Here is a 109,655-nt window from a genome sequence, read left to right on the forward strand (position 1 = left end):
TCGGCCCGGCTCCTGCGCAAAGAGTTCGGCCCGCACGTGCGTCACTATCTGTGGGGCGGGCACTTCTGGTCCCCGTCCTACTTCGCCGCCTCCTGCGGCGGCGCCCCACTGTCGATCATCAAGGAGTACATCGAAAACCAGAAACGGCCGGACTGATCCGCTCACCTGAACCAACCGTCACGGCACCGCTCGGGCCTGGAGGCCCTCCCGCGCTGTCGTTTCCTCCCGGGCGTAAACGCCCGGGGTTCCACGCCAGATTCCGCTGAAGTTTGTCTCCACAAGTCGAAGATGATCACGTGGCGGCCGCCCACCTGCTTGGCCAACCCACTCATCGCTGACCGTCCACATGACGATCCTGGGCCTGAGTACTCTGCTGCTGATCCAGTACATAGTGGCGATGCCAGGGCGGGGGCGGCGATGAACGCCGAAGACCGGATCGAACGGGCCAAGACGCTCTATGAACGGGCAGTGTTCAGCGGCGACACCAGCGTGCTGACCAACGCCGAACGGGACCTGGACGCGGTGGAGGCCGATACCGCGTTGGCCCGTGGGCGGATCCTGCATGCGCGGTTCCTCAACGAGCGCGCCGGCGCCGGCTCGTCACCCGTCGAGGACCCGGCTGAACTGCCGTTGTTCGAGCGCGCGATCGAGCTGTACCGGGCGCTGGGCGACGCGCGCGGCGAGGCCGAGGCGTTGTTCTGGATCGGCTGCTTACATCAGGTCATCCGACGTGACAACGAGACCGCCGCCAACATGGTCGGGCTGGCCTACATCGCCGCCGCCCAGGACCGCCGGGCGGACGCGCTCGCGACACTCGACGAGGCGCACGCCATCGCACAGGCGCATGGTGCCGATGCCATCGTGCGGCAAATCGAGCAGGCGAGAACGGAGATCTAGTACGGCAGCCGCCAGGTCGGCTGAGGCGGGTGCGGCGGTGGAACCAGCGGGGACGTGCCTGGTGGCAGCGTCGCCAGGCACGCCAGCGTGCGGCGTGACCGGGCGAGTACGCACGTGCCCGGCACTGGTCGAGCCCGAAGCAGTCCTTGCCGGCGGGGCGGACCTCCCCATGCCGTTCGCCCTTCTTGTCCTTGGTCAGCTGCCTGACCGCCTCCGCGCACTGTTGTCTTCACCAACACGTGATCATCAGGCGGCTGCTCCTCACACCTGGCCAACTCCAACGCCGCCGGTCTGGCCACCTACCCGCGCCGCCCACGCACCGCCATCCGGGAAGACGACCGCCCCGGGAATGTCGGTGCCATCGCCTGCCATCACCAAGAAGCCGGGCCCGCTTCGCACCCGATTCGGGAGCTTTTGCCTGTCCCGTTCATAGTGCTCACCGTTCCACCTGTTTGCATACTAGAAACGGGAGTTCGCCCGTGATCTGGGAAGGGGCCGTTCGTGAGGATCGCGTCCGTGAAGCGGCCTGAACGTGTTGCGGTCATCGGAGCAGGCATCCTCGGAGCCAGCGTGGGCTGGAACCTGACCCGGCACGGCGCCAAGGTGGTCTTCATCGACGCGGGCCAGCCGGGCGAAGGCGTCACCAACTGGTCTTTCTCGTGGGTCAATGCCAGCAACAAGACCGTGCGCAAGTCCTACTTCGACCTGAACGTCGCAGGCATGGCAGCGTACCGTGAGCTGGCCAGGACCATCGGGCCAGACTCATGGTGGCATCCCAGCGGCCACCTGCGCTGGACAGACGATCCCGCAGCGGAGGCGAAGTTCCTGGAAACAGCCGAACTGCTGGCTAGCTGGGACTACCGGGTCGAGGTGTACACGGGTGCCGAGGTGCGCCGCCGCCTCGAACCTGCTCTCACGATGCCCGGCGAGGTTCCAGTCTTGTTCTACGCCGACGAAGCCTGGGTGCACGGACGTCATCTCGTCGGCCGCCTGGTCGGCCAGGCCGTCGCATCCGGCGCCGAGCACCGGTCCGGCACCGCGGTCCGTGACATCGGCGCCGGTTCCGACGGGAGCATCCGGGCAGTTGCCTTATCCGATGGGAGCCGTCTCGACGTCGACACCGTCGTGAACGCAGCAGGCCCCAACGCCTCCCACATCGCCGAGCTCATCGCACGGCACTTGCCGATGCGCCGGGAACCCGGCGTCATCACCCGGATCAGCTGTGCCCAGGTCCCGATTCACCGGGCCATGCACGCGCCTCACATCGAGCTCCGTCCTGACGGAGACGCCTCGATGGTCCTCCACAGCCGCGAGATCGACGCACTCATCGACACAGGCGAAGATCCAGCGGAACTCGCACGGCTGCTCCACGAATCGGCGCGGCACGTCGTTCCCGAGCTCGGCAACTCCCGCATCGTAGAGACACGGGTAGCCAACCGGCCCATCCCGGCCGACGGATTCCCCTCGGTGGGAGCGGTGCCGTCTGTGCCGGGCTACTACGAGGCCGTTACCCACAGCGGCATCACACTCGGGCCGGTAATCGGCCGACTGCTCGCTTCGGAGATCCTCAGCGGGAAGAGAGATGAGATGCTTGCGGACTTCCGCCCGGAGCGGTTCCTCCCTTGACAGCCCGGGCAAGCTCGCCTCACTGGTCAGTCAGGGAGCAAAGACCGAACTGCACCTTACGCGTGACCTGCTCGGACCAGGAGAAGGTGCTCTGTGCTTCATGTTGGACGCCGCCGTGATCAAGCTTCTGGGCGAGGTCCGCGCCGAAGTGTGGATCGACGAATACGACGAGGTCGACTGGGAGCGCCACGCGCATACGCCATCCGTCTGATCCTCCCGTTTGTCGTCGTCCCGCCCGAAGGGAAAGCGACAGTCTGAGCTTGATCGGCGCGAAGCAGCCCCCGTAAGCGAAGGCGATGCAGTTGAGCGGGGCGTGGGGGCCGCACCCCCACTAGAAACTGTCTGAGCTCCCTAGGCGGTCGCGCAGCCTGCGGAGGACCATCGGAGCGTAGGCGCGGCCGACCGGGGTCAGGGCCGGGCGCAGCAGCCGTACACAGGGGAACCGGAAGCCACCGAGGAAGGCGAATCTGGTCCGGTCCCCCACCCGGACGGCGGCCATGCCGCCCAGCAGGAACCTGCTCTGCATCACGCACCAGCCCGGCCTCAGCACAATGTCGAACTGCGCGCGCAGCCCGCCGTACCCGCGCGCGAGGGCGCGCAGCCGCTCCCCGTCGGCCGCCGTCACACGCAGAGAGCGTACGTCGGGCAACAGGACGGGCAGTTCCCGCTCCAAGTCGGCGGCTACCGCCCACACGGTTTCGAAGGGGGCGTCGACGAGCCCGTCCGCGAACACGGCGCTGGGCTGGGCGGCGGCGAGGACGCGCAGTCTCGCGACGTCGTCGATCTCGGCGATGGGCCAGGTCATCGATCCCACTCCTTCCTGAAGCTGCGCCGGGCGCGGAACAGTCTGGACTTGACGGTGCCCGGCGGCACGGCGAGCAGTTCGCCGACGGCCCGCTCGTCGAGGCCCTCCAGCTCGCGCAGGGTAAGCACGGCACGGTGCTCAGGCGAGAGCCGGTCCAACACGTCACGGACGTCGGCGGACAGTTGCGGGTCTCCGGGCGCGGGCACGTCCTTGAGCTCGGCGGGCCGTGCCCGACCGGCCTTGCGCGCGATCCGTACGGCTTCGCGAACCGTGATGGCCCGTGCCCAACCGAACAGCGCGTCCGGTTCCCTGAGCTGCTTCAGGCTGGTGAAGATGACGATGAGTGCCTCCTGGGTGGCGTCGGGGCCGTCTTCGAGAGCGATCGGGCCCGCGAGCCGCCCCACGTACGGGCTGAGGAGCGATAGCAACTCCTGCATGGCCAGCGCGTCATCGCGCTGCGCGGCCCGCACGAGCGCGCGGGTACGCGCCGGGTCCACGCCACGCACCGGCCCGGACCCGTGACTCGCCTCGGGGGTGGGCATACGCACCATTACAGCCTGGGTGGGCATGGAACGGGTCTTCCAGGGTCCAGGTTCAACGCGACCTCCACGACGGCGTTATGAGTGTCCGGCTGGAGGAGGGGGCGAGGGCGCGGAAGGTTCCGGTGACATGGAACACATCCGCGACCCGGCCGCCCGGGGAACCTCCGCGCGCCGGCCCGCCTCTCGATGGGTGCAAAGCCTGCCCGAGAAGAGAGGTGCCGTCATGGAACTGCGAAATGAGCGGCCGATGCCCCAGATGGCCCAGGCGGCCGTCCGGCACCGGTGGGTGGAGGTTCGCGGCGTACGGCTGCATGTCGCCGAGTTCGGGGACGAGTCCGGCGGCGGCGACCCCGTGCTCCTGCTGCACGGCTTCCCGCAGCACTGGTTCGCGTGGCGCAAACTCGTACCGCTGCTCCCCGGCCACCGGCTGATCTGCGTGGACCTGCGGGGCTTCGGCTGGTCGCAGCAGACCAGGCGCGGTTACGACATCGAAGGGCTGGGCCGTGACGTGCTGGCCCTGCTGGACGAGCTCGGCCTCGACCGGGTTGTCCTGGTCGCGCACGACTGGGGCGCACAGGTCGGCTTCCGGCTGTGCTTGCGCGCCCCCGAGCGGGTCGCCGCGTACCTGGCGCTGAACATGGTCCATCCGTGGCCACGGCACCTGTCCGTGCTGCGGAACCTGTGGCGGATGTGGTTCACCGCGGTGGTCGAGTATCCGGTACTGGGCCGGTGGATACTGCGGCGCCGGCCGGGGTTCGCACGGTTCCTGCTGAGGTACGGCGTCGCGGATCCGTCGGCGTGGCGTACCGCCGACCTCGACGAGTTCGCCGCCGCGACCGCCGTGTCGGCGCACGCGGGACAGTCGATGTTCTGGCAGTACGTGCTGCGCGACATTCCGGCGCTACTCCTCGGCACGCACCGCCGCCTCCGGCTGGCCGTGCCCACGGTGATCCTGGGCGGCGCACAGGACCCGGTGATACCGCCGGACCTCCTGCCGGGCGGCGAGCGGTACGCCGACGACCTCACGGTCCGGGTGGTCCCGTCGGCGGGTCACCTCCTGCACGAGGAGTGCCCGGAGGTGGTGGCCGATTCGTTGCGCGCGCTCCAGGCCCGGGTCGGCAGGTCGGCCGGCTCGGCGTGAGCACCGGGCCGGCGGCGCCTCCGCTCTCCGGACGCACATGCTCCCTGATGATCGCCATGAGTTCGAGGACGCCGACCCCATTCGCTAACCGAACCCGACTTATGATCGAGATCATGCCGATCCCCCGGGCCGCTGCTGTTGTCGTCGATGGCGACCGAGTCTTGATCATCAAGCGGTTCCTTCGGCGTAGCCGCAGAGTGGGCTGCGTCATGTGTGAGGCAGCCGAGCGGCAAGGTCCTCAATGTCCCGGACATGACTACGCCGTCCTCCCCGGCGGGCATGTCGAGGCTGGTGAATCAGCAGAGATCGCGGCGCTCCGTGAACTGCACGAAGAGACCACCCTGACGGGAGAGATCGATCGGTTGCTGTGGACGAGCACGCATAACGGACGCCCCGCCTTCTATTTCCTGGTCGTTGGGGTGAGCGGTGTCCCTGTGCTGTCAGGTGACGAAGCTGCGGCACACGGGCCGGACAACAGCTTCGAGCTCCGATGGGTAACTGCAGGCGAGTTCGAGCAGGTGAACCTCTACCCGGCCGATGTACGGTCTCCGCTCACCAGCCTGCTGATGGGTTGACTTCCTCCTTCCCCCCGAGCACTGGGCCGATGAGATTTGCTGGAGTGTTCGGGGAACTGCCAGAGTGATGAAGTGTCGCTGATTGTTCCTGAACTGATCTGCTCCGATATCCAGGCCAGCCTGGCCTTCTACCACCTGCTGGGCTTCACGATTCGCTACGAGCGTCCCCAGGAGCGATTCGCTTACCTGGAACGTGGTGGTGGAGCGGACCTGATGCTGGAGCAGCCACGGAGCCGAGACCGTCTCTACCCGCGCGCCGAACTGGACCACCCCTACGGGCGTGGGATCAACCTCACCGTCGAAGTGGATGACGTAGACCAGATTCACACCACGCTGCTTGCCGCCGGCTACGAGATGTGGCTGCCGTTGGAAGATCGCTGGTACGCGCGCACCGTCGACGCCGTGGGCGTGCGCCAGTTCGCGGTGCAGGACCCGGACGGCTACCTGCTGCGCATCTCTCAGCACCTGGGGACCCGCCCTCGATAACGTCATGCCGCAGCTTTAACACGGGCGCGCGCCAATCGGGATCTCCAAGCTCAGACCGGCGATTTGTCGGCCTGGATGCGTTCCAGGGTGCATTGTCCCATCCGGCTCATGACCGGGTTGGTTTCGAGGTAGTACCAGACAAGCCCCATCGCCTGTACGAACGCCCACGCTTTGCCTCGCTCCCATTCAAGGTCGCCGCACTTGAGGTCCAGGCGGAGCACCTGCCGCGGCCCAGCCTCGAGCAGATGCCAGGCACTCACGAGATCCAGAGCAGGGTCGGCCGGTCCGAAGCCGCCGACGTCGAGAACTCCGGCCAGCCGACCAGCGGACACAAGCACGTTGCCGGGAATGAGATCACTGTGGGTCATCACGTCGGCGGCGTTGCGCGGCAGGCTTCGAAGGTTTTTCCACAGCTCGCGAAGACGCGGAACGTCCAGGAGTTGTTCGCTGTGCTTGAAACAGGTCTCCATCCATGCGTCGTGGGATTGAAGGTCGCCTCCCCGGCCTTTGCCGGCGAACACGCGGCCACGCGTGTCGATCGCGCGCAGGTCATTGATGAGATCGGCCAGGTCATGGGCGAACGCGACTGATTCGCCCGGGTCCTCATCGGTGGCCACGACGCCGGGCAGCCAAGTCTGCACCGACCATGGAAGTGGGTATCCCGCGCCGGGTTCACCGAGCGTGACCGGCTCGGGCGTGTTGAACCGCGTACGACCGGCCAGCTCGCGGGCTGCTTCCGCTTCGGACTCCAGCCAGCGCCGCGTTGGGTCGACGTGCCCGGCCTGTAGAGGGAACCGAGCTGCGAAGCGGTCGCCGATGCGAAAGATGGCGTTGACCGTCCCATGCGAAGCGACGCCTGTGATGGGAAGGCTCCGCCACTCAGGGAACTGCTCATCCACCAATGTGCGCACTGTCTCCGGTGACACTGACAGCTGGTTGTCGTGCATCTTCACGCCGGAAGCGTTCCGTGTCTCGGTCTTCTCCTGCAACGTGTTTTCGGCCCTGTAAGGCGGCCCCGAGTGCCCCTGCCGGAGGCGCTTCGTTCCGGCAGAGAAACTATGAAGCTTCGTAGATCATGGTGTCGGCGAGCTGCTTGGCGGTGTAGTTGGCGCGCTCGACGCTGAGAAAGATGCGTGTGATCCCCTGCTTGGCCACCGCCTGAATGATTTCCCGCGCGACGTCGCACCCCGCCCGGCTGACCGTCGACCCGCCCGAAGGAGTTCGGCTTGTCCCGGGTCGATGGCGAGTGGGGAGATCACCCGAGTAGTGGGAACTCGGCGCGTGGGTGCCAGCGGTTGCCGTCGCTGACGAAGAGGCTGACCGAGGCCACATTGGCAGTGATGGGCAGTCGTGCGGTCAACGCGGCTTCCACCTCGTCGAACACGTGCGCCTGCCGGTCGTGGGCGACAGTCAGGTGCGGGATGACGTCCGCGAACTGCCCAACGTAGGGCGGCGCTTCGGGCCACCGTGCCACGACGGCCTCGGTCAGGGCGCGAAACGGCTGGTCAGGTGTCGGCGCGAGGTAGACCACGTCGGGGAAACGCCGGCACTCGTCGAACCGGACATTAAGCCCAATGCGCCGTTGGTGGCTTCCGGGAGGGCTATCACGCCACAACCGTGCGTGCTGTGGCCGAGCGGGCGGGGGTCTCCGCCGAAACGGTGTACAAGTCGTTCGGCGGCAAGCCGGGCATGGTCAAGGCCCTGTGGGACATCACGCTGGCCGGAGACGACGAACCGGTTCCCATGGCGGACCGCCCCCAGGTGCGAGAGATCCTGCGGACCAGAGAGTTGGGCGCCAAGCTCCGGCTTTACGCCGCGTACGCGCGCGGAATCCATGAACGGATCGCCACGCTGTTCGCACTGCTGACCCAGGCCGGGTCCGGAGGCGGATCCGGCCCACCTGGCGGACGCCGTCTGGGCCCTGACCGGCCCACAGTTGTACACCCAGATCACAACAGGACGGGGCTGGTCCGCAGACACGTACGAGGAATGGCTGGCCGACACGCTCACTGCCACGCTCCTGCCCCCGCCGCCTCGGAAGCGGTAAGCGCGCACCGCATCCGCTACGAAGAGGGGAGGCGGGGCCGTTCACTTGGCAAGGCTGGAAGGCGGTCTACGAGCACTTCCGGCGTCGATCCGCCGACGGCCCTCCTGGCTGACGTATGGTCGATCAAGTGGACTCCGCGACCGTGAAGGCCCGCAGCCGCGAGCGCCGCAGGTGGCAGGCCTACTCCCAGAGCAAAGCTGGACGACAAACAATCCCCAGCCTGTATGACCTGGGGCTTCAAAAGAGCAGGTGACGAGAATTGAGCCGGCACTCTCAGTTTGGGAACCGACTGCTGATCTTGACGCTCTGATCTGGGAAAACGGGGATCCAGGTCGGCGGGGGTTGAGTGGTCGCGAGTTCCCGCGAGAGACCGCGGTTCCCCGTCCGTTCTGAACCGCATCTGGCACGCGATCATGGCCCGACGTCGTCGCTACCAGGCCCGTCGACTGACGACCTCTCGCACAGGTTCCTCTCAGCTCTGAGGTGGTTTCGAAATGAGAATGGCCCACTTGGCCCCCTTGGGCACTTCCACCTTGATGCTCCGGAGGGCCAGCTCGTCGGGGACTGTACTGATCCGAATGTCGTTGGGACCGACAGAGCATTGGTGCGGCAACCGAGACTGATCAATGAGGACGGTCATCACCCCACTCGCTTCTACGCAGTCGATGGATAGGCGAAACGACGTTCCCATATTGAGCTCCGTGCTCCAGACAGTGTTCTGCCCCTTCCGATCGACGTGATGAAGGAGCACCTTTCCTTTGGCTCCTCGCACAAGATCCGTGAGAGTACGAGTGACTGCGGGTGGGTCAATCAGGCCGCGAGGCATCGGTGCGGAACCCGAACCATGCTGGTCACGGATCGATACTGCGCAACCCCCCAAGAGCGGGATCGCGACGATGGCCACGACGAATATGCGCACATCGAACCCTTCGGTGATCAGGTCTGGACAAGGTTATGGGGCAGCGATATCTCCCGCACCAGTCCACCGACGTCTGAGATCATCCCGTCACCGTCGCCCCACCCAACTGGCGATCAGCGCATGACCTGCGTGGAAGAGATGGCACTGATGCGACGTCGTTGCGACACAACGAGAAGCTCGACAGGGTAGGCCCGTGATCGAGATCGATGGTGCCTTCTACCGCATCAGTGAGCCCGAATTCGAGATGCAGATCCCACGTTGGGAGGACCACGCTCTCGAGACGGCGGATGAGGCTGACGCGACCATCACACTTCCTGACGGTACTCGTCGCTACGCAACGTTCATTACGCCAGCGGTCGTCAGCAAGGTCATGGATCGCTGGCGAGACACGGGCGAATGTCTCAACGGCCGGTACTTCTGGTGTTCCGATCTGATCATCATTCGCGACCCAGGCCTCGCCTCTATGATCGCTGCTGTACGAGACATGATCGCGACAGGAGAGAACGAAAGTGCATGTGGTGCGCTTCCGCCTGACGCCAATGAGCCGCATACGGATTAAAGCTCGATCTTGAGCTGTCCACACGATTCAACGCAGGTGAGGAGTACCGTGCGGTCTCCGATAAACGTCGTGGGACGGGATGAAACTGTCTACCTCAGGAGTAAAAGCCTCGCCCGTACTCCTCGCGGGGCTTGGCGAAGTCGTCTGGACGTGTCTCCCGGAGATACTCATAGCGTTCGCCGAACCGGTCTATGGCTTCGGGAACCGTGTCGCCGAACTGATCTCGAATGATCATTAAGGCTTGGATGATGCGCTCTGCGAAGACATGACCATCGATGGCATCCCATGGACCGCTCACCCGCGGATGCTCTCACGCCATCAGCAAGTGGAGTGGAACAGGCCTCCGACAGGAAGGGATTCAGCCAGCGTGTTGTAGCGGTGAACGGCCACGGTTGTCTCCTCGACGTACACCTCGACGCCGTGGGCTTTCAAGAGATCAAGCGTTTCGGGGCAGGTCTCCAAGACCAAGCGCATCCCCCGGGAGAGAACGATCACTTGGCTGCCTCTGTCGAGTAGCTCCTGTACGTCCGCGGGTTGGACGCCGGGCTTGTGTCTTGTGCCAGTTTCGCGCCAGTCCCAGGGTCTCCCGCCGCCGGGGTAAAGCTTGAAGTCCTTGCTTTCACCCAAGCCTTCGACCACCATCCGGCCCCATGAAACATGCGTGATCAACGGCGATCGAGACTCCATGAGGCGACAGTAACTGCCGCCATGTCACTCACGTAACCCCGCCTGATCGCCCCGCCGCCGCCGTCCCACCCAGCAGGGCCGTCGAGGCCCACGGCTACCCAGCGTTACCGATGCGACTCACCCGCACTGTCAGCTTGGGAACCGCATCGACACGGCGTGATGAGAGCCGGTCCTGAATGGCCGTGTTACCTGCACAAACGAGAGCACTGGTCAGGAGTAGTCGACTGATCTTATGTGACCGTGGTTGGCCGCTCGTTCTGGCTCGGATCTGGCACGTGATCTACGTCGGATTTGAGAAAGTCACCACGCCGAAGCGGCGCCAGAGGCAGGAACGCTCTGCGAGCGCCATTCGTTCACGAGTTGGTTATCTGGCTCCTGAGTCTCTGTGAGGTGGCTGGACAATGCGGCAGGTGTGGCGAGTTGGATATGCCGGACGTATTGCAGGCGTGCTGGGCACTGTGGTTTTCGCAGGACTGATGGTCGCGTTTGCAGCGATCGGAGTGCAGATGGCCGTGAGCGGCGATGCGTTTATAGGCGTTCTTAGTCTGATCGGGGTGTGTCCTCTTATTGGAGCAGCGGGGGTGCGCTGTTGGCTCCTGGGTGTGCGACCGAACATCACCTTGACCGAGGACAGCGTGGTCGTTCGCAACCCTTATAAGACCTATCAAGTCTCTCTCGTAGAGATCAGCATGGTCTCGGGCGGCTACCACGGCCTCTGCATCACCTCGACTGATGGACGCCAGATCGTAGCCTGGGCCGTGCAAAGGTCCAACATCGCGCGATGGCTGGGCCGGCGGACCCGTGCGGATGGCGTCACCGAGCGACTTCTGATAGCAGCCACTGCCGCTCGCCACAAGAGCGACATGACAGAGACGCCGTGATCAAGGCTCGACAGAATTGCAACTTCAACCCCAGAATCGACCCGGTGATCTGGGCTTCCATGTGTGGAGCGGGTGACGGGAATCGAACCTGGTTAATGGCCCATCAATGGCCCGGCCGTCACTCGTCCCACTCATCATGATCGAACACGAGGTTCACGGACTCTGGTGTTAGATCTCCTTTGGATGCCTCTAGATGGAAGTGAAAGCTAGAGGGTGTATCGGGCTCAGAAAGCGTCAGCAGAAGTTCGGCAAGAGTACGAAGCGCGATCTTGTCTCCCTCGATCACGACCTCGCCGGGATGCACTCGGACGCTCAGCGGATGATCCATGGGCCACGCCCAGGCGACTCCATAGTCCGGAACGTATACAGGGACCTGGATGGTTACGGATCTGGTGGGATCGGGGCGGTTGCTCATGCCAGCAGTGTCCACGGTTGCGCACCGCGCACACTCCGCCTCGCCTGTTCATCCCGTCTGCCGTCGACCCGCCCGAAAGGGAAGCGGGCCAGGGCCACAGGTACCAGAACCGGACGAACGACGTGATACCCGTGGTCCTGATCTGCTCGCCTTGTCCGGGATCGATGGCGAACGGGGTGATCAGGCTTCCACCTCAGCCGCCTACGCCCCAGTTGCAGGTACTTAGTCCGAGTTCGTCGAGTCGGCAGAAGGTGGTCAGATCAGCGCAGGCGAAGCCCGCGCCGACGGTAGCGTCGGGCACGTCGAGGTCTTCCGGATAGGCGGCGTAGGAACCTCCATCCTTGGGAGACCTCGACCTCTATTCGGCCCTCGACGTGCTGAACCATGACCGCCCGGCCTTGACGTCACATTCCGTCCACCCCAAGTGCGAAGAGCCGGAAAGGTGATCAACCTGGGTAAACAAACGTCGCCTGGATTCTCGAGCCTCGGGCGCGATCGCGGTCTTTGGGGGCCGGTAATCGTCTGGTGGCGTTTGGCCTGTCAGGCGCGATCGTGGAGAGTGATCTGGTAGCCGTCGGGGTCGGCGAAGGTGAATGTCCGACCGAAGGGGCCGTCGATCGGTGCGGAGACGATGGTGTGACCGTCGGCGACCAGAGCATCGTGAATGGCTTGGACGTCTGTGGCGTGGAGCCAGATCGCGGCACCGATGCCGGGCTGAGCCGCGGATGCGAGATCGGTGCCGGGAACGATGTCGCGGAGTGCGAACGCGATCGGCTTCGTCTCGAAGACGACCGCGTGCGGAGGTCCGGTCTGCGAGCGGACGAGGCCGAGGTACTGCTCGTAGAACGCCTGCGAAGCGTCGAGGTCGCGCGCTTGGAGCGAGATGAAGTCGGGGCCGGTGGCGGGCATGATGATGCTCCTTCTCTTCGTGTCAGTTTTCTGACACAGGCGAATCTATGTCAGAATACTGACATGAGTCAAAACAGTGTCGGCGTCGACCTGGAGACGTCACTGGGCTACCTGCTGAAAGAGGCGTCGAGCGCCCTCCGTGCAGCCATGGAGGAGGTGCTGCGGCCGCTCGGGATGAGCGTGACGCACTACTCCTGCCTCGAACTGCTGGCTCAACGACCGGGCTTGTCGAACTCCGAGCTCGCGCGGGGCGCGTTCGTGACCCGCCAGACGATGAACGTGCTGCTCCAGGCCCTGGAACGAGACGGCTACGTGACCAGGCCCGCGGAGGCACCCGTCGGGAAGGCTCTTCCCACGCGGCTCACGCCTCGCGGCCGACGTAGCCTCGAGAAGGCGACCGTAGCGGTCCGGTCCGTCGAGGTCAGAATGCTGGCCGGCATGACCGAGACCGAGCAGTCAGACGCGTTCCGGATCCTACGGAGCATGATCCATTCCCTGCGCGATGGCAACGACGGTGCATAGCTCGTTCCCCGGCGCACGTCTCGTCGCGCCCGGATAGGAGCGCAGCCGAGCGTGAAAATCCGTGCGGACGACCTCGAAAACCGGCGGACCCCGACTACACTCTCTTCTGCGATGAGCCCCGTATCCAGTGTTGTGCCATAACTGGCCCCCGCTTTGACTTTGCTGGCTATCGGGCCAATGCCGCATAGAGCAGACGGTCTCGCCATTGCCCTCGGACATACAGGTGTTCGCGTAGATGACCTTCGCGTCGCATACCAATCTTGGCGAGGACTCGAGCCGAGGCGGCGTTGTCGGGATCGCAGGTGGCTGAAATCTTGTGCAGGCCAAGCTCGTGGTGACCCCAGCGAAGGAGGGCGCGGGCGGCTTCACTCGCATATCCCCTTCCCCACCATTGGGGGTGTACGACGTAGCCCATCTCTCCGCGCTGGTGGGAGGCGCTGGTGATCCGCAGTTCTATTGATCCGATGAGCATGTCATGCTCGCGGTCGACGACGGCAAGCGCGATCCGGCATCGGTGAAGGTCGCGGGCAGCCCGTACCACCTCAGTGAGGAAGATGGTGGTGTCATGCAAGCTGTTGGGCCCCCAGTCGGCATAGCGGGTCACCTCGGGATCGCTGGCGAACGCGTGAACGGCTGCGTGGTCACTCGTGCGGAATTCACGCAGCAGCAGCCGAGGTGTGGTCAGTTCCATGATCTGAAGTATGAGCGCACGCAGGACGAGAGCCGCGGCCCGACTGGGCCATGGCCTTGACCGCCGTGTTCTCCTTCGATCTTGGACTGAGCCCTCGAAGGATCACGCCATGACCGCCTTCATTTCATAGCGCGATGTCAGCGAACGCCCGAATCTGGATAGACGCCGGTCGGCCGCCCGGCCACCCTCAATCTCGTGAAGTGCCGCTACGCCTTGCCGTCCCTACACGACACACGGCTGGGGCCGGGGGCCAGCTCATGCCGGCCAACCCTCCAATGCCCAGGTCTTGGCTCCAGAACCGTGGGGGCATCGCGAGCCCAGCTTTGCCCAGACGTAACAGAGCCCGTCGGCGCGTTAGAACCGGAACCGCACGATGCGGGTGGACCGTTTCATGCCCGGCAGCAGGTTCATGAGGCGGTACATGCGGCGTACGTTTGCGGGTGCCTTGGCCATCAGCACTGGTGAGTCGTTCATCGGCGCCTCGTCGACGTATTCGAGCCGCGGGTGCCAATCGGCCAGCGCGGCCGGGTTGTTGAAGCCGCAGTGGAACTGGGCATCGTATTTGCGCAGCATTGGGTCCCATTTAGAGGTTCGCCACGCCCAGACCGGCACCGTGTCGAACTGTATTTGGCCTGTAGGGAAGGCGTCGACGACGCTGGTCAGCAGTTGCCGGACGGCGGTCTCGGTCAGATAGGGCACCAGTCCCTCGGCGATCATCAGTGCCGGCCGGCCGCGGGGGATGCGTTCCAGCCAGGTCAGGTCGGTGACGCTGGAGTCGATCAGGGTGTAGTGCTCGCGCGGCGGAAGGAATTGTCGCCGCAGTTCGATGACGGACGGATAGTCCAGGTCGTACCAGTCAACGGTGGCGGGCGGGTCGATCCGGTACACCCGGGCGTCGAGGCCACAGCCCAGATGCAACACCACCGCGTTGGGGTGGTCGGCGAGGAAGCTTCGGGCCCAGTCATCGTGGGCCTTGGCGCGCACCACGGCGGCGAGGCCCAGCTGGCTGGTGCCGAATCTGCGGTTGTCGTAGTCGGGGTCGAGGCGGCGCATCGCCTGTTCGGCGTATTCGTCGCCGAGAATCGGGGCCGGCAGTCGGTTGTCCAGCGCTTTGGCCCTGAGAACGGGGCTGAGGGTCTTCTGCACTCCGACGAGTTCAGCGTCCTTCACGGCAGCGTCGCCACCTTCATTTCACGAATTTCATGAAATTTTTCATCATCTTAAACTGGTGAGGCCGCCAGGAGGAAGGGAGCTTCGGTAAGGCGAGCGAACGAGGGCGCTATCGCGGGCTTCCGGGAACGGTTCGCGCCGATCATGGTCGAGCGGGTGGCGGGAATCGAATCCGCTCTGAGCTGGGAAAACGGGGCCCTAGTCAGGCATGGCCGAGTGACCGTGAGCGACTCTTATTGACCTTGACCTGCCGCCTGTTCTGGCATGCATCTGACCCGACGATCACCCCCACGAGCTGCGGTTCGAGCGCATCGCGCGTACCCCTCCCGCCTGATCATCCCGGAGCCGAGTACCCCCCGCCGGAGACTGCTTCCTGCCTAGGCGTTTCCTTCGCTGCCCGCTGCAGGCTGCGGCGGGCGCCTATCAACCCGAGAAAGAACCCAGGGAATATCACCCAGGAGTTCAGAGCAGCGCTGGAAGCAACTGGAAGGGGCATGCCCTGAATGAAGACCTTTTCGCCAAGGACACCGAGGAAAGCGCCACCGGTCGAGGCCGCGAGTGTCGCCAGAAAAATCCGTGTTCTTCGGGGGGCGAACATAATGTGATCGTATACAAGCAAAACCCGCCAGCGGTGGCCTGCCGATGAGTCGACGCGTTGTCCGATGCGGCCCAGCGGCCGCATGGCGACGCCCCCTGCTGCAACCCTCCTCCCCAGCCCTTGCCTCACCTATCGAGATTCAATAGATTCTCATCGTAACTCGATGGAAGGATGGGTCATGGGAAAGCTGGCAGTGCGTGCGCTTCGCGCCGTGCTCGTGGTGGTGCTCGGCGGCACCGTGTGCGTACAGGCATTGATGGTGTGGGTGTTGATCAGCGGGAGCGACCCGGAGGACGGGTCGCTCCCGCTGACCTCGCTGCGCGTGATCACGATCCTGGGCATGGTGACGGTCCAGGTCGCCCTGGTCAGCGTATGGCGGCTGGTGACGATGGTGCGACGCGGAACCGTGTTCTCCCACGCCGCCTTCCGGTACGTGGACGCCGTGATCGGCGCGATCGTGGCGGCTGCCCTCCTGTGGTTCGCGGTCACGGCCCTCAATGCGCCGGGCCAGCGGGAAGACCCAGGCGTCACCGTCATCATGGGCGGGATTGGCCTGGCCATCCTGGGGGTCGCGCTCATCGTGCTCGTGCTGCGGATGCTGCTCGCCCAGGCCGTGGCGCGCGACGTCGAAGCGGCGCACATGCAGGCCGAGTTGGACGACGTGATCTGATGCCGATCGTCGTCGACATCGACGTGATGCTGGCCAGGCGGAAGATGTCCGTGGGCGACCTCGCGGACCGCGTAGGAATCACGCCCGCCAACCTGGCGGTACTCAAGAATGGCCGCGCTAAGGCGGTGCGCTTCACGACGCTCGCCGCGCTCTGCGAGGTACTTATGTGCCAGCCGGGCGACCTGCTGCGCTGGGAGGCCGAGGACCCCGAGGGCGAATGACGTACCCCAGAGCGCGGGAAAACGATCTTGGCTTGTAGAGGCGTTGATCTGCGACTGAGGGCGGTCATGGGTGACCGTGGTTGACCCCTCGTCACCCTGGCTAATGGCACGCTAATCGCACGGCGATCAGGGCCCTGAGCTCTGCTTCTCGACGGACTCGGCAATCGTGCGGAGCCTGTGGATCTCGTTGAAGATCTCCTGGTCGGACAGCACCGAGATGATCGTCAATCCTTGCGGGCCTGGTTCCCTATGGAACTTGCCCAAGGTGTAGCAGAGTGCCGCGCGCAGTTCACCAAGCTCTCGTTGGATCGCGTCTCACTGGATTCTACGCGTCGCCAACTCCACGCCCGCGGGTGTACGGCTTCCTGCCTGGCCTTCGTCGGTAGTGGTGATGTCTTCGACCAGCACGTACTCATCGCCAGGGCGGACGTCGATCACTACCGGAGCGTCGTCGGGTAGACCTTCGAGGTAGTTAAGGAGCTGCCGTACGGTGAGCATGTCCGTAGGGTTCCTGGGATGTGCGCACCTGCGCAAGCCTCCGCCCGACTGATCATCCCGTCTGCCATGGCCCTGGCCCGCTCAGCTTGTCCCGGGTCGATGGCGGGCGGGATGATCAGGCTTCTACGTCAGCCCTCTACGGTTTCCCGGTCCGCGCGGCGATCATCCCGGAGCCGGAGCGCCCCTGCCGGAGGCTATCGTCTGCCCATGCCGGACTTTGAAGCATGGGCGCGGCTTTCCTTGTGGGAGCAAGCGGATTCCCTCGTGGGTGACGCCGAGATTGTGATTGATCGTCCTGCGGGCACGCCGCATCCAAAGGTGTCGAGCTTCGTCTACCCGCTGGATTATGGCTTCTTGTCGGGGACTCAAGGCGGGGACGGTGAGGGCATCGATGTGTGGGTCGGCTCGTCTCCGGTGCGGACCGTGTCGGCGGTGGCCTGCACGGTGGATCTGCTCAAGCGGAACGCAGAGGTGAAGTTCTTGTGGTGCTGCTCGTCGGATGAGATCGCGCTGGTGGAGGGTTTCTACGTTCCTCAGCCTCAAGCGGCTGTGATGATCCACCGGCCGAGATGAGCAGGGCCGCGCGGCTCTGGCGGCGGCGTGACGGTGGTCGGCGCGGTGGCTCCGGCTTCGCGTGCGATGACGACGCCTGCGGCGGTGTCTCACTACGCTGGGGGCGCGGCCGGCACTGCGCTCGATCACATCACCGCGCGCAATCCGACCAAGGAGGAGCGCACACTCCTCGACGTCAGGAACTCAGCTGCAATGCTGACCGTGTACGCCGTCGCCTGCTTGTGCCAAGCCTGACGTCCGCGACATGCTCACGGTGTTCGTCGGGGACAGGCATGCGTTACGCCGAGCTCGCCGCTCTTCAGGTGCGTGACATCGAGCCGTTCGCCAAGCCGGTGCCGACCTTGCGCGTGCGGCGAGCGCGGAAGCACCAGGCGGACAACACCTTCAAGCCAGGCCCGCCCAAGGCCAAGCAGTCAAGGCGGACCATCGCCCTGTCCCCGATGGTCATGGACGCGATCCTGCCGAACATCGCCGGCAAGTATCCCGAGGAGTTCGTCTTCAAGTCGCCGAAGGGCCAGACCTTCATCTCGGCAAAGCGCCGCGTCGAGCAAGTCACCTACACCTTCTGTGCTCGTGGCGCAGCTGAAGGGCAGGCTCAGACCAGGTCGAGGCGGACGAGTTCGGTGCGGGTAGTGACGCCGAGCTTGGGGAAGGCGCGGTACAAATGGTGGCTGACGGTCCTGGGGCTGAGAAACAGCTGGGCGGCGATCTTCCTGTTGGTTGCTCCCGTGGCGGCAAGCCGTACCACCTGGAGTTCCTGGGGAGAGAGCAGAGCGATCAGGTCGGGGGCGCTCGGCGCGACTGTCTCCCCGGCCGCGCGCAGCTCGGCGCGGGCGCGCTCGGCCCAGGGAGCGGCGTCGACGCGGTCGAAGGTCTCCAGGGCGGCGCGCAGCCGGGTGCGAGATTCGTTTCTCCTGCGGGCGCGGCGCAGCCACTCGCCGTGCAGCAGGTCGGTGCGGGCCCGCTCGTAGGGCCGATTCGCCTCGGCGTGTGAGCGTGCGGCCTGTTCCCAATGCTGTTGCGCCTCCTCCTCGTCGTGGGCGAGGAGGGCACGGCAGCGGTGCAGTACGGCGTCGGCCCACGGGTGGCGGGCGGCCGTGGCCCAGGACTCGAAGCGGGTGAGCGGTTCCGCGGCGCGGTCGGGCAGGCCGAGCCGTACGGCGGCCTCGATCTGGTCGGGCGCGAAGTAGATGGGCATGATCTGGTGCCGGAGCGGTCCCAGGGCGGCGGCCTCGAAGCGTTCGAGCGCGGCCTCGAAGCGGCCCTGGCCGAGGTCCAGCAGGCCGAGCGCCCACTCGGCCCAGCCGACGATCGTCGCCACCGGGTGGGCTTCGTGGTGCGCGATCGTACGTTCGGCCAGCTCACGGCAGTCCTGTTCGCGGCCCTGGACGGCGGCAACCATGGCCATGGCGCTCTCGAAGTGCGCGATGCGGTGCGTCTGGCCGATGTCGGTGGCGAGCTGGCGCCCCTCGGTGGCGGTCGCGAGGGCGTCGTGGAACCGGCCGAGGTACATCTGGTGGATCGCCAGCACCACCTGGCCCAGCGACAGCAGCCCGACCATGCCGTCGGCCCGGCCTTCCTCGATCACCGAGTGGGCGATGGCGAGCCCGTTGTCGAAGTCGCCCGAGATTCCGGCGAGTGAGCAGACGCTGATCCTGAGGGCCGTCATGCCGGTGGGGATCGCCAGGGCCACGGCGATGAGCTCGCGGAACGGTGGGAGCGCCCGGTCCAGGTCGCCGGCCAGGAAGTCGGCCATCGCGCGGGCCGCCCGGACGAACCCGTCCATCCCGTCCTCCGGCGTCAGCGGCAGCTCGGCGAGCCGCGCCGCGGCCTCGGTGACGGCCGCGGGATCACTGAGGTACCAGGCGTTGCGGACCGCGTCGAGCAGGATGAGCGCCGCCTCCTTCCGGTCCACGTCGGCGATGGAGGCGGCGCCGTCGAGGAGGATCCGGTGCGCGTTGTGCACATTGCCCCGGTCGAAGGCGATCCGGCCGCGCAGTCCTGCCAGCCTGGCGAGGGTGAGCGGGCAGTCACCGAGTCGCCGCGCCTGGTCGGCCAGGATTTGAGCGTGTTCCAGGGCTCCGGCCTCGGCGGCGGCCTCTGCGGCCAGGGCCAGCCGTCGGGCACGTTCGGTCAACGTGGGGGTGAGCCGGGCGGCGCGCTCCAGTGCGGCGGCGGCCGCGGCGTGGCCCGCGCGTTCGCGGGCACGGCCGGCCGCCTGTTCGAGCGCGGCGGCGATGGGCTCGTCGCGGCCGGTCACGGCGGCCGCCAGGTGCCAGGCGCGGCGGTCGGCGTCCTGGTCGTCGTTGAGTGCCCCGGCCAGTGCGTGGTGCACGGTCACGCGTTCGTCGTAGGCCGCCCGCCGTGCCGCCGCCGTACGCATCAGCGGGTGGCCGAAGGACAGGCGACCGCCCGCGGTGGACAGGAACCCGGCGCGCTCGGCTGGGCCGAGGGCGGCGGCGCCTACTCCCAGCGTCCCCGCCGCGCGGACGACGACGTCGAGATCGCCGGCGTCGTCGAGGGCCGCGACCAGCAACATCGTCTGGGTGTCCGGTGGTAGTACGGCGATCCGTGCCTCGTAGGCCTCCTGGATGCGGCGCGGCAGCGGCAGCGGCTCCTGGGTGTCGGGCAGCGCGTCGGGCACCCGGGGCAACTCGATCAGCGCGAGGGGGTTCCCCCCGCTGGTGGCGAGGATCCTTTCCCGTACGGCCGGACCGAGACCGGGCGTGTGCTCGCGCAGCAGGTCGGAGGCGGCCTGCCGGTCGAGACCGTTGAGCCGCAACTCGGGCACCCCGGGCGCGTGGAAGGTGTCCCTGGCCGCGAACAGCAGGGCGATCCCCTCCGAGTGAAGCCGTCTGGCCGTAAACAGCAGTGCCTCGGCCGAGGATCTGTCCATCCATTGGGCGTCGTCGACCAGCACGAGCAGCGGGCCGTCCTCGGCCAGTTCGGTGAGCAGTGTCAGGGCGGCCAGGCCGATGAGGAACCGGTCCTGAGGGGCGGTGGCGAGGCCGAACGCGCCCTCCAGCGCCCTGGCCTGCGGTGCAGGCAGAGCGTCGATGCGGTCGAGGGCCGGGCGCAGCAACAGGTGGAGTGCCGCGAAGGGCAGCTCGGCCTCGGTCTCGATGCCGGTACCGTGCAGCCGCTGCAGTCCCTCCGCCAGTTGATCGGCGTGGCCGAGGAGCGCGGACTTGCCGATCCCGGGCTCGCCCCGGATGACCAGGCTCGCGCTCCGGCCATCCTTGGCCTCCGCGATCAGAGCCTCGATCTGCGCCTGTTCCCGCTTTCGCCCCAGCAACACCATCGGAATCTACCGTCATCGCGGGATTACCAGTCAATCGTCCGATGCCGGACGTACGCCCTCCCTCCGTACCGTCGTACCTGTTCCCCAACGGTGACGTAAGGAGAAACGCATGTCCTTATTGATCTTTCTGCTGCTGTTCGTCGTCCTGTGCGGCTGGCTCGATCACTGGGCCACTCGCACCCCCAATCCCGGCAGCAAGGAAGGACACTGAATGTTCATCGGACACTTCGGCCTGGCCGCGTCGGTCAAGGCAGCCCAGCCGCGCGTCCCGCTGTGGTCGCTCATGCTCGCCACGCAGTTCCTCGACGTCGTCTTCGTCGTCCTTTACCTGGCGGGCGGAATCGAGTCCTTCCAGGCCGTCGCCCCGGGAACGTACGGCGAGGCGCTGATCAACGCGCAGTACACCCACTCCCTGCTGGGATCGTTGCTGCTGGCGGCCCTGTACGGCGGCTTCGGCACATGGCGGTGGGGCCGCCGGGCCGGGACTGTGCTCGGCCTGATGGTCTTCAGCCATTGGGTGCTCGACCTGCTCGTCCACCGCGCCGACCTGCCCCTGCTGCCCGGCAACGCCGGCGACCTGCCGCTGCTTGGCCTCGGCCTGTGGCAGACCCCGTGGGCCACGGCCGTCATCGAGGGCGTTCTCCTGGTGACCGGCGCCTTCTTCTACTTCCGTTCAGTACGGCAACGCGCCTCGATCACCTGGCGCGCGATCGTCTCCGGCGGTGTCATGGCCCTGCTACTCGTCCTGGGCCTGGCCGTTGACATCCTCAGCTAGGAAGGGCATCGAATTGTTCATCGACGTGCCAGGGGGCCGCCTGGCCTACGACTCCGCCGGCGAAGGGCCACTCCTCGTGTGCGTACCCGGTCTGGGCGACACCCGGGACGCCTACCGGTCGCTGCGCCCGGTGCTGGTGGCAGCGGGATACCGGGTGGTGGCGATGGACCTGCGAGGCCACGGGGAGTCGTCGGCGGGCTGGGACGACTACTCCCAGTCCGCGGTAGGGGCCGACATCGTGGCCCTCCTGGAGCACCTGGACGCGCCCGCCGTCGTCCTGCTCGGCAACTCCTACGCCGGAGGTGGCATCATCCGCGCGGCTGCCGACGCCCCCGAGCGGGTCGCCGGGATCGTGCCCATCGACGGATTCATCCGGGCCATCCCGCTCAACCTCGCCGTCCGTGCGCTCATCAGGCTGATCGCCTCGTCCCCGCGGCTGTGGAGCGTCTACTACACCACGGCCCATCCGACCGCCAAGCCCGCCGACCTGGCCGAACACCGCGCCAAACTGGTGGCCATGCTGCGCGACCCGCAGCGGCGCGAGGCGATGCGGCGCATGCTGCTCAACCGCGCTCCGGAAGCCGAACAGGTCATCGCGCAGGTCCGCTGCCCGTCGCTGGTCCTCATGGGAGCCAAGGATCCCGACTTCCCCGACCCGGCGGCGGAGGCGCGGACGCAGGCGTCGCTGCTGCGCGGGCAGGCCGTGGTGATCGACGACGCCGGCCACTACCCGATGTCGGAGTTCCCCGAGCGGACAGCAGAGGCCCTGCTGCCCTTCCTGAAGAACGTCTTCTAACGCCGGCCGGTCCAGGTGGCCAGGAGCTGGAGCGCGGTGTGGGAGGCCGACCCTTCGTCGGCGGCGTGTACCACCAGGGCCAGTCCGGGGTCGTCCGGCAGGCGCAGGGTCTCGTAGGCCAGCTCGAGCTCGCCGACCAGAGGATGCCGGTACAGGTAGCGCCCGTGTCGTTTGTCCTTCACCTGGTGCTCCGCCCACAGCTGACGGAACTCCGCGCTGGCGGCGGACAGCTCTTCGATCAGGGCCGCAGTGGACGGGTCGGCGGGTCGGTGACCGGCGTCCAGCCGCAGGAAGCCGACCAGATCGCGGGCCCGTGCCGGCCAATCGGCGTAGAGCCGGCGCACGCCCTCGTCCAGGAAGTTCAGCCGGGCCAGGTTGCGCCGCTCGGGTGGCAGCGCCCCGAAGTCGGTGATCAGCGCGGCGGCCAACGGGTTCCAGGCCAGCACGGTGGTGTTGCGGTCGACCAGGTAGGCGGGCACGTCGTGGATCGATGACAGCAGGCGGTAGATGCCTGAGCGCGGAGGCCGGCGGTCGGCGGCGCCGGGTGCGGTGGCAGGGTCCGGTCGGGCCAAGCGGTGCAGATGGTCGCGTTCGGCGGCGTCCAGCCGCAGAGCGCGGGCGACCGCGTCCAGGACTTCCGTGGAAAAGTGCAGGCTGCGGCCCTGCTCCAGCCGGACATAGTGGTCGACGCTGACCCCGGCCAGCAGGGCGAGCTCCTCCCTGCGCAACCCCGGGACACGTCTGCGGCCGCCGAATTCCGGTAGGCCAAGCTCTTCGGGCCGCAACCGGGCCCGGCGCGATCGCAGGAATTCACCCAATTCTGCGCGTCTGCCCGATTCCATGTGACCAGTATCCCTACCCGGGCCCCGTGCTGCCGTTGCGAGCCAGGTCATGCCGTGCCTAGGCACCGGCGGGCACTGGGTCGTCAGCCGCCGGGAGACAACAGTGGTGTGCGCAGCGCCAGACGCCCCTAACGGTGCCTGGCCACTCGATCTCACAGGGAGCACTGCGACATGAGCACCACTGATGTGCCGACCCGGCCTCTCGGCAGCACCGGCATGGACATCACGCGTCTTGGCTTCGGCTCCTGGGCGGTGTCCGGGTCCGGCTGGCGTTTCGGCTGGGGTGCCACCGACGACGCCGAGTCGATCGCCGCGATCCGCAACGCCGTCGCCTCCGGCGTCAACTGGATCGACACCGCCGCCGTCTACGGACTCGGCCACTCCGAAGAGCTGGTCGGCAAGGCGATCGCCGACCTGCCCGAGGCCGGCCGGCCGTACATCTTCACCAAGGTTGGCCTGGTCTGGGACCCGGACAATCCGTCGGCCGCGCCTCGGCGGATCATGAAGCCGGCCAGCGTGCGCCGCGAGCTTGAAGACTCGCTGCGGCGGCTGGGCGTCGACCGCATCGACCTGTACCAGGTGCACTATCCCGACACCGGCGAGTCGCTGGAGTACGCCGGTGGCGGGTTCGGAGCGGTGTCACCCAACGCCACGCCGCTGGAGGAGTACTGGCAGGTCATGGCCGATTTGAAGGCCGAGGGCAAGGTCCGGGCGATCGGGCTGTCCAACCACACGCCCGACCTGCTCGAGGCCGCCGAACAGATCGCCCACGTCGACGCCATCCAACCGCCGTTCTCCGCGATCAACCGCTCCGCTGCCGCGGAGATCGCCTGGGCCCGCGCCCACGACACCGGTGTGATCGTCTACTCACCGCTCCAGTCGGGGCTTCTCACCGGCGCCTTCTCCGCCGAACGAGTGGCGAACCTGCCCGCCGACGACTGGCGCGCGGCCCACGACGACTTCACCACCGGCCTGACCGCCAACCTCCAGCTCGCCGACGCGCTACGCCCCATCGCCGAACGGCATGGCCGCACCTTGGCCGAGGTTGCCATCGCCTGGGCACTGGCCTGGCCCGGCGTTACCGGTGCCATCGTCGGCGCCCGCAAGCCGGAGCAGGTCGGCGGCTGGATCGGAGCGGGCGCCGTGCGGCTGACCCCGGCAGACCTCGAGGAAGTCGCCGCCGCGATCACCGCCACAGGCGCCGGTACCGGCGCCGCCCGTCCGTAACCGCCTGTCATCACGCAGGGAGAGTGAAGGAAATGTCCCTCATCCACCTCACCGAATGCCTGGCCGTGCCAGGGCAGGAAGACCGGCTCCGCACCGCGCTGGAGGCGATGATCGAACCGTCCCTGGACGAACCCGGCTGCCTGGCCTACCGCATCTACACCGACCCCAACCACCCCGCCAGCATGGTGGCAATCGAGGAATGGGCCAGCCCCCAAGCCCTCGTGGAGCACTGCACCTCTCCGCATTTCCGCCATGCCAAGCAGGTTCTGGAGCTGGTCCTGGCCGAGCCGATGACCCTGCGCAGGCTGGTGACCGCCCCCACTTGTTGATACGGGAGGTCTCCGAGGTTGATTTGGAGTAGGGCGATGGCCTCACGGGCCCGTTCTTCCTCGCCCCGGCTGTGCACGTCCACGGCCAGCTCGAGGTCGGCGGTGTGCAGTCGTATGGCCTGGCCGGGATCGCCCATGGTCGCGGCGATCCCGGCCAGGCTGTTGAGCACCTTGGCCCCCGCGCTTGACCTCGCAGGTCTTCGGACGTACGGCATGCGGCCAGAGCTCGATCGAAGTGCTCACGGGCGACGTCATGGCTGCCCTGTACGCGATGCACCCAGCCGAGGTCGGTCAGTGCCCGCCCTTCACCGGTCCGATCCTCGCGGGATCGGGCGGCCCGCAGCGCCTTGCCGTACAGAGCGAGAGCATCGTCGTGGTGGGCGTGGTCGTAGAGGTAGCGATACAGCGTGGTGGCCAGCAGGCCGGTGTGCACCACGTCGCGATCGGCGGCCAGGACGAGGTTGGCTCGCTCGGCGTCCAGCCAGGCCAGCGCCTGCGGGGCGTCACGGAGGGGGACCGGTGAGGACACCGATTCCGCCAGTCGCGGTCGCCGGTGGCGCGCCGCTGGAGCATGTGCGCGTCCAGCAGGTCCTCGGTACGCTCCGCGGGAAGATCGGCGAGCGCGGCGGCCGCATGGGGCTCGATGTCGCGGCCGGGATGCAGCCCGAGCAGCCGGAAGAGCCGCTGCTGGTCGGCGGTGAGTTGCCGATAGGACAGGGTGAACGCGTCCGCCACGCCGCGCTCCGACCTGGCCAGCTCGGTGAGCCTGCGGCGCTCGTCACGCAGGCGTCCGGCGAGGTGGGCCACGACGTCCATCGACAGGGGCTGAGAGCCGTCCAGGTCGGTGAGCCGCTGGCGGCTGGTGATGAGCACCAGGCTGTTCGAAGCGCCCGGAAGCAGGGGCCGGATCTGGGCGGTGTCGGCGGCGTTGTCCAATACCAGCAGCACTCGGCGGCCGGCCAACTCCGCTCGCCACAGCGCTGCCCTTTCGGTCATGGACGCGGGAATGCGCTCGGTCGGCGCACCGAGCTGCCGCAGCAGCATCTCCAGCGCCTGCGCGGGCTCGAGCGGCAGCTGGCCCGCTGTGTGAGCGTGCAGGTCGATGAAGAGCTGACAGCGAAGTTTGAGCCGTCAGCGGGTCTGGCTGTGGGCACGAAGCCTGATCGTGCCTTAGGAGATCGAGATGTCGTGCTCGTCCATGAGCCGTGTCCAGTGCTCTGTGGGGCCGTGACCGTTCTCGGTCATTGAATCGATGAGGTGCTGGACCGGGGTGATGGTGATCAGGCCTCGCGAACCCGGTGTGCTGGCGACGCCTTCAACGACGGCCTGACATCGCCATGCTTGCGAGTGCGTCCACAGCTTGCTGGAACTGGCGGCGCCATCGTGAGGCGAGCATCGGCTTGGTTAGTCCGATGACTGTGCCGGTGAAGACCTCGGTGTTGCCAATTCGGGTTCCTCCTCCAGTTCGCGCGGTGAAGGTCCACAAATGGCAGGACCGTACGCCGTTGGCGTCACCAGTCCAGGAGGCGCGACGGGCGGGCTCGGCGATGCCGACGGTGACATGGTCGGTGGTGGTCCCGGCGGGAAAACCGAGGCGAAGGGTCTGGTCGAAGGTCGCACCTACTGCGAATCCGGGCGGTCCGGTCCACTCGGTGGCCTGGTGCAACGGCGACCAGGACGGCCAGTTGCTCAGGTCGCTCCAGAGTGTCCAGACGTCGTGCGGGTCGGCTGGGCTGTCGGCTGTTGCGGCGACGATAAGCGTCTTCCAGCCGGGCCGGGTTACGCCGATCCCGTCTAGGCAGAACTGGACATCCTGGCGGGTGGCTAGGTTCTGACTCGCCATGTTCAACTCTCCTTGGGTACATTATCCTGGATTACGGATATAGAATCTTGGACATGGAGGCGTGGAGTTGTCAACAGATCCAGCAGAGGCGGTCAGTGCGACGTTGGCGGCGAATCTGCGGGCGGGAAGAAGAGAGCGCGGATGGCGCTTGGAAGACCTCGCCTCTCGCAGCGGTGTCAGCCGCGGCATGCTCCAGCAAATCGAAACGGGTCAGACCAATCCTTCTATCGCGACGGTCGCCCGCATCTGCGCCACACTCGGGATCACCATCGGACAGCTTGTCGAGCCGCCGGAAGACCTCGGCCGCGTGACGCCCGCCGCCGACATCGACGTTCGGCGAGCTGGACGCGCCAGCGAGGCGAGGCTGCTCATCAACGATGGGCAAGCGCCTTTCGTCGAGCTATGGGATTTCGTCATCGCGCCGAACGACGAGATCAGCTCGCACGCCCATCCCGTCGGCACTCGCGAGTTGATCCACCTGCATCAGGGAGAACTGGTGGTGGAAGTCGGCGGGGCCACGTTCCACGTCGCGGAAGGCGGGTCCATACGCATCCGAGGCGACCGAGCCCATCTGTACCGAAACCCGACCGCTGAGACGCTTCGACTCACCATGACCGTGGTCTACTCCGGCAACCAGGACCCGCGCTACGCCCGGCCCGCCACCTGACTGCGTCCCGCATGCTGATGTGCTAGCGGCACCGTGGAGGCAGCTCGTTGCATGCGCTGGTTTCCAACGTCAGACACACTCCGCCCTGCGCCGTCTGCCATCGCGATCGGGTCGAGCTCTCAAACATCCCCTCACCGGCGTAACCCCGATACGCCGAGCTGTGCGGGCCATCTCCGCAACGCCCACCTTCGTCGACATGCTCGCCGAGCGGCTGGTCGACGTGGCGCGAACGGGCGAGATCCCGCCCATCACTCCGGTTCAGGCCGAATCGGAGATCCGCGCCCTGTGCGCCACCATGGACGGGCTGGAGATCCAGTGGCTCCTCGACCCCACCGTTGACCTCGTTGGCCTCTTCGACCAGTACCTCGACCACACCCTGGATCGCTGGAGGCAGGGGAGGTACGCCAGGTGAGCAACGCCTACGCGCTTCGAGCGGCGACCGGCGGCGCGGGGAACCCGCCGCCCGCTACCAGGACCTATGCCGGCGCCTGGGCGTGGTCCAGTCCATGGGCCGGGTCGGCAGCGCGCTCGACAACGCCGCCGCCGAAGCCTTCAACAGCACCCTCAAAGTCGAGTACGTGCACCGCCACCGGTTCCGCACCAGAGCCGAAGCCCGCCTGAAGATCGCCACCTGGATCGCCGACTTCTACAACATCATGCGACCCGCCTGTTCTGGCACGCATCTGGCACGCGATCAAGCCCGATCCCTGGGAACGGTGAGCATGGAGCGGCGTAGATGGCACGTGAAAACTGACCTTAGGCCGACGGCCGGGCGAAGTCATCGATGGACGCATTCCGCAAGATCAGGCATGCTGGTTTCCCCTGTACGGAGGATCAGATGACGATCGGGTTCACCGAGATTCTGTTCTTGCTGGTGATATGGGCCATTCCGGCTGTGCTGGTGTTCTTCTTTCTTTACTGGGCGATCCGCCTGGCGATCAGACATGAGAAGCGGCGGGTGCCGAGTCCCCAGGAGATCCTGATTCAGGAGCGACGGGAACGCATGGCGGCGGAGCGTGCCGATCACTATCGCGCCAGGCGGCGCCGACCCGAATGAGTAAGCGCCCGAAGGCCTCTTGGCCCAGAGGGTTATTTCAGAAGCCGACGAAGATCCACCACCTGGATTCACATCCTGACCTGGGCCTTCATAAGTGGAGCGGGTGACGGGAATCGAACCCCCGCTGTCAGCTTGGGAAGCCTTTCAAGATCATGACCTCTGAGCAGGGGAAACGCCGACCTGGGCATATGCCGGTCGAGTGACCGTGAGTCTCCGCGACTCCCCGTTGATCGCCGTCCGAACGGGCACGCAGCGGGCACGGCCTGGCGAACGCTGCGGGGACAAGAAGATCTCGGATCCTGTCCGGCGCCTGCTTCGCCGCGATTTCCTACCTCTCGGGCGCCAGGCCAGGGGAGGTGCTCAGCCTGCGCCGCGGCTGCGTCAGCTACGACACCGACACCCGGATGTGGCTCATGCACGGCCGCAAGTGGAAGGGCGCCCGCAACGAGAACGGGATGAAGATCCCCGAGGGACAGGAACGTGAGCACCCATGGGTGATCGCCGAACCGGTCGCCCATGCCGTCGCCGCGTTGGAACGCCTGCACAGCAGCGACCTGCTGTTCCCCGCTGTCGTCTTGCGCAAGGGCCCGTCCGGCAAGGACCGGGCCCGCAACAGCGCCGAGATCAGCGAAACGATGGCCGAGTTCATCGACTGGGTGAACACCTACTGCACCGCCAACGACCGCCGTGACTCCATCCCTGACGACCCTTGCGGATCCATCACGCCGTCCCGGTTCCGACGCACCCTCGCCTGGTTCATCTGTCGACGGCCGCGCGGCCTGGTCGCCTGCGCGCTGCAGTACGGACACCTGCACATGCTGCAGAGCCTTGGCTACAGCGGCACCTACGCCTCCGGATTCCCCGACGAACTGGCCCTGGAGGAATGGCTGACCCGCCTCGAACACCTCGAACAGGCCGAGCAACGCCTTCAAGCGGGCGAGCACGTCAGCGGACCCGCCGCCGACAACTACCGCAGCCGCGTCGTCGGTGGTCCGGCCCGGTTCGCGGGCCGGGTAATCCGCAGTGGCCGCCAAGCCAAGGCCGTCCTGGCCAACCCAGCCCTGCAGATCTATCCAGGAAAGGGTATGACCTGCGTCTTCGACCCCACCCAAGCCCTCTGCCAGATGCGCGGCACCGACACCGGCGACGACCGACGCACCCCGGACCTGGACGACTGCCGCCCCGGCTGCCGCAACATCGCACGCACCGACCAGGACATGGCCACCGTGCACCAGCACGCCACCGATCTGCGAGCCATCGTCGATGATCCGCTCAGCCCCCCGATCCGCCACGATCGCGAGCGCAGACAACTCGACCGGCTGGAGAAGATCATCACTGAGCACGGGACGAGCGTGACCGACGATGAGGTGATCGGCCATGACGAAGGCTGAACCGGACGAGAAGCTGCTGAAGGACCTGCGCGGTGCTGCCGACCGGTTGATCGCCGGGACGGCGCTGAGGTCATCGGGAAAACTGACGGTCTCCGACCTGGCGGCCGAGGCGGGTATCAAGCGCTGGGTCCTCACCCACAAGCATCCCGAGTTGATGCACGCCTTCCAAGCCGAGTTCAAGACCTTGGGCCAAGTGTCGGCGCCCGTCCAAACCGCCCTGGACCGAGCCACCCAGCTGGAGAAGGACCTGACCAAAGTTCGCCAGGACAAGCGACGACTCAAGGAACTCGTCGACACCTACGCCGCTGTCATCACCGAACTCACCGACGAGCTCATCCAGGCCCAGCAGCAGCGAGACGAGGCCCTGGCCGAACTCGCCCGGCGGCACCACGACGCCGTCGCGGTCCTCGCCGACCACCGGCCGACCCGCCGCGCCAACGACACCTTCACCCGCTAATGGGCTCGCCCACCGCCGCGGGTAGGTGTGTTGATACATCCGTGCGTGGTTGATCATCTCCAGAGGAAAATACGACACAAGGTGTCAGGTTTTTGGTCGAGCATGGTTTCACCGGTCGGCGTCAATGGCGGACGCGAACCGGGCCTACAGATAGATGCGGATAGATAAGGACCTCAATGCGCGAAACGCCAGAAGATCTCAAAGAGCTCCAAGGCCTCCTCGACTCCTCCCTCTCCCGCTCCACCTCACACCTCCAGTCGATCATCACCGAACGCACCCTGACCGCGGAGCAGCTCACCCAGGTCCTCACTGGCATGTGCACCCTCGCCCTGTCAACTGTGACGGCAAAGGGCGAGCCGCGGATCAGCGGCGTGGACGGGCATTTCCTGCGCGGCAAGTGGCACTTCGGCACGGCGCGTAGCGCCGCCAAGGCCCGCCATCTCGCCGCCCGGCCGGCCGCCAGCGTCGCGCACATGCGCGGAGAGGACTTGGGTGTGTTTACGCATGGCACGGTGGAGATCCTCAATCCCCAAGACGGTGAGTCTGCCGCGGACTGGCCAGACCTGCTGGCCTACTTCAAAGACTTCTACGGCAGCACCGCCTTCGACTGGGACAACGATGTGGTCTTCTACCGACTGCGCCCGCACTGGATGACCGTCTACGCCCCCGACGTCGGCAAGCTCACCGCCAAGTGACCCCAGGCCCTGAAACAGGCCTAGTGCCACGTCAGGCAACGTTTGCCCTGTCCGCTACCGGCACCTCGGGGCGATGTCCCCCGTCGATATGTCCGCGCGTTCGGGGGCACGGCCAGCGCGGCCAACGCGACCCCGAGCCGTCGTTCCGTCGCGAGGGAGCGGCCAACGTGCCAGGATAAATCACGTCAAGCCGTAACTCGCGTGGGCCGGTATCGCAGGGCGACCGCCCCCGACCGGAACTCATGGCGGTCCACGGGCTCAAGCTGGATGCGCTCGCGCAGACCGGCGAGCAACGTCGGCCCGTGTCCGGCAAGGACCGGCTGCACAAGGAACTCGTACTCGTCGATCAGTCCCAGATCTGCCAACGCCAGGGGGAGCGTCACGCCACCCACCCACAGGCCCTCGCCTGACTCCTGCTTGAGCCGCTGAACCGCTTGCCCCAAGTCGCCTCGCACCAGCTCGGCATTCCAATCGACCCCGCTCAGCGTGCTCGACACGACGTACTTCTTCGCCCGGTCGATGATCTCGGCGAACGGGATCTGCCACTCATCCATCCAGTCAGGCCACGTGTCCGTGGCCGGCTTCCGCCACGCCGACTCCATCATCTCGTAGGTCACCCGGCCGAATAGCAGGGCATCGGCTCGCTCCATCTCAGCGGTCCAGTAGCGCATCGACTCCTCGTCCGGGGGGAGCCCTGCCTCGTGATGGCAGCAGCCGTCGAGCGTGACGTTGATCGAGTATCGAAGTGGTCTCATCTCGTTGCTCTCCCTTGATGCGCGCAGCGCGTTTTCACCGGACCGTACTTAGACGACTGTCGGCGCCATTTCTCATCGGCGCCCGATCCCACCTACTCAACACCGTCGTGATGCGAACTTTGACGCCGTCGTGATGCGAACCAGACCGCAGACCGAGCGCGCGACCAATTCGGCGCTCGGGGCGTTCAGGTTCGCAACGGGACGGCGCCCATAACGCTCGACTTCGATGCACGGTGCCATGTCACCTACCGTCGGCTCAGGGTCAACGACGAACGTCGCAAACGTTGCCTGACGCGGCACTAGGTATCTCCTCCGAGCCCTGGGACTGCGATCCCGTGCCCTGATGGGCTCCAAGACGACTATGGAAGATCAAATTGCAACAGACCCGAACAGGGTAGAGAACGATGCCGGGCATGCCGATGAGGATGAGTCCGATCCCCGTGCGGTCGTGGTGGTCGCGGAGCTGTTCCAGCGCGGCGGTCTTCAGCCGGTCCGCTTCGTCGACGATGAGAAGTTCGGCACCGCTGGGGCACGGGCTGCTCGGGCCGGGTGCGCGGTCGCCGGTGCTGCGGCCGGTCTGGAGCATGAGTTCGACGGTCCAGCCGAGCCTGTCGCACAGGTAGGAGATCTCTTTGTCGAGGTTTTGGGGGGTGCTGTGGACCTTGGGGGTGTACATGACGGCGCGGGCGGCCAGGACCTCGTGGACGTCGGCGTCGGTGTCCTGGGAGCCGGTGGCTCGGGTGCCGGCCGGGTGCGGGGCGAGTTGGTCCCCTCGGGTGTAGCTGCGGGCGGATTCGGTCTTGCCGACGCCGGGGGCGCCGAAGCACAGGCCGACGTAGCGTTTGCGGCGGACGGCGTCGGCGAATTCCAGGAACCGGCGGTGTTCTTTGGTCGCCATGATCGGTGTGGCGGCGGGCGGGCCGCTGTCGGTGGTGTTGGCGGCCGCGGTGGGGTCGGGCGGGGCTGGTCGATCGCTGGCGTACGTCAGGCCGCCAGCGGGTGCTGGCAGTCGGGTGGATAAAGGGTCGGGGAGGTCTGCTGGGTCCGGTTCGGCCGTGTTCTCGTCTGGGTCTGAGGGCTGCTCCACGCCTGGGTGTTTGTCCGGGCGGGGAGCAGCTCACTCATTCCAGTAGCGTTTGAGTCGCGGAGCGTCACCTGGGGTAGGGTTGGCGCCGTCCTGCTCAGGGGCCTGGCGGACGACGGAGCCGGTTTTCGGGCCGCTCGTGTGGCCGGTGGCAGCGGGGTCGGCCGCGGTGCTTTCGTCGGGAGTCGTCCAGGTGCGCAGGGCGGGGGCCGGGTAGGCGGCGGGCAGGGGTTCGCTGTGGGCGGCCAGGAGGGCGTCGACGACCGCGGTGCGGGTGGTGAGCTGGCCGCGCAGGTGTTTGCGACGGGCGTTGCGAGCGGCGGTGATCGTTTTGAGGCTGACCGTCTCTTCGGCCAGGTCGGGGCAGATGGCCCGGCACAGGAACTTCTCCCCGTCCAGGGTGCGCAGGTAGACGCGGATCTCGGTGATGTCGCGGGGGTCGTAGCGGATGGTGACGTCCTCGCGGACGTAGTCGGCCAGGACCGGGTCGATGAACCGCAGCGCCAGGAAATGGATCCCGTCGGTGTGGACCTTGCGGGGTTTGGCGACCGTCGATAGCAGCAGGTCGAGTTGTTCGAGCGAGTCGGGCATGCGCGGGATGAACGCGCCCGCCTCCCAGCGTGTCTGGGGCGGTGTCCTGGTTTCGGAGTGCGGCCGCAGGTTGTACACCTCGCGGATGAACCGGCCGATCGCGGCGTCGAGCTCGGGCAGGGTCAGGGTGGCCTGGCCGGCCCGGTCGGGGGTGCCGACGGGTGCGTAGCCGGGCAGGTGCGCCAGGCACATCTGGTTGAAGGTCTCCAGGACCCGTTCGATCTTGCCGTGGCCGTGCGGCTGTCCCTTCTTGGTGAACACTGGACGGACTTTCAGGTCGGCCATCACCTGCTCCAGGTGTGCGGAGGTGAAGTCCGAGCCGTGGTCGAGATGGAACACCTCGGGGATGCCGCACACATGCCAGCCGGGTTCGCTCTTGCGCCAGATCGCGTGCCGGAACGCCAGCGCGGTCGTGAGTGCCGAGGGTGCCTCCAGGTTGAGCGCGTACCCGGCGATCGCGCGGGAGTGGTCGTCCTCGATCAACGTCAGCCACGGCCGCGCCGGCTTGGCGGAGGCGTCGATCACCCAGATGTCCAGCTCGGTGTGGTCGGCCTGCCAGATCTGGTTCGGCTTGGACTCTTCACGGCGATGCACCAGGTCATACACCTCCCGGTACCTTTTCGTACCCTCCAGCGCGAGGGTCACCAACGCGGGGTCGAGGTTCCTGACGACCTCGTAGATCGTGGTGTATCCCGGGACCGGCCAGCCGCGGGCGGCGGCGACGCTGGCTGCCTGCCGGTGGATCGCCGCGACGCTCGGCTTGGGCGGGCGCAGCGCGAGGCCTTCGATGAAGACGACCAGCTCGTCGGGGATCTTGCGGCGGCCACGGTCCGAACGCCGCGCACGAGCTAGACCGGCCAGGCCGTCGGCCTGGTAGTCCGCGCGCCAGCGCCGCAGCGTCCGTTCAGGGACGCCACAGCGAGCCGCGAGCGTTGCCAGCGGCACGCCGTCCTCCACATGCGGGCGGAGAAGCCGCCACCGCTCCATCGCCTGCTGGCGGCGAAGCTCCGTCAGGCCGCTCAGCGGACCCCCACGACCGTCCTGCCCGCCGGATTCACCGGCCGGGCCGACCGGACCGCCCGTCTCATCCGCCGCCACGAACACCAGAATCCCCCTGCCAGCGATCGTCTGCCACCGCTGCTCGCCCCCTATTTCGTGCCTCGGGATGCGCTGGTCGAGCGCTGCGTCGTCGCCGGCCGGCCGATCGCTTGCAGATCGCTCAAGTAGGGGCGCCGGTAATAGACGCGTGGCAGGGCCCCGCGATCTCCAAGGTCGGGGGCCCTGGTGGGGGGTATCACCAAACGCAGACGGAAGTGTGTAAAGACCGCTGCCGGGAGGCGCACGATGTTCACCATCGCACACTGTGCCGCGCTCGCCTGCACCCCCCGCCGACCCGCATGTCCCGCGGTGTGAGGTGCGGGCTCACCGCCCGGGCGATGGTGAGCTGAGTGCATGAGGTTGGTGAAGGCGGCATTGGTCAGCGGGGGTTGAAGGTTTGCCGGTAGCGGTTCGGGGAGGTGTAGACGTGCTTGGCGAAGTGTTGTCGGAGGTTCATTGAAGTGCCGAAGCCGCATCGCCGAGCGACCTCTTCCACGGAGAGATCTGAGGTTTCGAGGATTTCCTGGGCCAGGTGGATCCGCTGCAGGAGTAGCCATCGCTGCGGAGTCGTCCCGGTCTGTTCGCGGAATCTGCGGTTGAGGGTGCGCTGGCTGACGGCAGCGTGGCCGGCCATGTCGGCCAGCGTGATCGGTTCGGAGAGGTGATCGCGGATCCAGCGCATCGTCGGTTCGAGCGAGCCGTGGTCTGGGCCTGGTTGGGGATGGATGATGAACTGGGCTTGCCCGCCGTCGCGTTGAGGTGCGATGACGGTGTGCCGGGCTACTTCGGCCGCGATGGCCGACCCGAAGTCGGTGCGGACCATGTGCAGGCACAGGTCCAGCCCAGTGGCGGCACCGGCCGAGGTGAGCACGTCGCCTTCGTCGACGAACAAGACGTCAGGATCCACGTTGACGTCCGGGTAGCGCTCAGCGAGCTGGGCCGCGCTGCTCCAATGGGTCGTGGCTGATCGGCCGTTGAGCAGGCCGGCTGCCGCCAGTATGACCGCTCCGCTGCAAATCGAGGCGATCCGCACACCCTGGTCGTGCGCGTCCCGCAGGCATTGGATCACCGCCCGTGTCGGTTCCCGGTCCTCGTTGCTGCCAGGGACGACGATCGTGTCAGCGGTGTGCACCACGTCGAGCAGATGCGGGGCTGTCATCTGGAACAACTCCACACCTCCGGCACCGGTCACCGTCAGAGTGCGCCGTTCGCCGCAGATCAAGGTTTCATACAGCGGCTCGCCGAACAGGGCGCCTGGGGCTTTGTCCAGCGAGTGGGCGAGGCCGAACACCTGAAGGGGGATCGCCAGGTCGAGGCTGTCGACACCATCGACCGCCAGGACCGCCACTCGATGCATGGCCAGAAACTATCGACCATCGGCATTCTTGTCACTGGTTCACCGACCAGCGCCGCTGAACGATAGAGGAATGCTGCTGCTTCAGGCCGCCGTATCTCTCGTCGTCTTGTTCCTCCTGGTACTGAACGGCTGGCTCGCTCATCAGTTGCTCGACCCCAGCCGATCGCCGAGGCCCGGTGCGACGACGACCCACCGACCCCATCTTCGAGCCGCACCGGCAATCAGCTGGCATCGCCGTCACCGCCGGCGTGCCGCAACGAACGCGCCGTACCGGCTCCGGGCCTGACCGGAGATCAGTCGCCCCCAGCTCGACGACCAAAGCGGCACACGGCCCCTGTACCCGTGGAGGACTAATTCCTTGACTCCCACACCCACTGTCCGGCACCGACAGGACACCAAAGTGAGTCTCCTGGCCATGCTCAAAGGACTGACCGGCGGATACGACGCCAGCGCCATGGCCGGCGCGCTACTACTGGTCACGGACCATTTCAGGCTCACCACGACTCAGCAGGGCTCGCTGTACGCCGCTACGGCGACTGGATGGATCGTCGGCGCGCTGCTGGGCAGCAAGCTCGTCAACGCACTCGGCCGTCGGGCAACCCTGATCTGGCTGGCGCTGCTGTACGTGGCAGCCACCGCCCTTACCGTGACGTCGGAAACCCTGGTGTGGTTGGACTCAAGCCGCTTCGTGCAGGGCACCATGATGGGCGTAGCCATCGTGGCGATGCCCATCTTCATCGCTGAATCGGCCTCGACGCGCGCTCGCGGACGCATCGCGGTCCTGTACCAGGTGGCGACCTCGCTCGGATGTGCGATGGGCTACCTCTGCGGCTACCTCCTCGCGGGCGGCGGGCAGTGGCGTCTGATGCTCGTCATTCCCGGCGTCCTCGCCCTCGCCAGCACCGCGCCGCTGATACGGCTGCCCGAGACCGACCGCTGGCGTCAACTCCAGCAGGATCGCAGGGCCGACTCGACGGCCGGGGCCTCGCGCCGGCTGGGTGTCCTGCGCACCATGCTCAGCTCCCGATACCGGGCGCTGACGGTCTTCGTTGTCACGCTGGGCTTCTTCGTGCAGGCTACGGGCGTCAACGCGATAGTGTTCTTCAGCCCCCGGATCTTCCAGCGCATGGGCTATACCGATAGCTTCGGGCTGCTGGTTCTGCCTGGTTTCGTCCAACTGGCGGGCGCTGCCGCGGCGTTCGTCTGCGCACTGACGATCGACCGGTTCGGCAGACGGCTCGTTCTGCTCACCGGCACCGCCCTCATGGGCCTGGGCCATGCGCTGATGGTGCTCATGTTCGCCACCGACTCTCCCGAGGTGGTGGGTTTCCTCGGCCTCATTGTCTTCATCATTGGTTTCAACTCCGGTTTCGGAGCGGTCGTGTGGATCTTTGCTGCCGAAGGCTTCCCAGACCACCTTCGTGGCGCCGGAGCGTCGGTGATGCTGCTGACGAACCTCACGACGAACCTGTTCATCGCCCAGTTCTTCCTCGACCTGCTCAACGCCGTCGGCGGCATGCTGACCTTTCTCATCCTCCTGACCATCACCACCCTGGCCTGGCTCTTCGTGCACTTCCTGGCACCGGAGACCAAGGGCCGCTCCCTGGACGAAGTCCAGTCCTACTGGGAAGGCGGCAGGCGTTGGCCTGCCACCGGCGACATGCCCGACGCCCGCATACGACCATCGACGCGGGCCTGAACCGCCGACACCGCTGTCCTACCGCCGCTCCAAGGGGGCCGAGTTCATCAGCGGACGTGCGCCAGGCCCCGTGAAGAGGCCGAGCAGCAGATCGCACACGCGAACGCGCTGGCCAGGGACACCGCGGCTCAGGCCGAGGCGGACGTGCACCAGGCCCGCGAGGAGGCCGACCGGATCCAGCGGCAAGCGAACGCCGACGGCCACCAGGCTCAGGCCGACGCCGCGGCGGACCGCGCCGTAGCCGAACAGGCCAAGACGGTGGCCGCCGACACAATCCGCACCACCCAGGACCAGGCCGCCCGCGACCTCCGGGCCGCACAGGTTGCGCAGGCCCGCGCCGAGCAGGGCCAGGCGGACGCCCGCCAGGCGCTCGAACGCGCCGCCTGTGAGGGCCTGGCGGTCGAGCTCACCGGAACCCGGGATGAGCTGTAGGAGCAGCGCGCGGTCCGGGAAGGGCAGCTCATGGAGTTGCGTGCCGAGCTGGAGCAGTTGCGCACCGAACGCCACGGCGGCGGACGGAGGGCAAAGCGTTTCCATGGTTTCGCGGACGCCACCGCCTCTCGGCACGCGGAGTCAGCTGAGCGCGTGCGGGATGCGGTCGAGCACGGGGCTGCTGGCCAGGCCGTAGGAGTAGAAGTCGATGGCTTGCGCGCCAGCCGCCTGGGCGCCGCGCACCTTGGCGGTCAGCCGGTCGGCCGAGTCGCTGTCGGGGTAGCCGGGGCGCAGCACCGCCCGCACCTCCCGGTCCTTGCCCACCGAACGCAGGTAGGCGCCCACGTCGTCGGCCACCCGGGCGGCGTCGCGCGCGTAGGCGAGTACGGCGAAGGAGGGCACGAGGTCGCTCAGCGCGACCGGGTCGACGCCGAGCTGCCAGGCGTCGTGCGCGGCCAGCACTGGTGAGGGCAGGCCGTCCCGGTAGCCCTTCACCGCGCCCGTCGGGTCGACGAAGACCAGCTTGGAACCCTCGCTCGCCACCGCGTCCGCCACCTGCGAGACCAGCGAGGTCACGGTCTCGCAGCGGGCGCGCGCGTAGTCGACGACGTCGGGCCCCGCGTAGGCGGTCAGAGCGGCCCTGGTCACCTCGCCCTCGGCCGGCGGGTCGCCGTCGAGGACGCCGCCGACGATCCGCGCGCACTCCTCGCGCGCCATGTCGACGTTGACGCCGAGATCGGACGCGCGCGCCATGCAGAAGTTGCAGAAGCACAAGGCCATCAGGTAGGCGTCCATAGGCCCGAGCGGTACCAACGACCGCTCCGGCTTGAGCGGCCGGTAGTGCAGTCCCTCGGCGACAACGCTGTCCACCCCGAGCCTGGCCACCGACCTGGCCAGGGCCACAGCGTACTGCCGCACATCGGGGTGGGCCGGGCACAGGTCGGTCGGGTAGCCGCGGTCGCCGAAGCAGTTGCGCACGATCACGTCGGGATGCTGGGCGCCGAGCGTGCCGTTGCGCAGGAACACCGTCCGGCCGTGCAGCTTCAGCCCGCGCGCGCGGCAGGCGTCAAGCAGGCCGTCGAAGGCGTCGGTGTAACCGGCCGGCGGCACCAGCCGAAGCCCGGCGAACAGGTCGTCAGGCAGGTCGAAGTGTGCCCCGTCGTGCCGCAGGGTCAGCTTGGACCGCCCGTGCGGGGTGATGTCGCTGGACCCGTGATGGACGGCGCCGACCGTGATCCCGGCCACGCCGTATCCCCGCACACGGTCGAGCACCTTCTCGACGCCCTCACCGTGCAGATCCTCGACGAGAACGTAGAGCGAACTATCCACGCTCTGACCTTATGTGCTCCTATGGGCGACGAGTCGATCTCCACAAGGATGCCGAACAGGTTGGAGCCCACCGTGGTCCATTCATCACCGGGATGGCGGTAACGGACGTGCCTCCCGCTACTCGTCCACGGTCAACTTGTTGAGGGCGGCCTGGCGGTCGGCGCCGGTGGGCAGTGGGCGTCGATCGCGCGCAACCAGGTCAGCTTGTCGATCGCGGTCTTCACCGAGGTCGCCGAAGCACCCCGGGTCAGCGTGACCAGCCACTCCAGCCGGGTCATCCCCAACCCCGCATCCACCAGCAGCATCCGCCCCAGATCGGAGCGAACCTCCACCGTCAGCAGGTGCGCCACCAGTTGCGACGTCAGATCAGAGGCCGCCTTACGCGCGGTGCCGACCATCTTGGCCAACACCAGCGCGCCGGGCCGGATCACCTTGGCCGCCATCAGATACTCGCGCGCCAGATTGAACAGCAGCGTCGGCGAGTCGTGCTCCATTGCCCGATCCAGCAGGAACCGCTCCAGCTCCTTCATCACCTGGCCCTCCGCGACAACGACCGCGACCACGTCGTCGTTCCACATCCTTGGAACCGGAACGCCTTGCCGAGGTCCGTCATCTCAGCCAGGAAACCGGACATCGGTGGACGACTGCCGTTCCGGAAGTCGTTCCACAACAGCCGTTCCGTAAATAGAGTACGGAGATGAATTTCGGTACTCTGCCGGGCATGGGCAGCGGTATCGATCATCCCCAGCAAGGTCTGGAACTTGGCTACGCCAGGGTCTCCACCACCAAGCAGTCCCTCGAACGGCAACTCGACGCGTTGGCCGCCATCGGCATCGGCGACGAACGGACCTACGTCGACAAGAAGACGAGCACCACCGTCGATCGCGATGGTCTGAACCAGCTGCTCGCCTACGCCCGGCCCGGCGACACCATCGTGGTGCACACCCTGGACCGGATCGGCCGCAACCTGCGCGAGGTCCTCAACCTTGTCCACGACCTGTCCGAGCGCGGCATCGGGGTGCGATCCCTGGCCGACCCCCTCCCGATCAACACCGCCGACGAGGGCATGGCCAGAATCGCCTTCCTCCTCTTGGCGTTGTTCGCCGAGATGGAACGCACCTTCACCACCGAACGCGCCGCCCACGCCCGCACCGTCGCCGAGGCCAACAACCGCCGCGTCGGCCGACCCCAGGCCCATCCAAACGACAAGGTCGAATACGCGCGACTCCTCAAGGCCCAAGGCCACTCCCTCGGCGTCATCGCCACCAAGACCGGCATCCCCAAGACCTCGCTGCACCGCTACCTCGCCGGCACACCTGAACCCGGCCCGGCCAAATAGCGCCGAAGGCTCCGGCCATTCACCGGGGTCTGGTGCATTTGCTGGGGAGTGGTCACGGTCGGTGATCTCGGCTCAGTTCAGCAGTGCCATCTTTCTGAGTAGGTCGTAGTTGGCGCGGCCGAACATGAGCCGTTTCAAGAATTTGATCTTGCATACTTTGCCCTCGACAGCGCCTGAGCTGTAAGGGAGCGTGAGTCCGTTCAGGACGGCGGCGTGGTCGCGTTCGAGGCCGTTGGCGAAGGAATGCAGGTGGGGCAGGTCGTCAGCCCGGACGGCGTCGATCCAGGCGTCGAGGCGGTGGCCTTGGCGTTCGGTCATCATCTCCGCGAAGGTCTTGATGTGGCCGTGTAAGGCGTCGAGGTGCGGGCAGGCTGCCAGGACCTCCTTGAGTTTCAGCCGCGTCGTGGCTCGCGGAGTCGATTGCCCGCGACTTCGCCGAACCGTTCAATGACGGTTACTTCGAGGTCTCGCCGCAAGATGAGGCAGAGATCGCGGTGAGCACCATCGGAGAAAAGGAGGAACCGTGCATGTGGTCGCCGCCCGTATGGGTGAAGGGCAGGAAGGCCGGCATCTGGGAGCGCCATCACATGTCCGATGGCTGATGGGTTGGCTTGGTAAGCGAGCATGGGCCCAGTTCAAGAGGAGCGCCTCCACCACGATCTGAGCTAAGGCGATCAAAAAGCCCAGGTCTCAGGTTTCGCATCCGACCTGGACTATCACGCTAAGAGCGGGTGACGGGAATCGAACCCGCGCTGTCAGCTTGGGAAGCCTTTCAAGATCATGTCCTCTGAGCAGGGGAAACGCCGACCTGGGCATATGCCGGTCGAGTGACCGTGAGTTGCCGTGATTCCCCGCTGATCGCTGTGAGAACGGGCACGCAACGGGCACGGACCCCTATGGCCATTCGATGCGAACAAGGTAGACCTCGTGCTGCCGGTCCAGGACCACATAGGTGGCGAGACCACGTTCTCCGAACGGGTGCGTAAGCATGTTCGCCCTTGGGTTCTTGGAGTTGTACGGGTCTCCACTCCAAGGAGCGGTCTCCAGCAGCGCGAACAGATCCGCGAGCGGATGCAGTGCATGATCAGGTAGGGCAGCGATCTGTTCCTCGGCTACGGGATCGATGATGAGCTTGAACACCTAGACATCGATCCCACGAGCAGCAAGGATCTCCCGCCATGGCCTCCCCTGAGGAACGGGTTCGCCGGCCAGAGCCTGCTGGGCGCGGACGTGCATCTGACGGCGCCCCTCGGGATCCTTTGCGGTGTCACACGCGGAGATCCACCAGCGGTGCACGAAAGCGTTCAGCGCTCCAAGATCCAGGCTCACCCTGACCTCGTCGAGTACAGCCTTGAGCCCGGCGTCGAAAGCCTCGCGATCTTCCGGGACGACCAGCGCGGCGCGGATGCCTCGCAGGTTCTTCTCAGGCAGAGGCGCGCCGACGGAGATGAAGTCCTGCGGTTGTGCGGTCATGCCCGCTCCCTTCCTTGTCCTCAAGAGACTACAGAGGAAGGGTGACATCCCTCACGCACACACGAGAGCCGGGCCTGCCACAGTACGAAATGGAGCGGGTGACGGGAATCGAACCCGCGCTGTCAGCTTGGGAAGTCTTTCATGATCACAGCTTCTGACCAGGGGAAACGTGGACCTGGGACGATGCCGGTCGAGTGACCGTGAGTCCCCGCGACTGCCCATTGATCGCCGTCCGAACGGGCACGCAGCGGGCACGGCCTGGCGGCCCGCACGCACTCCGCTCGCTCTGCTCGAGCATCTACCTCACCCACCTACGGCCTCGTGATCACAAAGGGTTGGACAGCGCCTCTGCGCGGACAAGAAGATCTCGGCATGGGAACCGACATCCATGGATTCATCGAATGCCGTACATGGACTCCCGGACTCGATGTCGGGGAGACCGCTTGGGTTGCTGCTATCTCGGTGAAGATGTTGGTGGGTAGAGACTACGAAGCCTTCGATTGTCTCTTCGGGGTTCGCCGCTCAGGCCACTGGCGACCGATAGCGGCCGATCGCGGGCTCCCCCAGGATGCGTCGGAGATCACCAAAGCGGGTTTGGCGGAATGGGGGGAAGCTGCCTTCGGTGTCACGTGGTTGAACTGGGATGAGGTCACCACGATCGACTGGGATGAACCCGCGCTCCATCCGACCAACGTAGCCCAGTACCGGCAGCTTCCCGATCAGAGCCTGGAACTCGTTTACTGCTCGGTATGGAGCCGCAGATTCGCTCGGGTAAGTGGCGTGGATACCTTGACCGTCGACCCTTATCAGGTTGCTGTGCTGTGGGATGAAGGCACCGAGTGGAGGGACAGAGACACCATCTTCCGTGTTGAGCGTGCCACGCGCCGCCGTGCCGTGCCGCCCGACAGCCTCTGGCACGGAGTATGGACAGTCATGCGTACGCTCGCGCACGTTCACGGAGACGATGCTGTCCGCTTGGTGGCCTGGTTCGAGGAGTAGGCGATCCGGCATGCCAGACAGCGCTTTCGTGCTTGGAGCGGGTGACGGGAATCGAACCCGCGCTGTCAGCTTGGGAAGCCGTTCAAGATCACATGTTCTGAGCTGGGGATACGCTGACATGGGCGTATGTGAGTCGAGTGCCGCTGAGTCCCCGTGACTCCCCGCTGATCGCCGTCCGAACGGGCACGCAACGGGCACGCATCTTCTGATCCGTAGGTTCCCAAACGATCTCCACCAACGTTCGAACTCATTCGCCGTGCAGCTCGACGGCGTCCCCTCGTCCGCATGCGTCCGCCCCGATCTAAGATCCTTCGCCCCGGTGGCTTCCGAGGTGGCTCCCACAGCCTGCGGATTAAAAGTGGAGCAAACCTTTGGTGGCTGCGATTGCCGCCACCGGCAAAGGCACCGTGGCGATGGCTACCCTTGGTCAGGCTTCCGCGCATACTCCAGATCTTCGATGCGATACCTCGTTCCCATAGCGGTCCTTATTCTCTGCTCGGCGTTTCTCCGCCAAATCCATAAGATCTCGATGGATCACGGCAAGGACAGCGCGAGACTAACTTGGACGCCTTCGCAGATCACGATCTCGCTCTATGCTGCCATCGTGATCAACTCCCTTCTGTTACGTGGTGCGCTATCCGTGAGCCTGCTCCTGTCCACGGTCACCACCGCTCCCGCATCCGCCCAGCAACTCATCGGCGCCGACATCGACGTGCCCGACGCCGGCGTCGTGCTCCATGAACAGGACGGCGATCCGTGGAGGGTGACGGCCTTCAGCAAGGAGGTGTCGTCATCGCGCCGCGCCGCCTATCTCCGCTCATCCGATGGGAACACCTTCATGGCGAGGAAAGGGTATGGCGAGCTGCAACCGGCGCCGAAAGGTGGAAAGGTCGCGGGCGTGCCCTACTCCTCTCCCGGGGCATACAACTCCGTTGTGATCTTCGACAGCGCGGGCAGGGCCAAGCGCATCCGTACGGTACGGAAACCGCTGAACACCACCAGGCCTATCTGGACGCGTGATGGCCGCAAACTCGTCCTCAGCATCCAAAAGGACGGGATCGAAACGGTCGGCTTCGTCATCGTTGACCCCGTCACCGGCACCTCGAAGGCCGTCACCGTCCGCAGCGTCCACGAATATGCGACCTTCCAGTGGACTCCGGACGGCAAATATCTGGTCGCTGGCATCTCGGACCCGTACGCAGGCGTCCGTGTGTACCGGCAGGACGGGCACACAGTTCGCACGCTACGCAAGATCGGCATCATGCACGGCACGGATTCGTTCTCACCCTCGGGCAAGCGACTCCTCACACTGTGCGTGTACACCGAGAACCGCTTCTGCCTGTGGGACTTCAAAACGGGCAAGCTGGTTAAGCACGTCAACGAGAACGGGCCGGCGATCGGATGGTGGGACGATCAGCACCTGTCCGTCGAGGTTAGCGACGACAATGGCTCCCGGGCAGTAGTGATTGACCTGAACGGCGAGATCACCCGTGTGCTGGCGAGCTTTACGGCGAAAGCCAAGCGGGAATGGGTCGACCTGGTCTACACGCCCAGCCACTCGCCAGCATGACGCCCAGGTCTGCGCAGAAGGACTTGAGCTGACAAGCTCCGCAGCAGCCCTGAGATCCTTGCCGGATCCGGAGCGGAGCAAGATCAAGCTCGCTGAGTATTCGGCAATCTGGATCGACCAGCGCCCCGGCCTCCGGCCCAGGACGGTGGACCTGTACCGCTGGCTGCTCAAGCAGCACATCACCCCGTATCTCGGCGCGGTCCCCCTCGGGAAGCTCTCGACGGCGACGATTCGACAGTGGCGTGCTGATCTTCTGAGCAAGGGTGTCTCGGTCAGCATGGCGGCCAAGGCTTACCGGCTGCTGCGCGCCGTCTTGATGACCGCCGCTGAAGACGACCGGATCATCTCGCGCAACCCGTGCAGGATCCGCGGGGCCGGTGACGAGAAGGCAGAGGAACGGCCCGTCCTCACCGTGTCTCAGGTCTTCGCCCTGGCCGATGCGATCGGGCGTCGCCCTATCGGCAACATCCGGAAGTCCGGCAAGGCGTACCGGCTCCGGTTCCAGCGGCATGGCGAGATGCGAACTCATCCCGAGGTCTTCACCACACGAGCAGCGGCCGAGCAGGCTCTTTGGAAGATGCTCGACAAAGGCCAGGCCGACGGCACCCACAGCCGGCGCTTCCGGGCCTTCGTCCTGCTGGCCACCTTCGCGAGCCTGCGATGGGGTGAGATCACCGCGCTGACCCGCAGTGACATCGACCTCGACGCCGGAACGGTGCGGATCAAGGCCGCATACGTCGAGCGCTCCACGGGTGAGTTGGTGATCGGGCCGCCGAAATCCAAGGCTGGCCGGCGTGTGGTCGGCATCCCGCAGGCGATCATCCCGGCACTCCGGAAACACTTGCAGATCTTTGTCCAGCCGGAACACAGCGCTCTCGTGTTCGCGGGCATCAAGGGCGGTCCGATGCGGCGGAGCGGCTTCAACAAGCTGTCCGGATGGACCGAGGCCGTACGCGCGCTCGGCCTTCCTGGTCTGCACTTCCATGATCTCCGCCACACCGAAAACATGATCGCCGCAGAGTCCGGGGCGGGGCTCAAGGACCTGATGGCCAGGATGGGTCACGACAACGTCAGAGCCGCGATGATCTACCAGCACGCCGTCAGAGGTGCCGACAAGGTGATCACGGAAGCGATCGACAAGCACTTGATCGGGCACGAACGGGCACGCGAAGACGGCGACGACGACCCGCCTGATGTGCTCGCCCCGGTCAGCTGATCGCAGACCTAATGGCACGTTAATGGCACGCAGAGATCAACAACCCTAGACAAGATCAAAGCCCAGGAACCGAGTGCATCGGTCTACCTGGGCTTTCGAATGTGGAGCGGGTGACGGGAATCGAACCCGCGCTGTCAGCTTGGGAACTGCATCGAGTACGCCAGGCAGGGCGGCTGAGCTGGGTGTCGGGCCGATCGTGAGTGGCCGTGGTTGACCCTTCGTCACCCTGGATAATGGCCCGCTAATGGCCCAACGATCAGGACGCTGAACTGCTCTCTTCGACAGGCTCGGCGACCATGGTACGGAGCTGAGGGCAGTCTGCGAGGGCGTCGCCCTCTGCGAAGCGGCAGCCAACTGCACGGCCGGCTTCTCGCTGGCTTCAGAGCTGAGCGCCCCTGGCATAGCCGAGGCTGGCCGGAAATGAGTGGCGCAGCGTCACTCGGCGGGAGTTCACTGGTGCGACTGTTCACAAAGGGAGTCTTTTCAGTGATCGCAATTTCAGCCGCTTCCGGTGCACTCGGCCGCCTCGTCATCAGCCATTTGCGTACCCGGGCGGAGGTGGTAGCCGTGGTGCGTGATCCCGAACGGGCTCCCGAAGGCGTTCCAATACGGCGCGGTGACTACGACGACCCGGCAAGTTTGCGTGAGGCCTTCGACGGGGCCGGCCGTCTCTTTCTGATCTCCTCCCCGGAACTGGATTCCGCCCGCAGGATCAGGCAGCACCTGGCCGCCGTGGCCGCCGCCAAAGACGTCGGCGTCGGTGTCATCGTCTTCACCAGCTTCCTGGGAGCCGGTGGCGTCGCCACCGGCATGACTGAGGCCTATCACGCCACCGAACAGGCCATCCTTGACAGCGGTCTGCCGCACACACTGTTGCGCCATCCCTTCTACAGCGACGCGTTCGTCCCGCAAATCTCCGGCGGAGAAATCACCAGCAGCACCGGAGGCCGCAGCCTGAACACGGCGTTCCGGTCGGACTTAGCCGAGGCGGCAGCGAACGTGCTGACGGGTGAGGGGCACTTGGGCCAGGCCTACGACTTCACCGGGCCTCTGTGGAGCTATCCCGAGGTAGCCAAGGCGCTGGGAGTGACCTACCGCGAGGTGCCGGACGCCGGCCCAGGCCCCATGAGCTGGCTCTCTGCCCAGGTGCGCGCGGGCGCGTTGGAACAGCAGACCCCTGATCTGGAGCGAGTGCTCGGAAGGCCCGCCGAAACGGTCATCTCTTATGTCCTGGACCGTCATTCGCCGCAGGTTCTCTAACGACGAAGGCTCTGATGCCGTGTGACCGACCCGCGTACTGACACGAGCCCGGCAAGATCAAAGTCCAAGCACCGAATCCACCGGTCTACCTGGGCTTCCATACGTGGAGCGGGTGACGGGAATCGAACCCGCGCTGTCAGCTTGGGAACCGGCTACTGTCCTGAGCGGGGAGAACGGGGGTCCTGGTCAGACCGCGACGAGTGGCCATGAGTGGCCCTGAATGACCTTGACCTGCCGTCCGCCTGGCACGCATCTGGCACGAGGATCAGCTCTCCGACCTGGGATTGAAGCGCACTGCGCACCCCGCCCGCCTCGGCCCTATTAGGACCCGCCGACCTTGAGCACTTCCCCATCCCTTAGCTGGAGATCCACTCCAGAGGCGATTGTCGACTCGGCACTACAGGCCCTCGGGCGACGCGTGCGTGTAGCGGTTGAGCGTGGTCGAGGTCGACGAGGCGGGTGTCCGGCCTGGCCTTGCCCGGATCACTGCCATACCCGCGATATACCGCCCCTCGCTAGCGTTGGCCGTGTCAACAACCCGCATGTGACGGGCGTTTCTTGCTGCCCAACCGGCAGCATCCAAAATCGCCGCGATGTCCCAAGGAGAACGATGGATTCCCGTGTCATTATCCAAGCAGCAGCTGTGGCGGCAGCTGTGCTCACCATGACTGTCGCCACACCAGCCGCCGCCGAACGGCAATCGGGATCGTCGCAGCTGTCCGGTAAGGTCTCGTTCCCGGAAATTAAGCACGTGCAGAGCGGTAAGTGCCTCGCTGCGAGCGTCTCCCTAGGTGTCAAACTTCGAGACTGCAACGGAACCGACTACCAGAGGTGGTACACGGAGTCGACGATGAATGGTGTGACCATCGTTCACGTGCAGAGCCGCAAGTGCCTCGACGGGAGCGTCGAGAAGGGCATCAGACTCGTCGACTGCAGGGGAAACTTGTACCAGCGGTGGTACACGTACGATTCGGGCGCTGTTCCGAATCTGCAGAACGGTAAGTGCCTCGCCGCGAGCGTCTCTCTAGGCGTCAAACTCAGAGACTGCAACGGAACCAACTACCAGAAGTGGTCCTGACTAGGGTCATGTGGATCAGTGCGGGCGTGCGCGGGCCGCGCGGCGGCGCGGAGCGCCGCCCTTGACGTCGGCCAAGGCATATCGCCTACTGCGTGGCGTCCTCAACACCGCCGTTGAGGGCGAGCTGAGCAAGAAGGATCCGCGCAAGATCAGGAATGCTGGGGTGGAGCGACCGGAGGAACGGCCCGTGCTGACCGTGCCCAGGTGTTCGCGCTTGCTTCAGCCGTGCCGCCTCGCTTCCGCGCCCTGGTGCTCCTCGCCACTTTCGGCAGTCCGAGGTGGGTTGAGCCGACGGCTCTGCGGCGGCACACCCTTGACCTCGACGCGCGGAGGGTCAGGATCGAGGAATCGGTCTCCGAGATGAAGACGGGCGAGCTCGTGACGGGACGCCCCAAGACCGATGCGGGCGTGCGGGTCGTGTCGCTGCCGGAGGTCATCATCAGCGACCTGGCGTGGGCACCTTCGGCGCTTCAGCCAGGCCAAACCTGATGGCCTGGCCTTCGCCGGCGAGCACGGCGCTCACCTCCGACGTAGCGCCTTCACGAAGATCTGGGCCAAGGCGATCAAGAAGGCGAACGTCCCGGCAATTCACGTCCACGATCTTCGTCATACCGGTAACACGCTCGCCACGATGACCAGCGCGTCGCAAGGCACAACCAGATCAAAGCCCAGGCTTCGGACACCATTTCCGACCTGGGCTTTCGTCGTAAGAGCGGGTGACGGGAATCGAACCCGCGCTGTCAGCTTGGGAAGTCTTTCAAGATCATGGGTTCTGAGCTGGGGAAACGCTGACCTGGGCATATGCCGGTCGAGAGACCGTGAGTCCCCGTGACTCCCCGCTGATCGCTCTACGAACGGGCACGCAACGGGCACGCAACGAGTGTGCCGCAGCCAAGTCTGAAGCCCCTGTCGCCATGTGGTCGGAGTGCGAGACACAGCACGAACAGTCCTGCCCTTAGGTGCTGACCTACGTGGGGCTTGTCTCAACTCGACGCTCAACGAAATGATCGGGCCGTCCCCGCAGTCATCCGTGATCTCCTGAGACCGAGGTCCCTCATGGCCATGTCGTCCCATGCCTGCCCACGCCGAAGGCGAGCACGCTTAGTTCGTAGAAATTTCGCAATTCTTCTTACCGCTTCCCTGCTCATGTCGGGGTGCGGATATACAACATCGCAGGTTGATCCGGCGGTCCTTGATGAGGTGCGCAGCGTCGGAAAGGTAATAGGCGAGTCGACCTCTGAAGGAATCTGGGAAGATACGAACGATATCATCACTATGTTTGTGATCGATGCCGGCGGCAAGAGCGGCCCCGAGTCGGTCAACAGGGCCATCGATCTTTTGGGTAGACGCGGCTGGAAAATATTGCGCACCAACCTGCCGACTTCGGTAACGATGGAGTCACCAAAGTGGGGAAGTGATCAGCTGGTTGTGCGCCCATTTGACCCTGTCGAAGTGGAAAATGAACCTGAGATTCAGGAGGAGATTAGGAAGAAATCAGCCAAGCCTGCAGCCCTTGTGGTTGTGTGGGCATGGGAAGGCGCTTGAAAGGGCTGAGTGTGACGACCTCGAAGGGTTCTAGGAGCAGCTGCATTGTCGCTTGGTACAGCGGAGGGGCAGTGCCGCGCGGTCAGCTTGGGAATTGCAGGGATCATTGGCATGGGAGCAGGGGTTGCCTGATCAGCGCCGTTCTCGGGCCGGTCGTGAGTGACCGTGGTTGACCCCTCGTCACCCTGGCTAATGGCACGCTAATGGCACGGCGATCAGAGGCCTGAGCTCTGCTTCTCGACGGACTCGGCGATCGTGCGGAGTCTGTGGATCTCGTTGAAGATCTCCTGGTCGGACAGTACCGAGATGATCGTCAATCCTTGCGGGCCTGGTTCCCTATGGAACTTGCCCAGGGTGTAGCAGAGTGCCGCGCGCAGTTCACCAAGCTCTCGTTGGATCGCGTCTTGCTGGACTCTGCGCGTCGCCAACTCGACGCCCGTGGGTGTATGGCTTCCTGCCTGGCCTTCGTCGGTAGTGGTGATGTCTTCGACCAGCACGTACTCATCGCCAGGGCGGACGTCGATCACTACGGGAGTGTCGTGGGGTAGACCTTCGAGGTAGTTGAGGAGCTGCCGTACGGTGAGCATGACGGTAGGGTTTCTGGGATGTGCGCACCTGCGCAAGCCTCCGCCCGACTGATCATCCCGTCTGCCGTCGACCCGCCCGAAGGGGAAGCGGGCCAGGGCCACGGGGACAAGGTGGAGCCCCCAACTGGAGGAACGACCTTGGCCCCGTGGCCCTGGCCTGCTCGGCTTGTCCCGGGTCGATGGCGGGCGGGATGATCAGGCTTCCACCCCAGCCACTTACGGACTCACCCCCGGCACGGCGATCATCCCGGAGCCAGAGTGCCCCCGCCGGAGGCCCATTGTCGGAGCTGCTCGCTACAGTCGCCGCCATGGATCGCGTTTTCAGCGCCCTTGAGCAGCTCATCGCCGTTGTCCCTCCCCCTCCCGTTCCGGCCTTCGGGACCGATGAGTGGAATGACGTGTTTTCCGACTTCGGGCTTCGGCTTCCTGCTGACTATGTGGCTTTCATCGAACGCTACGGACGCTGCGAGTTCGCCCGATGGCTCAGCGTCCATGATCCCCGAGCCTTGCCGAAGGAATATCGCGTACAGGCGGCGCACTGGGGTGACGATTACAGGGATCTCCGTGAGGATTTTCCCGAATACCATCCGTTGGCTATGTGGCCGGAACCGGGTGGGTTTTTTCCCTGGGGAAGCACCATTGACGGCGATGAGATCGGCTGGCTGACGATTGGGGAGCCAGAAGAGTGGCCATGCATCGTGGTCCCGCGCCATGCAGATCAGGAGCCACCGATCCAGGAGACCATGACGGAGTGGCTCGTTGGATGGGCGTCCGGGACGAGATTCGACGGCAGCGGGTTCGCCGAAGGAGCCGAAAGCCATCCGTTGGAGTGTCGGATATGGACCTGACCTTCACCAACGTGTAAGGACTGGCGACCTTGCATAGAGCGCGGCCCGAGCCGTCGGCGGCCGGGACCGGCCCCCAGGCCGCACGCCCGGCCGCCGAGCGGCAGGAGGGCCGCGAGGCGGCGCGCAGCGCCGCCCTTGATACCTATGAGAACAATTCGGCAGTGTGAGCGGCGTGACCGACTGCATAGAGGTTCATGTGACAGTGGATAGCCGTGCGCTGGCGGACCAGATGTGTTCGGCAGTTGTGGGGCGTCGGCTGGCTGCGACGGCTCAGGTGGTGGCGCCAATCGTCTCGACCTATTGGTGGGGCGGTGAGGTGCAGCGAGCCGACGAGTGGCTGTTGCTGATGAAGACGACCATGGAGCGTTTCGAGGACTTGGCCGCCTACGTTCAGGAGTTGCACTCCTACGAAGTCCCCGAGATCGTCGCCGTTCCGCTGGTGGCAGGGACGGCGGACTATCTGGAGTGGATCAGGCGGGAGACGAGCCCAGAGTCCGGCGTGTAGAGGTGAGGTCGCCGAGTAGTTCGCGGGCGGCCTGGTCCTTCTGGGCGGCAAGGGTCTTCTCGATGGCGGCGAGGTGCTGGAGGGCCCAGGTTGACTCGCTGCGCTGCGCCGACTCCAGAGCTCGGCGAGCGTAGGTGAGTCCCTCGGTGATGTCGCCGAGTTGGAACTGTGCTTGGGCTACGTCGGTGTAGATGACGACTGCTCGCTTGGGGTGGGCGTCTTGGGCGATGGAGCTGAGGGCGGTCTGGCCGGCGTCGATGACGCGGCGCTCGTCGCCGAGTCGAACGTAGGTGGAGAGCTGGAAGGCGGCCATGCGACCCGGGTCAAGGAAACGGGTCCAGGCGCGTTCGCGGTGAGGCCTTGCGCCGCTGTACGTCTCCTCGGCCTGGTGCAGCAGTTGAACGGCGTGACGGTCACCGAGAGCGGCCAGTTCTTCGGCTTCTCGGCTGAGCAGCCATGCTCGCGTCGCGTCGTCGCCCTGGGCGGGAATGAACTGCTGCGCCTGCCGTACCAACTGCAAGGCGGCGTTTCCCTCGACGGCGTAAGACTTGTAGGCGTAGGTGCATGCCTGGATGACGGGATGCCCGCTCTCCTTAGCGGCCAGCGCCGACACGCGGTCGAACGAGGCGGATTGGGCAGGCTGTTTGAGGTCCCATGCGAGCCAGGAGGCGAGGGTGGCAGCTTCCCCCGCGGTGGCAGCCAGGCGGCGGCGGAAGCGGTCAGGCGGGCTGTTCTGCAGGAGGTTGCTGAGCTCGTTGATGTGACTGGTCAAGCCCTGGTAGATGGACCGGGCAGGGAGCGTGTACTCCAAGCGGTGGAAGCCGATGGTACGAGCTTCGAGGCGCTCGACGGTGTCCTCGTCGAGAGCCTGCGGTCCACTCAGAGCCCGGGTCAGGCGCTCCCACGGGTCAGCGATGGAAGCTGCGGCTTCGGCGGTCATGCCTGCGGCGAGGATGAGCATGGTTCGACGGTCCACGTGTGCGTCCAGCCTTCCGACTATCCAGGCCAGCGTGAGCACATCTACGTCTTGAGGGGCGTCCTGCTGACGCGGGCCGACGACAACTTGTTCCACGCTAGGCAGCGCACTTGTTGGTGTCCCATCCCCCGCCAGGATGGGTGTACGCGGAACCGGGACGCCGGTGACGACATGCGGCGCCAAGCCGAGACTCATCCGAGCGGCGTCGGGCATATGCAGACCGTCGGCGACGCGCTCGAAGACGTCCAGTGAGGTGACCTGGACACTGCCCTTCATGATTTCGCTGACTTTGCCCTGGCTGAGGCCGACCGCGACGCCCATGCGGGTCTGACTCACCCCGGCGAACTGGCGGACAAGCCGGAAGAGATGGCCGATGTCGCGATTTCGGAGTGCGTGGAGCATTTCGGGGCGTTGCCAGAGGTCAGCCGGTATGGCGACCGGTTGGGCCGCTTCTGCGGGCATCTGCCGTTTCCCCTTGCGTCCTTGGACTGCCGGTAACTACACGCTCACGGCTCGGAGTCATCCCGTCAAGGGATACCGCACATCTGGCCTGAGGATCACGGCTCGGGATGGGACCGATAACCGCAGCTGAAGACCCTTGATCCATGAACGCCAACGATGAGCCGACGAGTGAGAGGTGCCGGGCCTGCCGCGCGAAGGGCTGGCGCTGGGTGCGCAAGAGCCGTGCCAACAGTGAGTGCCGCATTGACGGCGTGGCTGTCGCCCCGGTGAAGGTCACCTGCTTTGAATGCTCGGGCGTTGGCAGGAGGAGGGCCGCGTAATGGAGATCATCATGGACTGCGTCAGCCCGCACGTCACCGCTCCGAAGCGGGACGTCCACAGGCTGGACTGGCTGCCCGCATGGTCTAGCGGGCGAGTCCGAGTGATCGCCTGGACTTGTTACTGCCGCGACACCGCCTATGAGCTCTGCTACGCCAGCGGCGGGGCGTTCATCCGGCGCACGACCACGCAGGCGGCCAGGGCGGAAGTCCGCGAGACCTACCCGTTGGCACTCGACGAGGCGGGCGAGATGTGGGTGTCGCTGCTGTCTGGCCGAGTGCTCTGAGCGGGCGTGGCGGCGTGGTTCTTCCCAGGGGGCCGCGCCGTCATGCCGTGGTTATGCCTTCCTGGCCGAGAAGGGGGTCCGCATAGGCAGCATGGACTGCTAGCCTGCTTGGCTAGACAGGCATGCTGAATGTGAGGCTCTGATGTCGTTTGAATACACGCCTCCGAAGTACGCGCAACTGATCGCGGAGTTGGAGCGGCGCATCGACTCGGGCGAGTACCCGCCCGGCTCCCTGCTGCCCAGCGAACACACGTTAATGGCCGAATTCGGGATGGCTCGCCCCACCGTCGTCAAAGCCCTCGGAGTCCTGCGCGATCAAGGCTGGATAGCCACCCACCAAGGCAAGGGCCGCTTCGTACGCGGCCGCCCGACCATGCCCACCAACCAGCAAGCCCGGCCAGGACGGGAACTGCTGGACCGGCGCGAGGTCCAGGTCTCCAACCGCCTCCTCGCCGCCGATCAGGTGGAGGCGCCGAACCGCATCGCGGCCTACCTCGGCATCAAGCCACAGTCACCCGTCGTCTTGCGTCGCTCGCTTGTCCAGCATGACAACGAGCCGACCGAGATCTCTTCGACGTGGGTACCGGTGGAGGTGGCTGACGGTACGCCGCTGACCGAGTCGGCCGACCTCACCCAGGGCATACGCCGCTACGTGGAGTCAACAGCCGGCATCACGCTCGATCACATCATCGAGCACATCACCGCTCGTAACCCCACCAAAGAGGAGTCGAAGCTCCTTGAAGTGAAGGGCTCGGACGCACTCCTGGCCGTCTACGCGGTGGCGTGCGATGCCACCGGCAAGCCCTGGGTCGTCGTCGAATCCGTACTACCCGGGGATCGTCACGAGCTGGAAGACGCTTACCCAATCCGGTAGCGGCAAACTTTACCCACGAAGCCCACTTGGCCTACTTGACTGGCCAAGTGGGCTTCGTGCTTAATAGAGCTACAACTTGGCCAGTCAAGATGGCTGACCAGCTAAGAGGAGTCAGAACATGGCTATTCAAGGACCCATCCCCGTCTCGTTCGCCCAGGTCTTCCCGCACGGCTGCTACGCCGTCGGCGAGGTCGAGCCGGTCAAGGACTTCGAAGCATCCACCAACGGACGCTTCGTCCAGTCCCGCGACAAGAACACCGGCGAACCCGTCTGGCAGATCCCCGTCATGGACGCCGACCCGTCGCTCAAGGCGGCACAGAAGACCGTGGCGGTCAAGATCCTCAGCGCGGTCCAGCCGGTTGCCCCGGCACCCGTCGCCGGACTGCCGATCACACCCGTCGAGTTCGACGGTTTGACCATCACGCCCTACGTCAACGGCGCGGGACGCCTCGCCTACTCGATCAAGGCGCGACAGATGCTCGCACCCCGCACCAACGTCAAGCCCACCGGCAAGGAGGCCGCAGCATGAACGGCTACAGCTACACCACCATCCACATCCACGCGAACGAGCAGCCCCACATCGGGGTGTCGATCTACCCCGACGCGCTGGCCGACGTCGAGTACTACCCCGCCAAGGGCAGCGACGCCCAAGCCTTCATCCGCATCGGCTACGGAGCCGCTCAGGTCTCCATCGGAACGTCCAGCAACACCCAGATCACTGACGAGCACCTGCGGTTCGCCTACCAGTTGCTCACCGCCGCGTCCGGCTACCTGGCCGACTGCGAGCGCCTGCACGCCGAGCAGAACACGGCGGCGGCCTGACACATAAGCGGGGCCGCTGGAACTGGTCCTTCCGGCGGCCCCTCATCTCCCCTGACGCGAATCATGAGAGGAGTTCAGCCTAGTGTTCAAGAAACTGCCTGGCGACGAGGCGCGCAACCTCGTCACCACCACGCCGGACACTGCGATCGTCTTCCGCCCGGCCGTCGTCACCACGCCCGCCATCCTCACCATTATCATCTTCGCCGGACGGCTCCTCACTGGACTCGTCCGGCTCCTCTGGCGCCATCCCGTCGCGGTGACCGTGACCGTCCTTCCCGGGGTCATCTGGGCCCTGTACGGCTGGCAGCTCGCCGCCTCCGTCGTTGGCCTCCTCGGCCTGGCTCTTGCCGCCTGGGCCTGCCTCGATCGGGTCACCTTCGCCCGACTGGTCGGCTGGCGGCTGCTGGCCTGGTGGCGGCTCATCTGGGTCTACCGGCGACACTGGCAACCCATCATGGTCGTCTCCGGCCTCGGCAAGCACCTCCGGGGCCGCGACTACCTGCCCCGGCTCGTTCGCCTCGATTGCGACGGCTGGTCCGACCGGATCACCGTCCGCATGCTCAAAGGCCAGCCGGTCAAGGACTGGACCGACCGCATCGACCACCTGGCCCAGGGCTTCGGCTCCCAGTCCTGCCGCGTCGCCCTGTCGAAAGCCGGACGCCTCGTCCTCACCTTCCCCCGACACGATCCGCTCGCCGTCCCTATCCCGGCGCTACCCATCCCGGACACGGCAACGGTCGGACCGGTCGAGATCGGCAAGCAAGAGGACGGACGACCGCTGCGACTCAAGGTGCACGGCACACACGTCCTCATCGCGGGAGCCACCGGGGCAGGCAAGGGCTCCTTCCTGTGGTCCACCATCCGCGCCCTCCTCCCCGCCGTACGAGCGGGCCTGGTCGAGCTGTGGGCGCTGGATCCCAAGCTGATGGAGCTGTCCTACGGCCGCGCCCTGTTCGGCACCCGCTACGCCGCCGATCCCGCCGACTGTGCTGACCTGCTCGACGAGGTCGTCTCCGTCATGCAGAAGCGTGCCGCTCGCTTCGCCGGAGTCCAGCGTTCACATACGCCGACCGTCGACGACCCGTTCGTCCTGGTGCTCGTCGACGAAGTGGCCTTCCTGACCGCCTACCAGTCCGACAAGCACCTACGGCAACGCATCTCCGCAGCCCTGGCCGCGCTCACCACCCAGGGCCGCGCCGTCGGCATCGGCGTCATGGCCGCCCTCCAAGACCCACGCAAGGAGGTCATGAACATCCGGAATCTGTTCCCCGACAAGATCGCCCTTCGACTCGACGAGTCCGAACAGGTGGACATGGTCCTTGGCGACGGCGCACGAGATCGCGGCGCACTCGCCGACCACATCTCACCGATTCCCGAGCTCGGAGCAGGGATCGCGTACGTCCGGCTTGAGACCTCTCCCGATCCGGTACGCGTACGCGCGGCCTACGTGTCCGACACCGACATCCGCGCCATGGCTGACGAGTTCGGCGGTGAGGGCCGATGACACTCGCCCACTTCCTCGATGGCCTGCGGTGCTCCACCTGCGGCGCCCTCAACACGCTCTGGCTCGACACCGTTCGCGCCTTCACCACTTGCCGAGAGTGCCGCCAGACGGCGCTCAACGTCACCGACGTCGCCGACGAGAGGAGGACCGTGTGACCAACCCGAACGACCGCGCCCTCCCCCGAGCGGTACGGCTGGCGATGCCCATGGCACGGGACGTCGTCGTGGAAGTCGCCAAGCGCTACGGGGTGTGCATCCAGCCCATCCCCCTCAAGCGCCTCGACCTGACCACCGGCACGACAGAGATCATCGACGTGCCGTGCGGCGCGACGCTCGACAGCAAGTGCCCACCCTGCGCCAAGCGCAACCGGCACCTGCGCATGGCCCAATGCCGCGAGGGCTGGCACCTCGACACCGAACCCGCCATCACGCCTCACGAGGCCACCGACGATCAGGGCTGGCTGGTGGAGTTCCGCGCCGACATCCAAGCGGCGCGAGACCACGCCGACGCCTCCGGCCAGGACACCGCCGACCTGGACGCGGCCATCGTCGGCATCGACGAGGAGATCAACCAGGCGGGCATGCGCGGGAACGTGCTCGGCCGTACGACAGGCAAGCGCAGCCGCTCCACCAAACGCCGCCAGGACGCACCCGACCTGCCCAAGCGCAAGATGACGAACACAACCCTTGGCCGGACCTTCACCAGCAACGACGGCAAGACCTACCGGCCTTCGCTGTTCGCCACCCTCACCCTGCCGAGCTACGGCAAGGTCCGCGACGGCGTCCCCGTCGATCCCGACAACTACGACTACGCCCGCGCCGCCCGAGACGCCCTGCACTTCTCCAAGCTCGTCGATCGCTTCGTGCAGAACCTTCGCCGCGTGGCGGGCTACGACGTCCAGTACTTCGCTTCGGTAGAGCCACAGAAGCGGCTCGCGCCTCATCTCCACATGGCCCTCCGCGGGACCTTGCCCCGCACCGAGATGAAGCAGATCGCCGCCGCCACCTACCACCAGGTGTGGTGGCCTCCGGTTGATCAGGTCGTGTTCGACGGCGAACACCTACCGCTCTGGCACCAAGGCGCCGGCTACCTCGACCCGGCAACCGGCGAGCTCCTGCCCACCTGGGAACAGGCCCTCGACCAGGACAACGACGCCGAACCACAGCACGTCATCCGCTTCGGCACACAGATCGACGTCCAAGGCGTCCTCGCAGGCACCCCTGACGCCGACCAGTGCATCCGCTACCTGTCCAAGTACCTCACCAAGTCACTCGGCGACGCCCTCGACACCGACGACCAGGCCCGGCGCGACCACGCCGCCCGGATGGTCGAGGCCCTGCGCTTCGAGCCCTGCTCACCGACCTGCCCCAACTGGCTCCGCTACGGCATCCAGCCCAAGAACGCCAAGCCCGGCATGACGCCCGGACGCTGCAAGGGCAAGGCCCACAAGCCCGAACACCTCGGCTACGCCGGACGCCGCGTCCTGGTCTCCCGTAAGTGGTCGAACAAGACCCTGGCCGAACACAAGCAGGACCGCCGCACCTGGGTCCTGGAAGCCCTCGGCGTCGCAGACGAGCCCACCGACCCACACCGCTACGTCTGGCAACCCATCCCGACCGGCGACGCCAACGTGCCGCCGCTGGCCGTACGCCTCCTCCGATCCGTCCACGAACGCCAACGCTGGCGAGCCCACATGGACCAACTCCAAGCCCAAGCAGACGGACAAGATCTTTCGGCAACCGAAGGGAGAGCAGCGTGACCAACTCATCCAAGCGAGCGGCTGACCGCCTCCTGTCGGTGGCCCAGGTCGCCGAACGGCTCGGCACCAGCGAGCGGTTCCCCCGGCGGCTCATCGAAGAACGCCGGATCACCTTCGTCCGCCTTGGGCGCAAGGTTCGCATCCCCGAATCCGCGCTCAACGACTTCATCGCGGCGGGACTCGTCCACCCCATCACCACCCATACATGGAGCGCGGCATGAGTAAGCGTCGATTCGGGCGCGTTCGGAAACTCCCCTCGGGGCGATTCCAGGCCAGATATCCGGGGTCTGACGGCGTCGACCGCACCGCGTCGCACACCTTCGCGACCAAGAAGGAAGCCGAGATCTGGCTGACCAAGAAGGAGGCCGAGCTTCTGGCCGGCGACTGGCTGAACCCGGACCTCGGCAAGGTCAGCTTCAAGGAGTACGGCGCGGCGTGGATAGACGAGCGTCCGGGCCTGCGTCCCAAGACCGTCCAGCTCTACGAGGGACTTTTTCGCATTCACCTCGTCCCGACTTTCGGCAACTGCGCCATGAGCGAGGTCAAGGTCGCTCACATCCGGAAGTGGCGCAAGCAACTCCTGGACGGCGGGGTTGGACCGATCACCGTGGCCAAGGCGTACCGGCTCCTGAAGGCCATCTTCAACACGGCTGTGGAGGATGGGTTGATCAAGGCCAACCCCTGCACGATCAAGAAGGCAGGTAAGGAAGACTCACCCGAGCGGCCCGTACTGACCATGAAGCAAGTCTTCACCCTGGCCGGTGCCATCGAACCGCGGTTCCGCATGCTGATCCTGCTGGCGACCTTCGCCAGCCTGCGGTGGGGTGAACTGGCCGCGCTCCAGCGGAAGAACCTCGACCTGGAGGCGGGGACGATCCGCATCGCCGGGACCACAACCGAGCTCAAGGATGGCTCGGTGACCATCGGGCCGCCCAAGTCGGAAGCGGGCAAGCGTCTCGTCAGCATCCCGGCGACGCTGCTGCCCGATCTGCGAGCGCACATGGAGACGTACGCCGAGAAGGGCGAGCACGGACACGTCTTCGTCGGCCCCAAGGGTGCCAAGCTCCGGCGCGCGAACTTCACCCGCGTCTGGACGGCGGCGCTCAAGAAGGCGATGCTCAGCGGATTCCACTTTCATGATCTCCGTCACACCGGAAACACCCTCGCCGCCCAGTCCGGCGCGACTCTCCGAGACCTCATGACCCGCATGGGCCACTCGTCCACCCGAGCCGCGTTGATCTACCAGCACACCGCGATGGAGCGTGATCGGGCCATCGCCGACGCTCTCGGCAAGCTCGCCGAGGAAGCCCTGAAAAACCAAGATCAAGACGGATCGGGCACGTAACGGGCACGGAAGATCGAAAGCCACCTCAGAAACGATCAAAGCCAGGTCAGGAATCCATCCCTGACCTGGCTTTTCCTCGTGAGAGCGGGTGACGGGAATCGAACCCGCGCTGTCAGCTTGGGAAGCTGATGTTCTGCCATTGAACTACACCCGCATCGGCCGCAACCGCGACCACCACTCTAGCGGAAACTCGGCCCACATCAGCCAGCCGTGCCCCCAAGTTTCCCACCGGCACGCGGTAGGTTGCTCTGCGTGCTGCTATCTGACCGCGACATCCTGGCCGAGATCGACTCGGGGCGACTCGCCCTTGATCCGTTCGATCGGGACATGATTCAACCGTCCAGCATCGACGTCCGGCTCGATCGGTTCTTCCGGGTGTTCGAGAATCATCGGTATCCGCACATCGATCCGGCCGTAGAGCAGCCGGATCTGACGCGGATGGTGGAGCCCGAGGGGGATGATCCGTTCATTCTGCATCCCGGGGAGTTCGTGCTGGCCTCGTCGTACGAGGTGATCAGCTTGCCTGATCATCTGGCGTCGCGGTTGGAGGGGAAGAGTTCGCTGGGGCGGCTTGGGTTGTTGACTCACTCGACTGCGGGGTTCATCGATCCGGGGTTCAGTGGACATGTGACGTTGGAGCTGTCCAATGTGGCCACGTTGCCGATCAAGCTGTGGCCGGGGATGAAGATCGGGCAGTTGTGTGTGTTCCGGTTGAGTTCTCCGGCTGAGCATCCGTATGGGTCGCCGAAGTACGGGTCGCGGTATCAGGGGCAGCGTGGGCCGACGCCGTCTCGATCTTTTCGGAACTTTCATCGGACCAAGATCTGACGCCCATGGTTGAGGGCTCGGCCGGAGTGGGTGGCCTGTGAAGGCGGTTGCTCACGCTTGTTGCCGGTGAAAGGTCCCTGCCCGAGACGCGATCTTGTGCGTGTCTGCTTCCGTAATGCGCCTCCTGGACGACGATGTCCCGAGAACAGCCGTCCAAGAGCTGTTTCCTACAAGACGCCCTCCAGGAATACCTGGGCCGCTCCTCGGGGTGCCTGAGGCCGACTGGCGGGCCTGGGGTCGGCTGGCGGGCCAAGGGTCGGCTGGCGGGGCTGGGGTCGCCACTGACGGGGCTGGGGTCGACTTGCGAGGCTGGAGTCGCCACTGACGGGGCTGGAGCTGCATCGGACGGCTTGGGAGCTGCTCCCGACGCTAGAGGCACCCGCAAGGAGCAATCTGCAGGCACCCACCGTGGGCCCGCCAGGAGGAGCTCTGAAGAAGGGCCAGCCCGCACACAACCGGCCCGCACACAACCGCTCCGCTCCCCCACCCAGCCCTGCCCAAAAGCCCACCCCACCCCCAAAGACACGCCCAACACGCACCCCCGGCCTAGCGGTGGTCCGGAAATGTCACCAAGATGGACTGGACATGCCACGACCGAAACCCCCGGTCAAGCCTCCCCCCACCTCGCCGCGCGAAAAAGGGCGATCAAACTACCGGCAGGCCCGGTGTCGCATACCAAACGGAGGGTAGCCACTAGGAGAAGGGGACATGAAGTTCGCATTTCACCTGGTAACCCGTACTCTCTACCACGGACCATCCCCGCACATCTGGAGAACGACGTGCGCCTGCGTCTCACGCCACGTGAGGACAGCTACTACGACCTGTTCGCCGACTCCGCGAACAACCTGGTCACGGCATCCCGCCTTCTGGTCGAGATCATCAGCGACGGATCGGACAGGGAAACCCTGGCCGAAAAGATGCGCGCTTGCGAGCATGCCGGGGACGAACGCACCCATGCGATCATGAACCGGCTCAATGAGAGCTTCATCACCCCGTTCGACCGCGAGGACATCTACCGCCTCGCATCGAACCTCGACGACGTGATGGACGCCATGGAAGCGGCGTCCGACCTCATCGTTCTGTACCAGATCGACCACCTCCCCAAGGACGTCGTCCGCCAGGTGGAAGTCCTCGAGCGGGCCGCGGAGCTTACCGCCGAGGCCATGCCGCGGCTGCGGTCGATGAAGAACCTCAACGAGTACTGGATCGAGGTCAACCGGCTGGAGAACCAGGGAGACCAGGTCTACAGGAGGCTGCTGGCCAAGCTGTTCAGCGGCGAGTACGACGCGCTCACGGTCATGAAGATGAAGGAGGTCGTCGACGCACTGGAGGAGGCGGCCGACGCCTTCGAGCACGTCGCCAACACGGTCGAGTCGATCGCGGTCAAGGAAAGCTAAGCTCTGTGGACCTTTCGCTCGCCCTCGTCATCGGCGTGGTCGTCATCGCACTGGCCTTCGACTACACCAACGGGTTCCACGACGCGGCGAACGCCATCGCGACCTCGGTCTCGACCCGCGCGCTCACTCCAAGAGCCGCGCTGTTCATGGCCGCCGCGATGAACTTCATCGGCGCCCACCTGGGCACCCAGGTCGCCGCGACCGTCGGCAAGGGCATCATCGACGCGCCGGACGGCTCGCACGGCCTGGTCATCGTGGCCTCGGCGCTCATCGGCGCCATCTGCTGGAACCTGATCACCTGGTACTTCGGCCTGCCCTCTTCCTCCAGCCACGCCCTCATCGGCGGTCTGGTCGGCGCGGCACTCGCGTCGGCCAGCGCCGTGCACTGGGACGGCGTGCTGGAGAAGGTGGTCCTCCCGATGGTGCTGTCACCGCTGCTCGGGTTCACGCTCGCCGGCGCGATCATGATCGCAATCTATTGGATCTTCCGCAACAGCCAGCCGGGCAAGACCAACCGCGGCTTCCGTTACGCGCAGACCGTCTCGGCCGCGGCGATGGCGCTCGGCCACGGGCTGCAGGACGCGCAGAAGACGATGGGCGTCATCTTCCTGTCCCTCGTCGTCGGCGGGTACATCAACCCGGGGGCGGAGATCCCGCAGTGGGTCATCCTCGCGTCGGCGGGGGCGATTTCGCTCGGTACGTACTCCGGCGGCTGGCGCATCATGCGTACGCTGGGCCGCCGGATCATCGCGCTCGACCCGCCACAGGGCTTCGCCGCCGAGTCCGCGGCGGCAGTGGTCCTGTACACGGCGGCGATCGGGTTCGGGGCGCCCATCTCCACCACGCACACGATCACCTCGGCGATCATGGGGGTCGGCGCCACCAAGCGGCTCTCGGCCGTGCGCTGGGGTGTCGCGGGCAACATCGTGACCGGGTGGATCCTTACAATTCCGGCTGCGGCTCTGGTGGCTGCGGTGTCCTATTTCGCTCTGCATTGGGTGGTTGAGTAGCGGCATACATCACGTCGACGTCCCAGCGGTCGAAGCCCAGGGACTCGTACAGGCGGATCGCCGCCGTGTTGGCCTCGTCCACGTAGAGCATCGCCTGGGCGAGGCCACGCGCGCGTAGATGGTCCAGGCCCGCCAGTGTGAGCGCCTTGCCCAGGCCGGTGCCCTGCTGTGAGGGGTCGACGCCGACGACGTACACCTCGCCGATCGGTTCGTGGCCGTGCTCGGACGAGCCGTGGATCTTGGTCCAGTGGAAGCCGGCGAGCCGCTCGCCGCGGAAGGCCAGGAAGAAGCCCTCCGGGTCGAACCAGGGCTCCTGCTCGCGCTGGCGCAGGTCGTTCGCCGTCCAGGCGCCCTGTTCTGGGTGGTGGGCGAAGGCCGCGGCGTTGACCTTGAGCCACGCCTCCTCGTCCTGACCTGGTACGAAGGCGCGTAGCCGTACTCCGTCGGGCAGGTCGAAAGAGGGCAGCGGCGTGGACAGCGACCGCCGCATCTGCCAGAGCGAGCGCACGCGCTCGAACCCCGCCGACGCCGCCAGCGCGCCCGCGCCCTCATGATCGCCGTGCGCCCACAGGCGCAGGCTGCCACCCGACTTCTCGAGTACGGCCCGCAGCAGCCGCGTGCCGTGCCCCTGCCGGCGGTGGGCGGGGTGGATGGCCAGTTCGCCGCTGGGGCCCTCGACCTCGTCGGTGGGGTCTATGTGGGCATAGCCCACCAACGTCTCGTCGTCGTACAACAGCAGGGAACGGGCCTGCGGATCGCCGCCGTAGCGCAGGTGGAGCATGACATGCTCGTTGAGCGGGCGGACGCCGTCGGCCTTCGTCGCCGCTTCCACCACGCCGAGCACCTGGGTGATTTCGCGGTCATCAAGTCGTTGTCTGATCTCCACGTGCGCAGTCACAGCACGAACTCTAGGCGTACGCCTGGCAAATACCGCCATGTGGTCGGCCGATGAATCGTTACCTTTGCGACATTGGCTGCATGGCTTCCGGCCGTAACGTCTAAGGCCATGACCCCACGTTCCCTCCTCCGGCTCGTCCTGGCCGGAGCCGTCGCCGCGGGCGGGTTCGCCGCGGCGGCCGCCCCCGCGGACGCGAGCAAGGCGCCGAAGACCGTTCCGGTCCGGCTGCTCGCGCTCAACGACTTCCACGGCAACCTCGAACCCCCCACCGGCTCCTCCGGCCGGATGATCGACGAGACGGGCGCCACCGTCGAGGCGGGCGGCGCCGCGTACGTCGCCACGCACATGAAGGCCCTCACCGACAAGAACACGATCGCGGTGGCCCAGGGCGACCTGATCGGCGCGAGCCCGCTGATCTCGGCGGCCTACCATGATGAGCCGTCCGTCGAGTTCATGGGCAAGCTCGGGCTCAAGGTGGCCGCGGTCGGCAACCACGAGTTCGACGAGGGTTACACGGAGCTGCGCCGGATCATGAAGGGCGGCTGCCACCCGGTGGATGGGTGCTCGCCCGCCGGTCCGTGGAAGGGCGCCCAGTACGACTACGTGGGTGCGAACGTCCTGTTCAAGAACCCGAACGAGAAGACCGACGCGCTCGCGGCGCTGGGCGCGCAGCAGGCGCAGGCCAGGAAGCTGATGAGCGACTGGGGCGTGCCCGCCCTGCCGCCGGTCAGCGTCAAGTGGATGAACGGCGTGCCGATCGGCTTCATCGGCCTGGTCACCCAGACCACCCCGAACATCGTCACGGCCGAGGGCATCAAGGACCTCAAGTTCGTGGACGAGGTCAAGGCCGCGAACCTGGCGTCCAAGCTGCTCAAGCTGGTGGGCGTCAAGGCCCAGGTCGTGCTCGTGCACGAGGGCGACCAGGTGACCGCGGGCCAGTCGCCGGACGCGTGCAGCGCCGTCCCGGGCGCGGGCAACCGCATCGCCACGCAGGTCGACCCCGAGATCGACGTGATTCTCAGCGGCCACTCGCACCAGGCGTACCTGTGCAAGGTCAAGGACCCCGCCGGTCAGGATCGCGTGTACTCGCAGGGCGGCTCGTTCGGCCGCGTCATCACGCAGGTCGACCTCAACGTGAACGTCAAGACGCGGGACATCGACCGCGCCTCGGTGGTAGCGGACAACCACGTCGTGACCCGCACAGTCACCCCAGATCCCGAAATTTCGGCGTTCGTGAAGACTTGGAAGGATCGGGTCGCCCCGGTCGCCAACAAGGCCGTCGGCCGGATCACCGCGGACATCCCCAACACCGCCGCCCCCAGCGGCGAGTCGCCGCTCGGCGATCTCATCGCCGACGGCCAGCTGGCCGCCACCAAGACGGGCGGCAACGCGCAGATCGCTCTGATGAACCCGGGTGGCGTCCGGGCCTCGCTCACTTACGCCGGCTCCTCGGCTGGTGAGGGCGATGGCGTGGTCACCTATGGCGAGGCGTTCACCGTGCAGCCGTTCAACAACCTGATGCAGGTCGTGACGCTGACCGGTGCGCAGCTCAAGACGGTCCTGGAGCAGCAGTTCACCGGTGGGCCGAACGCCCAGCCGTTCACCAAGATCCTCCAGCCGTCGGCGAACTTCACCTACACCTACAGCAGCGGCGCGGCGTGGGGGGCCAAGGTCTCGAACATGAAGATCGACGGCGTCGCGGTGACGGACACGCAGACGATCCGGGTCGCGGCGAACAACTTCCTGGTCGGCGGCGGTGACGCCTTCCTGGGCTTCAAGGACGGTACGGACCTCTGGAGCGGGCCGCTGGACATCGACGCCTTCGTCGACCAGCTGGGCCGCGACAACCCGATCGCTCCGCCCACGACGAACCGCATCACCGTCACTCCCTAGCGAAACACGAAGGGCCTGCTCGCATAGCGAGCCGACTGGGTTTCCGTATTCTCTGGGGTTGCGGGGAATGCGGAAACCCAGGACCGCAGGCAAGAGGAACGCCCACGCGGTTGACACGAAGCCGAGCGAGATCAGGCCGGTCCGGTAGCTGTGACCGCTGCTGGTGCGGGCGCCGACCTGGCGCCCGCACCAGGCCCCGGCGAGCCATGTGAACGATAGATGGCGGATGTGAGTGATAGCTGGAGCCGCCGGCTTGTGAGATCACATTGAAGATGCGACTCCCAGCTACAGCGCGGGTGTACGTCTGAGGTCAGCCCTGCCCAGCGTCCTCGCCGACGCGTACGGAAGGACCGGGTTTGATCTCCTTGACGGGCAGCATCAGGAGGATCGAGAGGATCAGGAGGCCACCCAATATCACCGCCACACTGATCTTGTCGATGATCGGGAAGACGTGCAGGTGCATCATGTGCCACACGAAGTGGATCGCATTGTAGATCGACCATGCGCCCCCCGTCACCGCCATGGACGCCCGGGTCGGCCGGCGCAGCGCCCACATGCTCAGCACCAGCAGCGCCAGGTTGAGCGCCCCCACGTCGACGGCCAGATGCTCGTTGTACGGGCCGAGCGCCGCCACCCAGTGGAGCCCCGGCGCCGGGAAGTCGGTGTAGTACGACCGCGGGAACGCCGCCGCCCACACCCCCTGGTACGCCGCCGCCACCGCCAGCACCCCGGCCATCCAGCGCTTGGCCGCCACGGTCATCGCGACGCCGCCCACTGCTCGAAGGTGATCTTCCCGCTGCGGAAGGCGCCGGTCGGCAGTACGCCACCGTTCGCCATCGCCTTGCCGACGGGCACCGTCAGCACCAGTTTGCCTTTGGCCAGGCGGCGCATCATCGATGCCATCGTCAGCACCTCGGGGCCGGCCAGCTCGGTCGCCCGGCCCTGGGCGGGGCCTTCGGCCAGGCGTACGAGCTCGGCGGCGACCTCGGAGGCGGCGACCGGCCGGCTCACCATCACCGGCGCCACCTTTACCGGCCCCGGCACCTTGTCGAGCATCTGCGCCGCGAACTCGTGGAACTGCGTCACCCGCAGGAGCGTCACCGGGATCGGGCCGGCCAGCGCCAGCTCCTCCTGGCGGCGCTTGCCGATGTAGTAGCCCGAGTCGACCCGGTCGACCCCGACGATCGACAGGAGCACGTGGTGGCGTACGCCCGCCCGCTCCTCCGCCGCCAGCAGGTTGCGTGTCTCGGTCTCGAAGAACGCCACCGACTTCTTGCGGCTGAGCGTCGTCACGTTCGCCACGTCGATCACGACGTCCACACCGCGCAGCGCGTCGTCGAGACCGGCCCCGGTTATCAGGTCGACGCCGCCCGACCGGGACATCACCACGACCTCGTGGCCCTGCTTCCGCGCCCGCTCAACCACCAGCTTGCCGACCCAGCCGGTTCCCCCGGCCACCGCCATCCTCATTGCGTTCCTTCCTTTCTCGTCATTGCGTTCCGCCCTTTCTCGTCGAATCGGTAAATAGGACAAGGACGAGGGGCTGAATGTGACAGCCGATCGCACCCGCTCGACAGTTCGGGTCGCTTGGCTCGTCAGCGGTCCAACGAGTCCCAGAACTCGGTGAGTACCTGGGCACCCCGGCCGGGGTCCTGGGTCATCCACCAGTGGCCGAGCCCGTCGAGGGTCGCGGTCCCGGCGCCGGCCAGCCGCGCCGTGCGGCACCGCTGTTCGTTGGTCCCGACCAAGAGGTCCTCGGTGGCGAGCAGGGCGAGGCCCGGCCGCTGCGCCGCGCGTTCGAGGTTCCGGCCCAGCTCGGCCATCACCGGTTGGGCGGCTGATCGGTAGAGCGCGTGTGCGGCCCGCCCCATCGCCTCGTCCTGGCCTACAGCGACCCGCTTCGCCGTCGGCTCGCTCATGCCGAACTTCACGAGCATCGCGACCCGCATCGCGAGGTCCGGGCCGAGCGGGACGGCGGGGTCCGGTCCCATGCTCTCCTGCGCCTGCTGACTCAGGGCGAACTCGTGCCACACGTAGTCCGGGTCGAACAGGCCGATCACATCGCTGACCCAGCTGCGCACGAGGTCCGGGCGGGCCATCACCGCGTTGAGGGTGTGCACGCCGCCCCAGTCGTGCCCGACCAGGTCGACGGGCTCGGCGAAACGCTCCAATTCGCCGATGAGCCAGTCCCGGTAATCACCGACGGTCGCACCGAACCCTGTCGGCAAGGGCGCCCCGAAACCGGGCGGGGACAGGCGGATCGGGCCGGGTCGAGCGGGAGCGATACGTTCGAGCTCGACGAGCAGCGGCTCCCAGACCTCCGGCGTCTCAGGGAAGCCGTGGACGAAAACGGTTGGCATGGCGGGAACTCCGTTCATATTGATCAAGCTGACCAGATGACCAATCTGGTCAGCGAGTATAGTCACCGCCATGAAGACGAACACCACCCCGCGACAGCGGGCTCTTGTAGTCGGACTCGGCGTCAGCGGAACCGCCTCCGCGCTACGGCTGCACAAGGCGGGCTGGGACATTGTCGTCCTGGAGAAAGCAGCCGAACGCCGCCGCGGCGGGTACTTTCTCACCCTCTTCGGCACCGGGATCACCGCGGCAAAGCGCCTGGGCATCGAGGTGCCGAACCGCTTCTCGACGGACATCGCCTACTACAACGTCGATCGCGCGGGCCGGCGGCGGCGCGGCATGGGCTTCGCCGAGGCCGTGGCCGGCGAGTCACGCCCGGTCGTGCGCGGCGACGTCGAGCAGGCCGCGTTCGACGCCCTGCCCGAGGACGTGGAGATCCGGTACTCCTCCGTTCCGGTCGCGCTACGCCAGGACGCGGAGAGCGTGCAGGTTGACATCGAGGACCGGACCACGGGGACGGCGACCACCGAACGGTTCGACCTCGTGGTCGGGGCCGACGGCCTGCGATCGACCGTGCGCCGGCTGGCGTTCGGGCCCGATGAGGGCCGCATTCACCGTCTCGGCTACATGGTCGCGGCGTGCGCCCTGCCCGGCCCGGTCCCCGGTTTCCGGGGCACGGACGGAATCATCATGTCCGAGCTGGGCCGGTCGGCATGGGTGTTCGCCTTCGCAGACCGGCCACCGACGGTGCTGTTCAACTACCGGACCGACGATGTGGACGGCGAGTTCACCCGGCCCGCCATCGACTCGCTGCGGGCGGTGTTCGGTCCGGAGCCCACGGGTGCGACGCTCGGCTGGCTGCTCGACCAGTTCGAGCAGGCGCCAGACTACCTGTTCGACACCGCCGAGCAGGTGCGGCTCGACACGTGGCACCAGGGCAGGGTGGTGCTCGTCGGCGACTCGGCGTGGTGCCTGACCCTCTACTCCGGGATGGGGGCCTCCAGCGGCCTGGCCGGGGCCGACATGCTGGGCACGATGCTGGAGCGGTATCCCGGAGACGTGCCGCGGGCGCTGCGGGCCTGGGAGGAGAAACTCCGCCCCTTCATCGAGTTCCACCAGGGCTCCGGCATGGCCATGCGCAAGCTTTTCGTCCCGGCCGACCGCACCGAGTACGGGATCCGGTTCGTCTTCGACCACGTGGTGGGGACGACGCTCGGCAGAACACTCCTCTCGGAGGCCGAGCACCGCAGCAAGGCTTCCCGGATGAAGACGGTCGACATCGCCCTGACGTGACCCGGCCACGGGCCCGCCGCGCTGTAGGGTTCACCTCCGTGAACCCACGTGACATCATGCCGCCGAAGAGCGAACGGGAGGAACCACGACGGTGAGCCGGCTGATCGAACACGACTCCGTCAAGGCGGCCAGAATCCTCGACAGCGCGCGCGAGCTGGTCCTCGAACACGGCATCCGCAAGGTGACCATCGCCGAGATCGCCGCGGCCGCGGGCGTGGGCAAGGGCACGGTCTACCTGTACTGGGAGACCAAGGAAGACCTGCTCGTGGGGCTGGCCGCGCGCGAGGTACTGGTCTGGATCGAGACCATCAACAACCAGATCGCCCAGGACCCGCAGTCCATCCTGCCCCGCCGTCTCGCTCCGCTGCTTATCCGCACGATACTGGGCAACCCGTGGCTGCGGTTGCTCATGAGCGACGACAGCGCCCTGCGGCAGCTGCTCCACCGCCCCGCCGACCAGGAGCGCTTCGCCGAGGCCACCGCGAGCGCGATGGGCAACGCGGTCGTAACGATCCTGCGCGACCGCGGGATCGTGCGCGACGATCTCCCGCTATCCAGGCAGATGTACGCCCTGCACGCCGTGCTGGTCGGGTTCAGCACCGTCATGAACGACGCCGATGTCGCAGGCCCGCTCAGCATCGACGATCCCGAAATCGCCCTCGCCGACACCGTCCACCTGCTGCTCGAACGGCCTCGCGACCCCGCCGCGCCCGATGTCGCCAAGGCCGCGGAAGCGGTGCGGGCCCGGTTCACCGAGATTCACGACAACCTCCTGGGACTCGTTGCGGCGGGCGCCGCCGGCACCAGATGACCCGCGTTCTCAAGGCCGTGCCGTTCGGCCGACGCGGCGTAGGCCAGGCCGCATGCCGACCAAGGTGACCGAAGCGCAGGTTGCCAGGAGCTTCGCGAGGCGTTCCGCCGGAGCTCGGCAACACCGTGCTGACCCCGCACATCGGCAGCGCGGGCACGGCGACCCGCGAGCGGATGTGTGGTCTGTCGGTGTCGAACGTGGCGGCCGCCCTGGACGGGCGCGCACCGCTCACGCCGGTGAATAGCCTTCCACGTACAGCGGGAGGCGGGTGACGAACTGGGCGCCGGGGAAGTGGTCGCTGATCGTCAGGCTCCCCTGGTGCGCCAGGGCGATCTCCCGCGACAGGGCCAGGCCGAGGCCGCTGCCGTCCTTGTCCATGGCCCGGGCCTCGGGCAGGCGGGTGAAGCGCTCGAAGACGCAGTCCCGGTACTCGGGCGCGATGCCCGGCCCGTCGTCCGTGACCTTGATGACGACGGTCTTGTCCCCTTCGTCCACTGCCACCTGGAGATCGATCCTGGCGCTCGCGTGCCGGGTGGCGTTGTCGAGCAGGTTGGTCAGCAGCCGGTCAAGCTGCAGGGGAGAGCCGAAGACGGGTGCCGTGCCCGGCGCGTCGGTGACGATGCTGACGGCACCTCCGGCGCGGCGCCGCTCCTGCTCCTCCGCCAGACGGCAGGCGTCGACGACGTGCCGGTCGGTGACCGCGCCCGCGTCCAGCCGGGCCAGCATCAGGAGCTCGTCGATGATGTCGGTCAGGCGGTCGGCGGACATCAGGGCCCTGGCCCCCGTCGACGGCCAGTCCGTGTCGTCCGGGTAGGCGGTGGCGACCTCCAACTGGGTACGCAGCGCGGTAATGGGGCTGCGCAGCTCGTGCGAGGCGTCGGCCACGAAGCGGCGTTGCGTCTCCACGGAACGTTCCAGGCGTTCGAGGGTGTGGTTGGTGGTCGCGGCCAGCTGGGTGATCTCGTCCCCGTTGTCCGGTACGGGAACCCGGCGGCTCAGGTCGTGCCCGGTGATCTCGGCCAGTTCGGACCGGATGCGCTCGACCGGGCTCAGGGCCTGGCCGACCACGGTCCAGGTGATGCTCCCGACGATGACCAGCACCAGGGGGATGCCGAGGAAGATCACGGCATAGAGCCACCCCAGCGCCCGGTCCACATCGGCCAGGGATGCCGCGCCGTACACCGTCACCAGGCCGTATGGAGTATGCGACTCCATGGCCATGATCAGGTACTTGGCATCGGCCTCTATGACCTCGGGGTCGCCGCTGAGCCGGCCTTCGGTGGTGTAGATCGTTTCCGGCTTGGCCAGCTGGAGGTGCGTGATGGGGGGCTTGCCCCGCAGGTTGTGGCTGGCCGCCAGGACGGTGCCCTCGCGGGAGACCACCTGAAGGAGGTGAACACGGGGCGACGTGGGCAGCATGCTGCGCAGCTGGGTCGTGCGGGCGTCGCTCGCGACCCGCCGTACGTCCAGCTCCACCCTGTTCTGCACGGCGCCGCGGAGGCTGCCGGGCAGCGTCGCAAGGGTGATGACTGCCGTGGAGGTGAGTACCACCGCCGCGATCAGACTCGCCAGCACCGTCAGACGCGCCCGGATTGAGCGAGGAAAGATCTGTTTCACCTGCTAAAGGCCCTCCAATATCACTGTATGTAATCCACTACCCATTCGTGACGTTTAAACCGCTATTGGGCCCTACCTGCTGATATATCTACTTTAGCGGCGCTAAAGAGTAGCGGAGAGTAACAAGATTCGCTTTCGGCGATTCCGCTGTCAGCGTGCATGGCTACCGGGCGGCCGCGGGGGACGGCAGGGTGTGGGCATGAGACTGCTGGTGCTGGGCGGGACAGAGTTCGTGGGGCGCGCCTTCGTCGACGAGGCGGTCGCCTCCGGCTGGGACGTGACCGTGTTCAACCGGGGCACGCATGCCCCGGCACCCGGGGTGACGGCGCTGCGGGGCGACCGGGCGGAGCCGGACGGGCTGGCCGCGCTCGGCACCGGCGAGTGGGATGTCGTGGTCGACACCTGGTCGTGGGCGCCGTCCGCCGTACGCGACGCGGCGGCGCTGCTGGCCGGGCGGGCGGGACACTACGTCTACGTGTCCAGCCGGTCCGTCTACACCTATCCGACCGCGGCCGGTGCCGGGGAGGACGCTCCGGTGGTGGAGGCATCGGCCGATGACGGCGACGAGGTGGGTTACGCGCGGTTCAAGGCCGGTGGAGAGCTGGCCGCGGTGGCGGCGTTCGGGGAGCGGGCGCTGCTGGCTCGGGCCGGACTGATTCTGGGGCCCTACGAGAACATCGGGCGGTTGCCGTGGTGGCTGAGCAGGATCGCGCGGGGCGGGCCGGTGCTCGCGCCGGGGCCCGCCGGGCTGCCCCTGCAGTACGTGGACGTGCGCGACCTGGCCCAGTGGTGTCTTGAGGCGGCCGGCGACGGGATCGGCGGAGCTTACAACGTGGTGAGCCCGTCGGGGTTCGTCACCATGGAGGAGTTGCTGGAGACCTGCGTCCGCGTGATCGGGTCCGGGGCCGAGCTGCGGTGGGTGGAGCCGGAGACGATCCTGGCGGCCGGGGTGGAGCCGTGGACCGACCTGCCGATCTGGCTGCAGGGCGACGACTACGAGTCCATGCACCAGGGTGACGTGCAGAAGGCGGTGGCGGCGGGGCTGCGGTTCCGGCCGGTGGCGGAGACGGTGGCCGACACGTGGGACTGGCTGCGGAGCATCGGCGGCCAGGCGCCCATGCGTACCGACCGGCCGCCCGTCGGCCTGGACCCGAAGGTGGAGGCCACCCTGCTGGAGCACGCCGGCCTCCGCTCTGGGGCGAGCGAGGTCGCCGACTGATCCGGCTTCCGCTCTGGGGCAGGCGAGGTCGCCGGGTGTAATGTCCGATCATGGACACGATGACCGTTGAGCAGAACGGCATCAACGCCGTTCCGGCCGCCGAGCGGCATGGTAAGCCTTCGGACCTGTTCTGGCCGTGGGCCGGCTCCAACCTCTCCCTCTTCGGCGTCGCCTTCGGCGTCTACATCGTCGGGCTGGGCCTGGGGGTCTTCCCGGCGATCATCACCGGGGCGCTCGGCTACGCGCTGTCGTTCGGGCTGGTCGGGCTGGTCGCGATCGCGGGCACCCGGTCGGGGGTGCCGACGATGACACTCGGCCGCGCCCCCTTCGGCTACCAGGGCAACAAGCTGCCGGCCGTCCTGTCCTACATCTCGAACGTCGGCTGGGAGATCGTCCTCGTCACACTGTCGGCGCAGGGCGGCGCGGCGATCCTGAACCGGGTGGCGCCCGGCATTCCCGGCACGACCGCCGTGGCGGTCTGCTTCGCGGTCGCCGCGCTGGTCGTGATCGTGGTCGGGGTGTACGGCCACGCGTTGATCATGGCGGTGCAGCGGTACCTGACGTACGCGTTCGTCGTGCTGACCGTCGTGTACATGATCCTGATGGCCCCGAGGCTCGGCACCACGCTGAACACGACCGCCGGGCCCGGCGCCTGGGTGGGCGCGGTCATCTTCGCGATGACGCTGCTCGGCCTGGGCTGGGTCAACTGCGGCGCCGACTACTCGCGCTACCTGCCCGCCGGCTCCAAGCCGTCGTCGGTGGCCTTGTGGACGGCGGTGGGCGGGGCCGTGCCGCCCATGGTGCTGCTCGTCTTCGGCGTGCTGCTCGCCGGCGGCGACCCCAAGCTGGCCGAGGCCGCGGGCGCGGATCCGGTCGGGGCGCTGGCGAGCGCCCTGCCGACCTGGTTCCTGCTGCCGTACCTGCTGACCGCCATCGGCGGGTTCCTGGCCGGGGCGATCATGGACATCTACTCATCGGGGCTGTCCATGCTGGCGCTGGGGGTGCCGATCAAGCGGCACTACGCGGTGCTCGTCGACGGCGCGCTGATGGTGCTCGGCGGCTACTACCTGCTGTTCGTCTCGTCCAGCTTCCTGGCGACCTTCCAGGCGTTCCTGGCGATCATCGGGGTGGTGATGGCCGCCTGGGTGGCCGTCTTCCTGGTCGACATGTGGCGGTGGCGCGCGGGCGGCCGGTCCTACGACGAGCGGCTGCTGCGCCCCGGAGCGCCCGCCCTGAACTGGCCCGGGGTGATCTCGCTGGTCCTGGCGTCGATCGTGGGCATCGGGCTGATCACCTCCCTGGACCCGAACATAGCCCGTGTGGTGGGCTTCCTGATGAGCGACCAGCTGAAGGCGGGCACGTTCGGGGCGGCCAACATCGGCGTGGTGGTCGCGCTGGTGCTGGCCGGGATCCTCTACTACGTGATCTCGAGTCTGGCGCCCCGCCGTAGGAGCTAGGCGGTCACGATGGCGAAGTCGGGCATCGGGTGGTCGAGTACGGCCACCAGCCGCCGCAGCACCCCGATGTCGCCCTCCCGCTCGACCCGTTCGACCCCCCGGCCGGCCAGCAGGGCGAGCAGTTGTGCCTTGGTCAGCCGCAACGTCAGGTCGACCGGCCCGTCAGGCGGGTCGGCCCGCTGGATGAGCGCGCCGTTCGACAGCGTGGTCCGATACCGCTCGCCCAGATCGGTCAGGTGCCAGTCGATGGACAGGCTCTCGTTCCAGGCCCGCGGCCCGTCGACGCGGATGGCGATCGAGTCGAGGATCTGGTCCACCCCGAGCGCGTCGACCAGGCCGGGCGCGGCCCGCTCCGTGGTGGCCGGCACGACGCCGTCGCTCAGCTCCAGCGCCCCCGTCAGGTAGAGGTTGCGCCAGGTGCCGTTCTCGGCGGCGTGCCCGAGCCGGGTGTACACCTCGGCGAGCAGGTCACGGGCCTCCTTGTTGCCCTCGTCGGCGAAGACGGCGTGGTTGAGCAGTTGCGCGGCGAAGCGCAGGTCCTGCTCCTTGAGGTAGCCCCTGGCGAGGGCGACGACGGCTTGCCCGCCGCCGAGGCACTCCACGTAGCGGATCGCGCTCTCCCTCGGCGGGTACTCCCACAGATGCGCGGGATTGCCGTCGAACCAGCCCAGATAGCGCTGATAGATGGCCTTGACGTTGTGGCCGACCGGGCCGTGGTAACCGTGCGTGTGCCAGACCTGCTCAAGCCCGGGTGGCACCCGCATCGCCTCGGCGATCTCCGCCCCGGTCAGGCCCTTGTTCATCAGCCTCAGGGTCTGGTCGTGCAGGTAGGCGTACAGGTCGCGCTGCTGCGACAGGTATCCGGCGATCTCCGGCCCGCCCCAGATGGGCCAGTGGTGCGAGGCGAAGGCGACGTCGAACTCCCCCGCGAACAGCGTGAGGGTCTCGTCGAGCTGCCGGGCCAGGTCCTTGGCGTCCCGCAGGGGCAGGAGGTTGTGCTGGTTGCGGGTGGCGTTCTCGCTCAGGCACAACGCCCGGTGGCCGGGCAGGTACAGGGCCAGCTCCGGTGGCGCCTCGGCGAGCTGGAAGATGACGCGTACGCCGTCGACCGTCTCCTCCTGGCCCGTACGTTCGACGTGGACCGTGGGGGTGATGAGGGAGATCGTCCCCGGCTTGCCCAGGCCCGTGCCGATCTGGCCGTCCGGTGACCGTTCGAGGGCCTGGCCGTACAGGTAGACGGACCGGCGGGCGGTGGTGGACCAGGCGTGGAGGTGGTCGTGGGCCACGCTCCGCAGGAACCCCGCGGGCGCCAGGACCGGCACGCCGCCGCCCGTGACGCCGCGTACGCCGCCGAAGTGGTCGGCGTGCGGATGCGTGTAGATCACGCCGGTCACCGGTCGCGCGCCGCGATGAGCTCGGTAGAGGCGTAGCGCCGCGGCCGCGCACTCGGTGGAGATGAGCGGATCGATGATGATGACGCCGGTGTCGCCCTCGACGATCGACATGTTCGACAGATCGAACCCGCGTACCTGGTACACGCCGTCCGTCACCTCGTACAGCCCCTGCCGGGCGGACAGTCGCGCCTGCCGCCACAGGCTGGGATGCGCGCTGCCGGGACACTCCTGTTCCAGGAAGGCGTTGGAGTCGCCGTCCCAGATGACCTTGCTGTCGGCGGCGCTGACCACCGCCGGGCTGAGCTTCGCGATGAAGCCGCGGCCCGCCGCCGCCTCGAAGTCACCGCGATCGTGGAGTGGTAGGTCCGCCATGCCCGGGGCCATTCCCGGATACCGGTCAACGCATATCCTCGATAATGGGCAATCCCGACAAAGACCGCAGTAGCTACGGAGGTTCGGTGGAAGCGTGCGTGTTCGATCTCGACGGGGTGCTCGTCGACTCCGAGCCGGTCTGGGAGGAGGTACGCCGGGCGTTCGTCGCCGATCACGGTGGCACCTGGCAGGAGGACACCCAGTCCAGGCTCATGGGCATGAGCACCCAGGAGTGGGCCGCCTACCTGCACGAACTCGGCGTGACCCTGCCCCCCGACGAGATCGCCCGCGGCGTGGTGGACCAGATGGCCGAGCGCTACCGTCACGGCGTACCGCTGATGAAGGGGGCGCCCGAGGCGGTGCGGCGCCTGGCGGACGAGCTGCCGCTGGGCCTGGCCAGCTCCTCGCCGCGCGCGCTGATCGAGGTGGTCCTGGACGCGGCCGGGTTCCGTGACCGCTTCGCCGTCACCGTCTCCACCGAGGAGGTGCCGCGCGGCAAGCCCGCCCCCGACGGCTACCTGGAGGCGACCGCCCAGCTCGGCGTCGATCCGCGCGCGTGTGTGGCGGTGGAGGATTCGAGCAACGGTCTGCGCTCGGCGCACGCGGCCGGGATGCGGGTGATCGCCGTCCCCCATCCCCGCTATCCGCCCGCCCCCGACGCGCTGGCCCTCGCCTGGCGGGTCGTGCCCGACCTCGACTCCCTCACCGTGGCGGCGATCGACCGATGATCAGGCTCAGAACCCCCGCCGACCTCGACGCGTGCGTGAAGGCCCTGGCCGAGGTGCAGGCCGCCGACCGCTACCCCATGGACTGGCCCGACGATCCGCACGGCTGGCTGACCCCCGGCGACCTGCTCCGCGCCTGGGTCGCCCTGGACGAGGAGGGGGCCGTCGTCGGCCATGTCGGGCTCGCCGAGGTCGAGCCGCGGGTGGCCGAGCTGCTCGGCACGCCCGTCCGGGCGTCCGTGACCCGCCTGTTCGTCACGCCCTCCGCCCGGCGCGGCGGGCTCGCCGCCCGTCTGCTCGACACCGCCCTCGCCGCCGAGGGCGGGCGGCTCACGCTGGAGGTCTCCGACGAGGGCACGGCGGCCATCGCCGCCTACGAGAGGTACGGCTGGCTGCGCGTCGCCACTTCCCGGGCCCGATGGCGCAACTCGGCCGGTGAGCCTGCCCTGGTGCACCACTACCTGAGCCCGTGAAGCTATCCTTTCGGAATCGTGCGAGACATCACGGTATTCAGCGGCAGCGCCCACCCCGATCTGGCTGAGGAGATCTGCTCCCACCTGGGCACCCCGCTCCATCCGGTCCAGGTCAACCGGTTCGCCAACGACGTGCTGGAGGTCCAGCTCCAGGCCAACTGCAGGGAACGCGACGTCTTCATCATCCAGCCGCTGGTGCCGCCGGTACAGGAGAACCTGGTCGAGCTGCTGCTCATGCTCGACGCCGCCCGCGGAGCGTCGGCCGCCAGGACGACCGTCGTGATGCCGCATTACGCCTACGCCCGAAGTGACAAGAAGGACGCGCCACGCATCTCCATGGGGGCCAGGCTGGTGGCGGACCTGATGGTGGCGGCGGGCGCCGGGCGGGTGCTGGCGATGACGCTGCACTCGCCGCAGGTGCACGGCTTCTTCAGCGTGCCGGTCGACCACCTGCACGCGCTGCGCGAGCTGGCCGCCCATTTCCGCCAGTACGACCTGTCCAACACCGTCGTCGTCTCCCCCGACCTGGGCAACGCCAAGGAGGCCTCCCACTTCGCCCGGCTGCTCGGTGCCGACGTGGCGATGGGCGCCAAGCAGCGCTTCAGCGACGACCGGGTGGTGATCAGCTCGGTGATCGGCGAGGTCGAGGGCAAGGACGTGATCGTCCTGGACGACGAGATCGCCAGGGGCACGACCGTCATCGAGCTGCTCGACCGGCTGCGCGAGCGCGGTGTCAACTCCGTACGCATCGCGTGCACGCACGGGCTGTTCGCCGCCGGCTCGATCGAGCGGCTGAGCTCGCTGCCCGAGGTCGAGGAGATCGTCTGCACCAACACCGTGCCCGGGCCCAAGCCCACGGACAAGCTCACGGTCCTGTCGATCGCCCCGGCGCTGGCCGAGGCGATGCGGCGGATCCACGACGGCGAGTCGGTGAGCGCGCTGTTCGGCACACCGTGACGCATCAGTAGAGCCGGACGCGCTGCCCGGTGACGGCTCTCGCCTGGTGCGAGACGAGAAAGGTGATCACGTCGGCCACTTCCTCCGGCCGCCCGACGTGCCGCAGCGGGCTGTTGGCCACCACCGCCCGCTCGACCTCGGCGTTCACCCAGCCCGTGTCGGTGGCCGCCGGGTAGACCATGTTGGCCGTGATGCCGTAGCGGCCCAGCTCGTGGGCCGCCGACATGGTGAAGTTCTCCTGGGCCGCCTTCGCCGCGCCGTATGAGACCTCCGTCGGGAAGCCGTCGGGGCCGCCGGAGGTGAGGCCGATGATCCGGCCCCAGTCCGCTCGGCGCTCGATGTGGCGCCGGGCGAACTCGGCGATCAGCAGCGTCGCGGCGCGTACGTCCACGGCGAACTGCCGGTCGTAGCTGTCCGCGTCCACCGGCCGCAGCGGCCGCCCGAACGCGTCGTGCCCATCAGGCGTGAACGTGTCGCCCAGTGAGCCGCTGCTGGCATTGTTGACCAGGATCTCCACCGGTCCCAGCGCCCGCTCGGCCAGGTCGAACAGCGCCCTCGGCGTCTCCGGATCGGCCAGGTCGGCTTCGGCCGCCTCCGCAGTGCCGCCCGCCTCGCGGATGCGCCGTACGATGTCGTCGGCCCCCGCGCCTCGCGACCTGTTGTACTCGTCCGGATAGGCCGGATGGCTCACCGGCGCCAGCCGCTTGTACGTCAGGAACACGGCCACCCCCTGCGCGGCCAGCGCGACCGAGGTGGCGGCGCCGATGCCCTGGTTGGCCCCGGTCACCAGGGCCACCCTCCCCCGCACCTTCGGGTCGATCATGAACATGCTCCTTGGATGGTCGATACGAAAACGGCCCGACCAGGTGGCGGGGGCCACGCGCTCTAGGCGAAGCCGCCGTTGCTCATCAGCAGCTGACCGTTGATCCACTGCCCCTGGGGTGAACAGAGGAAGTCGACGAGGTGGGCGGTGTCCTGGGGCGTGCCGAGGCGGTTGTACGGGGTCTGGCGGGTGAGGCTCTCCCGAACCTCGTCCGACATCCAGCCGGTGTCCACCGGGCCGGGATTGATGACGTTGGCGCTGACGCCGAGGTGGGCCAGCTCGCGGGCGGCGGCCAGGATGATGCGGTCCAGGGCGGCCTTGCTCGCGCCGTAGGGCAGGTTGCCGACGGTGTGGTCGCTGGTGAGGCCGATGATCCGGCCGGTCCCGCTGGTGCCCGCGAAACGGCGCCCGTACTCGCGGACCAGCAGCCAGGTGGCGCGCGCGTTGACGGCGAAGTGCCGGTCGAAGCTCGCGATGGTGGTGTCGAGCAGGCTGGAGTCGACCGACTCGCAGTGGCACATCACCAGGGCGGTGACATTGCCCAGCCGGCGTTCGGCCTCGTCGAAGATCCGTGCGGGCGTGTCGACGTCCGCCAGGTCCGCCTCGATCGCCGCGCCGCGCCCGGCGAGGGATTTGCCGATCGCCTCGGCCGCCTCGGGCTCGGCGCCCCAGGTCATGCGCTCGTCGTACGGCGTCCAATAGGTGTAGGCGATGTCCCAACCCGAGGCCGCCAACTGGCGGGCGATCCCCGCGCCGATGCCGACGGTGCGGCCCACGCCGGTGACCAGGGCCACTTTTCCGTTGGATCTTGTATCGACCATAGTGGCCATCATGCACGGACCCACCGACCTCCTGCTAACCCGTTTTCTCGACGACCTCAGGCCGTCCGTACCCCTGGTCTCCTTGTGGGCGCACGGGTCGCTCGCGGCGGGCGACTACCAGCCGGGCAAGAGCGATCTCGATCTCATCGCGGTGGTCGAGACGGACGTCACCGAGGAGCAGCGGCAGCGGCTCACCAAGCTGCACGAGCGGCTCGACCTGCCGCTCGTCGAGCACCTGCACTGCTCCTACATGCCCAGGCACCGGCTGTCCGACTTCGCGACCGAGCATGTGACCTGGGCGCACCAGGAGCTGTACGAGCGGCCGGTCACCCCGGTGACCCGCCGTGAGCTGCACGCGGGCGCTCTTGAGCTGTACGGCGAGCCGCCCGCGGGACTGCTGCCGCCGGTGTCGGACCAGGAGCTGAGCGAGTTCATCCGGACCGATCTCCGGGACTTCTGGCTGGCCAGGACGCGCGGGCGCAAGCGCTGGCTGCAGGACGTCTGGGTGGATCTCGGGATGATCACCGTCGCCAGAGCCACGGTCACGTTGCGGGACGGACGGCTGATCACCAAACGGGAGGCCCTGGACGTGCTGGCCGAGATGGGCGCGCCGATGAACGTGGTGGAGGACATCCGAGCCCGCAGGTACGACCTGCCGCGGCCGTTCCTGAACCGATACAGGCGGGGGACGCTGGCCCGGGTCTTCATCAGGGCGGCGATCAAGCGCACCCTGGCCTGACAGCCTCAGAGGCGCCCGCTCACCCTGATCCCACGGGGGATAGTGTGGGCCGGGTCATCATCAGAAACCGGGGAAGGGCGGCACATGGGGGAGATCAGAGAGTCCTATCTGGTCGCCGCGGAGTCCGCGGTGGCGCTGCTGCGCGAGCCCGCCGTGGCCGCCGCGTGGAGCAAGCCGAGCGCGCTGAACGAGTTCAGCGTCGCGGGGCTGGCCGCGCACCTGGCCCACCAGCTCGTCCGCATCGACAGCCTGCTCGACGACGGCGGAGTGCCCGGTGAGCCGGTCCCGCTGATCGAGCATTTCTCCAGGTCCCCGTGGGTGCAGGCGGGCCTCGACCATGAGAGCAACGTGGGCATCAGGCGGGCCGGTGAGGCGGCCGCCGCCGACGGCCCGGCGGCGCTGGCCGCCAAGGCCGGAGAGCTGTTCGAGCGGCAGCGGGCCGAGCTGCCCGCGCAGCCCCGCGACAAGGTGGTGCACCTGCCGTGGTCGGGCTGGTCGCTGCGGTTCGACGACTTCCTGCTCACCCGGCTGGTCGAGCTGGTCGTGCACTCCGACGACCTGGCCGCCAGCGTGGGCGTGGAGACTCCCAAGCTGCCGGCCTCGGTCATCGATCCGGTCGTCGAGCTGCTGGCGCGGCTGGCCGTACACCGTCATGGCGCGACGGCGGTGATCCGCACGCTGAGCCGGGCCGAGCGGGCGCCCGCCACGATCAGCGCCTTCTGACCCGAGTCACCCCGAGTTCTGGACCATGCGCAGGGCCGCGACCACCTCGCGGCCCGACAGCGCGCTGTGCGGGTCGACCAGCCACTGCGACAGGAACCCCGTCAGCATGGCCTGGTAGAACGTGCCGACCAGCCGCGCCCGCTCCGGCTCGGCCGCCGGGTCGATGCCCTCGAACAACTCCGCGAGCCCGTCACGCCCTTCTTTGATACCGGCCACGAGCTGCTGCCGGATGTCCGGCGTGTGATCGATCTGGCCCAGCAGCTCGAACTGGGTGACCCAGAGCGGCCGCAGCCGGTCGAATGACTCGATCACCCGGTCCCACGCCGCCTCGAAGCGTTCGAGGGGCGTCGCGTCGGCCTTGATGTCGGCGGTCAGCGTCGCCGCCAGGTCATCGCCCCACTCGCGCATCACCTCGAACAGCACCTCGTTCATCAGCGCTTCCTTCGATCTGAAGTGATAGCCGATGCCCGCCAGGCTCACGCCAGAGGCGGTGGCGATGTCGCGCGCCGTCGTGCGCGAGTAGCCCTTCTCGATCAGGCAACGCTTTGCCCCGGCCAGCAGATCTTCCCGGTTTCCCATACTCCAAAGTCTAACACAATCGTTCTAGACAAGCGTCTGAGACGTGTGTACCTTTCAGGACATGACGAACATCCTGATCTCCGGCGCGAGCATCGCCGGCACCGCGACGGCTTACTGGCTGCGGCAGCACGGCTTCACCCCGACCGTGGTGGAGCGGGCGCCCGCACTCCGCGAGGGCGGCTACAAGGTCGACATCCGCGGCGTGGCACTCGACGTGATCGAGCGGATGGGCCTGCTTGACGCGGTCCGCGCCAGGAGCACCGACATGCGGATCGCCACGCACTACGACGCCAAGGGCCGGCGGATCGCGGAGATGGACGCCGACCTGTTCGGCGGGCGCGAGGGCACCGACGCCGAGATCATGCGCGGCGACCTCAACGAGCTCCTGTACGACCTGACCCGACACGACGTCGAGTACATCTTCGACGACTCGATCACCGGCATCTCCGAGGACGGGACGGTGACCTTCGAGCGGTCGGCGCCGCGCCGGTTCGACCTGGTCGTCGGGGCCGACGGGGTGCACTCCAACACCCGCCGGCTGGCCTTCGGCGAGGAGTCGGCCTTCGTCCGCGACCTCGGCTACTACATCTCGATCTGTACGGTCCCCAACCGCCTGGGCCTCGACCGCGAGGAGGCGGTCCACGCCGCCCCCGGCCGGACCGCGAACGTCTACAGCACGCGGCAGGACACCAACGCCAAGGCGCTGTTCATGTGGTCGTCACAGCCGCTCGCCTATGACCATCGCGACCTCGCCCAGCAGAAGGAGTTGCTGGCCCAGGCCATGGCCGGGGTCGAGTGGGAGGTGCCCGAGCTGCTCGAAGCCGTACGCGGGTCGACGGACTTCTACTTCGACTCCGTCAGCCAGATCCACATGGACCGCTGGTCGAAGGGCCGGGTCGTGCTGGTGGGCGACGCCGCCTACTGCGCCTCACCGGCCTCGGGCCAGGGCACCAGCCTGGCCCTGGTGGGGGCGTACGTGCTGGCCGGCGAGCTGGCCGCCGGCGGCGGTGCCGACGGTTACGAGCGGGAGATGCGCGGGTTCGTGGACGCCAACCAGAAGCTGGGCCCGGCCAACGTCAAGGGCATGGTGCTGCCGTCGCGGGCGGTCATCTGGTTCCAGACCAGGATGATCAAGCTGCTCCCCCACCTGCCCGGCCGCGACCGGATGATCGACCGCATCGCCGGGCCCATGGCCCGCGCCGCGACGGCCATCACGCTGAAGAATTACGTGGAATAAAGCATTCCGTTCTGATATAGTGAGAACCGAACGTTCCGTTCCAAGCATAGGAGCCTGTCATGACGATTCTCGTCACCGGTGCCACCGGAACCGTCGGCCGCCTCATCGTCGACGAGCTCGCCCGGAACGGGCACCAGGTGCGGGCCCTGACCCGCGACCCGGCCAAGGCCGACCTGCCGAGGGTGTGGAGGTCGTCGCCGGGGACCTGGCCGAGCCGGGCAGCCTCACGGCCGCCTTCGACGGCGTCGAGGCTGTTCACCTCATCAACTTCGCGGGCGACGACTACGCGCCGTTGAAGACCGGCGAGCAGCTCGTGGAGCTGGCCGCCAAGGCGGGCGTGCGTAAGGTCACCGTCCTGGGCGGGCGTGCCGACGGTCCGCTGGAGCAGGCCCTGGCCGCCAGTGAGCTGGAGTGGACGCTGCTGGAGCCGGTCGAGTTCATGTCCAACACGCTGCAGTGGTGGGCCCAGACGATCAAGGCCGAAGGTGTCATCAGGGAGCCGTTCGGCGGCCGGCTCAGCGCCGTGGTGCACGAGCGTGACATCGCCGCCGTGGCGGCCACCGTGCTGACGAGCGACGGGCACGCGGGTAAGACGTACACGCTGACCGGGCCGCGGGCCATCACCACCACGGAGAAGGTACGCATCCTCAGCGAGGCCGTCGGCCAGGAGATCCGGTTCGTCGAGCTCTCCGAGGACGAGGCCCGCGCCAAGTGGCTCGCCGACGGCATGGGGGCGGAGACGATCGAGTTCCTCATCGGCGCGCTCGGCGACACCCCCGAGGTCGGCTACACGGTGGTCCCGACCGTCGAGCAGGTCACCGGCCGGGCACCGCGTTCCTTCGCCCAGTGGGCCACCGAGCACGCCGTGGCATTCAAGCGCTGAGCGCCCGGCAGCTCAAGCGCTGAGCGCCGCCGAACTCAAGCGCTGAGCTCCGCGTAGTGGCAGGCCGCCTGCGCCGCAGCCGTGGCGGGCAGGATGTCGAGCAGCTCCGACCGGCACTTGCCGTCCACGCCTGCCTCGGCCGCCTTGCCGGAGGCGAGCACCTGGCAGCGGGCGTGGAAGCGGCAGCCACCCGGGATCCGCGTCGGGTCCGGTGGCTCACCGGTCAGCACGATCCGCTCGGGCGACTCCGGCAGCACCGACAGCAGAGCCTGCGTGTACGGGTGCCGGGGAGCGGTCAGCACCTGCTCGACCGGGCCCGACTCGACGATCCGGCCGAGGTACATGACCGCGACCCGGTCGGCGATGTTCCAGGCCAGCCCGAGGTCGTGGGTGACGACCAGCGCCGACAGGCCCAGATCCGCGCGGAGCTTGAGCAGCAGCGCGAGGATCTCGCCCCGCACCGAGGCGTCGAGCGAGGCCACCGGCTCGTCGGCGACCAGCACCTTGGGATTCAGGGCCAGCGCCCCGGCGATGACCACCCGCTGACGCTGACCACCCGACAGCTCGTGCGGATAGCGCTGGAAGAACCGCTCGGGCGGCCGCAGCCCGGCCCTGGACAGCGCCTCGGCCACGATCTCCCGCTCGCCGGACAGTCCGTGGATGCGCGGGCCCTCGGCGACCGCCTCGTAGACGGTGTGCCGCGGGTTCAGCGAGCCCATCGGATCCTGAAGGACGAGCTGGACGATCTTCCGGTACGCCTTGAGCGCCTTGGAGTGGTAGTCCAGCGCCTTCCCGTCGTACACGACCGAGCCCGAGGTAGGACGTTCCAGGCCCATCAGCGTGCGCGCCAGCGTGGTCTTGCCGCAGCCGGACTCGCCGACGAGCGCCACGATCTCGCCCGCGCCGATCGACAGGTTCACCCCGTCGACCGCACGGGCCCGCCGCCCGCGCGACGGGAACTCCACGTGCAGGTCACGGGCCTCCAGCAGGGTGTGATGCGCCGTGTCAGTGGTGTCCGAGGACGTCTCCGTCTCGATCATGAGGCCTCCTCCTTCGCCCGTACGTGCACGCAGGCGGCGGTACGGCCGCCGCCCGCGGGCCAGAGCTCGACATCGAGGGTCGCGCACTCCTCCAGCGCCACCGGGCAGCGCGGATGGAACGTGCAGCCGGTGGGCAGGTCCATCGGATCCGGCGGATCGCCGCCGAGGCCCTTGGGCGCCAGCCGCGACACCGGATCGCCGACCGTGGGGAAGGCCGCCGCCAGTGCCCCCGTGTAGGGGTGCCTGGCCTCGTGGAACACCTCGCGCGACGGGCCGTTCTCCACGACGCGGCCCGCGTACATGACCGCGAGCTGGTCGCAGACGTCGGCGAGCACCGAGAGGTCGTGCGAGATCATGACCAGCGAGATGTTCTGCTCGGCGATCAGTTCCTTGATCAAGGTCAGCACCTGGGCCTGGACCATCACGTCGAGCGCGGTCGTCGGCTCGTCGGCGATGATCAGCCGCGGCGAGCAGGCCAGCGCCATCGCGATCATCACGCGCTGCCGCTGGCCGCCGGAGAGCTCGTGCGGGTAGCTGCGGGCCCGCCAGGTGGGCAGGCCGACCTGTTCGAGCAGCTCGGCCACCCGCTTGCCGGCCTGGTCGGGCTTGGCCAGGTTGTGCACCAGCAGCGGCTCGGCGATCTGGTCGCCAATCCGCTGCACCGGGTTGAGACCGTGCTGGGCGCCCTGGAAGACGATCGACGCCTCGGCCCAGCGGACCGCGCGCATCCGGCCCCACTTCATGGTGAGGATGTCCTCGCCGTCGAGCAGGATCCGGCCGCCGACGCGGGCGTCGCGCGGCAGCAGCCGCAGCAGCGCCATGGCCAGCGTCGACTTGCCGGACCCCGACTCGCCCGCTACCCCGAGCGCCGCTCCCGAGTCCAGCTTCAGAGAAACTCCCCGTACGGCCGGCACCTCGCCCGAGGCGATCCGGTACGTCACCGAGAGGTCGTCGAGTTCGAGCAGGGTCATGCGCCCGCCTTCCTGAGCCGCGGGTTGAGCACGGCTTCCAGCGCGCGTCCCACCAGCGTGAACGCCATGACGACGGCGAGGATGCACAGGCCTGGAATGAGGATGTACCACCATGCGCCGTGGGTGGGAGCGCCGAAGTCGTAGGACGCGCGCAGCATCGTGCCCCAGGAGGTCTTGTTCGAGCTGACACCGAGGAAGGCCAGCGTGGACTCGGTGACGATCGCGCTGGCGACCTCCAGCGTGGTGCTGGCGAGCAGCAGCGGCGCCACGTTCGGCAGCACGTGCCGCGTGGTGATGTGCCAGTGCCCGCCGCCGAGCGCCTTCGACCGCTCGATGTACGGCCTGGCCTCCACGGACAGCGTCTGCGACCTGATCAGCCGGGCGGTGGACGGCCAGGTCGTGATGCCGATGGCCACGATGATCGTGGCCGTGCTGCCACCCAGGATGGCCGCCAGCACCAGCGCCGTGATCAGCGAGGGCAGCACCAGGAACCAGTCGGTGACCCGCATGAGCACGGCCCCGATCCAGCCGCGGAAGTGCCCGGCGGCGATGCCGACGATCATGCCGATCACGATGCTCAGCAGGGCGGCGAGGAAGCCGATGAGCAGCGAGGTGCGAGAGCCCCACCAGACCATCAGCAGGATGGACCGGCCGGACTCGTCGGTGCCGAACGGCTCCGCGAGGCTGGGCGCCGCCCACTTGGTGGCCGTGCCGCTCACCACGCTGGTCACGCCGTCATCGATGAACAGCGGCGCGATCAGCGCCAGAAGGACCGCGGCGACCAGCACCACCAGCCCGGCCATCCCGGCCCGCTCCTGACGGAAGCTCCCCCAGAAGCGGCCGAGTGCCAGCCGTCTGCGGGACGCGGCGACGGAGGTCATGCCGACCTCACCCTCGGGTCGATGATGTGGTAGACCACGTCGGCCAGCGTGTTCATGAGGATCACCGCGACGGTGATCAGCATGAACGTGCCCTGCATGAGTGTGAAGTCAGGCACCCTGATCGCCTCGTAGAACAACTGCCCGAGCCCCGGCCAGCTGTAGATGGTCTCGACGGTGACCGCGCCGCTGACCACGAAGCCGATGCGCAGGAAGACCAGGGTCACCGTGGGCAGCAGCGCGTTGGGGACCGCGTGGCGCCGACGTACCTCCTCGTCGCGCAGGCCCTTGGCGCGGGCCACGTTCACGTAGTCCTGGCCCACCTCCTCCAGCAACGACGACCGCATGACCAGCAGGTACTGGGCGTAGACCACGGCCACCAGGGTCAGGCACGGCAGCACCATGTGCATGCCCACGTCGAGCACGTAGGCGAAGCCGTCGGGCGCGTCCACGCTCTCGATGCCCCGGGTCGGGAAGAGGCCGGGAATCGGCCCGATCCCGACACCGAACACCATGAGCAGCAGCAGCCCCAGCCAGAACGTCGGCATGGACCACAGCACCAGCGAGACACCCGTGGAGATCCGGTCGAAGCGGCTGCCGCGCCGCCATCCGGCCCGCTGGCCCTGCCAGATCCCGAGGCTGACCGCGATGACCAGGCCGCCGCCCGCGAGCAGCAGCGTCGCGGGGAACCGCTCGCCGATGAGGCTGAGGACCGGCCGGTTGTACTCGTAGGAGGTGCCCAGGTCGAAGTGGAGCGTCTTGCCGACGAAGTCGAAGAACTGGTCGATCATCGACTTGTCCAGGCCGAGCCGGTGCCGTTCCAGGGCGAGCTGCGTCGGGGTCATGTTGCGGCCCTGCGCGAGGTTGCGCACGGGGTCGCCGGGCAGCAGCCGGAACACGAAGAACGTGCCGACGATCACCATGGCGATGCTGAACAACGCCCCGCCGACCTTCGACAGCGCGTACTTCAGCGTGCCGCGGTAGGCGGGGCGGTCGTCACCAGAGCCCGCCGCCTGGACGGCGGGCTCTGCCGCTTCGAGCGGAGTGGTCATTCGCGCTCGTCGGCGACGCTCTTACGCCGCCGGGTCAGGAAGAACGCGGCGAGGCCGATGACCACGACACCGCCGACCACGCCGGCGATGAGGCCGGTGTTGGAGCCGCCGGCGGCCGCGGACCCCGCCGTGGCGGTGGCCTTGACGTCCATGGCGTAGAACGGATAGCCGCTGCTGCCGCCGTAGATCAGGCCCTTGTCCTCGGGGACCGGGGTGACGCTGGTGATCCGGTCCTTGCGGTAGCCCTCAAGGTCGTTCGGGTAGTAGATGGCGATCACCGGAGCGTCGGTGTAGAGGCGCTCCTGCATCTTCTTGATGATCTCCACGCGCTTGGCCCGGTCGAGCTCCTTGAGCTGCTCCTGGTAGAGCTTCTCGAAGGTCGGGTCGCAGTAGAACGACTCGGTGCCGCCACCCTCGCCCGCCGCGGTGGGCCTGCGGCTGCACAGGTGCGTGGCCAGGACCTCTTCGGGGTCGGGGTTGACCGACCAGCCGCTGATCGCGATGTCGTACAGCCCCGTGACGCCCGTCTGCTCGCTGAACTTGCTGGAGTCGAGCTTCACCGTGGTCAGCGTGACGCCGATCTCCTTGAAGAAGCCCGTCAGGTATTCGGCGAGCTTGTCCTCGATCGGGGTGTCGGTGTGGATGCTGAAGCGGAACTCCAGCTTCTTCTTGCCGTCGGGCATCGTACGGACGCCGTCGGCGCCCTTCTTGTAGCCGGCGTCATCGAGGATCTTGTTGGCCTTGGCGACGTCGTAGGTGACCTTCTGGTCGCCGGTGGCCTCCCAGAAGAACTCCTTGTACAGCGGCGGGATGATCGAGCCGTCGGCGGGCTTGGCCAGGCCGCTCTGCACCTCGTCGGCCAGCTTCTGCTTGTCGATCGCGTAGTGCAGCGCGGTGCGCACCTTCGGGTCCTTCAGCGCGGGGTGACCGTCGCCGACGGGCTTGTTGTCCGTGGTGGTGGCCCCTGGGTTGACCTCCAGGTACGCGGCGCGGCGGCCCTGCGTGTTCCACTGCTCGATGTTGGGGTCGCCCTTGATCGACTCGAAGTCCGGCGGCGTCATGCGGCCGATCAGGTCGATGTCACCCTTCTTCAGGCCCGCGATGGCGGCCTGCGGGTTGTCATAGAAGATGAACTGCAGCTCGTCGATCTTGGGCTTGCCCAGCCAGTAGTCGGGGTTGGCCTTGAGCTTGACGTACTGGTCCTTCTTCTGCTCGACCGCGATGTACGGCCCGCTGCCCACGGCCGGGTAGACATCGGCCTCGTACTTGGCGATGTCGGTGACCTTCTCCCAGACATGCTTGGGCATGATCGGGATCGGGTTCTCCAGCATGGACGCCTGCGGCGCCTTGGTCTTGATGACCAGCTCCTGGCCGTTGGCGGTGACGCTCTCGAAGTTCTCGACGGCCGGACCGTTGGCGGTCTTCGCGGCGTCGTCGGTCATGACCTTGTTGAACGTCCAGGCCGCGTCCTCGGCGGTGATCGGCTGGCCGTCGGACCACTTGGCGCTGCGGATCTTGAAGATCCACGTGAGCCCGTCGGGCGAAGTCGTCCACGACTCGGCCAGGTCCGGGCTGGGCTTCAGCGTCTTGGGGTCGGGCACGGTCAGGAAGCTGTACATCTCACGCTGGATCGCCGACGAGACCAGCCTGACCGCCAGGAAGGGGTTCATCGAGTCCATCGACTGCGTGGCACCGATGCGAACGATCTTCTTCCCCGCTGCCGGTTCCGCGGCTTGGGCCGCCTGGCCCTGACCTGCAACTAATACCGCTACGCCCAGCAGAGCCAGGCGTGCGAACCATTTCCTCATTGTGCCTCACCTTCAGGCGGGGGTTTCCTGTGTAGAGAAAGGCACACCATACGAACACCGCGTGTCAACGAGTGACGGAAAATTGTTTCACCTTCGTTTCCTTGAGCGGTGTAAATTTTCAGCCGAGCTCAAGGACCGTTCCGTCGCTCACGCTCAGGCGGCGATCGACGTGAACGGCATCGAGCATCCGCCGATCGTGGGTGACCAGCAACAGCGTGCCAGGATAGCTCGACAGAGCCGACTCCAGTTGCTCGATCGCGGGGAGATCGAGATGGTTCGTCGGCTCGTCCAGCACCAGCAGGTTAACGCCTCTGGCCTGCAACAAGGCCAGCGCCGCGCGGGTACGCTCGCCGGGCGACAGCGTGTCGGCGGGCCGCAGCACGTGCGCGGCCCGCAGCCCGAACTTCGCCAGCAGCGTCCGCACCTCGGCGGGCGGCAGCTCCGGCGTCTGCGCGGCGAAGGCGTCCAGCAGCGGCTCCCCGCCCTCGAACAGCCCTCTGACCTGGTCCACCTCGCCGACCACCACGCCGGGCCCGAGCGTGGCGTGCCCGTCGTCGAGCGGGGTGCGCCCGAGCAGCGCGGCCAGCAGCGTCGTCTTGCCCGCGCCGTTGGACCCGGTGATCGCCACCCGTTCGGCCCAGCCGATCTCCAGATCGACCGGCCCGAGCGTGAACGCGCCCCTTTTGACCACCGCGCCACGCAGTGTGGCCACCACCGCGCCGGAGCGGGGCGCGGCGGCGATCTCCATCCGCAGCTCCCACTCCTTGCGCGGCTCCTCGACCACCTCCAGGCGCTCAATGAGCTTCTCCGACTGGCGGGCCTTGGCGGCCTGCTTCTCGGTCGTCTCGATGCGCGTGTTGCGGCCGATCTTGTCGTTGTCAGGCGCCTTGCGCCGGGCGTTCCTGACGCCCTTCTCCATCCAGGCCCGCTGTGTCCTGGCCCGGGCCTCCAACTGGGATCGGGTGTCGGCGTACTCCTCGAACCGCTCCCGGGCGTGCCGCCGAGCCACCTCGCGCTCGTCCAGGTACGCCTGGTATCCGCCCCCGTACAGCCGGATCTGCTGCTGGGCCAGATCGAGCTCCAGCACCTTGGTGACGGTCCTGGCCAGGAACTCGCGGTCGTGGCTGACCACCACCGTGCCGGCCCGCAGGCCGTGGACGAAGCCCTCCAGCCGGTCCAGCCCGTCGAGGTCGAGGTCGTTGGTCGGCTCGTCGAGCAGGAACAGGTCATAGCGGCTGAGCAGCAGCGAGGCCAGCCCCGCGCGGGCCGCCTGGCCGCCGGACAGCGAGGTCATGGGCTGCTCCAGGTCCACCGGCAGCCCGATCTCCGCCGCCCGCTCCTCCAGATCGGCGCCGCCGAGCGCGAGCCAGCGCTCCAGCGCGACGCTGTAGTCGTCGTCGGCACCCGGCCGCTCCTCGACCAGGCCCTGGGTGGCGTCGTCGAGCTCACGCTGCGCCCGCTCGACGCCGGTGCGCCTGGCCAGGAACCGCGCGACCGTCTCGCCGGGGCGGCGCTCGGGCTCCTGCGGCAGATGGCCGACCGTGGCCGTGGCGGGGCTGAGCCGTATCGAACCCTCCTCGGGCCGGTCGAGCCCGGCCAGCAGGCGCAGCAGCGTGGACTTGCCCGCCCCGTTGGCCCCCACGAGCCCGATGACGTCGCCGGGGGCCACCACCAGGTCGAGGCCCGAGAACAGGACCCGCTCGCCGTGCCCCGCCGCGAGGTCCTTCACCACCATCGTCGCGCTCATGTAGATCGATGCTACTAACGTGAGCCAAATGCCTCGCTGGTCCGTACTCGCCGCCGCCGTCGTCACCGTCATGGCCGGGCTGGGGGTACGGCTGCTGTGGGACGGCCCGTTCGCCAAATATTCGGGCGACGCGCTCTACACGGTCCTGATCTACCTGCTCATCGTGCTCGTCCTGCCGCGCGTCCGGCCGGTGTGGGCGGCGCTGGGGGCGACCGGGCTGAGCTGGGCGATCGAGTTCGCCCAGCTCTGGGAGATCCCGCCGCTGCTCCGGCCGCTGCTGGGCAGCACCTTCAACCCGCCCGACCTGTTCTGGTACGCCGTGGGGGCCGCGGTCGCGGGTGCGGTGCACCTGCGGTGCCTATTTAGGTAAAGAACGGTCCTTACCAGGTCGAAACTCGGCTGTAACGCCTTGCCTGTGGACTGGAAATGGTCTAGACCTAGACCAAATACCCAGAGAGTCCCCTCCTTCACATACCCCCCAGGGAGACCTCAATGACCACAGAAGAGGATTCCAAGCGCCTCGCCGAGCTCGGTTACAAGCAGGAGCTGGCGAGGACCTGGAGCGGTTTCTCCAACTTCGCCATCTCCTTCTCCATCATCTCGATCCTCGCCGGCTGCTTCACCACGTTCGGCCAGGCCTGGAACAACGGCGGCCCCATCGCCATCTCCTGGGGCTGGCCGCTGATCTCCATCTTCATCCTGATCATCGGTCTCTGTATGTCGGAGCTGGTCTCCGCGTACCCGACGGCGGGCGGCATCTACTGGTGGGCCGCCACGATGGGCAAGCCGATCCACGGCTGGTTCACCGGCTGGCTCAACCTGATCGGCCTCATCGCGGTCACCGCGTCGGTCGACTACGGCTGCGCCACGTTCCTGAACATCACCATCAACCGGCTCACCGGCGGCGGCTGGGAGGCCTCGCTCGGGAACGCGTTCCTGCTGTTCGTGATCATTCTGGTGCTCCACGCGCTGATCAACATCTACAGCCACCGGCTCATCTCGCTGCTGCAGAACATCTCGGTCTGGTGGCACGTGGCGGGTGCCGCGATCGTGGTGGCGATCCTGATCTTCGCCCCGACCCGCCACCAGACGGTCGGCTTCGTCTTCACCGACACCATCAACAACTCCGGCTTCGGCTCCGGTGAAGGCGGCATACCGTTCTGGTTCTACGTGCTGCCGCTGGGCTTCCTGCTCACGCAGTACACGATCACCGGCTTCGACGCCTGCGCGCACGTGTCGGAGGAGACGCAGGGCGCCTCCACGGCGGCGGCCCGCGGACTCTGGCAGTCGATCTTCTACTCGGCGATCGGCGGCTGGATCCTGCTGCTGGCGTTCCTGTTCGCCGCGACGAACGTGGACGAGATCAACAAGCAGGGCGGCTTCGTGGGCGCCATCTTCGAGACCGCGCTCTCCTCCCCGCTGGCCACCGCGATCTTCGCGATCTCCACGATCGGCCAGTTCTTCTGCGGGATGAGCTGCGTGACCTCGATGTCGCGGATGACCTACGCGTTCTCGCGAGACGGTGCTGTCCCGGGCTGGCGGCTGTGGTCCAAGGTCGACGTCAACCGGACTCCGGTCAACGCGATCATCGCCGGCTGCGTGGTGGCCGCGCTGATCACGCTGCCCGCGCTCTGGGCGCCGCCGGGCTCGACCACTCCGGTGGCCTTCCTCGCCGTCGTGTCGATCGCGGTCATCGGGCTCTACCTGGCGTTCCTCATCCCGATCTGGCTACGGCTGCGCATGGGCGACAGCTTCCGGCCCGGCCCGTGGACGCTTGGCCGGAAATATCGGGCCATGTGCTGGATCGCCTGCATCGAGATCGTGATCATCTCGATCTACTTCATCATGCCGATCAAGCCCTCGGCGATCCCGGGCAACGAGAAGTTCACCTGGACGGACGTGAACTACGCGCCGGTCCTGGTCGGGGTCGTACTGATCGGCATCGCCCTGTGGTGGAAGCTGTCGGCCAAGCACTGGTTCACCGGGCCACGCAGGACGGTCGACGAACTGCCCATGCCTTAGGACGCCTCGAAAGCCGTGGCCACGGCCGAGCGGACGATGTCCATCGACGTGGCCTCGAGCTCCCTCTTGAGGGAGGTCATGTCCACGTCGGGCATGCCGCAGGCGACGGCCCAGTGCCACGGCTCCAGGTCGCCGTCGACGTTGAGCGCGAAGCCGTGGCTGGTGACGCCACGGCTCTGCCTCATGCCGATGGACACGACCTTGCGCCCCGTCTCGGACGTCCAGACACCCGTCAGCAACTCGGACCCGGGCGGGGTGTCGCGGCGCTCCGCGGGCAGGCCCAGCGCGCCCAGCGCCTCGACCAGCCGGAGCTCCACCTCCCGCACGTAGTCGACGATGCCCTCCTCCTCGCCCAGCTTGACGATGAGGTAGCCGACGAGCTGGCCGGGGCCGTGGTAGGTGAGCTGGCCCCCGCGGCCGGTCTCGACCACGGGGATGCCACGCGACGGGTCGGGCAGGTGAGTCACCGGCGTGCGGCGGCCGATCGTGTAGACCGGCGGGTGACTCAGCAGCCAGAGCGTGTCCGGCCGCTCGTCCCGTTGGCGCTCACCGACGAGGTCGGTCATGCGCTCCATCGCCTTGTCGTAATCGACGAGCTCATCCTGAACGAGTGTCAGCGGCCTTGCCCTCATGCGTCCCAGGATAGGACGTCTAGTAGCGCTTCGGCTCCTCGGGGATGAGGATCCACATGATCACGTAGACCACCCAGAGCGGCCCGGGAATGAGCGACAGCAGCAGCCAGAGGATCCGGACGAGGGTGGGAGACCAGCCCAACTTGTCGGCGAGACCGCCGCAGACGCCGGCCAGGATTCTGTGCTCTCGTGAGCGGTACATCGTGTTCCTCCGTTGGTTGCACCTACCTGAGAAACGGATGGTCAGGCAGGAGATATCCCACTAGGAACCCCGAGAAAACCCTGAGAGGGTCAGCCACTCATGCGCCTGGGCGAGATGTCGGCTGGTCAGGCCCTCTCTCGGCTCGACATGAATGAGCAGGAAATCATCGAGACCCTGAGTGCCCCTGAGGTATTCCTCGTCCTCCAGCCACACCTGGTCGTCGAACCAGACGAACGGCCTGCGATCGACATAGGCGGCCACATGTGGCGTCTTGAACATCTCACCGTACGAGCCGCCCCGGTCCGGCCCCATGGGTATGACGGGCAGCTCGGGCAGGCCGATCCGGGGCCCGATCCACTCGTTGGCGTGCTGTTCCCAGGTCGTCGCCCAGACCAGCTCGGCCCCGGTGACCAGGGCCAGCTCCAGCAGCCTGGTGCCGTGCCTGGGGTTGAGGTGCACGGTGTAGACCTCCTCGCCGACATTGCACTGGTAGCGGCGGAAGTCGGGTGTGGGCCGCCTGAACGGGTTGAGCACACCGTCGACGTCGAGCAGCAGCAGTGGTCTCATCGGCCGGCCCGATGCTCCTGCGGGCTGACGCCGCGCACCCGCTTGAAGGCCGCGCTGAGCGCGAACGGGCTGCCATAGCCGACCTGCCTGGCCACCGAGCCGATCGTCATGTCGGGCTCGCGCAGCAGGTCGGCGGCCAGAGCCAGCCGCCAGCCGGTCAGGAACGCCATGGGCGGCTCGCCGACCAGCTCGGTGAAGCGCCTGGCCAGCGAGGCCCGCGAGACGCCCACCTGCGCGGCCAGCGTGGCGACCGTCCAGGGGTGGGCCGGGTTGTTCTGCAGCATCCGCATGGCCCGGCCGACCACCGGATCGCTCTGCGCCTGATACCAGGCCGGCGCCTCGTGGGTGGCGAACCAGGACCGCAGCACGGAGATGAGCAGCAGGTCGAGCAGCCGGTCGAGGACCGCTCCCTGCCCCGGCTGGTCCTTGACGATCTCGGTGGCCAGCAGCGGGAGGAGCGGGTCTCCCTGCTGGACCAGCAGCGTGGGCAGCACGTCCAGCAGCCGCCTGCTCACTTCCCCCTCCATGTGGTAGGTGCAGGTGATCACCACGGTGTCGCCGTCCGTGGCGTTGCCCCAGGTGCGTACGCCCAGGTCCAGGTCCTGGTACAGCGACTCCCCGTCGATCGTGGCGCAGCGCTGGCCAGGGAGGATGACGACCTGCGGCGGCGTGGCGGGGTCGTCGGCCACCGTGTACGGCTTGGGCCCGCGCACGATCACCACCTCCCCGGGGCGCAGCCTGGTGAGGTCACCGTCGTCGGGCACCACCCACGCCTCCCCGCGCACCATGACCACCACCGTGAGCGGCGCCTCGTCCTGGATCCGCAACGACCAGGGCGGATCGAGGATGGAGCGGAGCATGAAGGCGCCCCTCGCCCGCGGACCGTCGAGTAGAGCGGCAAGCTGGTCCATGGGTTAGACGATCGCATATGGGATTGCGCTTCTCAACCATGGAGAGTCTCAGCCTTCGGCGGCTTACTTGAGCCATGACAACTTTGGTGCTGGGCGGCACGGGCAAGACCGGCCGCCGCGTGGCTCACCGGCTCACCGTACTCGACCATCCGTGGCGGATCGGCTCGCGCTCCGCGAGACCGCCCTTCGACTGGACCGACCGGTCGACGTGGGCGCCCGCGCTGGACGGCGTCGACTCGGCGTACGTGACCTACTACCCGGACCTCGCCTTTCCCGGGGCCGTCGAAGCCGTCGAGGCGTTCACCGAGCTCGCCGTGTCGAGCGGCGTGGGGCGGCTGGTCCTGCTCTCGGGCCGGGGCGAGCCGATGGCCGAGGCGAGCGAGCGGATCGTCCAGACGTCAGGGGCCGACTGGACGATTGTGCGGTGCAGCTGGTTCATGCAGAACTTCAGCGAGGGCTACCTGCTCGACGCGGTGCTCGAAGGAGTGATCGCGCTGCCGATCGCGGACGTTCCCGAGCCGTTCGTGGACGTGGACGACATCGCGGACGTCGTGGTGGCGGCGCTGACCCAGGAGGGGCACACCGGCAAGCTGTACGAGCTGACCGGGCCGAGGCTGCTCACCTTCGCGGACGTGGCCGCCGAGCTGTCCAAGGCCACGGGCCGGGATATCTGCTATGTGCCGGTGACGGCCGATCAGTTCGCGGCGGGGGCGCGGGAGCAGGGCGTGCCCGAGGACGAGATCGAGGGGCTGAACGGGCTGTTCGCCGAGGTCCTCGACGGCCGCAACGCGCACCTGGCCGACGGCGTACGCCAGGCGCTCGGCCGGCCCGCCCGCGACTTCTCCGACTACGCCGCCGCGAACGCCCCGGCCTGGACCCTGCGCTAGCTGGGCCGTGCGTCAGCGCACCACCTTGGCCGGGTCCCAGCCCGGGCCGGGCACGGAGGCCAGCAGCAGGCGCGTGTAGGGGTGCTCGGGCTCGGACAGCACCCGTTCGACCGGGCCCCGCTCCACGACCACCCCCCGGTGCAGCACCAGCGTCTCGTCGCACAGATGCCGGACGACGGCCAGGTCATGGCTGACGAACAGCAGGGCCACGCCCGAGTCGCGGCGTACCTGGGCCAGCAGCTCCAGGATCTGGGCCTGGATGGAGACGTCGAGCGCGGCCACGGCCTCGTCGAGCACCAGGACCGACGGCTCGACCGCGAGGGCCCTGGCGATCGCGAGGCGCTGCCGCTGGCCGCCGCTCAGCTGGTGCGGGCGCGCGCCGGCCTCGCGGCTGCCCAGGCCCACCTGGTCGAGGAGTTCGGTGGCGCGGCCGGGCGGCTTGCCGTGCAGGCGGAGCGAGGTGTGCAGGCATTCGGTCGCGGTCAGCCGGGGGTCCAGCGACAGATAGGGATCCTGGAAGACCATCTGGATCTCGCGGGCCCTGCGCAGCCTGGCCGCCCTGCCGCGCTCCTTCGGGCCGCGGGCGCGGCCGGCCACAGTGATCGTGCCGGAGTCGGGGGTGACCAGGCCGACCAGCATCCGGGCGATCGTCGTCTTGCCGGAGCCGGACTCGCCGACCAGGCCGAGCGAGCCGCCCGGCGGCAGCTCGAAGGAGACCTCGTCGGCGGCCACGGTGCTCTGGAAGGACTTGCAGAGCTTCTGTACGGCCAGCATCGAGTCTGGGACGGCTGGCATCGGGTCTGGTACGGCCGGCATCAGGCCTCCACGAGGCGGCAGGCGGCCGAGCCGCCCGCGACGGTCAGGGGCCGCGGCTGCCAGGTGTCGCACTCGGCGCTCGCGTGCGGGCAGCGCGCCGCGAACGGGCAACCGGTGAACGCGTCGTCGAGCGACGGCGGCCGGCCGGGAATGGGGCGGATCGGGCGCGGGTCGCCGAGCTCGGGCGTGCAGGCGAGCAGCCCGGCCGTGTACGGATGCCGCGGGTCCGCGAACAGCTCCTTGGCCGGCCGGGACTCCACCGCCGTCCCCGCGTACAGCACGTGCACCCGGTCACAGTAGGCGGCGGCCAGGTGCAGGTCGTGCGTGATGAACAGCATGCCGAGCTCCCGTTCGGCCTGGACGCGGCGCAGCAGGGCGAGCGTCTCGGCCTGGGTGGTGACGTCGAGCGCGCTGGTCGCCTCGTCGGCCAGGAGCAGCGCCGGATCGGCGGCCAGCGCGGCGGCGATGACCACGCGCTGGAGCATGCCGCCGGACAGCTCGTGAGGGTACTGCCGTACGCACAGCTCGGGGTCGCGCATGCCGACGGCGGCCAGCAGCTCCAGGGCCCGCGCCCGTGCCTCGGCCTTGGGCCGGCCCAGGGTGTGCACCATGCGTTCGGTGAGGAAGTCGCCGATCCGGCGTACCGGGTTGAGCGACGAGCGCGGATCCTGGTAGATCATCGACACCTGCGAGGCACGCAGGTCCCTGAGCGCGGCGGGGCTCATCGAGAGCACGTCGGCACCCGAGACCAGCACCCGTCCCGAGACCGTCGCCCCCTGCGGCAGCAGGCGGAGCACCGCGCGGGCGATCGTGGACTTGCCCGAGCCGGACTCGCCGACCAGGCCGACGACCTCGCCCTTGCCGACGCTCAGCGACACGTCGCGCAGGATCGGCCGCCGGCCGCCCGCCTCGATCGTGAGGTCCTCCACGGAGAGCAGCATCAGGTTCCCCTCACGCCCATGCGGTCGGCGAGCCGTACGCCGATCACGTTGAACGACACGACCACCAGGGCGATGGCCGCACCGGGCACCAGCACGGGCAGGAAGGCGCCCTGGACGATCGCCGGCTGCCCCTCCTTGACCATGAGGCCCCAGTCGGACGACGGCGGCTGCGCGCCGAACCCCAGGAAGCTCAGCGTGGCCAGGCTCATCAGCCCCTCGCCGAACAGCACCACGAGGTAGCCGACGATCGAGCGGGCCATGTTCGGCACCAGGTGGCGCACGCAGATGGCCAGGCCGCCCATGCCCTGCACCCGATAGGCGTCGATGTACGGCTTGCCGCACTCGGCCAGCGCGACGCTCCTGGTGTACTTGGCGATCGTCGGCGCGTAGGCCAGGCCCAGGGCGATGACCGCCGTGGTCATGCCGTTGCCGAAGACCGCCACGATCAGCACCACGAACAGCAGTCCGGGGAAGGCGTACATCACGTCGGTCACCCTGGACACCACGGTGTCGACCCAGCCCCGGTGCCAGGCCGCCAGCGTGCCCAGGGCGACGCCGAGGGCCGAGGCGATGGCCAGCAGCACCAGCGGCCCGACCAGCGAGGTCCTGGCGCCGTACAGGATCCGGGTGAACAGGTCGCGGCCCGACTGGTCGGCGCCGAGCAGGTGCTCGGGCGAGACCGGCGCGAGCGAGCCGGCGAAGTCGACCGCGTCCGGCTCGTACGGCGTGACCAGCGGCGCGCACACCGCGGCGACCACGACCAGGGCGAGGAAGGCGGTGGCGAGCAGGTAGCCGAGCGGCCGGGCCGGCCGCGGGGACAGGGTCGCGACAGCAGTCATGCCCGCCTCCTTGCTCGGGGGTCGATCAGCGGCTGGACCAGCTCCACCAGCGTGGTCACCAGGATGTAGGCGGTGACCATGAGCAGCAGCACCGCCTGTGTCACGGGGAAGTCGTGCGTGTTGATCGCGTTGACCAGCAGCGAGCCGATGCCGCTGAGGCCGAACGCGGTCTCCACGGTCACCGTCCCGGCGAGCATGCCGGCCGTCACCAGCCCGCACATGGTCACGATCGGGCCGAGCGCGCCGCGGAACACGTGCCTGACCACGATCAGCCGCTCGGCCAGCCCGGAGGCGCGGGCGACGGTCACGTGGTCGAGCTCGCGCTGCTCGACCATGGCCTGCCTGGTGACCCGGCTGATGATCGCGAGCGCGCCGAGCGCCAGCGTCACGGCGGGCAGGGTCAGGTGCCAGAGCGAGCCGCCGCCCATGACCGGGAACCAGCCGAGCCGGACGCCGAACAGCGAGATCAGCACGGTGGCCACCACGAACGGCGGCACGGAGGTGGCGAACGTCGTGCCCGCCACCACCGCCGCGTCGGTCCGCCCGCCGCGTACCGCCGCCAGCACGCCCAGCGCGATGCCGAACACCACGAACAGCACGGCCGCGTAGGCGACCAGCCCGAGCGTGCTCGGCAGCCGCGCCGCCAGCAGGTCGCCCACCTGGTCGTTGTACTGGGTCGACCGCCCCAGGTCACCCGTCACGGCGTCGCCGAGCCAGCGCCCGAACTGGACGAGGAACGGGTCGTCCAGGTGGTATTGAGCGCGGACGGCCGCCAGATACTCGGGCGTCAGGTTCTCCTTGCCGCCCGCCAGGAACGTCACCGGGTCACCGGGCGCCGCGTACGACGCCCCGAAGATGACGAACGAGGTGACCAGCAGCGTCGCGAGCAGGCCCGCCAGCTTGCGGACCATGGTCAGCCCTTGGCCCCGAGATCGGCGGCCCACGGGTAGCCCATGTAGACCTGGGAGGCGGGCGGCCCGGTCACCTTGCCGCCGAGCACGACCGCGGACGGCACCTCGACGAGCGAGATCCACACCATGTCGGCGGTGAACCGCTGCTGCAGGTCGATGACGTCCTTGGCGCGCTGGGCGTCGTCGGTGTCGGCCAGCGCCTTCGCGACGAGCGCGTCGTACTCGGGCGAGCTGAAGCCGACCCAGTTGTTGGCCGAGCCCGTCAGCCCGTTGTCGTAGAAGCCGATCGGGTCGGACTTGGTGATGTACCAGTCGTCGGGCACCAGGTCGACCTGGGCGCGCAGCGACTTGTCGGTGTAGAAGCTGCCGAACTCCGACGGCGGCACGGTCTTGATCTGCGCGCTGAGCCCGATCTTCTTGGCCGCGTCGACCACCGCGTTGGCGATCACCGTACGGGCCTCGTCGCCGTTGGTGGCCACCACGATCGGCTCCTTGGGCGTGCCGGCCTCCTGGACGAGCTTCTTGGCCTCGTCGAGTGACGGCGTCTCGGGCGCGCCGGAGAGCTGGTCATAGGCGGTCTGGAACGCCTGCTTCTCGTACGACCAGGCGCCCGCGCCCACCGGCACCTTCCACGGCCTGGCCAGCCCGGCGAACCCGGACTTGGCGATGCCCGCCCGGTCCACCGCCAGCGACAGCGCCCGGCGGATCTTCGGGTCCTTCAGCACGCCGCGGTCGGTGGGCAGCAGCACGTACACGCGTGTGGTGGGCCCGTAGGCGACGTTGACCGCCTGGTTGCCCTGCAGCGCGACCGCCGGGCCGGTCTCGGAGAGGTACGCGCCGTCGGCCGCGCCGGTCGTCAGGCTGTTGACCAGCGCGGTGTCGGCGGCCCACTTGAAGGTCACCGTCTTGGTGAGCGGCTTGACGTCCTTGTTCCAGTAGGAGGCATAGCGCTCGATGGACAGCTCGGTGCCCGACTTCCAGTCCTTCACCTGGTAGGGCCCGCTGCAGGCGTCCTCGTGGCCCGGCGTGCCGTACTCCTTGCCGAGCTTGTCGACGATCTTCTTGTTCAGGACGATGCCGCCGCCGCCCGCCATGGCCTGGACGAACAGCGCGTTGGGCTTCTTGAACGTGATCGTGACCTTGCCCTCGCCGGACTTGGTGATCGAGTCGACGTCCTCGAACTCGTCGGACTCGTCCATGCCCTCGCCCGCGTGCCGCTTCAGGCTCCACACGACGTCGTCGGCGGTGACCGGCGTGCCGTCGTGGAAGGTGGCGTCCTTGCGCAGGGTCAGCACCATGGTCTTCGGGTCGGGCTGCTCGACCTTCTCGGCCAGCCACGGCTTGACCGTCATGTCGGGCTGCGTCTGCATGAGCCGCTCGCAGACGTTGGCCATGACCGTGCGGTTGTTGGTGTTGCCGTCGATGTCCATGTCCAGCGTGCCTGGCTCCTCGTCGAGCAGCCAGGTGGCCGAGTCGAGGGCGCCCGTCGCCTTGGCCGTCTGGTTGACCAGGGTGAGCTTGGCCGGGTCGGGCGCCTTGGTGGTGGCGGCCGGGCCGCCGCACGCGGCGGTGAGCCCGATCAGCCCGACCAGGGCGAGTGTCTTCTTCACAACGTCTCTTCTCCGTGCGGTCCGTCATAGAGGTTCCAGGGCACGCGCTCGTACTCGTGGTCGCAGGGCGTGCCGGCCGCGATCAGATAGTCGCCCGTGGTGAGGTCGACGCAGCTCGACAGCAGGGTGGCCCACCGCTTCACGGGGGGCTGGGTCTCGTCTGGGTGGGTGCAGAGCGACTCGGGGTAGCCGAGGTGGTCGGACATGGCGTGCCTGATCAGCTTGCGCGCCTCGGCACTGCCGGACGCGTGCCGTACGGCCCGCAGGCCGCCCTCCGCGCGCGGCACCCGGAACAGCGAGTCGGCCGAGCCGGGGCGGTAGGTGGCGGCGAGCTGGGGCGGCATGAACGCCTGGTAGTGGTTGCCGTGCACGAGCAGCCCGTCGGTGGGATACATCCAGCCGACCGGTCCCGGCGTGGTCTCCAGGTCGATCGCGAAGCCGTCGCGATGGGTGATCAGCGCGTTGCTGGCGATGTGGGCCCGCGACTTGGTCAGCGCCTCCAGCGCCGCGTTGAGGTCGGCGCTGTCGAGCACCCGGCGCCTGATCAGCGTCTGCGGCACGCCGATCGCGTCGTCGAAGCGCCCGCCGAGCCCGTTGGCGTTGAGCGCGATGCCCGCCGAGTTGGCCCCCTGCCGCCCGACCTGACCCGCCTCGACATGCATGATCACCGTGGGTTTCCCCGGCTGGACCACCCTGAGCACCATGAGCGTGTCGGACACGCCGTCGCGCCAGTCCCAGTTTTGCCCCGCGTAGACGTGGCCGTCGCCGGACGCCTGCTCCAGCAGGGCGAAGGAGGTGCACCCGTCGGGCTCCATGGAGTTGAACGTGATGTCGTAGATGATCTCCCCGCGGGCGTTCAGCGCGACGATGTCGAGGAAGTCCAGGCCGGCGCCCTCGGCGACGCCCTCCATCTCCTCGACCAGGTCGGGGGCGAACGCCTTGCTCGGCTCCACCCAGCGCGCCGCGCGCTGCGTCACCTGCGGCCAGGTCAGGCCGCTGGAGTGGCCGAACGCCTCGGTGTAGTAGGCCATCGCCCGGTGGATCCGGTCGCGGGCCTGCTCGCCGTACTGGCGGCCGCGTTCTCGCGGACCGCCGGCGATCTCGACGACGGGCAGGGAAGTGAGGCTCAATGGTTCTCCTTGGACCGGCCGATTGCCTGTAACGTTCATTTCAGCGAGGCAACGATTCTGTAGCGGTCGTTTCCAAGCAAGAGTAATGAGCGCTACACGGGAGTCAAGAGTCGTAATGGAAAATTCACACAGCCCGATCGAGCAGCTCAGGAGCGTGGTCAAGCAGCTCTGGGACGAGCTGTCGCCGGCCGAGCGAGCCGTGTGCCAGTTTCTGATCTCCGCCGCGCCCGAGCAGATCCTCTTCTCCAGCGCGCAGGAGCTGGGCACGGCCTCCGGCACGAGCAACGCCACCGTGATCCGCACCATGCAGCGGCTCGGGTTCGGCGGGCTGCCGGGGCTCAAGCGGGCACTGGCCGGCGAGTTCACCTCGGCGGTCGCGCCCGACGTACGTCTGCGGCAACGCATCAGCCACGTCGGCCACGACCTGTCGGCGATCTGGACCAGGGTCTTCGACGAAGCCCGCGAGCGCGTCGACCACTGTCATCGGCTCTATGACGCCGAGGCGTTCCAGCGCGCGATCGAGGTGATGGCCCACGCGAGCTCGGTGCTCGTCTACGGCGTGGGCGCCTCCGAGCCGGCGGCGCGCTACTTCGCGCTCAAGCTGGGCCGCCGCGGCCACCGCGCCCGCGCGGTCTCGGCCACCGGCTTCGCGCTGGCCGACGACCTGCTCTCGCTCGGGCACGGCGAGGCCGTCGTCATCTTCCAGCCCGGCCGCAAGCTCAGGGAGCTCACGGTCCTGATCGACCGGGCGCACGCGGTGGGCGCCGGCGTGATCCTCATCTCGGACGAACTGGGCGGCACTTTCGCCGACCGCGTCGACGCCGTGCTGGCCGCCCCCCACACCCCCACCGGCATCAGCGCCGAGCCGCTGACCGGCATCATCGTGGCCGACGCGCTGCTGCTGGCGCTCGACTCGGTCGACGAGACCCGCTCCGTCGAGCACTCCCACCAGCTGACCGCCCTCCGCGAGCAACTGCTCGGCCCGCGGATCCGCTAGCCTCGCCTGGTCACTTACGCGGGCGCAGGAAGGGTGAAGTCGTGATCGGCTGGCTCGAGGCAGTGGTGCTGGGGCTCATACAGGGCCTCACGGAGTTCCTGCCGATCTCTTCCAGCGCCCATATCCGGGTGGTCTCCGCGTTCTTCGGCTGGCCGGATCCCGGCGCCGCGTTCACGGCGGTGATCCAGCTCGGCACCGAGACCGCCGTGCTGATCTACTTCAGGAAAGAGATCTGGGAGATCATCTCCACCTGGACCCGCGCCCTGTGGACACCGGACCTGCGCAGCCACTACGCGGCCCGCATGGGCTGGTACGTGATCGTCGGCTCGCTGCCCATCGGCGTCCTGGGCATCGTGTTCAAGGACCAGATCGAGACGGTCTTCCGCGACCTGCGCCTGGTGGGCACCACGCTGATCGTCTTCGCCATCATCCTCTGGTTCGCCGACCACACCGCCCGCAACAAGCTCACGCTGGAGAAGCACCTGAGCTTCACGCACGCCATCGTGTACGGCTTCGCGCAGGCGCTGGCGCTGATCCCCGGCGTCTCCCGCTCCGGCGGCACGATCACCGCGGGTCTGCTGCTCGACTACCGGCGCGAGGACGCCGCCAAATACTCCTTCCTGCTGGCCATCCCCGCGGTCCTGTCGTCGGGCCTGCTGGAGGTCGCCCAGATCGGCGGGACCACGGCTCCCGCTTGGGGCCCGACCATCCTGGCGACGATCATCTCGTTCTTCGTCGGCTACGCCGCGGTGGCCTGGTTCCTGAAGTACATCGGCAGCCACCGCTTCACCGCCTTCGTCGTCTACCGCATCCTGCTGGGCCTGTTCGTCATCCTCGCGGTCACGATCGGCTGGATTCCCGCTCAGGGCTGACGGGCGCGCTCTCGCTCGGCGAGCTCGACGAGTCGGCCGGCTCCGGCCGGTAGGTGACCAGCGTGAACAGCAGCGCCAGCAGCCCGAGACCGGTGGCCAGCACGACCACGCCTGTCCGGCCGTACCCGTCGAGTGCCAGGCCACCGGCGATGCCCGCCACGAACAGCCCGACGTACTGCGCCGACGACAGCAGCCCGAGACCGATCGGCACGTTGTGCGGCACGGCCGCGACGGTCCTGTACTGCTGCGCCGGCCCGACCAGCCAGCCGAGCGCGCCCCAGCAGAACGCCCACGCCAGGGCGACGGGCAGGGCGAGGTTCGCGACCGGGATGAGCGCCATGAACACCGTCGAGGCGGCGATGCCGATCAGCACCATCCGCCGCGGCCCGTACGCGTCGGTGAACCGCCCGCCGAGCTGGTTGCCCACGATCCCGCCGATCCCCCATGCCCACAGCACGGCGGGCAGCGGCAGGTCGAACAGCGAGCCGATGTAGGTGTAGGCGGCGAACGCGGCGGCGAACATCAGCAGCTGCGTCGTCAGCACCGCCACCACGCGCCGGTCGGCCAGCGGGGCGAACCGATCGGCCAGCCGTCGCGTCGTCTCGATCATGACGTCGGGCACCACGGCGGCCACCCCGGCGAACCCGACCACACCGAGCCCGACCACCAGCCAGATCGTGGCCCGCCAGCTCGACGCGGCGCCGAGCCAGGTGCCCAGCGGCACGCCGATCGCCGACGAGACGGTCAGGCCGCCCATGACCAGCGCGAGCGCGCGGCCACGGCGTTCCGGCGAGGTCAGCGCGGTGGCGACGCCGGAGGCGGTCGGCGTGAACATCGCCGCACCGGCCGCGGCGATCACTCGGGTGGCCATCACCAGCGGGTACGTGGGCGCCAGCGCGGTCAACGTGTTGCCCAGCACGAACACGCCCAGCGCGATCAGCAGCACCCGCCGGCGCGACAGCCGGGCGGTCAGGGCGGCGAGCGGCGGCGACAGCAACGCGTAGGCCAGCGCGAACACGGTCATCAACTGACCGGCCGCCGACGGCGAGATGTTCAGGTCACGGGAGATGGGCGCCAGCAGCCCGGCGGTGACGAACATGCCGGTGCCGACGGCGAAGTTCCCGAGCGCTAGGGGGTAGAGCCGACTGCTCACTGGGTCTCCTTTAGTTGGATGCCCATCAAACTGACGCATAGTTGGATTGTTGTCAAACAATAAGACGGAGGTAAGGTCGGACCATGCGCCTGCTCCCACATCCGGCCACCGAGGACATCCAGCTCACCGAGGTGTTGCGCGCGCTGTCCGATCCCGTACGCATGGAGATCGTCATCCGTCTCGCCCTGCGCGGCGAGATGACGTGCACCACCGCGGGGGACGACCTCGGCGTCCACAAGTCGACCGCCTCGCACCATTACCGGGCGCTGCGCGAGGCCGGGGTGATCATGTCGAAGCAGGAGGGGCGGCTGAAGTACATCAGCCTGCGGCGCACCGACCTCGACGCCCGCTTCCCCGGCCTGCTCGACTCGATCCTGTCGGCGGCCCATGTCCCGGTCTGAGCGACGGCCCACGTCTGACGGACGGCCGGTTTCCCCGGCTGACGGACGGCCGGTTTCCCCGGATGACGGGCTGCCTATCCGGCATGTCCTGTCCGAGCTGCTCGGGGTGCTCAATGGCGTCGGCGCGGCCGTCCTGACCTCCCCGCCCGGCACGGGCAAGACCACCGTCGTGCCGCTCGCGCTGGCGGAGGCCGGGCTACGCGTCTTGGTGGCGGAGCCGCGACGACTGGCCGTACGAGCCGCCGCCAAGCGGATGGGCGTCAGCTACACCATCCGCGGCGAGCGGCACACCGGCGCGAACCCTATGGTGGAGGTCGTCACCACCGGCGTACTCCTTCAGCGGCTCCAGCGCGACCAGGAGCTGCCCGGCGTGGACGTGGTGATGCTCGACGAATGCCACGAACGCCACCTCGACGCCGACACCGCCCTGGCCTTCCTGCTCGACGTACGGGACACACTCCGCCCCGACCTGCGCATCCTCGCCGCCTCGGCCACCCCGGACGCCGCCCCATGGTCCCGCCTCCTCGGCGACGCCCCGATCGTCCACGCCTCGGGCGCGACCCACCCTGTAGAGATCGTGTGGACCCCACCGGTACGCCCGACCGCCCCACCACACGGCCTCCGCGTCGACCCCGCCCTGCTCTCTCACGTCGCCCAGGTCGTCCGGCAGGCACTGACGGAACGGGACGGCGACATCCTGTGCTTCCTCCCCGGCACGGGCGAAATCGCGAGGGTGGCGTCGATGCTCGGTGGCGTGGAGGTGCTTCAGGTGCACGGCCAGGCACCGGCCCGGGTCCAGGACGCCGTGCTGTCGCCCGGGGCGGGCCGCCGGGTGGTGCTGGCCACGTCGGTGGCGGAGTCGAGCCTGACCGTGCCAGGGGTGCGCGTGGTGGTGGACTCCGGCCTGGCCAGGGAACCGCGCACCGACCACGCCCGGGGACTCGGCTCACTCACCACCGTACGAGTCTCGAAGGCCTCAGCCGACCAGCGCGCCGGCCGGGCGGGACGAGAGGCCCCCGGCACGGTGTACCGATGCTGGACAGTGGCGGAACACGAGCGCCTCGCCGACCACGCCCGGCCGGAGATCGCACTGGCGGACCTCACGGGGTTCGCCCTCCAGGCCGCCTGCTGGGGCACCCCGGACGCCTCCGGCCTCGCCCTCCTGGACCCACCCCCACCCGCCGCGATGACCGCCGCCACCCGCACCCTCCACACCCTGGGCGCCCTGGAGCCGGCCCCCAACAACTCCGCCTACCTGCCCGCGTACGCACTGCACGACGACACCGATCGAACCCCGAGCACCGGGGCCGATCAGGCGTTGGGCGATGGCGCCGATCGGGTGACGTGGCGCGTGACCGAGCGAGGCCGGCGAATGGCGCTCGTCGGCGTACACCCGCGCCTGGCCAGAACGCTCCTCGACCTCGGACCGCGCGCCGCCGAGGTGGTGGCGCTCCTGTCCGACCAGCTCCCGCGGGAGGCGGGTGACGACCTCGTGGAGATCTGGCGCTCGGCCCGCCACGGCCGCGACGGCTTCACCGCCCGCTGGCGCCAGGAGGTCCGCCGCCTCACCAGAAGCACCCCACAAGCCCGAGCAGACGAGCGGGACATGACCGACGATGCGATGGCCGGGCTGGCGGTCGCGTTGGCGTTCCCCGAGCGGGTGGCGCGGCGGCGTGGCGGCGGCTACCTGATGGCGTCCGGCACGCAGGCCCAGTTGGCCGAGGGGTCGCGGCTCGGCGAGGCGAAGTGGCTGGCCGTGGCGGTGGCGGACCGTCCCACCGGGTCGGCGTCGGCGCGGATCCGCCAGGCCGTGGTGATCGACGAGGAGACCGCCAGGCTGGCACTCCCGGTCACCACCGAGGAGGAGATCGCGTGGCGCACCCCGCCGGGCGAGCGCCGCGGCGACGTGTCCGCCCGCGCGATCGAACGGCTCGGCGTGATCGAGCTCTCCTCCACCCCGCTGAAGAACGCGGACGTGCGAGAGGCCATCCTGTACGGCCTGCGCACCGAAGACGTGCTGACCTGGACCAAGGAGGCCACCGCGCTCAGGGACCGCCTGGCGTTCTGCCATCGCGAACTCGGCGACCCATGGCCCCCGATGGACGACCTGACCGCCCTGGCCGAACGCTGGCTGGAACCGGAACTCTCCCGCGCCCGCCGCCGCGCCGACCTGGAGCGCATCGACGTGGCCACCGCCCTGAAACGGCTGATCCCCTGGAACCGCCGGCTGGACGAGGTGGCGCCCGAGCGCATCGCGGTGCCGACCGGCTCCCGCGTCCGTGTGGACTATTCGGGCGGGCAGCCGGTGCTGGCGGTCAAGCTGCAGGAGCTGTTCGGCTGGACGGAGACGCCGAGGATCGCCGGCGTGCCGCTGCTCGTACACCTGCTCTCCCCCGCCGGCCGCCCGGTGGCGGTCACCGCGGACCTGGCGTCGTTCTGGCGCGACGGCTACCGTGCGGTCCGCGCGGAACTACGCGGCCGCTACCCCAGACACCCTTGGCCGGAGGACCCACTGACCGCGGCCCCCACCCGCCGCACAAACCCGAGATGACCCGCACGGCCGGGCGAGCCGGGTGAGATGGAGTGCGAGATGACCGATGACCGGCTGCTTGAGGCGGCGCGCAACAACGCCGAGTGGTGTGACGCGGTATGCCGCTCACACGGATCGCCCGGCACATTCAGCGCCCTGAGCTGGACCAACCCCAGCGCCACCCCGCCCTACTACCCCGACGCCATCACCCTCTCCCCGGACGCGACCTGGACCGACCTGCGGGACGGGGTCGAGGGCAAGGAGAGCGCCTCCGTCAAGGACAGCTTCGCCGCGATCCGGCCGCCCGG

At 67.6% G+C, this 109,655-nt stretch carries 120 protein-coding genes, 1 tRNA gene and 3 pseudogenes (1 of these 124 running past the window's edge); 69 read left to right on the forward strand and 55 right to left on the reverse strand.

Going from position 1 to position 109,655, the window contains the following annotated elements; genetic code table 11:
• The 3 genes from AB0B91_RS50265 to AB0B91_RS50275 form a co-directional block, all read left to right on the forward strand.
• On the forward strand, window positions 1-156 hold a 156-nt coding region (locus tag AB0B91_RS50265), incomplete at its 5' end, for a transposase (RefSeq protein WP_358337800.1).
• Between the two features lie 261 nt (window positions 157-417).
• Window positions 418-897 carry a hypothetical protein gene (locus AB0B91_RS50270; protein WP_358337203.1) on the forward strand — a complete coding sequence of 160 codons (480 nt, stop codon included), beginning with the start codon at window positions 418-420 and terminating at the stop codon, window positions 895-897.
• A 501-nt stretch (window positions 898-1,398) separates the two neighbouring features.
• A complete protein-coding gene (locus AB0B91_RS50275) occupies window positions 1,399-2,523 on the forward strand; it encodes an FAD-dependent oxidoreductase (protein WP_358337205.1) in 1,125 nt (374 codons plus the stop codon).
• 331 nt (window positions 2,524-2,854) lie between these two features.
• On the opposite strand, the gene AB0B91_RS50280 is transcribed toward AB0B91_RS50275, so the two are convergent.
• A complete protein-coding gene (locus AB0B91_RS50280; protein ID WP_358337208.1) occupies window positions 2,855-3,328 on the reverse strand; it encodes a hypothetical protein in 474 nt (157 codons plus the stop codon).
• Window positions 3,325-3,870, reverse strand: coding sequence for a sigma-70 family RNA polymerase sigma factor (locus AB0B91_RS50285; RefSeq protein WP_358337211.1), 546 nt, complete (start codon window positions 3,868-3,870; stop codon window positions 3,325-3,327). Before AB0B91_RS50285 ends, AB0B91_RS50280 begins: the two co-directional genes overlap by 4 nt.
• A 223-nt stretch (window positions 3,871-4,093) precedes the next feature.
• On the opposite strand from AB0B91_RS50285, the gene AB0B91_RS50290 reads away from it, so the two are divergent.
• The 3 genes from AB0B91_RS50290 (at window position 4,094) to AB0B91_RS50300 (ending at window position 6,072) form a co-directional block, all read left to right on the forward strand.
• The gene (locus tag AB0B91_RS50290) at window positions 4,094-5,011 is read left to right on the forward strand and encodes an alpha/beta hydrolase (protein ID WP_358337214.1); all 918 of its coding nucleotides are present in this window, start codon (window positions 4,094-4,096) and stop codon (window positions 5,009-5,011) included.
• 101 nt (window positions 5,012-5,112) lie between these two features.
• Window positions 5,113-5,586: an NUDIX domain-containing protein gene (locus AB0B91_RS50295; protein WP_358337217.1), complete on the forward strand. Its 474-nt coding sequence runs from the start codon at window positions 5,113-5,115 to the stop codon at window positions 5,584-5,586.
• Between the two features lie 72 nt (window positions 5,587-5,658).
• Window positions 5,659-6,072: a VOC family protein gene (locus AB0B91_RS50300; protein ID WP_358337220.1), complete on the forward strand. Its 414-nt coding sequence runs from the start codon at window positions 5,659-5,661 to the stop codon at window positions 6,070-6,072.
• 50 nt (window positions 6,073-6,122) lie between these two features.
• Here AB0B91_RS50300 and AB0B91_RS50305 read toward each other — a convergent pair whose 3' ends face one another.
• Both AB0B91_RS50305 and AB0B91_RS50310 read right to left on the reverse strand, forming a co-directional pair.
• Entirely contained in the window at window positions 6,123-7,019 is an 897-nt protein-coding gene (locus AB0B91_RS50305) for an aminoglycoside phosphotransferase family protein (RefSeq protein WP_358337803.1), read from the reverse strand.
• 308 nt (window positions 7,020-7,327) lie between these two features.
• On the reverse strand, window positions 7,328-7,687 hold the full coding sequence (locus tag AB0B91_RS50310) for a 2'-5' RNA ligase family protein (protein ID WP_358337223.1): 360 nt from the start codon (window positions 7,685-7,687) through the stop codon (window positions 7,328-7,330).
• Here AB0B91_RS50310 and AB0B91_RS50315 point away from each other — a divergent pair.
• Both AB0B91_RS50315 and AB0B91_RS50320 read left to right on the forward strand, forming a co-directional pair.
• Window positions 7,681-8,265: pseudogene (locus tag AB0B91_RS50315) on the forward strand (helix-turn-helix domain-containing protein); the annotation flags it as partial. The gene AB0B91_RS50310 and the pseudogene AB0B91_RS50315 overlap by 7 nt on opposite strands.
• Before the next feature lie 966 nt (window positions 8,266-9,231).
• Window positions 9,232-9,597, forward strand: a complete 366-nt coding sequence (locus AB0B91_RS50320; RefSeq protein WP_358337226.1) for a hypothetical protein — start codon at window positions 9,232-9,234, stop codon at window positions 9,595-9,597.
• A gap of 94 nt (window positions 9,598-9,691) precedes the next feature.
• On the opposite strand, the gene AB0B91_RS50325 is transcribed toward AB0B91_RS50320, so the two are convergent.
• Both AB0B91_RS50325 and AB0B91_RS50330 read right to left on the reverse strand, forming a co-directional pair.
• A complete protein-coding gene (locus AB0B91_RS50325; protein ID WP_358337229.1) occupies window positions 9,692-9,895 on the reverse strand; it encodes a hypothetical protein in 204 nt (67 codons plus the stop codon).
• A 20-nt stretch (window positions 9,896-9,915) separates the two neighbouring features.
• A complete protein-coding gene (locus AB0B91_RS50330; RefSeq protein WP_358337232.1) occupies window positions 9,916-10,284 on the reverse strand; it encodes an Mth938-like domain-containing protein in 369 nt (122 codons plus the stop codon).
• Between the two features lie 401 nt (window positions 10,285-10,685).
• Here AB0B91_RS50330 and AB0B91_RS50335 point away from each other — a divergent pair, with 401 nt between their 5' ends.
• Window positions 10,686-11,165: a hypothetical protein gene (locus tag AB0B91_RS50335; RefSeq protein ID WP_358337235.1), complete on the forward strand. Its 480-nt coding sequence runs from the start codon at window positions 10,686-10,688 to the stop codon at window positions 11,163-11,165.
• Window positions 11,166-11,283: 118 nt separating this feature from the next.
• Here the strand turns inward: AB0B91_RS50335 and AB0B91_RS50340 are convergent, their stop codons facing one another.
• On the reverse strand, window positions 11,284-11,580 hold the full coding sequence (locus AB0B91_RS50340) for a hypothetical protein (protein ID WP_358337238.1): 297 nt from the start codon (window positions 11,578-11,580) through the stop codon (window positions 11,284-11,286).
• A 540-nt stretch (window positions 11,581-12,120) separates the two neighbouring features.
• The gene (locus tag AB0B91_RS50345; protein WP_153262873.1) at window positions 12,121-12,489 is read right to left on the reverse strand and encodes a VOC family protein; all 369 of its coding nucleotides are present in this window, start codon (window positions 12,487-12,489) and stop codon (window positions 12,121-12,123) included.
• 63 nt (window positions 12,490-12,552) lie between these two features.
• Between AB0B91_RS50345 and AB0B91_RS50350 the strand changes: the two genes are divergently transcribed.
• A complete protein-coding gene (locus tag AB0B91_RS50350) occupies window positions 12,553-13,011 on the forward strand; it encodes a MarR family transcriptional regulator (protein WP_358337242.1) in 459 nt (152 codons plus the stop codon).
• Between the two features lie 166 nt (window positions 13,012-13,177).
• On the opposite strand, the gene AB0B91_RS50355 is transcribed toward AB0B91_RS50350, so the two are convergent.
• Window positions 13,178-13,702: a GNAT family protein gene (locus AB0B91_RS50355; protein WP_358337245.1), complete on the reverse strand. Its 525-nt coding sequence runs from the start codon at window positions 13,700-13,702 to the stop codon at window positions 13,178-13,180.
• A gap of 354 nt (window positions 13,703-14,056) precedes the next feature.
• Entirely contained in the window at window positions 14,057-14,848 is a 792-nt protein-coding gene (locus AB0B91_RS50360; RefSeq protein WP_358337248.1) for a class I SAM-dependent methyltransferase, read from the reverse strand.
• An 800-nt stretch (window positions 14,849-15,648) separates the two neighbouring features.
• Here AB0B91_RS50360 and AB0B91_RS50365 point away from each other — a divergent pair.
• Both AB0B91_RS50365 and AB0B91_RS50370 read left to right on the forward strand, forming a co-directional pair.
• Window positions 15,649-16,140 carry a DUF2975 domain-containing protein gene (locus AB0B91_RS50365; protein WP_358337251.1) on the forward strand — a complete coding sequence of 164 codons (492 nt, stop codon included), beginning with the start codon at window positions 15,649-15,651 and terminating at the stop codon, window positions 16,138-16,140.
• Window positions 16,140-16,361: a helix-turn-helix transcriptional regulator gene (locus AB0B91_RS50370; protein WP_358337254.1), complete on the forward strand. Its 222-nt coding sequence runs from the start codon at window positions 16,140-16,142 to the stop codon at window positions 16,359-16,361. Before AB0B91_RS50365 ends, AB0B91_RS50370 begins: the two co-directional genes overlap by 1 nt.
• Before the next feature lie 315 nt (window positions 16,362-16,676).
• Here AB0B91_RS50370 and AB0B91_RS50375 read toward each other — a convergent pair whose 3' ends face one another.
• Window positions 16,677-16,859, reverse strand: coding sequence for a hypothetical protein (locus tag AB0B91_RS50375; RefSeq protein WP_358337257.1), 183 nt, complete (start codon window positions 16,857-16,859; stop codon window positions 16,677-16,679).
• Between the two features lie 207 nt (window positions 16,860-17,066).
• Here AB0B91_RS50375 and AB0B91_RS50380 point away from each other — a divergent pair, with 207 nt between their 5' ends.
• Entirely contained in the window at window positions 17,067-17,432 is a 366-nt protein-coding gene (locus AB0B91_RS50380; RefSeq protein ID WP_358337259.1) for an Inorganic pyrophosphatase, read from the forward strand.
• A 595-nt stretch (window positions 17,433-18,027) separates the two neighbouring features.
• Here AB0B91_RS50380 and AB0B91_RS50385 read toward each other — a convergent pair.
• Window positions 18,028-20,730: an AAA family ATPase gene (locus AB0B91_RS50385; RefSeq protein WP_358337262.1), complete on the reverse strand. Its 2,703-nt coding sequence runs from the start codon at window positions 20,728-20,730 to the stop codon at window positions 18,028-18,030.
• A 214-nt stretch (window positions 20,731-20,944) separates the two neighbouring features.
• Here AB0B91_RS50385 and AB0B91_RS50390 point away from each other — a divergent pair, with 214 nt between their 5' ends.
• Together AB0B91_RS50390 and AB0B91_RS50395 are read left to right on the forward strand one after the other, a co-directional pair.
• A complete protein-coding gene (locus AB0B91_RS50390) occupies window positions 20,945-21,508 on the forward strand; it encodes a permease (protein ID WP_358337265.1) in 564 nt (187 codons plus the stop codon).
• A gap of 13 nt (window positions 21,509-21,521) precedes the next feature.
• On the forward strand, window positions 21,522-22,304 hold the full coding sequence (locus AB0B91_RS50395; protein ID WP_358337268.1) for an alpha/beta hydrolase: 783 nt from the start codon (window positions 21,522-21,524) through the stop codon (window positions 22,302-22,304).
• On the opposite strand, the gene AB0B91_RS50400 is transcribed toward AB0B91_RS50395, so the two are convergent.
• Window positions 22,301-23,197 (reverse strand): helix-turn-helix transcriptional regulator, encoded by an 897-nt coding sequence (locus AB0B91_RS50400; protein ID WP_358337271.1) that lies wholly within the window; start codon window positions 23,195-23,197, stop codon window positions 22,301-22,303. The two genes, AB0B91_RS50395 and AB0B91_RS50400, sit on opposite strands and share 4 nt — an antisense overlap.
• A 120-nt stretch (window positions 23,198-23,317) precedes the next feature.
• On the opposite strand from AB0B91_RS50400, the gene AB0B91_RS50405 reads away from it, so the two are divergent.
• Both AB0B91_RS50405 and AB0B91_RS50410 read left to right on the forward strand, forming a co-directional pair.
• Entirely contained in the window at window positions 23,318-24,373 is a 1,056-nt protein-coding gene (locus AB0B91_RS50405) for an aldo/keto reductase (protein WP_358337274.1), read from the forward strand.
• A gap of 32 nt (window positions 24,374-24,405) precedes the next feature.
• Complete coding sequence (locus tag AB0B91_RS50410) at window positions 24,406-24,702, forward strand: putative quinol monooxygenase (RefSeq protein ID WP_358337277.1); 297 nt, start codon at window positions 24,406-24,408, stop codon at window positions 24,700-24,702.
• Window positions 24,703-24,970: 268 nt separating this feature from the next.
• Here AB0B91_RS50410 and AB0B91_RS50415 read toward each other — a convergent pair.
• Window positions 24,971-25,231: pseudogene (locus tag AB0B91_RS50415) on the reverse strand (hypothetical protein); the annotation flags it as partial.
• A gap of 786 nt (window positions 25,232-26,017) precedes the next feature.
• The gene (locus AB0B91_RS50420) at window positions 26,018-26,545 is read right to left on the reverse strand and encodes an SRPBCC family protein (protein WP_358337280.1); all 528 of its coding nucleotides are present in this window, start codon (window positions 26,543-26,545) and stop codon (window positions 26,018-26,020) included.
• 61 nt (window positions 26,546-26,606) lie between these two features.
• Here AB0B91_RS50420 and AB0B91_RS50425 point away from each other — a divergent pair, with 61 nt between their 5' ends.
• The 7 genes from AB0B91_RS50425 to AB0B91_RS50455 all read left to right on the forward strand — a co-directional run bounded on the left by AB0B91_RS50425 (window position 26,607) and on the right by AB0B91_RS50455 (window position 30,812).
• Window positions 26,607-27,212: an XRE family transcriptional regulator gene (locus tag AB0B91_RS50425; RefSeq protein ID WP_358337283.1), complete on the forward strand. Its 606-nt coding sequence runs from the start codon at window positions 26,607-26,609 to the stop codon at window positions 27,210-27,212.
• Window positions 27,213-27,372: 160 nt separating this feature from the next.
• Window positions 27,373-27,624, forward strand: coding sequence for a hypothetical protein (locus AB0B91_RS50430; RefSeq protein WP_358337286.1), 252 nt, complete (start codon window positions 27,373-27,375; stop codon window positions 27,622-27,624).
• Between the two features lie 82 nt (window positions 27,625-27,706).
• Window positions 27,707-28,054, forward strand: a complete 348-nt coding sequence (locus AB0B91_RS50435; protein WP_358337289.1) for an integrase core domain-containing protein — start codon at window positions 27,707-27,709, stop codon at window positions 28,052-28,054.
• Window positions 28,051-28,269, forward strand: a complete 219-nt coding sequence (locus tag AB0B91_RS50440; protein WP_358337292.1) for a hypothetical protein — start codon at window positions 28,051-28,053, stop codon at window positions 28,267-28,269. The genes AB0B91_RS50435 and AB0B91_RS50440 overlap by 4 nt, the downstream gene beginning before the upstream one ends.
• 356 nt (window positions 28,270-28,625) lie before the next feature.
• Complete coding sequence (locus AB0B91_RS50445; RefSeq protein ID WP_358337294.1) at window positions 28,626-29,660, forward strand: hypothetical protein; 1,035 nt, start codon at window positions 28,626-28,628, stop codon at window positions 29,658-29,660.
• Window positions 29,647-30,117, forward strand: a complete 471-nt coding sequence (locus AB0B91_RS50450; RefSeq protein ID WP_358337297.1) for a hypothetical protein — start codon at window positions 29,647-29,649, stop codon at window positions 30,115-30,117. Before AB0B91_RS50445 ends, AB0B91_RS50450 begins: the two co-directional genes overlap by 14 nt.
• A gap of 176 nt (window positions 30,118-30,293) precedes the next feature.
• Complete coding sequence (locus tag AB0B91_RS50455) at window positions 30,294-30,812, forward strand: pyridoxamine 5'-phosphate oxidase family protein (protein WP_358337300.1); 519 nt, start codon at window positions 30,294-30,296, stop codon at window positions 30,810-30,812.
• 185 nt (window positions 30,813-30,997) lie between these two features.
• Here AB0B91_RS50455 and AB0B91_RS50460 read toward each other — a convergent pair whose 3' ends face one another.
• The 4 genes from AB0B91_RS50460 to AB0B91_RS50475 all read right to left on the reverse strand — a co-directional run bounded on the left by AB0B91_RS50460 (window position 30,998) and on the right by AB0B91_RS50475 (window position 35,697).
• Entirely contained in the window at window positions 30,998-31,567 is a 570-nt protein-coding gene (locus tag AB0B91_RS50460) for a dihydrofolate reductase family protein (RefSeq protein WP_358337303.1), read from the reverse strand.
• 262 nt (window positions 31,568-31,829) lie between these two features.
• Window positions 31,830-32,654, reverse strand: coding sequence for an AAA family ATPase (locus AB0B91_RS50465; RefSeq protein ID WP_358337305.1), 825 nt, complete (start codon window positions 32,652-32,654; stop codon window positions 31,830-31,832).
• 30 nt (window positions 32,655-32,684) lie between these two features.
• Window positions 32,685-34,340 (reverse strand): Mu transposase C-terminal domain-containing protein, encoded by a 1,656-nt coding sequence (locus AB0B91_RS50470; protein ID WP_358337307.1) that lies wholly within the window; start codon window positions 34,338-34,340, stop codon window positions 32,685-32,687.
• Window positions 34,341-34,719: 379 nt separating this feature from the next.
• Window positions 34,720-35,697 (reverse strand): helix-turn-helix domain-containing protein, encoded by a 978-nt coding sequence (locus AB0B91_RS50475; protein WP_358337311.1) that lies wholly within the window; start codon window positions 35,695-35,697, stop codon window positions 34,720-34,722.
• A gap of 415 nt (window positions 35,698-36,112) precedes the next feature.
• Between AB0B91_RS50475 and AB0B91_RS50480 the strand changes: the two genes are divergently transcribed.
• Window positions 36,113-37,396, forward strand: coding sequence for an MFS transporter (locus AB0B91_RS50480; RefSeq protein WP_358337314.1), 1,284 nt, complete (start codon window positions 36,113-36,115; stop codon window positions 37,394-37,396).
• Between the two features lie 18 nt (window positions 37,397-37,414).
• On the opposite strand, the gene AB0B91_RS50485 is transcribed toward AB0B91_RS50480, so the two are convergent.
• The 3 genes from AB0B91_RS50485 to AB0B91_RS50495 all read right to left on the reverse strand — a co-directional run bounded on the left by AB0B91_RS50485 (window position 37,415) and on the right by AB0B91_RS50495 (window position 39,687).
• On the reverse strand, window positions 37,415-37,903 hold the full coding sequence (locus tag AB0B91_RS50485) for a hypothetical protein (RefSeq protein WP_358337317.1): 489 nt from the start codon (window positions 37,901-37,903) through the stop codon (window positions 37,415-37,417).
• A gap of 66 nt (window positions 37,904-37,969) precedes the next feature.
• Window positions 37,970-39,157 carry a hypothetical protein gene (locus tag AB0B91_RS50490; RefSeq protein ID WP_358337320.1) on the reverse strand — a complete coding sequence of 396 codons (1,188 nt, stop codon included), beginning with the start codon at window positions 39,155-39,157 and terminating at the stop codon, window positions 37,970-37,972.
• A gap of 131 nt (window positions 39,158-39,288) precedes the next feature.
• Window positions 39,289-39,687, reverse strand: a complete 399-nt coding sequence (locus AB0B91_RS50495) for a DUF4158 domain-containing protein (protein WP_358337806.1) — start codon at window positions 39,685-39,687, stop codon at window positions 39,289-39,291.
• A 167-nt stretch (window positions 39,688-39,854) separates the two neighbouring features.
• Between AB0B91_RS50495 and AB0B91_RS50500 the strand changes: the two genes are divergently transcribed.
• Window positions 39,855-40,496 (forward strand): recombinase family protein, encoded by a 642-nt coding sequence (locus AB0B91_RS50500; RefSeq protein ID WP_358337323.1) that lies wholly within the window; start codon window positions 39,855-39,857, stop codon window positions 40,494-40,496.
• Between the two features lie 72 nt (window positions 40,497-40,568).
• On the opposite strand, the gene AB0B91_RS50505 is transcribed toward AB0B91_RS50500, so the two are convergent.
• The 3 genes from AB0B91_RS50505 to AB0B91_RS50515 form a co-directional block, all read right to left on the reverse strand.
• A complete protein-coding gene (locus AB0B91_RS50505; protein ID WP_358337809.1) occupies window positions 40,569-40,892 on the reverse strand; it encodes a transposase in 324 nt (107 codons plus the stop codon).
• 498 nt (window positions 40,893-41,390) lie between these two features.
• Window positions 41,391-41,636, reverse strand: a complete 246-nt coding sequence (locus tag AB0B91_RS50510) for a hypothetical protein (protein WP_358337326.1) — start codon at window positions 41,634-41,636, stop codon at window positions 41,391-41,393.
• Window positions 41,637-41,969 (reverse strand): DUF6247 family protein, encoded by a 333-nt coding sequence (locus tag AB0B91_RS50515; RefSeq protein WP_214644045.1) that lies wholly within the window; start codon window positions 41,967-41,969, stop codon window positions 41,637-41,639.
• Between the two features lie 372 nt (window positions 41,970-42,341).
• On the opposite strand from AB0B91_RS50515, the gene AB0B91_RS50520 reads away from it, so the two are divergent.
• From AB0B91_RS50520 to AB0B91_RS50550, 7 genes are all read left to right on the forward strand, one after another.
• A complete protein-coding gene (locus AB0B91_RS50520; RefSeq protein ID WP_358337329.1) occupies window positions 42,342-42,968 on the forward strand; it encodes a hypothetical protein in 627 nt (208 codons plus the stop codon).
• 529 nt (window positions 42,969-43,497) lie between these two features.
• Window positions 43,498-44,538, forward strand: a complete 1,041-nt coding sequence (locus tag AB0B91_RS50525) for a WD40 repeat domain-containing protein (RefSeq protein ID WP_358337332.1) — start codon at window positions 43,498-43,500, stop codon at window positions 44,536-44,538.
• Window positions 44,539-44,596: 58 nt separating this feature from the next.
• Window positions 44,597-45,754, forward strand: coding sequence for a site-specific integrase (locus tag AB0B91_RS50530; RefSeq protein WP_358337335.1), 1,158 nt, complete (start codon window positions 44,597-44,599; stop codon window positions 45,752-45,754).
• Window positions 45,755-46,240: 486 nt separating this feature from the next.
• Window positions 46,241-47,014 carry an NAD(P)H-binding protein gene (locus tag AB0B91_RS50535; RefSeq protein ID WP_358337338.1) on the forward strand — a complete coding sequence of 258 codons (774 nt, stop codon included), beginning with the start codon at window positions 46,241-46,243 and terminating at the stop codon, window positions 47,012-47,014.
• A gap of 610 nt (window positions 47,015-47,624) precedes the next feature.
• On the forward strand, window positions 47,625-48,092 hold the full coding sequence (locus tag AB0B91_RS50540; protein ID WP_358337341.1) for an RICIN domain-containing protein: 468 nt from the start codon (window positions 47,625-47,627) through the stop codon (window positions 48,090-48,092).
• Window positions 48,093-48,296: 204 nt separating this feature from the next.
• Entirely contained in the window at window positions 48,297-48,581 is a 285-nt protein-coding gene (locus AB0B91_RS50545) for a hypothetical protein (protein ID WP_358337343.1), read from the forward strand.
• Window positions 48,582-49,292: 711 nt separating this feature from the next.
• Window positions 49,293-49,637 (forward strand): hypothetical protein, encoded by a 345-nt coding sequence (locus AB0B91_RS50550; protein ID WP_358337346.1) that lies wholly within the window; start codon window positions 49,293-49,295, stop codon window positions 49,635-49,637.
• Between the two features lie 215 nt (window positions 49,638-49,852).
• Here the strand turns inward: AB0B91_RS50550 and AB0B91_RS50555 are convergent, their stop codons facing one another.
• Window positions 49,853-50,224, reverse strand: a complete 372-nt coding sequence (locus AB0B91_RS50555) for a hypothetical protein (RefSeq protein WP_358337349.1) — start codon at window positions 50,222-50,224, stop codon at window positions 49,853-49,855.
• Window positions 50,225-50,532: 308 nt separating this feature from the next.
• On the opposite strand from AB0B91_RS50555, the gene AB0B91_RS50560 reads away from it, so the two are divergent.
• The 3 genes from AB0B91_RS50560 to cutA all read left to right on the forward strand — a co-directional run bounded on the left by AB0B91_RS50560 (window position 50,533) and on the right by cutA (window position 51,577).
• Window positions 50,533-51,072 carry an SMI1/KNR4 family protein gene (locus AB0B91_RS50560; RefSeq protein ID WP_358337351.1) on the forward strand — a complete coding sequence of 180 codons (540 nt, stop codon included), beginning with the start codon at window positions 50,533-50,535 and terminating at the stop codon, window positions 51,070-51,072.
• 29 nt (window positions 51,073-51,101) lie between these two features.
• Window positions 51,102-51,239: a hypothetical protein gene (locus tag AB0B91_RS50565; RefSeq protein ID WP_358337353.1), complete on the forward strand. Its 138-nt coding sequence runs from the start codon at window positions 51,102-51,104 to the stop codon at window positions 51,237-51,239.
• A 62-nt stretch (window positions 51,240-51,301) separates the two neighbouring features.
• Window positions 51,302-51,577, forward strand: coding sequence for a divalent-cation tolerance protein CutA (gene cutA, locus AB0B91_RS50570; RefSeq protein ID WP_358337812.1), 276 nt, complete (start codon window positions 51,302-51,304; stop codon window positions 51,575-51,577).
• Here cutA and AB0B91_RS50575 read toward each other — a convergent pair.
• Both AB0B91_RS50575 and AB0B91_RS50580 read right to left on the reverse strand, forming a co-directional pair.
• Window positions 51,543-52,553, reverse strand: coding sequence for an XRE family transcriptional regulator (locus tag AB0B91_RS50575; RefSeq protein WP_358337828.1), 1,011 nt, complete (start codon window positions 52,551-52,553; stop codon window positions 51,543-51,545). The genes cutA and AB0B91_RS50575 overlap by 35 nt on opposite strands.
• 207 nt (window positions 52,554-52,760) lie before the next feature.
• A pseudogene (locus tag AB0B91_RS50580) lies at window positions 52,761-53,015 on the reverse strand (helix-turn-helix transcriptional regulator); the annotation flags it as partial.
• A 319-nt stretch (window positions 53,016-53,334) separates the two neighbouring features.
• Between AB0B91_RS50580 and AB0B91_RS50585 the strand changes: the two are divergent.
• The 9 genes from AB0B91_RS50585 to AB0B91_RS50625 all read left to right on the forward strand — a co-directional run bounded on the left by AB0B91_RS50585 (window position 53,335) and on the right by AB0B91_RS50625 (window position 59,923).
• On the forward strand, window positions 53,335-53,619 hold the full coding sequence (locus AB0B91_RS50585; RefSeq protein WP_358337356.1) for a hypothetical protein: 285 nt from the start codon (window positions 53,335-53,337) through the stop codon (window positions 53,617-53,619).
• Window positions 53,620-53,761: 142 nt separating this feature from the next.
• Window positions 53,762-54,493, forward strand: a complete 732-nt coding sequence (locus AB0B91_RS50590; protein WP_358337359.1) for a GntR family transcriptional regulator — start codon at window positions 53,762-53,764, stop codon at window positions 54,491-54,493.
• A gap of 118 nt (window positions 54,494-54,611) precedes the next feature.
• Complete coding sequence (locus AB0B91_RS50595) at window positions 54,612-55,022, forward strand: plasmid replication, integration and excision activator (RefSeq protein WP_358337362.1); 411 nt, start codon at window positions 54,612-54,614, stop codon at window positions 55,020-55,022.
• Window positions 55,019-55,315, forward strand: coding sequence for a hypothetical protein (locus tag AB0B91_RS50600; RefSeq protein ID WP_358337364.1), 297 nt, complete (start codon window positions 55,019-55,021; stop codon window positions 55,313-55,315). The genes AB0B91_RS50595 and AB0B91_RS50600 overlap by 4 nt, the downstream gene beginning before the upstream one ends.
• Before the next feature lie 82 nt (window positions 55,316-55,397).
• A complete protein-coding gene (locus AB0B91_RS50605; RefSeq protein WP_358337367.1) occupies window positions 55,398-56,819 on the forward strand; it encodes an FtsK/SpoIIIE domain-containing protein in 1,422 nt (473 codons plus the stop codon).
• Window positions 56,816-56,974 (forward strand): hypothetical protein, encoded by a 159-nt coding sequence (locus AB0B91_RS50610; RefSeq protein ID WP_358337370.1) that lies wholly within the window; start codon window positions 56,816-56,818, stop codon window positions 56,972-56,974. Before AB0B91_RS50605 ends, AB0B91_RS50610 begins: the two co-directional genes overlap by 4 nt.
• On the forward strand, window positions 56,971-58,578 hold the full coding sequence (locus tag AB0B91_RS50615) for a replication initiator (RefSeq protein ID WP_358337373.1): 1,608 nt from the start codon (window positions 56,971-56,973) through the stop codon (window positions 58,576-58,578). Before AB0B91_RS50610 ends, AB0B91_RS50615 begins: the two co-directional genes overlap by 4 nt.
• Window positions 58,575-58,799: a helix-turn-helix domain-containing protein gene (locus AB0B91_RS50620; RefSeq protein WP_358337376.1), complete on the forward strand. Its 225-nt coding sequence runs from the start codon at window positions 58,575-58,577 to the stop codon at window positions 58,797-58,799. The genes AB0B91_RS50615 and AB0B91_RS50620 overlap by 4 nt, the downstream gene beginning before the upstream one ends.
• A complete protein-coding gene (locus AB0B91_RS50625; RefSeq protein ID WP_358337379.1) occupies window positions 58,796-59,923 on the forward strand; it encodes a tyrosine-type recombinase/integrase in 1,128 nt (375 codons plus the stop codon). The genes AB0B91_RS50620 and AB0B91_RS50625 overlap by 4 nt, the downstream gene beginning before the upstream one ends.
• An 83-nt stretch (window positions 59,924-60,006) precedes the next feature.
• On the opposite strand, the gene AB0B91_RS50630 is transcribed toward AB0B91_RS50625, so the two are convergent.
• Window positions 60,007-60,077, reverse strand: a tRNA-Gly gene (locus AB0B91_RS50630).
• A 98-nt stretch (window positions 60,078-60,175) separates the two neighbouring features.
• Between AB0B91_RS50630 and dcd the strand changes: the two genes are divergently transcribed.
• From dcd to AB0B91_RS50645, 3 genes are all read left to right on the forward strand, one after another.
• A complete protein-coding gene (gene dcd / locus AB0B91_RS50635; protein WP_358337382.1) occupies window positions 60,176-60,751 on the forward strand; it encodes a dCTP deaminase in 576 nt (191 codons plus the stop codon).
• 779 nt (window positions 60,752-61,530) lie between these two features.
• Complete coding sequence (locus AB0B91_RS50640) at window positions 61,531-62,148, forward strand: DUF47 family protein (protein ID WP_132627671.1); 618 nt, start codon at window positions 61,531-61,533, stop codon at window positions 62,146-62,148.
• A gap of 5 nt (window positions 62,149-62,153) precedes the next feature.
• Complete coding sequence (locus tag AB0B91_RS50645) at window positions 62,154-63,158, forward strand: inorganic phosphate transporter (RefSeq protein ID WP_358337385.1); 1,005 nt, start codon at window positions 62,154-62,156, stop codon at window positions 63,156-63,158.
• Here AB0B91_RS50645 and mshD read toward each other — a convergent pair.
• Window positions 63,091-64,056: a mycothiol synthase gene (mshD, locus tag AB0B91_RS50650; protein WP_358337388.1), complete on the reverse strand. Its 966-nt coding sequence runs from the start codon at window positions 64,054-64,056 to the stop codon at window positions 63,091-63,093. The genes AB0B91_RS50645 and mshD overlap by 68 nt on opposite strands.
• Before the next feature lie 108 nt (window positions 64,057-64,164).
• Between mshD and AB0B91_RS50655 the strand changes: the two genes are divergently transcribed.
• Window positions 64,165-65,949, forward strand: coding sequence for a bifunctional metallophosphatase/5'-nucleotidase (locus AB0B91_RS50655; protein WP_358337390.1), 1,785 nt, complete (start codon window positions 64,165-64,167; stop codon window positions 65,947-65,949).
• 310 nt (window positions 65,950-66,259) lie between these two features.
• Here the strand turns inward: AB0B91_RS50655 and AB0B91_RS50660 are convergent, their stop codons facing one another.
• From AB0B91_RS50660 to AB0B91_RS50670, 3 genes are all read right to left on the reverse strand, one after another.
• The gene (locus AB0B91_RS50660; RefSeq protein WP_358337393.1) at window positions 66,260-66,724 is read right to left on the reverse strand and encodes a hypothetical protein; all 465 of its coding nucleotides are present in this window, start codon (window positions 66,722-66,724) and stop codon (window positions 66,260-66,262) included.
• A complete protein-coding gene (locus AB0B91_RS50665; protein WP_358337396.1) occupies window positions 66,706-67,419 on the reverse strand; it encodes an NAD(P)H-binding protein in 714 nt (237 codons plus the stop codon). Before AB0B91_RS50665 ends, AB0B91_RS50660 begins: the two co-directional genes overlap by 19 nt.
• A 125-nt stretch (window positions 67,420-67,544) precedes the next feature.
• Window positions 67,545-68,309: an alpha/beta hydrolase gene (locus tag AB0B91_RS50670; protein ID WP_358337399.1), complete on the reverse strand. Its 765-nt coding sequence runs from the start codon at window positions 68,307-68,309 to the stop codon at window positions 67,545-67,547.
• 70 nt (window positions 68,310-68,379) lie between these two features.
• Here AB0B91_RS50670 and AB0B91_RS50675 point away from each other — a divergent pair, with 70 nt between their 5' ends.
• Both AB0B91_RS50675 and AB0B91_RS50680 read left to right on the forward strand, forming a co-directional pair.
• Window positions 68,380-69,600: an FAD-dependent monooxygenase gene (locus AB0B91_RS50675; RefSeq protein ID WP_358337402.1), complete on the forward strand. Its 1,221-nt coding sequence runs from the start codon at window positions 68,380-68,382 to the stop codon at window positions 69,598-69,600.
• 91 nt (window positions 69,601-69,691) lie between these two features.
• Window positions 69,692-70,411, forward strand: coding sequence for a helix-turn-helix domain-containing protein (locus AB0B91_RS50680; RefSeq protein ID WP_358337405.1), 720 nt, complete (start codon window positions 69,692-69,694; stop codon window positions 70,409-70,411).
• 228 nt (window positions 70,412-70,639) lie between these two features.
• Here AB0B91_RS50680 and AB0B91_RS50685 read toward each other — a convergent pair whose 3' ends face one another.
• Window positions 70,640-71,986, reverse strand: coding sequence for a HAMP domain-containing sensor histidine kinase (locus tag AB0B91_RS50685; protein ID WP_358337408.1), 1,347 nt, complete (start codon window positions 71,984-71,986; stop codon window positions 70,640-70,642).
• A gap of 241 nt (window positions 71,987-72,227) precedes the next feature.
• Here AB0B91_RS50685 and AB0B91_RS50690 point away from each other — a divergent pair, with 241 nt between their 5' ends.
• Together AB0B91_RS50690 and AB0B91_RS50695 are read left to right on the forward strand one after the other, a co-directional pair.
• On the forward strand, window positions 72,228-73,247 hold the full coding sequence (locus AB0B91_RS50690; RefSeq protein ID WP_358337411.1) for an NAD-dependent epimerase/dehydratase family protein: 1,020 nt from the start codon (window positions 72,228-72,230) through the stop codon (window positions 73,245-73,247).
• A 50-nt stretch (window positions 73,248-73,297) separates the two neighbouring features.
• Complete coding sequence (locus AB0B91_RS50695) at window positions 73,298-74,704, forward strand: cytosine permease (RefSeq protein WP_358337414.1); 1,407 nt, start codon at window positions 73,298-73,300, stop codon at window positions 74,702-74,704.
• Here AB0B91_RS50695 and AB0B91_RS50700 read toward each other — a convergent pair.
• Window positions 74,701-76,470, reverse strand: a complete 1,770-nt coding sequence (locus AB0B91_RS50700; RefSeq protein WP_358337417.1) for an alkyl sulfatase dimerization domain-containing protein — start codon at window positions 76,468-76,470, stop codon at window positions 74,701-74,703. The two genes, AB0B91_RS50695 and AB0B91_RS50700, sit on opposite strands and share 4 nt — an antisense overlap.
• 86 nt (window positions 76,471-76,556) lie before the next feature.
• On the opposite strand from AB0B91_RS50700, the gene AB0B91_RS50705 reads away from it, so the two are divergent.
• Genes AB0B91_RS50705 through AB0B91_RS50715 form a run of 3 tightly spaced genes read left to right on the forward strand, consistent with a single transcriptional unit; the run spans window position 76,557 to window position 78,625 of the window.
• Window positions 76,557-77,198 carry an HAD family phosphatase gene (locus AB0B91_RS50705; RefSeq protein WP_358337421.1) on the forward strand — a complete coding sequence of 214 codons (642 nt, stop codon included), beginning with the start codon at window positions 76,557-76,559 and terminating at the stop codon, window positions 77,196-77,198.
• A complete protein-coding gene (locus AB0B91_RS50710) occupies window positions 77,195-77,668 on the forward strand; it encodes a GNAT family N-acetyltransferase (protein WP_358337424.1) in 474 nt (157 codons plus the stop codon). The genes AB0B91_RS50705 and AB0B91_RS50710 overlap by 4 nt, the downstream gene beginning before the upstream one ends.
• Window positions 77,669-77,686: 18 nt before the next feature.
• Window positions 77,687-78,625, forward strand: coding sequence for a ribose-phosphate pyrophosphokinase (locus AB0B91_RS50715; protein ID WP_358337427.1), 939 nt, complete (start codon window positions 77,687-77,689; stop codon window positions 78,623-78,625).
• Between the two features lie 4 nt (window positions 78,626-78,629).
• Here the strand turns inward: AB0B91_RS50715 and AB0B91_RS50720 are convergent, their stop codons facing one another.
• Together AB0B91_RS50720 and AB0B91_RS50725 are read right to left on the reverse strand one after the other, a co-directional pair.
• Entirely contained in the window at window positions 78,630-79,448 is an 819-nt protein-coding gene (locus tag AB0B91_RS50720; RefSeq protein WP_358337430.1) for an SDR family oxidoreductase, read from the reverse strand.
• Between the two features lie 62 nt (window positions 79,449-79,510).
• Complete coding sequence (locus tag AB0B91_RS50725; RefSeq protein ID WP_358337432.1) at window positions 79,511-80,269, reverse strand: SDR family oxidoreductase; 759 nt, start codon at window positions 80,267-80,269, stop codon at window positions 79,511-79,513.
• A 10-nt stretch (window positions 80,270-80,279) separates the two neighbouring features.
• On the opposite strand from AB0B91_RS50725, the gene AB0B91_RS50730 reads away from it, so the two are divergent.
• A complete protein-coding gene (locus AB0B91_RS50730; RefSeq protein ID WP_358337435.1) occupies window positions 80,280-81,008 on the forward strand; it encodes a nucleotidyltransferase domain-containing protein in 729 nt (242 codons plus the stop codon).
• A gap of 84 nt (window positions 81,009-81,092) precedes the next feature.
• On the forward strand, window positions 81,093-81,731 hold the full coding sequence (locus AB0B91_RS50735; RefSeq protein WP_358337438.1) for a maleylpyruvate isomerase N-terminal domain-containing protein: 639 nt from the start codon (window positions 81,093-81,095) through the stop codon (window positions 81,729-81,731).
• Between the two features lie 6 nt (window positions 81,732-81,737).
• Here AB0B91_RS50735 and AB0B91_RS50740 read toward each other — a convergent pair whose 3' ends face one another.
• A complete protein-coding gene (locus AB0B91_RS50740) occupies window positions 81,738-82,310 on the reverse strand; it encodes a TetR/AcrR family transcriptional regulator (protein WP_358337441.1) in 573 nt (190 codons plus the stop codon).
• Between the two features lie 61 nt (window positions 82,311-82,371).
• On the opposite strand from AB0B91_RS50740, the gene AB0B91_RS50745 reads away from it, so the two are divergent.
• Genes AB0B91_RS50745 through AB0B91_RS50755 form a run of 3 tightly spaced genes read left to right on the forward strand, consistent with a single transcriptional unit; the run spans window position 82,372 to window position 84,430 of the window.
• The gene (locus AB0B91_RS50745; RefSeq protein ID WP_358337444.1) at window positions 82,372-83,547 is read left to right on the forward strand and encodes an FAD-dependent monooxygenase; all 1,176 of its coding nucleotides are present in this window, start codon (window positions 82,372-82,374) and stop codon (window positions 83,545-83,547) included.
• Window positions 83,548-83,606: 59 nt separating this feature from the next.
• Window positions 83,607-83,843, forward strand: a complete 237-nt coding sequence (locus AB0B91_RS50750; RefSeq protein ID WP_358337447.1) for an NmrA family NAD(P)-binding protein — start codon at window positions 83,607-83,609, stop codon at window positions 83,841-83,843.
• Window positions 83,732-84,430: a hydroxylase gene (locus tag AB0B91_RS50755; protein WP_358337450.1), complete on the forward strand. Its 699-nt coding sequence runs from the start codon at window positions 83,732-83,734 to the stop codon at window positions 84,428-84,430. The genes AB0B91_RS50750 and AB0B91_RS50755 overlap by 112 nt, the downstream gene beginning before the upstream one ends.
• Before the next feature lie 35 nt (window positions 84,431-84,465).
• Here AB0B91_RS50755 and AB0B91_RS50760 read toward each other — a convergent pair whose 3' ends face one another.
• From AB0B91_RS50760 to AB0B91_RS50785, 6 genes are all read right to left on the reverse strand, one after another.
• Window positions 84,466-85,470 carry an ABC transporter ATP-binding protein gene (locus AB0B91_RS50760; protein WP_358337453.1) on the reverse strand — a complete coding sequence of 335 codons (1,005 nt, stop codon included), beginning with the start codon at window positions 85,468-85,470 and terminating at the stop codon, window positions 84,466-84,468.
• On the reverse strand, window positions 85,467-86,441 hold the full coding sequence (locus tag AB0B91_RS50765; RefSeq protein ID WP_358337456.1) for an ABC transporter ATP-binding protein: 975 nt from the start codon (window positions 86,439-86,441) through the stop codon (window positions 85,467-85,469). Before AB0B91_RS50765 ends, AB0B91_RS50760 begins: the two co-directional genes overlap by 4 nt.
• Window positions 86,438-87,322 carry an ABC transporter permease gene (locus tag AB0B91_RS50770; RefSeq protein ID WP_358337459.1) on the reverse strand — a complete coding sequence of 295 codons (885 nt, stop codon included), beginning with the start codon at window positions 87,320-87,322 and terminating at the stop codon, window positions 86,438-86,440. The genes AB0B91_RS50765 and AB0B91_RS50770 overlap by 4 nt, the downstream gene beginning before the upstream one ends.
• Window positions 87,319-88,371 (reverse strand): ABC transporter permease, encoded by a 1,053-nt coding sequence (locus AB0B91_RS50775; protein ID WP_358337462.1) that lies wholly within the window; start codon window positions 88,369-88,371, stop codon window positions 87,319-87,321. Before AB0B91_RS50775 ends, AB0B91_RS50770 begins: the two co-directional genes overlap by 4 nt.
• The gene (locus AB0B91_RS50780) at window positions 88,368-90,179 is read right to left on the reverse strand and encodes an ABC transporter substrate-binding protein (protein WP_358337465.1); all 1,812 of its coding nucleotides are present in this window, start codon (window positions 90,177-90,179) and stop codon (window positions 88,368-88,370) included. The genes AB0B91_RS50775 and AB0B91_RS50780 overlap by 4 nt, the downstream gene beginning before the upstream one ends.
• A gap of 118 nt (window positions 90,180-90,297) precedes the next feature.
• Window positions 90,298-91,926 carry an ABC-F family ATP-binding cassette domain-containing protein gene (locus AB0B91_RS50785; RefSeq protein WP_358337468.1) on the reverse strand — a complete coding sequence of 543 codons (1,629 nt, stop codon included), beginning with the start codon at window positions 91,924-91,926 and terminating at the stop codon, window positions 90,298-90,300.
• A 28-nt stretch (window positions 91,927-91,954) separates the two neighbouring features.
• Between AB0B91_RS50785 and AB0B91_RS50790 the strand changes: the two genes are divergently transcribed.
• Window positions 91,955-92,296 carry a DUF2809 domain-containing protein gene (locus tag AB0B91_RS50790; protein WP_358337470.1) on the forward strand — a complete coding sequence of 114 codons (342 nt, stop codon included), beginning with the start codon at window positions 91,955-91,957 and terminating at the stop codon, window positions 92,294-92,296.
• Between the two features lie 122 nt (window positions 92,297-92,418).
• Window positions 92,419-93,948 (forward strand): amino acid permease, encoded by a 1,530-nt coding sequence (locus AB0B91_RS50795; RefSeq protein WP_358337473.1) that lies wholly within the window; start codon window positions 92,419-92,421, stop codon window positions 93,946-93,948.
• Here AB0B91_RS50795 and lipB read toward each other — a convergent pair.
• The 4 genes from lipB to AB0B91_RS50815 are packed head-to-tail and all read right to left on the reverse strand — an operon-like array spanning window position 93,945 to window position 96,260.
• Window positions 93,945-94,580: a lipoyl(octanoyl) transferase LipB gene (lipB, locus tag AB0B91_RS50800; RefSeq protein ID WP_358337476.1), complete on the reverse strand. Its 636-nt coding sequence runs from the start codon at window positions 94,578-94,580 to the stop codon at window positions 93,945-93,947. The genes AB0B91_RS50795 and lipB overlap by 4 nt on opposite strands.
• A gap of 19 nt (window positions 94,581-94,599) precedes the next feature.
• Window positions 94,600-94,782 (reverse strand): PspC domain-containing protein, encoded by a 183-nt coding sequence (locus AB0B91_RS50805; RefSeq protein ID WP_358041665.1) that lies wholly within the window; start codon window positions 94,780-94,782, stop codon window positions 94,600-94,602.
• Window positions 94,783-94,842: 60 nt separating this feature from the next.
• Entirely contained in the window at window positions 94,843-95,349 is a 507-nt protein-coding gene (locus tag AB0B91_RS50810; RefSeq protein WP_358337479.1) for an HAD domain-containing protein, read from the reverse strand.
• Window positions 95,346-96,260, reverse strand: a complete 915-nt coding sequence (locus AB0B91_RS50815) for an AraC family transcriptional regulator (protein WP_358337482.1) — start codon at window positions 96,258-96,260, stop codon at window positions 95,346-95,348. The genes AB0B91_RS50810 and AB0B91_RS50815 overlap by 4 nt, the downstream gene beginning before the upstream one ends.
• Before the next feature lie 74 nt (window positions 96,261-96,334).
• Here AB0B91_RS50815 and AB0B91_RS50820 point away from each other — a divergent pair, with 74 nt between their 5' ends.
• On the forward strand, window positions 96,335-97,147 hold the full coding sequence (locus AB0B91_RS50820) for an NmrA family NAD(P)-binding protein (protein WP_358337485.1): 813 nt from the start codon (window positions 96,335-96,337) through the stop codon (window positions 97,145-97,147).
• A 12-nt stretch (window positions 97,148-97,159) separates the two neighbouring features.
• On the opposite strand, the gene AB0B91_RS50825 is transcribed toward AB0B91_RS50820, so the two are convergent.
• The 6 genes from AB0B91_RS50825 to AB0B91_RS50850 are packed head-to-tail and all read right to left on the reverse strand — an operon-like array spanning window position 97,160 to window position 103,394.
• Window positions 97,160-97,963 (reverse strand): ATP-binding cassette domain-containing protein, encoded by an 804-nt coding sequence (locus tag AB0B91_RS50825; RefSeq protein WP_358337488.1) that lies wholly within the window; start codon window positions 97,961-97,963, stop codon window positions 97,160-97,162.
• The gene (locus AB0B91_RS50830) at window positions 97,963-98,904 is read right to left on the reverse strand and encodes an ABC transporter ATP-binding protein (protein ID WP_358337491.1); all 942 of its coding nucleotides are present in this window, start codon (window positions 98,902-98,904) and stop codon (window positions 97,963-97,965) included. Before AB0B91_RS50830 ends, AB0B91_RS50825 begins: the two co-directional genes overlap by 1 nt.
• Window positions 98,904-99,743, reverse strand: coding sequence for an ABC transporter permease (locus tag AB0B91_RS50835; RefSeq protein ID WP_358337494.1), 840 nt, complete (start codon window positions 99,741-99,743; stop codon window positions 98,904-98,906). The genes AB0B91_RS50830 and AB0B91_RS50835 overlap by 1 nt, the downstream gene beginning before the upstream one ends.
• Window positions 99,740-100,654 (reverse strand): ABC transporter permease, encoded by a 915-nt coding sequence (locus AB0B91_RS50840; protein WP_358337496.1) that lies wholly within the window; start codon window positions 100,652-100,654, stop codon window positions 99,740-99,742. Before AB0B91_RS50840 ends, AB0B91_RS50835 begins: the two co-directional genes overlap by 4 nt.
• 2 nt (window positions 100,655-100,656) lie before the next feature.
• Entirely contained in the window at window positions 100,657-102,264 is a 1,608-nt protein-coding gene (locus AB0B91_RS50845) for an ABC transporter substrate-binding protein (protein WP_358337499.1), read from the reverse strand.
• Complete coding sequence (locus tag AB0B91_RS50850; RefSeq protein WP_358337502.1) at window positions 102,261-103,394, reverse strand: C45 family peptidase; 1,134 nt, start codon at window positions 103,392-103,394, stop codon at window positions 102,261-102,263. Before AB0B91_RS50850 ends, AB0B91_RS50845 begins: the two co-directional genes overlap by 4 nt.
• A gap of 115 nt (window positions 103,395-103,509) precedes the next feature.
• Here AB0B91_RS50850 and AB0B91_RS50855 point away from each other — a divergent pair, with 115 nt between their 5' ends.
• On the forward strand, window positions 103,510-104,391 hold the full coding sequence (locus tag AB0B91_RS50855; RefSeq protein ID WP_358337505.1) for a MurR/RpiR family transcriptional regulator: 882 nt from the start codon (window positions 103,510-103,512) through the stop codon (window positions 104,389-104,391).
• 41 nt (window positions 104,392-104,432) lie between these two features.
• Window positions 104,433-105,263: an undecaprenyl-diphosphate phosphatase gene (locus tag AB0B91_RS50860; protein WP_358337508.1), complete on the forward strand. Its 831-nt coding sequence runs from the start codon at window positions 104,433-104,435 to the stop codon at window positions 105,261-105,263.
• On the opposite strand, the gene AB0B91_RS50865 is transcribed toward AB0B91_RS50860, so the two are convergent.
• The gene (locus AB0B91_RS50865; protein WP_358337511.1) at window positions 105,232-106,416 is read right to left on the reverse strand and encodes an MFS transporter; all 1,185 of its coding nucleotides are present in this window, start codon (window positions 106,414-106,416) and stop codon (window positions 105,232-105,234) included. The two genes, AB0B91_RS50860 and AB0B91_RS50865, sit on opposite strands and share 32 nt — an antisense overlap.
• Before the next feature lie 83 nt (window positions 106,417-106,499).
• Between AB0B91_RS50865 and AB0B91_RS50870 the strand changes: the two genes are divergently transcribed.
• The 3 genes from AB0B91_RS50870 to AB0B91_RS50880 all read left to right on the forward strand — a co-directional run.
• Entirely contained in the window at window positions 106,500-106,817 is a 318-nt protein-coding gene (locus AB0B91_RS50870; RefSeq protein WP_358337514.1) for a helix-turn-helix transcriptional regulator, read from the forward strand.
• Between the two features lie 106 nt (window positions 106,818-106,923).
• Complete coding sequence (locus AB0B91_RS50875) at window positions 106,924-109,368, forward strand: ATP-dependent helicase C-terminal domain-containing protein (RefSeq protein WP_358337517.1); 2,445 nt, start codon at window positions 106,924-106,926, stop codon at window positions 109,366-109,368.
• A gap of 39 nt (window positions 109,369-109,407) precedes the next feature.
• Window positions 109,408-109,655 carry the 5' portion of a hypothetical protein gene (locus tag AB0B91_RS50880; protein WP_358337520.1) on the forward strand. Its footprint extends 445 nt past the window's final position, so only the first 248 of its 693 coding nucleotides appear in the window; the start codon lies at window positions 109,408-109,410; its stop codon lies off the right edge, out of view.

Source organism: Nonomuraea sp. NPDC049141, from assembly GCF_040648415.1.
In the GTDB taxonomy this organism is placed as follows: domain Bacteria; phylum Actinomycetota; class Actinomycetes; order Streptosporangiales; family Streptosporangiaceae; genus Nonomuraea.

Coding starts and splice junctions, on each gene's coding strand:
- AB0B91_RS50410 (WP_358337277.1), top strand. CDS start 24,406: ATGTCCCTCATCCACCTCACCGAATGCCTGGCCGTGCCAGGGCAGGAA.
- AB0B91_RS50655 (WP_358337390.1), top strand. CDS start 64,165: ATGACCCCACGTTCCCTCCTCCGGCTCGTCCTGGCCGGAGCCGTCGCC.
- AB0B91_RS50625 (WP_358337379.1), top strand. CDS start 58,796: ATGAGTAAGCGTCGATTCGGGCGCGTTCGGAAACTCCCCTCGGGGCGA.
- AB0B91_RS50745 (WP_358337444.1), top strand. CDS start 82,372: ATGACGAACATCCTGATCTCCGGCGCGAGCATCGCCGGCACCGCGACG.
- AB0B91_RS50690 (WP_358337411.1), top strand. CDS start 72,228: ATGAGACTGCTGGTGCTGGGCGGGACAGAGTTCGTGGGGCGCGCCTTC.
- AB0B91_RS50805 (WP_358041665.1), bottom strand. CDS start 94,782: ATGTACCGCTCACGAGAGCACAGAATCCTGGCCGGCGTCTGCGGCGGT.
- AB0B91_RS50815 (WP_358337482.1), bottom strand. CDS start 96,260: ATGGACCAGCTTGCCGCTCTACTCGACGGTCCGCGGGCGAGGGGCGCC.
- AB0B91_RS50405 (WP_358337274.1), top strand. CDS start 23,318: ATGAGCACCACTGATGTGCCGACCCGGCCTCTCGGCAGCACCGGCATG.
- AB0B91_RS50305 (WP_358337803.1), bottom strand. CDS start 7,019: ATGCACGACAACCAGCTGTCAGTGTCACCGGAGACAGTGCGCACATTG.
- AB0B91_RS50380 (WP_358337259.1), top strand. CDS start 17,067: ATGCCGGACTTTGAAGCATGGGCGCGGCTTTCCTTGTGGGAGCAAGCG.
- AB0B91_RS50295 (WP_358337217.1), top strand. CDS start 5,113: ATGATCGAGATCATGCCGATCCCCCGGGCCGCTGCTGTTGTCGTCGAT.
- cutA (WP_358337812.1), top strand. CDS start 51,302: ATGTGTTCGGCAGTTGTGGGGCGTCGGCTGGCTGCGACGGCTCAGGTG.
- lipB (WP_358337476.1), bottom strand. CDS start 94,580: ATGAGGGCAAGGCCGCTGACACTCGTTCAGGATGAGCTCGTCGATTAC.
- AB0B91_RS50270 (WP_358337203.1), top strand. CDS start 418: ATGAACGCCGAAGACCGGATCGAACGGGCCAAGACGCTCTATGAACGG.
- AB0B91_RS50365 (WP_358337251.1), top strand. CDS start 15,649: ATGGGAAAGCTGGCAGTGCGTGCGCTTCGCGCCGTGCTCGTGGTGGTG.
- AB0B91_RS50345 (WP_153262873.1), bottom strand. CDS start 12,489: ATGCCCGCCACCGGCCCCGACTTCATCTCGCTCCAAGCGCGCGACCTC.
- AB0B91_RS50835 (WP_358337494.1), bottom strand. CDS start 99,743: ATGACTGCTGTCGCGACCCTGTCCCCGCGGCCGGCCCGGCCGCTCGGC.
- AB0B91_RS50720 (WP_358337430.1), bottom strand. CDS start 79,448: ATGATCGACCCGAAGGTGCGGGGGAGGGTGGCCCTGGTGACCGGGGCC.
- AB0B91_RS50460 (WP_358337303.1), bottom strand. CDS start 31,567: ATGAGACCACTTCGATACTCGATCAACGTCACGCTCGACGGCTGCTGC.
- AB0B91_RS50665 (WP_358337396.1), bottom strand. CDS start 67,419: ATGAGGATGGCGGTGGCCGGGGGAACCGGCTGGGTCGGCAAGCTGGTG.
- AB0B91_RS50355 (WP_358337245.1), bottom strand. CDS start 13,702: ATGGAACTGACCACACCTCGGCTGCTGCTGCGTGAATTCCGCACGAGT.
- AB0B91_RS50740 (WP_358337441.1), bottom strand. CDS start 82,310: ATGGGAAACCGGGAAGATCTGCTGGCCGGGGCAAAGCGTTGCCTGATC.
- AB0B91_RS50780 (WP_358337465.1), bottom strand. CDS start 90,179: ATGAGGAAATGGTTCGCACGCCTGGCTCTGCTGGGCGTAGCGGTATTA.
- AB0B91_RS50825 (WP_358337488.1), bottom strand. CDS start 97,963: ATGCCGGCCGTACCAGACCCGATGCCAGCCGTCCCAGACTCGATGCTG.
- AB0B91_RS50420 (WP_358337280.1), bottom strand. CDS start 26,545: ATGGCGAGTCAGAACCTAGCCACCCGCCAGGATGTCCAGTTCTGCCTA.
- AB0B91_RS50840 (WP_358337496.1), bottom strand. CDS start 100,654: ATGGTCCGCAAGCTGGCGGGCCTGCTCGCGACGCTGCTGGTCACCTCG.
- AB0B91_RS50770 (WP_358337459.1), bottom strand. CDS start 87,322: ATGACCTCCGTCGCCGCGTCCCGCAGACGGCTGGCACTCGGCCGCTTC.
- AB0B91_RS50350 (WP_358337242.1), top strand. CDS start 12,553: ATGAGTCAAAACAGTGTCGGCGTCGACCTGGAGACGTCACTGGGCTAC.
- AB0B91_RS50700 (WP_358337417.1), bottom strand. CDS start 76,470: ATGGCGGACCTACCACTCCACGATCGCGGTGACTTCGAGGCGGCGGCG.
- AB0B91_RS50795 (WP_358337473.1), top strand. CDS start 92,419: ATGACCACAGAAGAGGATTCCAAGCGCCTCGCCGAGCTCGGTTACAAG.
- AB0B91_RS50695 (WP_358337414.1), top strand. CDS start 73,298: ATGGACACGATGACCGTTGAGCAGAACGGCATCAACGCCGTTCCGGCC.
- AB0B91_RS50280 (WP_358337208.1), bottom strand. CDS start 3,328: ATGACCTGGCCCATCGCCGAGATCGACGACGTCGCGAGACTGCGCGTC.
- AB0B91_RS50400 (WP_358337271.1), bottom strand. CDS start 23,197: ATGACCTGGCTCGCAACGGCAGCACGGGGCCCGGGTAGGGATACTGGT.
- AB0B91_RS50500 (WP_358337323.1), top strand. CDS start 39,855: ATGAATTTCGGTACTCTGCCGGGCATGGGCAGCGGTATCGATCATCCC.
- AB0B91_RS50765 (WP_358337456.1), bottom strand. CDS start 86,441: ATGACCCTGCTCGAACTCGACGACCTCTCGGTGACGTACCGGATCGCC.
- AB0B91_RS50390 (WP_358337265.1), top strand. CDS start 20,945: ATGTTCATCGGACACTTCGGCCTGGCCGCGTCGGTCAAGGCAGCCCAG.
- AB0B91_RS50750 (WP_358337447.1), top strand. CDS start 83,607: ATGACGATTCTCGTCACCGGTGCCACCGGAACCGTCGGCCGCCTCATC.
- AB0B91_RS50760 (WP_358337453.1), bottom strand. CDS start 85,470: ATGATCGAGACGGAGACGTCCTCGGACACCACTGACACGGCGCATCAC.
- AB0B91_RS50450 (WP_358337297.1), top strand. CDS start 29,647: ATGACGAAGGCTGAACCGGACGAGAAGCTGCTGAAGGACCTGCGCGGT.
- AB0B91_RS50560 (WP_358337351.1), top strand. CDS start 50,533: ATGGATCGCGTTTTCAGCGCCCTTGAGCAGCTCATCGCCGTTGTCCCT.
- AB0B91_RS50340 (WP_358337238.1), bottom strand. CDS start 11,580: ATGAGCAACCGCCCCGATCCCACCAGATCCGTAACCATCCAGGTCCCT.
- AB0B91_RS50735 (WP_358337438.1), top strand. CDS start 81,093: ATGGGGGAGATCAGAGAGTCCTATCTGGTCGCCGCGGAGTCCGCGGTG.
- AB0B91_RS50480 (WP_358337314.1), top strand. CDS start 36,113: ATGCTCAAAGGACTGACCGGCGGATACGACGCCAGCGCCATGGCCGGC.
- AB0B91_RS50590 (WP_358337359.1), top strand. CDS start 53,762: ATGTCGTTTGAATACACGCCTCCGAAGTACGCGCAACTGATCGCGGAG.
- AB0B91_RS50830 (WP_358337491.1), bottom strand. CDS start 98,904: ATGCTGCTCTCCGTGGAGGACCTCACGATCGAGGCGGGCGGCCGGCGG.
- AB0B91_RS50540 (WP_358337341.1), top strand. CDS start 47,625: ATGGATTCCCGTGTCATTATCCAAGCAGCAGCTGTGGCGGCAGCTGTG.
- AB0B91_RS50870 (WP_358337514.1), top strand. CDS start 106,500: ATGCGCCTGCTCCCACATCCGGCCACCGAGGACATCCAGCTCACCGAG.
- AB0B91_RS50520 (WP_358337329.1), top strand. CDS start 42,342: ATGGGAACCGACATCCATGGATTCATCGAATGCCGTACATGGACTCCC.
- AB0B91_RS50725 (WP_358337432.1), bottom strand. CDS start 80,269: ATGGTCGATACAAGATCCAACGGAAAAGTGGCCCTGGTCACCGGCGTG.
- AB0B91_RS50600 (WP_358337364.1), top strand. CDS start 55,019: ATGAACGGCTACAGCTACACCACCATCCACATCCACGCGAACGAGCAG.
- AB0B91_RS50440 (WP_358337292.1), top strand. CDS start 28,051: ATGACGATCGGGTTCACCGAGATTCTGTTCTTGCTGGTGATATGGGCC.
- AB0B91_RS50810 (WP_358337479.1), bottom strand. CDS start 95,349: ATGAGACCACTGCTGCTGCTCGACGTCGACGGTGTGCTCAACCCGTTC.
- AB0B91_RS50610 (WP_358337370.1), top strand. CDS start 56,816: ATGACACTCGCCCACTTCCTCGATGGCCTGCGGTGCTCCACCTGCGGC.
- AB0B91_RS50595 (WP_358337362.1), top strand. CDS start 54,612: ATGGCTATTCAAGGACCCATCCCCGTCTCGTTCGCCCAGGTCTTCCCG.
- AB0B91_RS50775 (WP_358337462.1), bottom strand. CDS start 88,371: ATGACCACTCCGCTCGAAGCGGCAGAGCCCGCCGTCCAGGCGGCGGGC.
- AB0B91_RS50855 (WP_358337505.1), top strand. CDS start 103,510: ATGGAAAATTCACACAGCCCGATCGAGCAGCTCAGGAGCGTGGTCAAG.
- AB0B91_RS50455 (WP_358337300.1), top strand. CDS start 30,294: ATGCGCGAAACGCCAGAAGATCTCAAAGAGCTCCAAGGCCTCCTCGAC.
- AB0B91_RS50585 (WP_358337356.1), top strand. CDS start 53,335: ATGGAGATCATCATGGACTGCGTCAGCCCGCACGTCACCGCTCCGAAG.
- AB0B91_RS50675 (WP_358337402.1), top strand. CDS start 68,380: ATGAAGACGAACACCACCCCGCGACAGCGGGCTCTTGTAGTCGGACTC.
- AB0B91_RS50710 (WP_358337424.1), top strand. CDS start 77,195: ATGATCAGGCTCAGAACCCCCGCCGACCTCGACGCGTGCGTGAAGGCC.
- AB0B91_RS50495 (WP_358337806.1), bottom strand. CDS start 39,687: ATGAAGGAGCTGGAGCGGTTCCTGCTGGATCGGGCAATGGAGCACGAC.
- AB0B91_RS50375 (WP_358337257.1), bottom strand. CDS start 16,859: ATGCTCACCGTACGGCAGCTCCTTAACTACCTCGAAGGTCTACCCGAC.
- AB0B91_RS50370 (WP_358337254.1), top strand. CDS start 16,140: ATGCCGATCGTCGTCGACATCGACGTGATGCTGGCCAGGCGGAAGATG.
- AB0B91_RS50785 (WP_358337468.1), bottom strand. CDS start 91,926: ATGAGCGCGACGATGGTGGTGAAGGACCTCGCGGCGGGGCACGGCGAG.
- AB0B91_RS50335 (WP_358337235.1), top strand. CDS start 10,686: ATGCGGCAGGTGTGGCGAGTTGGATATGCCGGACGTATTGCAGGCGTG.
- AB0B91_RS50820 (WP_358337485.1), top strand. CDS start 96,335: ATGACAACTTTGGTGCTGGGCGGCACGGGCAAGACCGGCCGCCGCGTG.
- AB0B91_RS50555 (WP_358337349.1), bottom strand. CDS start 50,224: ATGCTCACCGTACGGCAGCTCCTCAACTACCTCGAAGGTCTACCCCAC.
- AB0B91_RS50475 (WP_358337311.1), bottom strand. CDS start 35,697: ATGCATCGAGTGGCGGTCCTGGCGGTCGATGGTGTCGACAGCCTCGAC.
- AB0B91_RS50285 (WP_358337211.1), bottom strand. CDS start 3,870: ATGCCCACCCCCGAGGCGAGTCACGGGTCCGGGCCGGTGCGTGGCGTG.
- AB0B91_RS50670 (WP_358337399.1), bottom strand. CDS start 68,309: ATGCCAACCGTTTTCGTCCACGGCTTCCCTGAGACGCCGGAGGTCTGG.
- AB0B91_RS50525 (WP_358337332.1), top strand. CDS start 43,498: ATGGATCACGGCAAGGACAGCGCGAGACTAACTTGGACGCCTTCGCAG.
- AB0B91_RS50290 (WP_358337214.1), top strand. CDS start 4,094: ATGGAACTGCGAAATGAGCGGCCGATGCCCCAGATGGCCCAGGCGGCC.
- AB0B91_RS50515 (WP_214644045.1), bottom strand. CDS start 41,969: ATGACCGCACAACCGCAGGACTTCATCTCCGTCGGCGCGCCTCTGCCT.
- AB0B91_RS50730 (WP_358337435.1), top strand. CDS start 80,280: ATGCACGGACCCACCGACCTCCTGCTAACCCGTTTTCTCGACGACCTC.
- AB0B91_RS50330 (WP_358337232.1), bottom strand. CDS start 10,284: ATGGAGTCTCGATCGCCGTTGATCACGCATGTTTCATGGGGCCGGATG.
- AB0B91_RS50790 (WP_358337470.1), top strand. CDS start 91,955: ATGCCTCGCTGGTCCGTACTCGCCGCCGCCGTCGTCACCGTCATGGCC.